At 63.0% G+C, this 111753-nt stretch carries 98 protein-coding genes, 4 tRNA genes, 2 pseudogenes and 1 riboswitch; of the genes and pseudogenes, 38 read left to right on the top strand and 66 right to left on the bottom strand.

Annotated features, from left to right (window positions below; genetic code table 11):
- Window positions 1-26: 26 nt before the first annotated feature.
- The gene (locus GPA25_RS10470) at window positions 27-593 is read right to left on the bottom strand and encodes a hypothetical protein (protein ID WP_169260322.1); all 567 of its coding nucleotides are present in this window, start codon (window positions 591-593) and stop codon (window positions 27-29) included.
- Window positions 590-1810 (bottom strand): TolC family protein, encoded by a 1221-nt coding sequence (locus tag GPA25_RS10465; protein ID WP_169260321.1) that lies wholly within the window; start codon window positions 1808-1810, stop codon window positions 590-592. The genes GPA25_RS10470 and GPA25_RS10465 overlap by 4 nt, the downstream gene beginning before the upstream one ends.
- 360 nt (window positions 1811-2170) lie before the next feature.
- Between GPA25_RS10465 and GPA25_RS10460 the strand changes: the two genes are divergently transcribed.
- Window positions 2171-2530, top strand: coding sequence for a DUF423 domain-containing protein (locus tag GPA25_RS10460; RefSeq protein ID WP_169260320.1), 360 nt, complete (start codon window positions 2171-2173; stop codon window positions 2528-2530).
- 56 nt (window positions 2531-2586) lie between these two features.
- On the opposite strand, the gene GPA25_RS10455 is transcribed toward GPA25_RS10460, so the two are convergent.
- The 25 genes from GPA25_RS10455 to GPA25_RS10335 all read right to left on the bottom strand — a co-directional run bounded on the left by GPA25_RS10455 (window position 2587) and on the right by GPA25_RS10335 (window position 26525).
- Window positions 2587-3120 carry a TPM domain-containing protein gene (locus GPA25_RS10455; RefSeq protein WP_169260319.1) on the bottom strand — a complete coding sequence of 178 codons (534 nt, stop codon included), beginning with the start codon at window positions 3118-3120 and terminating at the stop codon, window positions 2587-2589.
- 28 nt (window positions 3121-3148) lie between these two features.
- Entirely contained in the window at window positions 3149-4012 is an 864-nt protein-coding gene (locus GPA25_RS10450) for a TPM domain-containing protein (RefSeq protein WP_169260329.1), read from the bottom strand.
- Between the two features lie 132 nt (window positions 4013-4144).
- Window positions 4145-4762 carry a LemA family protein gene (locus GPA25_RS10445; RefSeq protein ID WP_169260318.1) on the bottom strand — a complete coding sequence of 206 codons (618 nt, stop codon included), beginning with the start codon at window positions 4760-4762 and terminating at the stop codon, window positions 4145-4147.
- A 179-nt stretch (window positions 4763-4941) separates the two neighbouring features.
- Window positions 4942-5379, bottom strand: a complete 438-nt coding sequence (locus GPA25_RS10440) for a hypothetical protein (protein WP_169260317.1) — start codon at window positions 5377-5379, stop codon at window positions 4942-4944.
- A 122-nt stretch (window positions 5380-5501) separates the two neighbouring features.
- The gene (locus GPA25_RS10435; RefSeq protein WP_169260316.1) at window positions 5502-6161 is read right to left on the bottom strand and encodes a peroxiredoxin; all 660 of its coding nucleotides are present in this window, start codon (window positions 6159-6161) and stop codon (window positions 5502-5504) included.
- Between the two features lie 46 nt (window positions 6162-6207).
- Complete coding sequence (locus GPA25_RS10430; RefSeq protein WP_169260315.1) at window positions 6208-7149, bottom strand: PLP-dependent cysteine synthase family protein; 942 nt, start codon at window positions 7147-7149, stop codon at window positions 6208-6210.
- 22 nt (window positions 7150-7171) lie between these two features.
- Window positions 7172-8623 (bottom strand): molybdopterin-synthase adenylyltransferase MoeB, encoded by a 1452-nt coding sequence (moeB, locus tag GPA25_RS10425; protein WP_169260314.1) that lies wholly within the window; start codon window positions 8621-8623, stop codon window positions 7172-7174.
- The gene (locus tag GPA25_RS10420; protein WP_169260313.1) at window positions 8620-9036 is read right to left on the bottom strand and encodes a M67 family metallopeptidase; all 417 of its coding nucleotides are present in this window, start codon (window positions 9034-9036) and stop codon (window positions 8620-8622) included. Before GPA25_RS10420 ends, moeB begins: the two co-directional genes overlap by 4 nt.
- Window positions 9037-9220: 184 nt before the next feature.
- Window positions 9221-10003, bottom strand: a complete 783-nt coding sequence (locus tag GPA25_RS10415; protein WP_169260312.1) for a gamma-glutamyl-gamma-aminobutyrate hydrolase family protein — start codon at window positions 10001-10003, stop codon at window positions 9221-9223.
- Window positions 10000-11127, bottom strand: coding sequence for a YbdK family carboxylate-amine ligase (locus GPA25_RS10410; protein WP_169260311.1), 1128 nt, complete (start codon window positions 11125-11127; stop codon window positions 10000-10002). Before GPA25_RS10410 ends, GPA25_RS10415 begins: the two co-directional genes overlap by 4 nt.
- The gene (locus tag GPA25_RS10405; protein ID WP_169260310.1) at window positions 11124-12326 is read right to left on the bottom strand and encodes a cation:proton antiporter; all 1203 of its coding nucleotides are present in this window, start codon (window positions 12324-12326) and stop codon (window positions 11124-11126) included. Before GPA25_RS10405 ends, GPA25_RS10410 begins: the two co-directional genes overlap by 4 nt.
- A gap of 257 nt (window positions 12327-12583) precedes the next feature.
- Window positions 12584-13513, bottom strand: coding sequence for a SphA family protein (locus GPA25_RS10400; protein WP_169260309.1), 930 nt, complete (start codon window positions 13511-13513; stop codon window positions 12584-12586).
- 43 nt (window positions 13514-13556) lie between these two features.
- Entirely contained in the window at window positions 13557-14417 is an 861-nt protein-coding gene (locus GPA25_RS10395) for a metallophosphoesterase (protein WP_211163045.1), read from the bottom strand.
- A 37-nt stretch (window positions 14418-14454) separates the two neighbouring features.
- Entirely contained in the window at window positions 14455-15753 is a 1299-nt protein-coding gene (locus GPA25_RS10390; RefSeq protein ID WP_169260308.1) for a phenylacetate--CoA ligase family protein, read from the bottom strand.
- Window positions 15754-15908: 155 nt separating this feature from the next.
- Window positions 15909-16457 carry an NUDIX hydrolase gene (locus tag GPA25_RS10385; protein WP_169260307.1) on the bottom strand — a complete coding sequence of 183 codons (549 nt, stop codon included), beginning with the start codon at window positions 16455-16457 and terminating at the stop codon, window positions 15909-15911.
- Window positions 16454-16951: a DUF120 domain-containing protein gene (locus tag GPA25_RS10380; protein WP_169260306.1), complete on the bottom strand. Its 498-nt coding sequence runs from the start codon at window positions 16949-16951 to the stop codon at window positions 16454-16456. The genes GPA25_RS10385 and GPA25_RS10380 overlap by 4 nt, the downstream gene beginning before the upstream one ends.
- Window positions 16952-17027: 76 nt before the next feature.
- Window positions 17028-17612, bottom strand: coding sequence for a UbiX family flavin prenyltransferase (locus GPA25_RS10375; RefSeq protein ID WP_169260305.1), 585 nt, complete (start codon window positions 17610-17612; stop codon window positions 17028-17030).
- A 14-nt stretch (window positions 17613-17626) separates the two neighbouring features.
- Window positions 17627-18976: a UbiD family decarboxylase gene (locus GPA25_RS10370; protein WP_169260304.1), complete on the bottom strand. Its 1350-nt coding sequence runs from the start codon at window positions 18974-18976 to the stop codon at window positions 17627-17629.
- Window positions 18977-19052: 76 nt separating this feature from the next.
- On the bottom strand, window positions 19053-19310 hold the full coding sequence (gene ppcG / locus GPA25_RS10365; RefSeq protein ID WP_169260303.1) for a phenylphosphate carboxylase subunit gamma: 258 nt from the start codon (window positions 19308-19310) through the stop codon (window positions 19053-19055).
- 9 nt (window positions 19311-19319) lie between these two features.
- Complete coding sequence (gene ppcA / locus GPA25_RS10360) at window positions 19320-20777, bottom strand: phenylphosphate carboxylase subunit alpha (RefSeq protein WP_169260302.1); 1458 nt, start codon at window positions 20775-20777, stop codon at window positions 19320-19322.
- 36 nt (window positions 20778-20813) lie between these two features.
- Window positions 20814-21323, bottom strand: coding sequence for a phenylphosphate carboxylase subunit delta (ppcD, locus tag GPA25_RS10355; protein ID WP_169260301.1), 510 nt, complete (start codon window positions 21321-21323; stop codon window positions 20814-20816).
- A gap of 49 nt (window positions 21324-21372) precedes the next feature.
- The gene (gene ppcB / locus GPA25_RS10350; protein WP_169260300.1) at window positions 21373-22791 is read right to left on the bottom strand and encodes a phenylphosphate carboxylase subunit beta; all 1419 of its coding nucleotides are present in this window, start codon (window positions 22789-22791) and stop codon (window positions 21373-21375) included.
- Between the two features lie 78 nt (window positions 22792-22869).
- Window positions 22870-23538, bottom strand: a complete 669-nt coding sequence (locus GPA25_RS10345; RefSeq protein WP_169260299.1) for a CBS domain-containing protein — start codon at window positions 23536-23538, stop codon at window positions 22870-22872.
- 11 nt (window positions 23539-23549) lie between these two features.
- Complete coding sequence (locus tag GPA25_RS10340; protein ID WP_246265576.1) at window positions 23550-24662, bottom strand: PEP/pyruvate-binding domain-containing protein; 1113 nt, start codon at window positions 24660-24662, stop codon at window positions 23550-23552.
- Between the two features lie 27 nt (window positions 24663-24689).
- Complete coding sequence (locus GPA25_RS10335) at window positions 24690-26525, bottom strand: PEP-utilizing enzyme (RefSeq protein ID WP_169260297.1); 1836 nt, start codon at window positions 26523-26525, stop codon at window positions 24690-24692.
- 441 nt (window positions 26526-26966) lie between these two features.
- Here GPA25_RS10335 and GPA25_RS10330 point away from each other — a divergent pair, with 441 nt between their 5' ends.
- Together GPA25_RS10330 and GPA25_RS10325 are read left to right on the top strand one after the other, a co-directional pair.
- Window positions 26967-28703, top strand: a complete 1737-nt coding sequence (locus GPA25_RS10330; protein ID WP_169260296.1) for a sigma-54-dependent Fis family transcriptional regulator — start codon at window positions 26967-26969, stop codon at window positions 28701-28703.
- 2 nt (window positions 28704-28705) lie between these two features.
- Window positions 28706-29200 (top strand): pyridoxamine 5'-phosphate oxidase family protein, encoded by a 495-nt coding sequence (locus GPA25_RS10325; protein ID WP_169260295.1) that lies wholly within the window; start codon window positions 28706-28708, stop codon window positions 29198-29200.
- A gap of 45 nt (window positions 29201-29245) precedes the next feature.
- On the opposite strand, the gene GPA25_RS10320 is transcribed toward GPA25_RS10325, so the two are convergent.
- A complete protein-coding gene (locus tag GPA25_RS10320) occupies window positions 29246-30484 on the bottom strand; it encodes an MFS transporter (protein ID WP_169260294.1) in 1239 nt (412 codons plus the stop codon).
- A gap of 274 nt (window positions 30485-30758) precedes the next feature.
- Between GPA25_RS10320 and GPA25_RS10315 the strand changes: the two genes are divergently transcribed.
- On the top strand, window positions 30759-31340 hold the full coding sequence (locus GPA25_RS10315) for a phosphoribosyltransferase family protein (RefSeq protein WP_169260293.1): 582 nt from the start codon (window positions 30759-30761) through the stop codon (window positions 31338-31340).
- A gap of 134 nt (window positions 31341-31474) precedes the next feature.
- Here the strand turns inward: GPA25_RS10315 and GPA25_RS10310 are convergent, their stop codons facing one another.
- The 5 genes from GPA25_RS10310 to lysS form a co-directional block, all read right to left on the bottom strand.
- Entirely contained in the window at window positions 31475-32035 is a 561-nt protein-coding gene (locus GPA25_RS10310) for a phasin family protein (RefSeq protein WP_169260292.1), read from the bottom strand.
- Window positions 32036-32207: 172 nt separating this feature from the next.
- Window positions 32208-32861, bottom strand: a complete 654-nt coding sequence (locus tag GPA25_RS10305) for a response regulator (RefSeq protein WP_169260291.1) — start codon at window positions 32859-32861, stop codon at window positions 32208-32210.
- Window positions 32858-34414: a PAS domain-containing sensor histidine kinase gene (locus GPA25_RS10300; protein ID WP_169260290.1), complete on the bottom strand. Its 1557-nt coding sequence runs from the start codon at window positions 34412-34414 to the stop codon at window positions 32858-32860. The genes GPA25_RS10305 and GPA25_RS10300 overlap by 4 nt, the downstream gene beginning before the upstream one ends.
- A gap of 450 nt (window positions 34415-34864) precedes the next feature.
- A complete protein-coding gene (gene mnmC, locus GPA25_RS10295; protein WP_169260289.1) occupies window positions 34865-36781 on the bottom strand; it encodes a bifunctional tRNA (5-methylaminomethyl-2-thiouridine)(34)-methyltransferase MnmC2/FAD-dependent 5-carboxymethylaminomethyl-2-thiouridine(34) oxidoreductase MnmC1 in 1917 nt (638 codons plus the stop codon).
- Window positions 36782-36856: 75 nt separating this feature from the next.
- Window positions 36857-38365 (bottom strand): lysine--tRNA ligase, encoded by a 1509-nt coding sequence (gene lysS, locus GPA25_RS10290; RefSeq protein WP_169260288.1) that lies wholly within the window; start codon window positions 38363-38365, stop codon window positions 36857-36859.
- Window positions 38366-38580: 215 nt separating this feature from the next.
- Here lysS and GPA25_RS10285 point away from each other — a divergent pair, with 215 nt between their 5' ends.
- On the top strand, window positions 38581-40380 hold the full coding sequence (locus tag GPA25_RS10285) for a methyl-accepting chemotaxis protein (protein ID WP_169260287.1): 1800 nt from the start codon (window positions 38581-38583) through the stop codon (window positions 40378-40380).
- A gap of 58 nt (window positions 40381-40438) precedes the next feature.
- On the opposite strand, the gene minE is transcribed toward GPA25_RS10285, so the two are convergent.
- From minE to GPA25_RS10245, 8 genes are all read right to left on the bottom strand, one after another.
- Window positions 40439-40699 (bottom strand): cell division topological specificity factor MinE, encoded by a 261-nt coding sequence (minE, locus tag GPA25_RS10280; protein ID WP_169260286.1) that lies wholly within the window; start codon window positions 40697-40699, stop codon window positions 40439-40441.
- A 1-nt stretch (window position 40700) separates the two neighbouring features.
- Entirely contained in the window at window positions 40701-41516 is an 816-nt protein-coding gene (gene minD, locus GPA25_RS10275) for a septum site-determining protein MinD (protein WP_169260285.1), read from the bottom strand.
- A gap of 31 nt (window positions 41517-41547) precedes the next feature.
- A complete protein-coding gene (minC, locus tag GPA25_RS10270; protein WP_169260284.1) occupies window positions 41548-42336 on the bottom strand; it encodes a septum site-determining protein MinC in 789 nt (262 codons plus the stop codon).
- Window positions 42337-42456: 120 nt separating this feature from the next.
- Window positions 42457-43341: an Hsp33 family molecular chaperone HslO gene (hslO, locus tag GPA25_RS10265; protein WP_169260283.1), complete on the bottom strand. Its 885-nt coding sequence runs from the start codon at window positions 43339-43341 to the stop codon at window positions 42457-42459.
- Window positions 43338-43706 (bottom strand): ArsC family reductase, encoded by a 369-nt coding sequence (locus GPA25_RS10260; RefSeq protein WP_169260282.1) that lies wholly within the window; start codon window positions 43704-43706, stop codon window positions 43338-43340. The genes hslO and GPA25_RS10260 overlap by 4 nt, the downstream gene beginning before the upstream one ends.
- A 25-nt stretch (window positions 43707-43731) precedes the next feature.
- Window positions 43732-46071 carry a Tex family protein gene (locus tag GPA25_RS10255; RefSeq protein WP_169260281.1) on the bottom strand — a complete coding sequence of 780 codons (2340 nt, stop codon included), beginning with the start codon at window positions 46069-46071 and terminating at the stop codon, window positions 43732-43734.
- 108 nt (window positions 46072-46179) lie between these two features.
- Window positions 46180-47028, bottom strand: a complete 849-nt coding sequence (locus tag GPA25_RS10250; RefSeq protein ID WP_169260280.1) for a D-hexose-6-phosphate mutarotase — start codon at window positions 47026-47028, stop codon at window positions 46180-46182.
- Between the two features lie 15 nt (window positions 47029-47043).
- A complete protein-coding gene (locus GPA25_RS10245) occupies window positions 47044-49731 on the bottom strand; it encodes a bifunctional acetate--CoA ligase family protein/GNAT family N-acetyltransferase (protein WP_169260279.1) in 2688 nt (895 codons plus the stop codon).
- Between the two features lie 324 nt (window positions 49732-50055).
- On the opposite strand from GPA25_RS10245, the gene GPA25_RS10240 reads away from it, so the two are divergent.
- From GPA25_RS10240 to GPA25_RS10225, 4 genes are all read left to right on the top strand, one after another.
- The gene (locus GPA25_RS10240; RefSeq protein ID WP_169260278.1) at window positions 50056-51516 is read left to right on the top strand and encodes an NAD-dependent succinate-semialdehyde dehydrogenase; all 1461 of its coding nucleotides are present in this window, start codon (window positions 50056-50058) and stop codon (window positions 51514-51516) included.
- A 5-nt stretch (window positions 51517-51521) separates the two neighbouring features.
- Window positions 51522-52115: a methyltransferase domain-containing protein gene (locus tag GPA25_RS10235; RefSeq protein WP_169260277.1), complete on the top strand. Its 594-nt coding sequence runs from the start codon at window positions 51522-51524 to the stop codon at window positions 52113-52115.
- Between the two features lie 358 nt (window positions 52116-52473).
- The gene (locus GPA25_RS10230; RefSeq protein ID WP_246265571.1) at window positions 52474-53820 is read left to right on the top strand and encodes a sensor histidine kinase; all 1347 of its coding nucleotides are present in this window, start codon (window positions 52474-52476) and stop codon (window positions 53818-53820) included.
- A 17-nt stretch (window positions 53821-53837) separates the two neighbouring features.
- Window positions 53838-55259, top strand: coding sequence for a sigma-54-dependent transcriptional regulator (locus GPA25_RS10225; protein WP_169260275.1), 1422 nt, complete (start codon window positions 53838-53840; stop codon window positions 55257-55259).
- A 1-nt stretch (window position 55260) separates the two neighbouring features.
- Here the strand turns inward: GPA25_RS10225 and mnmH are convergent, their stop codons facing one another.
- Complete coding sequence (mnmH, locus tag GPA25_RS10220) at window positions 55261-56310, bottom strand: tRNA 2-selenouridine(34) synthase MnmH (protein WP_169260274.1); 1050 nt, start codon at window positions 56308-56310, stop codon at window positions 55261-55263.
- A gap of 55 nt (window positions 56311-56365) precedes the next feature.
- On the opposite strand from mnmH, the gene selD reads away from it, so the two are divergent.
- A complete protein-coding gene (gene selD / locus GPA25_RS10215) occupies window positions 56366-57406 on the top strand; it encodes a selenide, water dikinase SelD (RefSeq protein ID WP_169260273.1) in 1041 nt (346 codons plus the stop codon).
- Between the two features lie 41 nt (window positions 57407-57447).
- Here selD and GPA25_RS10210 read toward each other — a convergent pair whose 3' ends face one another.
- A complete protein-coding gene (locus tag GPA25_RS10210) occupies window positions 57448-58059 on the bottom strand; it encodes an arylesterase (protein WP_169260272.1) in 612 nt (203 codons plus the stop codon).
- Here GPA25_RS10210 and GPA25_RS10205 point away from each other — a divergent pair.
- Window positions 58043-58759: an ABC transporter ATP-binding protein gene (locus GPA25_RS10205; protein ID WP_169260271.1), complete on the top strand. Its 717-nt coding sequence runs from the start codon at window positions 58043-58045 to the stop codon at window positions 58757-58759. The two genes, GPA25_RS10210 and GPA25_RS10205, sit on opposite strands and share 17 nt — an antisense overlap.
- Window positions 58760-58773: 14 nt before the next feature.
- Here the strand turns inward: GPA25_RS10205 and hpnE are convergent, their stop codons facing one another.
- The 5 genes from hpnE to GPA25_RS10180 form a co-directional block, all read right to left on the bottom strand.
- Window positions 58774-60084 (bottom strand): hydroxysqualene dehydroxylase HpnE, encoded by a 1311-nt coding sequence (gene hpnE / locus GPA25_RS10200; protein WP_169260270.1) that lies wholly within the window; start codon window positions 60082-60084, stop codon window positions 58774-58776.
- Window positions 60085-60115: 31 nt separating this feature from the next.
- Window positions 60116-60949: a presqualene diphosphate synthase HpnD gene (hpnD, locus tag GPA25_RS10195; RefSeq protein WP_169260269.1), complete on the bottom strand. Its 834-nt coding sequence runs from the start codon at window positions 60947-60949 to the stop codon at window positions 60116-60118.
- Window positions 60946-61779, bottom strand: a complete 834-nt coding sequence (hpnC, locus tag GPA25_RS10190; RefSeq protein ID WP_169260268.1) for a squalene synthase HpnC — start codon at window positions 61777-61779, stop codon at window positions 60946-60948. The genes hpnD and hpnC overlap by 4 nt, the downstream gene beginning before the upstream one ends.
- A 73-nt stretch (window positions 61780-61852) precedes the next feature.
- Window positions 61853-63220 carry a sensor domain-containing diguanylate cyclase gene (locus GPA25_RS10185; protein WP_169260267.1) on the bottom strand — a complete coding sequence of 456 codons (1368 nt, stop codon included), beginning with the start codon at window positions 63218-63220 and terminating at the stop codon, window positions 61853-61855.
- On the bottom strand, window positions 63217-64146 hold the full coding sequence (locus GPA25_RS10180; RefSeq protein ID WP_169260266.1) for an ABC transporter substrate-binding protein: 930 nt from the start codon (window positions 64144-64146) through the stop codon (window positions 63217-63219). The genes GPA25_RS10185 and GPA25_RS10180 overlap by 4 nt, the downstream gene beginning before the upstream one ends.
- Window positions 64147-64521: 375 nt before the next feature.
- Here GPA25_RS10180 and GPA25_RS10175 point away from each other — a divergent pair, with 375 nt between their 5' ends.
- The 5 genes from GPA25_RS10175 (at window position 64522) to GPA25_RS10155 (ending at window position 70416) form a co-directional block, all read left to right on the top strand.
- A complete protein-coding gene (locus tag GPA25_RS10175; protein ID WP_169260265.1) occupies window positions 64522-65199 on the top strand; it encodes an ABC transporter ATP-binding protein in 678 nt (225 codons plus the stop codon).
- Window positions 65196-67709: an FtsX-like permease family protein gene (locus GPA25_RS10170; RefSeq protein ID WP_169260264.1), complete on the top strand. Its 2514-nt coding sequence runs from the start codon at window positions 65196-65198 to the stop codon at window positions 67707-67709. Before GPA25_RS10175 ends, GPA25_RS10170 begins: the two co-directional genes overlap by 4 nt.
- Entirely contained in the window at window positions 67709-68794 is a 1086-nt protein-coding gene (locus GPA25_RS10165) for a lipocalin-like domain-containing protein (protein WP_169260263.1), read from the top strand. Before GPA25_RS10170 ends, GPA25_RS10165 begins: the two co-directional genes overlap by 1 nt.
- A gap of 63 nt (window positions 68795-68857) precedes the next feature.
- Window positions 68858-68942: transfer RNA gene (locus tag GPA25_RS10160), tRNA-Leu, on the top strand.
- Between the two features lie 175 nt (window positions 68943-69117).
- Window positions 69118-70416, top strand: a complete 1299-nt coding sequence (locus GPA25_RS10155) for a cation:proton antiporter (RefSeq protein WP_169260262.1) — start codon at window positions 69118-69120, stop codon at window positions 70414-70416.
- Here GPA25_RS10155 and GPA25_RS10150 read toward each other — a convergent pair whose 3' ends face one another.
- The 3 genes from GPA25_RS10150 to ettA form a co-directional block, all read right to left on the bottom strand.
- Window positions 70417-70614 carry a hypothetical protein gene (locus GPA25_RS10150; protein ID WP_169260327.1) on the bottom strand — a complete coding sequence of 66 codons (198 nt, stop codon included), beginning with the start codon at window positions 70612-70614 and terminating at the stop codon, window positions 70417-70419. It abuts the gene before it with no gap.
- A 49-nt stretch (window positions 70615-70663) separates the two neighbouring features.
- Window positions 70664-71635: an MBL fold metallo-hydrolase gene (locus tag GPA25_RS10145; RefSeq protein ID WP_169260261.1), complete on the bottom strand. Its 972-nt coding sequence runs from the start codon at window positions 71633-71635 to the stop codon at window positions 70664-70666.
- 103 nt (window positions 71636-71738) lie between these two features.
- A complete protein-coding gene (ettA, locus tag GPA25_RS10140; protein WP_169260260.1) occupies window positions 71739-73403 on the bottom strand; it encodes an energy-dependent translational throttle protein EttA in 1665 nt (554 codons plus the stop codon).
- Between the two features lie 198 nt (window positions 73404-73601).
- On the opposite strand from ettA, the gene GPA25_RS10135 reads away from it, so the two are divergent.
- A complete protein-coding gene (locus GPA25_RS10135) occupies window positions 73602-75545 on the top strand; it encodes a CHASE domain-containing protein (RefSeq protein ID WP_169260259.1) in 1944 nt (647 codons plus the stop codon).
- A 21-nt stretch (window positions 75546-75566) separates the two neighbouring features.
- Here the strand turns inward: GPA25_RS10135 and GPA25_RS10130 are convergent, their stop codons facing one another.
- From GPA25_RS10130 to GPA25_RS10115, 4 genes are all read right to left on the bottom strand, one after another.
- The gene (locus GPA25_RS10130; protein WP_169260258.1) at window positions 75567-76094 is read right to left on the bottom strand and encodes an ACT domain-containing protein; all 528 of its coding nucleotides are present in this window, start codon (window positions 76092-76094) and stop codon (window positions 75567-75569) included.
- A gap of 70 nt (window positions 76095-76164) precedes the next feature.
- Complete coding sequence (locus tag GPA25_RS10125; RefSeq protein ID WP_246265569.1) at window positions 76165-76410, bottom strand: biotin/lipoyl-containing protein; 246 nt, start codon at window positions 76408-76410, stop codon at window positions 76165-76167.
- 29 nt (window positions 76411-76439) lie between these two features.
- On the bottom strand, window positions 76440-76799 hold the full coding sequence (locus tag GPA25_RS10120) for a hypothetical protein (protein WP_169260256.1): 360 nt from the start codon (window positions 76797-76799) through the stop codon (window positions 76440-76442).
- 162 nt (window positions 76800-76961) lie between these two features.
- Complete coding sequence (locus GPA25_RS10115) at window positions 76962-77738, bottom strand: ferredoxin--NADP reductase (protein ID WP_169260255.1); 777 nt, start codon at window positions 77736-77738, stop codon at window positions 76962-76964.
- A gap of 98 nt (window positions 77739-77836) precedes the next feature.
- Here GPA25_RS10115 and GPA25_RS10110 point away from each other — a divergent pair, with 98 nt between their 5' ends.
- Window positions 77837-78763 carry a LysR family transcriptional regulator gene (locus GPA25_RS10110; protein ID WP_169260254.1) on the top strand — a complete coding sequence of 309 codons (927 nt, stop codon included), beginning with the start codon at window positions 77837-77839 and terminating at the stop codon, window positions 78761-78763.
- Window positions 78764-78927: 164 nt separating this feature from the next.
- Here GPA25_RS10110 and GPA25_RS10105 read toward each other — a convergent pair whose 3' ends face one another.
- Window positions 78928-81594 (bottom strand): glycosyltransferase family 2 protein, encoded by a 2667-nt coding sequence (locus tag GPA25_RS10105; RefSeq protein WP_169260253.1) that lies wholly within the window; start codon window positions 81592-81594, stop codon window positions 78928-78930.
- A 307-nt stretch (window positions 81595-81901) separates the two neighbouring features.
- Between GPA25_RS10105 and GPA25_RS10100 the strand changes: the two genes are divergently transcribed.
- Window positions 81902-82300 (top strand): hypothetical protein, encoded by a 399-nt coding sequence (locus GPA25_RS10100; protein ID WP_211163043.1) that lies wholly within the window; start codon window positions 81902-81904, stop codon window positions 82298-82300.
- On the opposite strand, the gene GPA25_RS10095 is transcribed toward GPA25_RS10100, so the two are convergent.
- The 4 genes from GPA25_RS10095 to gcvT form a co-directional block, all read right to left on the bottom strand.
- Window positions 82202-83821: a glycoside hydrolase family 17 protein gene (locus tag GPA25_RS10095; protein ID WP_169260252.1), complete on the bottom strand. Its 1620-nt coding sequence runs from the start codon at window positions 83819-83821 to the stop codon at window positions 82202-82204. The two genes, GPA25_RS10100 and GPA25_RS10095, sit on opposite strands and share 99 nt — an antisense overlap.
- Before the next feature lie 81 nt (window positions 83822-83902).
- Window positions 83903-86812: an aminomethyl-transferring glycine dehydrogenase gene (gcvP, locus tag GPA25_RS10090; RefSeq protein ID WP_169260251.1), complete on the bottom strand. Its 2910-nt coding sequence runs from the start codon at window positions 86810-86812 to the stop codon at window positions 83903-83905.
- Window positions 86813-86880: 68 nt separating this feature from the next.
- Window positions 86881-87264 carry a glycine cleavage system protein GcvH gene (gene gcvH / locus GPA25_RS10085; RefSeq protein ID WP_169260250.1) on the bottom strand — a complete coding sequence of 128 codons (384 nt, stop codon included), beginning with the start codon at window positions 87262-87264 and terminating at the stop codon, window positions 86881-86883.
- Between the two features lie 96 nt (window positions 87265-87360).
- The gene (gene gcvT, locus GPA25_RS10080) at window positions 87361-88392 is read right to left on the bottom strand and encodes a glycine cleavage system aminomethyltransferase GcvT (protein ID WP_246265582.1); all 1032 of its coding nucleotides are present in this window, start codon (window positions 88390-88392) and stop codon (window positions 87361-87363) included.
- 243 nt (window positions 88393-88635) lie between these two features.
- Window positions 88636-88722, bottom strand: a riboswitch (glycine riboswitch).
- 116 nt (window positions 88723-88838) lie between these two features.
- On the opposite strand from gcvT, the gene GPA25_RS10075 reads away from it, so the two are divergent.
- From GPA25_RS10075 to pnp, 14 genes are all read left to right on the top strand, one after another.
- Window positions 88839-89675 (top strand): 3',5'-nucleoside bisphosphate phosphatase, encoded by an 837-nt coding sequence (locus tag GPA25_RS10075; protein ID WP_169260248.1) that lies wholly within the window; start codon window positions 88839-88841, stop codon window positions 89673-89675.
- A gap of 42 nt (window positions 89676-89717) precedes the next feature.
- On the top strand, window positions 89718-90350 hold the full coding sequence (locus tag GPA25_RS10070) for an L-threonylcarbamoyladenylate synthase (protein WP_169260247.1): 633 nt from the start codon (window positions 89718-89720) through the stop codon (window positions 90348-90350).
- Window positions 90351-90447: 97 nt separating this feature from the next.
- On the top strand, window positions 90448-91107 hold the full coding sequence (locus tag GPA25_RS10065; protein ID WP_169260246.1) for a site-2 protease family protein: 660 nt from the start codon (window positions 90448-90450) through the stop codon (window positions 91105-91107).
- A gap of 8 nt (window positions 91108-91115) precedes the next feature.
- Window positions 91116-92318, top strand: a complete 1203-nt coding sequence (locus GPA25_RS10060) for a tryptophan--tRNA ligase (protein ID WP_169260245.1) — start codon at window positions 91116-91118, stop codon at window positions 92316-92318.
- A 96-nt stretch (window positions 92319-92414) separates the two neighbouring features.
- Window positions 92415-93245, top strand: coding sequence for a segregation and condensation protein A (locus tag GPA25_RS10055; RefSeq protein WP_169260244.1), 831 nt, complete (start codon window positions 92415-92417; stop codon window positions 93243-93245).
- Entirely contained in the window at window positions 93226-93819 is a 594-nt protein-coding gene (gene scpB / locus GPA25_RS10050) for an SMC-Scp complex subunit ScpB (protein WP_169260243.1), read from the top strand. The genes GPA25_RS10055 and scpB overlap by 20 nt, the downstream gene beginning before the upstream one ends.
- 7 nt (window positions 93820-93826) lie before the next feature.
- Window positions 93827-94792 (top strand): 23S rRNA pseudouridine(2605) synthase RluB, encoded by a 966-nt coding sequence (gene rluB / locus GPA25_RS10045; protein WP_425486381.1) that lies wholly within the window; start codon window positions 93827-93829, stop codon window positions 94790-94792.
- A 220-nt stretch (window positions 94793-95012) separates the two neighbouring features.
- Window positions 95013-95441, top strand: coding sequence for a ribosome maturation factor RimP (gene rimP / locus GPA25_RS10040; RefSeq protein ID WP_211163048.1), 429 nt, complete (start codon window positions 95013-95015; stop codon window positions 95439-95441).
- Window positions 95442-95467: 26 nt separating this feature from the next.
- Window positions 95468-96943 carry a transcription termination factor NusA gene (gene nusA / locus GPA25_RS10035; RefSeq protein ID WP_169260241.1) on the top strand — a complete coding sequence of 492 codons (1476 nt, stop codon included), beginning with the start codon at window positions 95468-95470 and terminating at the stop codon, window positions 96941-96943.
- Between the two features lie 13 nt (window positions 96944-96956).
- On the top strand, window positions 96957-99788 hold the full coding sequence (infB, locus tag GPA25_RS10030) for a translation initiation factor IF-2 (RefSeq protein ID WP_169260240.1): 2832 nt from the start codon (window positions 96957-96959) through the stop codon (window positions 99786-99788).
- 3 nt (window positions 99789-99791) lie between these two features.
- Entirely contained in the window at window positions 99792-100175 is a 384-nt protein-coding gene (gene rbfA / locus GPA25_RS10025) for a 30S ribosome-binding factor RbfA (RefSeq protein WP_169260239.1), read from the top strand.
- Window positions 100176-100181: 6 nt separating this feature from the next.
- Window positions 100182-101108: a tRNA pseudouridine(55) synthase TruB gene (gene truB / locus GPA25_RS10020; protein ID WP_169260238.1), complete on the top strand. Its 927-nt coding sequence runs from the start codon at window positions 100182-100184 to the stop codon at window positions 101106-101108.
- 78 nt (window positions 101109-101186) lie between these two features.
- Window positions 101187-101456 carry a 30S ribosomal protein S15 gene (gene rpsO / locus GPA25_RS10015; protein ID WP_169260237.1) on the top strand — a complete coding sequence of 90 codons (270 nt, stop codon included), beginning with the start codon at window positions 101187-101189 and terminating at the stop codon, window positions 101454-101456.
- 162 nt (window positions 101457-101618) lie between these two features.
- Window positions 101619-103718 (top strand): polyribonucleotide nucleotidyltransferase, encoded by a 2100-nt coding sequence (gene pnp, locus GPA25_RS10010; protein WP_169260236.1) that lies wholly within the window; start codon window positions 101619-101621, stop codon window positions 103716-103718.
- Between the two features lie 96 nt (window positions 103719-103814).
- On the opposite strand, the gene dksA is transcribed toward pnp, so the two are convergent.
- Window positions 103815-104240 (bottom strand): RNA polymerase-binding protein DksA, encoded by a 426-nt coding sequence (gene dksA / locus GPA25_RS10005; protein ID WP_169260235.1) that lies wholly within the window; start codon window positions 104238-104240, stop codon window positions 103815-103817.
- Between the two features lie 173 nt (window positions 104241-104413).
- Here dksA and GPA25_RS10000 point away from each other — a divergent pair.
- The 3 genes from GPA25_RS10000 to GPA25_RS09990 all read left to right on the top strand — a co-directional run bounded on the left by GPA25_RS10000 (window position 104414) and on the right by GPA25_RS09990 (window position 104712).
- Window positions 104414-104490, top strand: a tRNA-Pro gene (locus tag GPA25_RS10000).
- 26 nt (window positions 104491-104516) lie between these two features.
- Window positions 104517-104593: transfer RNA gene (locus GPA25_RS09995), tRNA-Arg, on the top strand.
- Window positions 104594-104636: 43 nt separating this feature from the next.
- Window positions 104637-104712 (top strand) — tRNA-His (locus GPA25_RS09990).
- 1050 nt (window positions 104713-105762) lie between these two features.
- On the opposite strand, the gene GPA25_RS24205 is transcribed toward GPA25_RS09990, so the two are convergent.
- Window positions 105763-106272 carry an EAL domain-containing protein gene (locus GPA25_RS24205; RefSeq protein ID WP_343034890.1) on the bottom strand — a complete coding sequence of 170 codons (510 nt, stop codon included), beginning with the start codon at window positions 106270-106272 and terminating at the stop codon, window positions 105763-105765.
- Window positions 106173-107024, bottom strand: a pseudogene (locus GPA25_RS09985) (diguanylate cyclase domain-containing protein); the annotation flags it as partial. The gene GPA25_RS24205 and the pseudogene GPA25_RS09985, both read right to left, overlap by 100 nt.
- 482 nt (window positions 107025-107506) lie before the next feature.
- On the opposite strand from GPA25_RS09985, the gene GPA25_RS09975 reads away from it, so the two are divergent.
- The gene (locus GPA25_RS09975; protein ID WP_169260233.1) at window positions 107507-108244 is read left to right on the top strand and encodes a DDE-type integrase/transposase/recombinase; all 738 of its coding nucleotides are present in this window, start codon (window positions 107507-107509) and stop codon (window positions 108242-108244) included.
- Here GPA25_RS09975 and GPA25_RS09970 read toward each other — a convergent pair.
- The 3 genes from GPA25_RS09970 to GPA25_RS09960 are packed head-to-tail and all read right to left on the bottom strand — an operon-like array spanning window position 108205 to window position 111439.
- Window positions 108205-109209 (bottom strand): tyrosine-type recombinase/integrase, encoded by a 1005-nt coding sequence (locus GPA25_RS09970; RefSeq protein ID WP_211163042.1) that lies wholly within the window; start codon window positions 109207-109209, stop codon window positions 108205-108207. The two genes, GPA25_RS09975 and GPA25_RS09970, sit on opposite strands and share 40 nt — an antisense overlap.
- A complete protein-coding gene (locus GPA25_RS23985) occupies window positions 109206-110180 on the bottom strand; it encodes a tyrosine-type recombinase/integrase (protein WP_169260232.1) in 975 nt (324 codons plus the stop codon). The genes GPA25_RS09970 and GPA25_RS23985 overlap by 4 nt, the downstream gene beginning before the upstream one ends.
- Entirely contained in the window at window positions 110177-111439 is a 1263-nt protein-coding gene (locus GPA25_RS09960) for a site-specific integrase (RefSeq protein WP_169260231.1), read from the bottom strand. The genes GPA25_RS23985 and GPA25_RS09960 overlap by 4 nt, the downstream gene beginning before the upstream one ends.
- A gap of 140 nt (window positions 111440-111579) precedes the next feature.
- On the opposite strand from GPA25_RS09960, the pseudogene GPA25_RS09955 reads away from it, so the two are divergent.
- Window positions 111580-111753: pseudogene (locus tag GPA25_RS09955) on the top strand (IS21 family transposase); the annotation flags it as partial.

The raw sequence follows: 111753 nt of genomic DNA, 5'->3' as shown, positions 1-111753 counted from the left end.
TCTTCATTCTTGCATTCCTGGGGGGCTCAGGCCGCTGTCTTGCGGCGACGGCGCAAGCCGAAGGCGAGTGCGAGGCCCGCGACGAGACCGCCTGCGCCCCACAGCAGCGGGCTGCCGGGGACGATCTTGCCGATCTCGGCGGCGGCCGGGTGTTCGCCGGGCACGATCAGATCGGCGGCGAGCAGGTCGATGTCGTTGCCTGCGGTGACTGTCAGCGTGACCGGATGGCTGCCCGGGGCGACGAAGGGCCCGGCATCGAAACGGTAGTTGCCCTGTTCAGGGCGGAACTCGCCGAGGGCCTTGAAAGTCCCCGATTCGAGCTCGATCCGCGCACCGGGGACCGGTTCATTCGTCGTGTAGGTGTCGAGGGTCAGCGATAGCTCGCCGCCGTTCACGACGCCGACCGCCTCGAACAGGTCGGAATGCGCCTCGAAGCGTGGTAGTGCGGGACCGGAGCCGAGCACAGGGGCCTCGTCGTGATCGTGGCCGCCCTCGTGGCCCGGTCCGGCGACCGCGGGCACGGTCAGGCTGGCGGCCAGGAGCAGCGCCAACCGGCGCGCCAGTCGCGGGACGGACGTAAGATGGGAATTCATGGCAGCAATCCGTAGGCTTGTTGGAGTCGGGACGCAGCGCGACCCGCTTCGAGGCGCGCGCGGCTGAGCGCCAGTTCTGCGTCGAAATGTTCGTTTTCGGCACGCAGGCGGCTTGGCAGGTCGATCTGTCCGAGGGAGAAGGACTTCGCGAGAAGCTGACGGGTGTCGGCGGCGAGACGCGCCCGTTCGACGGCAAAAGCCTCGACGCGGCGGGTCTGCTCTAGTTCATCACGCGCCGCGTCGAGGCCCGCAAGGAGGTGTTCGCGTTCGATTGCCGCGGTGGCCTCGGCCGCGATCAGTTGCGCATTCGCGGCGCTGATCTGCGGGCGATTACGCGCGTCGGTGCCAAAGGGGATGCGCACGCCGATTGTCGTTGTGTTCGCATAGCGTTCGGCGGAATCTCCACGTTCGCGAGTCACGCCGAGGATCAGTTCGGGGGCGTCGCGAGTCGCCGTGCTGGCCTGGTGCAGGCGGGCGCGCGCCAGTTCGGCCGCACGGCGCTTGCCGATCAGGCCCGGATGATTGTCGAGTTCGGCTGCCGCAGCGTCCGCTTCCTGATCAGCGGGCGGCTGGGAGAGGCCCGTCAGCGCCGTATAGAGCCGTTGTTCACGCAGCAGCCGGGTCTGTGCTTCGGCCTGCGCGGCGCGGGCTTGCTGCACTGCGCCCTGTGCGCTGTTGGCGTCGATGCGGGCGAGGTCGCCGGCGGCGACGCGGCGTTGCACATCCGCAGCGAGCGCCTCGGTCTCGGCGACGCGGCGCCGGTTCGCTTCCAGATCGTTCTGCGCGAGGCGCAGCGACCACACGGCTTCGCGCACCTCTCCGGCGAGCTTCAGCCGGGCCAGTGTCAGATCTGCCTCCAGCGCGCCGCCTTCCGCGTCTGCGAGCGCCGCGGCCGCGGCGCGGGTGCCGGGCATCCACAGCGGCACCTCCAACTCGGCTTCGACCTCGCGCATGCCGTCGTTGCGGTGGAAGCGGTCATTGCGTTGCGACAGGGTCAGGCTGGGCGGTTCCGGCATCCAGCTCGCGGCGGCATCGCGTCGTGCGTCTGCTTCGTCGCGCCGGGCGTCCGCCGCATGGCCGTCGGCGCTGCGCTGCCAGGCCACATCGACGGCGTGCCGGAACGTCACGGCAGGGCCGTCCGCGATCGCGACCGGATTTGTCTGCTGGGCAGATGCGGAACAGGACGCGGCCAGCCCGAGCAGCAAAATCCAGCGCATTCAGGTCTCCTTCGAAATACGTTGTCGACAGGGGTATCGGCAGGGCGGGGGACGCACCGTTCGGGATTTGGACCGTGGGCCGGGAAGGACTGTCACGTCATCCATCGCACGGCAAAGCGATGTTCCGCCGAACGCAGCAGACGGCGATAGCCGAGCACCGGCGCGGGTACGCCAGGGGCGGATGATGCATGGAGGCCCCGGACAGGAAAGTGACTTCCGGATTACAACTTTGTCAGTTTTGTCGTCCGCTATCGCGGGACGTTGCACAATGCCCGACTATTGCGCGAAGGCCCACAACTGGCGATCCGGTCGAAGCCGCGCGGGCGTCCATCCCGTCACCCACTCAGCGATCCCGAATTCATGACGAACCGTACCGTTCTGTTTCTCGGCAGTCTTCTTGCCGCGCTCGGCGTGGGCCTTGGCGCTTTCGGCGCCCATGGCCTGCGCAATGTGCTGAGTGCCACCGAACTGGCCTGGTGGAACACCGCGGTGCAATACCAGATGTGGCAGGCCGTCGGCCTGGTGGGACTGGGCGCAGGCAAGCTCGCGCGCCCCGGGCTGCCTGTCGCCATGCTGGTGCTGGGTACGCTGATATTTTCCGGCAGCCTGTACACGATGGCCTTTTCCGGATGGCGCTGGCTGGGGATGGTGACCCCGGTCGGCGGCGGTCTGATGATCGCGGGCTGGCTGCTGGTCGCCTGGCGGGCCCTGCGGGGATGACGCCGCGAACCCGCCTCCCGTCGCGTTGCGTTGCGGGGTAGTGCGGCGCCCCGGACTCAGCCCACCGTCGGACGATTGGGGAGTTGATTTTCCCGCTGCTGCACCTCGCCGGCAGTGGCCGGGAAATGAAGTTCGAGCGCCGCGGTGACGGCGTCGATGGCGCGGGCGAGGCCCTCTTCGTGGCGGCCGGCGCGGAACTCTGGCGTAATGCCGGCGAGCACCTGTTGCCAGTCCGCATCGTCGACCTTTCGCGCCAGCGCCCGATCGTCGACGATTTCGATGCGATGTTCGGCCAGCTGCAGGTAGATCAGCACGCCGTTGTTCAATTCCGTGTCCCACACGCGCAGTTTGCCGAACTGCGCCAGGGCACGTTCGCGCACAATCTGGTCGATCGGCGTGCCTTGCAGGTGGCGCCACAGGTAACTCAGGGGCAGGCTCGCCTCGACGCATAGGCAGATCTCGCCGGTGTGGCGGGCTTCGCTATCGCGTACCCGTGCTTCGAGGCGTTGCAGCGCGGCCGTGCCGATCGCACGGTACGCGTCGCCGGCATCAAGCCACACGTGGCGTGCGATGCGCGTCAGGATGTTCATCGGCTGCTCCGGTTTCGGCTGTTCATGATCACCACCGCCCCGAGGCGCCGCCGCCGCCGAAACTGCCGCCACCGCCCGAGCCGAAACCGCCTCCACCACCGAAACCGCCGCCTCCGCCGCCCCAGATGATCGGGCCACCGCGCCCGCCGCCACGGCCGCCTCCGCCACCACTGCCGGTGCCGAGCACCAGCACGAAGATGGCGGCGAGCACGCCGGCGAGGACTCCGAGCAGCGCACTGCCGATCAGCAGCTTTGCGAGCAGGCCGAATGCGCCGCCGGTCGCGAGCGCGCCAAGCTTGCGGCCGAGGACTGCGACGAGCACGCCGCCGACGATGGGTATGCCAAAGAACATCAGCGCCGCGATGTCCGTCAGCGAGAAGGCGCCACGACGACCGTCCGCTTCCGGTTCCGGGAGCGCCAGGTTTTCGCCGCGGATGCGTGCCATCAGCGCGTCGACGCCGGCGTCGATGCCGCCGGCGAAATCCCCCTTGCGGAAGGCCGGTGTGATCGCCCGGTCGATGATGTGGAACGCGGCGAGATCCGGCACCGCGCCTTCGAGCGCGCGCGCGACCTCGATGCGCACTCGGCGGTCGTTCTTCGCGACGACCATCAGCAGCCCGTCGCCGACCTCGCGCCGGCCGATCTTCCAGTCGGCGGCGACCCGGTAGGCGTAGGCGGCGATGTCCTCCGGGGCGGTTGTCGGCACGATCAGCACGACGATCTGACTGCCGCGCTCCTTCTCGAACGTCGCCAGTTTCGCTTCCAGTGCCTGCTGCTGGCCGGCGTCGAGCGTGCCGGTCTGGTCGATGACACGGGCGGTGAGTTGCGGTACCGGCTGGAGTTCCTGCGCCTGCGAGAGGGCCGGCCACGCCAGCAGTGCGACCACGAGCATCGTCAGGAGCCACCACACATGCAACTGCGTCGGGCACGCCAGCGCCCGGCATTGCACGGACTGCGCGGTCGGAGACACGGCCGTCATGCGATCACGCGGATGCCGAAAACCAGGGCGGGGCACGGCGGGCGTTCAACGTTTCGGCGTGCCGCCGAATTCGACGGTCGGCGGTCGCGCAATCTCCTGCTCGTTAGTCACCGTGAAACCGGCCTTGGGCTGGTAGCTGAAGATCATCGCGGTCAGATTCGTCGGAAAGCTGCGGGCGAGCACGTTGTATTCCTGCACCGCCTTGATGAACCCGTTGCGGGCCACGGTGATGCGGTTCTCGGTCCCTTCGAGTTGCACACGCAAGTCCTGGAATGCCTGATTGGCCTTGAGGTTGGGATAGTTCTCGGCGACCGCAAGCAGGCGCGACAGCGCGCCGCCGAGCTGGCTCTGCGCCTGCTGGAAACGCTCCATCGCCTGCGGATCGTTGAGCATCTCGGGCGTGACCTGGATCGCGGTTGCACGCGAGCGTGCCTCGATCACCTTCGTCAGCGTTTCCTGCTCGAAATTGGCTTCGCCTTTGACCGTGGCGACGAGGTTGGGGATGAGGTCGGCGCGTCGCTGATACTGGTTTAGAACCTCCGCCCAGGCTGCCTTGCTCTGCTCGTCGAGCCGCTGGAAATCGTTGTAGCCGCAGCCGCCAAGGCCGAGTGCTGCGATCAGGGCGAAGATGGCCGGAAAGCGGCGGAAGATCGTCTCGAACATTATTGTCCATCCCTCGATTGCATTCGCCAGACCGCCAACGGGTTAGTCCGTTGGCGCCGAAAGCGAGCCCCGTTCATGCGACGGGATCGCGGATGTCATGATAAAGCCGCATGACGAGGGCGTGTATGGTTTCTTGAGTGCCTCGCTCCGAAGTGACAGGGACTCAAACGCCGGGCCCATCAATGGGTAATCGGCGGTGCCTCGTCGGGCGTCTCCACGAGGCGCGGCATCAAGGTGTCGATGGCGATGATATTGGTCGTCCCGGCGGTCCAGGGAAGAGCGGGTACGCGGACGCGAAGCGAGACTTTCGACGCCTCGGTTCCGGGATGGTCGTCACGGCGGCGCAAGGGAATGACCGTTGTTTCGAGCTGCGGCAGCCAGGTCAGCCCGGCCTGCCGCCGGTCCTCGGCGCTCGCCCCGCTGCCCTGAAGTGCGGCGGCGTTCACGCCCCATTGTTCGGCCCAGGCGGTCCATGCCTGCATCCACAGCTTCATCCACGGTATCCCCATCCAGGCTGCGGCCAGGTCTTCCATTGCCCACTGCGGGGCGCTTCCGGTGTCGGACGGACCATGCGACGCGCGCGGCGCGTGTTTGCGCGGCGATGTCTTCGTGGCCATGATTGGCTCCTTTGCGATGTGAAGGGTATCTGTATTGGTATAGCACTCTGCCGCTGCACCGCAATAAGGCCGTCCGTGATGCGTCCCCGGAGGACATGCGCCGCAAGGCGGCGCGAAGTCCGTTACTTGGGCTGCGGGATGATACGCAGGTAGGGTTTGGGGGCCTTCCATCCGCCCGGGAAGCGCGTTTTCGCCTCTTCGTCGGATACCGCCGGGATAATGATCACGTCCTCACCGGCCTTCCAGTTTACCGGCGTCGCGACTTTGTATCGGGCGGTAAGCTGGATCGAGTCGAGCACGCGCAATACCTCGTCGAAGTTTCGCCCGGTGCTCATCGGATAGGTGAGCATCAGCTTGACCTTCTTGTCCGGCCCGATGACGAATACCGACCGCACCGTCAGGTTGTCCTGCGCCGTGCGCTCCTCTGCGCTGCCGGTGGCGTTGGGATGGATCATGTCGTACAGCTTGGCGATCCTCATCTCCGGGTCGCCGATCAGCGGGTAATTGACCCGGTGGCCCTGCGTTTCCTCGATGTCCTTCGACCAGCGCTCGTGGTCGCTGACGCTGTCCACGCTCAGGCCGATGATCTTGGTGTTGCGCTTTGCGAACTTCGCCTCGAGTCCCGCCATGTAGCCCAGTTCTGTCGTGCAGACGGGCGTAAAGTCCTTCGGATGCGAGAACAGGATCGCCCATCCGTCCCCGATCCACTCATGGAACCGGATCGTTCCCTGCGTCGTTTCGGCTGTGAAGTCCGGTGCATCGTCGCCTAATCGTAATGCCATGGCACACCTCCATTCATCCGTGTCTCCCTGTCGTTCTCCCGTTGTCTTATCGCCCGTCGTGCCCGGACCAGAGCCCGGTGGAGACGTAGCGTTCGCCGGTGTCCGGCAGTACGGTCGCGATGCAGCGCAGGCCGTCCTCGAGCGCCACGCGGCACGCAGCATGGACCAGTGCGCCGGACGACGGTCCGACGAACAGGCCCGTTCGCGCGAGCAGGTGGCACATCGGAATCGCGTCCTCCATGCGCACCGGCACGCGGCGGTCGATCAGCCGCTCGTCGAGGATCGCCGGCACCAGATCGCCCGCTTGCCCCAACGGCTTCAGGCCTTCGATGCCCGGAAAGACGTCCGGGATCGCCGCGATAATCCGCGTTTCCGGGTGGGCCTCCTTCAGCCGACGCCCGACGCCGGTCAAGGTGCCGCCGGTGCCGATCCCGGCAACGAAGGCGTCCGGCGGTCGGCCGGTCGTCGAGGTGATACCTCGCAGCAGCGCGACGCCGGTGGTTTCGTAATGTGCGCGCCAGTTCTCCGGGTTGGAATACTGATCGCAGTACCAATAGCGGTCGGGATGCTCGCGGCTGAGGCGGCGTGCTTCCCCGATGGCGAAGTCGTAACCTTCCAGCGGGTCGGTAAGGATCAGTTCGGCTCCGCTGGCGCGGATGCGGTCAAGGCGTTCGCGGCTGGCGTTGCCGGGCACCACGAGGGTGACCGGAACGCCCAGCGCGGCACCGAACAGTGCATAGGAGATTCCGGCATTGCCGGAGGACGAGTCGAGCAGCCGCCGTCCGCCGTCGAGGTGCCCTGCCTGCATCGCCTTCAGCAACATCCGCGCGACCGGCCGGTCCTTGATCGAACCGCCGGGATTTAAGCCCTCGACGGTCGCGAACAGACGGCAGGCTGGCGCCAAGGCCCGGATTGCCGTGATCTCGACCAGCGGCACATGTCCGACGGCGCCGAGCAGAGGTGATTCGCGTACGAACATCGCAGCCATGTCCTCTCCCGGTGCGTGCCGCTCAGGCCGCGGTGGCGCAAAAAGCTTCGTAATCGACGTAGCCCGGGAAGGGGCGTCCGTCTGCGCACAGGGCGCAATCCGGATTCGCGGCGAGCCGGTACTCATCGAAGCGGGCGCGCAGGGCGTCGTAATGCAGCAAGCGTCCGATCAGCGGATCTCCCAAGCCGAGCAGCAGCTTGATCGTCTCCACTGCCTCGAGCAGTCCCACCACGCCGGGCAGCACGCCGAGCACACCGGCATCGGCACACGAGGGTGCGAACTCCGCAGGTGGCGGTTCCGGGTACAGGCAGCGGTAGCAGGGGCCGCGATGTGCCGGGCAGTGTGGCCAGAAGACCGTCACCTGGCCCTCGAAGCGGTAGACCGAGCCGTGCACGCAGGGGATCCGCAGGTGCACGCAGGCATCATTGACCAGGTAGCGCGTCGGGAAGTTGTCCGAGCCGTCCACCACCACGTCGTACCCGGAGAGGATGCGCTCCACGTTGGCCGAGGTCAGCCGCTCGCGGTAGGTAGCGATATTCACCGTGGGGTTAAGGGTCTGGAGGGTGCGGCGTGCCGAATCGACCTTGGCCTGGCCGATGCGCTCGTCGTTGTGCAGTACCTGTCGCTGCAGGTTGGAACGATCGACCACGTCGTGATCGACGATGCCCAGCGTGCCCACGCCGGCCGCCGCCAGATACAGGGCCGCGGGGCAGCCGAGGCCGCCGGCGCCGATCATCAGCACACGGCTTTCCAGCAAGCGCTGCTGGCCCGCCTCGCCGATCTCGGGCATCGTCAGATGTCGCGCATAGCGCTCGTGCGCATGGGGATCCAGTCCGTGTGGCGTCTCGAAGGGCAGGCCTTCGGCCTTCCAGCGCGAGAAGCCCCCCGCCACCGATGCCACGTTGCGATAACCGAGCCGCTGCAGTCCTTCGGCAGCGAACAGCGAGCGCGTGCCGCCGGCGCACATTACCAGCACGAGCCGATCCGGGTCCGGAATGGTCTCTTCAATGCGCAGTTCGAGAAAGCCTCGTCCGAGGCGGAAGGCTCCGTGCGGGCTGCCCTGGGCGATTTCGTCGGCTTCGCGCACGTCGATTAGCGCGGCCCCGTCGGTTTGGCGAGCGAAGGCCTCGCGCGGTCCGATTTCCGGCACGCTCGCCTTGAGTTCGGCAAGTCGCCGCTCGCGTGCGCCGCCCGCGCCGCCTGCCACTGCCGGGACGATTGCGAGCACCGCGCCGTCGCCGGGGAGCGGCGTCGCGAGTCCGTCCAGCCCACGAACATTGTCGGCGCCGAGATAGACGTTGACGAAGGGGCGCAAGCTGCCATCGGGCGCACATATCCGCGCGAGCAGCCCTTCATGCCGGCGTCCGAGCGCCGCCAGCGCCTCGCCGACCGTGATCGCGACGACTTCGACTTCGTCGGCGCCGCCGGTATAGGGGCGCAAGGGGGTAGGGATGCGAACGATGACGCGGCTCATGGCAACACCTCCTCTTCGCTGAACACATCGCCATCCAGTCGCCACGAGCGCAAGCCGACAGCGATGCCCCGATTGATCGACACAATCGGGTAAGACCAACCCGGCCACGCGAATTCGCGATCGGTGACCGATGGTCTGGGCGGATGGTCCGGATGGGAGTGCCAGACGCCCACCACCTGCAGGCGATGCGCGGCAGCCGACGCCTCGGCGTCAAGGTAGTCCTGCGGTTCGATCAGAAATCGGTCGGCGGTGCGTTCCGGGTGGATGTTGCGTGCCGGGTGCAGGGCGCAGACTGTCACGCCTTCGGCGTCCTGCCGACCGAGCAGCAGACCGCACACTTCATCCGGATAACCCGCCTGCGCCGTGGTGACGATCATGTCGCGCAGTTCGGCGGGCAGACGCAGCACCGCCATACAGACTCCTTCGACGCGCCGGTAGTGCCCGACTCGCGCCGCTTGCACCTCGTTCTTTAGAGCGCGGCGCGGTCACCGTAGTTCGAGCGGCAGCGCGATACCCTGTTACGCAAGCGGCTCGTGCCCGACAGGGGGCGAACCGGTTCGCAAACGAGGTACTGGCGCGGATCCGGTCGGCGCCGGGCTAACCGCGCGCCTTTGCGGCGGCATCGAGAAAGTCCTGCAGAATCGGGCTGCTGTCGAGCAGGTCGGTACCGCCGCTGTGGAATTCCGGGTGCCATTGGCAGCCGAACAGGTAGCCGCTGCCCTGCCAGCGGATCGCCTCGACGATGCTGTCGTCCTGCGACACGGCCTCAACCTGCAGGTCCGCGCCGAGTTCGCGCACCGCCTGGTGATGGATGCTGTTTACCCGCGCACCGTGTAATCCCGGATACAGGCGCGCGAGCTGGCCGCCGGGGGCGAATTCGATGGCATGGTGGTGCCTGTCATACAGATCGCCGTCGCGATGCGCGAGCGCGCCGGGGACATACTCGCTGATATCCTGCCAAAGAGTGCCGCCGCACGCGACGTTGATGAGCTGGGCGCCACGGCAGACGCCGAGGACCGGTTTGCCCTGGATCACGAACTCCCACAGGAGTTCGATTTCGTACAGGTCGCGCACGCGGTCGCCGCTCCATTCGGGGCGCAGGGGTTCCTCGCGGTAGCTCGTCGGGCTGACGTCCGCGCCGCCCTGCAGTACGAGTCCGTCGAGCGCCCCGACATAGTCGTGCACCGAAATCTGCGCCCGTCGCAGGCCGAGGTGTTGGTCGATGGTCGGTACCATGAGGACGAGGGCGCCGTGCGACATGATCCAGTGGGCCATCGACTGTTCGAGGTACTGCAGGGTTTTTCCCGGAAAGCCGAGTTCCGCCGGCGGACTGTGCATGAGTCTTGCCGACAGGCCGATGCGCAACGGTGCCTTGCTCACACCGCTTCTCCCCCCATCCAGCGCGTGCACTGTGCCATCACGAGTTCGGGCAGGGGCATGCCACCGGTATGGCGATCGCGCAGCCATGCCGCGTCATTGCGGCCGCTGCGCACGTCCTGGAGCAGTTCCGCGAGTGCGCCGTCGGAGCCCAGCTCGATCGCGTGCTGTTCGATCAGCGCAAAGCTCGCTTCGATCTCATCGGCGACGGAGCGGTGTTCGTGGGTTTCCGGATGGACATAGACGCCGGCATAGCCGAAGCGGCAGGCCTGGAAGCGGTTGAACGTGTAGACGAGGTAATCGTCCTCGGCGAGCCGGATCGGCCGCTCGATCATCAGATAGCGGGCCAGCGCCTGGATGTAGGCGGCAATCGCCGCCGCGCGGCGCACCGTGAGCGGGGTGTCCATGACCCGGACTTCGATCGTGCCGTACTCCGGCTTAGGGCGGATGTCCCAGTAGAAGTCCTTCATGCTATTGACGACGCCCGTGTCGCTCATTTTCGAAAAGTACGACTCGAAGTCGCGCCAGGTTTCGACGAAGGGCGCGCGTCCTGACAATGGAAAGGCGAACACGGAGTTCAGCCGCGCGGACTGGAAGCCCGTGTCCTTGCCCTGGACGTAGGGTGAGGAGGCTGACAGTGCTATCAGGTGCGGGATGTAGCGTGACAGCCCGTGCAGCAGGTAGAGCGCGACATCGGGGCCGGGGCAGCCGATATGGACATGCTGGCCGAACACCGTGAACTGTTTGGCGAGATAGCCATACAGGTCCGACAGGTAGTGAAAGCGCGGTTGATCGAAGATTCGGCGCTCGGTCCAGTCCTGGAAGCCATGTGTGCCGCCGCCGCAGATGCCGATGTTGAGCTTGCGCGCGGCATCGGTCAGCGCGCCGCGGAGGGCTTCGAGCTGCTCGAGGATTGCTGCGTGATCGTTGCAGACGTCGGTCGAGACCTCGATCATGGAGCAGGTCATCTCCGGCTTGACGTCTCCGGGCACCTCGCTGCGCGCCATCATCCGCAGCAGGTCTTCGGCCGAAGCGACGAGATCGTAATCATGCGTTCCGACCAGTTGCAGTTCGAGTTCGACGCCCATCGACAGCGCCCGTGACGGCGCAAAGGCTTCCAGGCTCATGAGGTTTCTCCAGTACGGGATTCACGGGCACGCACCAGCGCCCAGCGCGTGGCGATCGGCCCGAGCACGCTCAGCACAATCGTCATCGCCAGCACGACCGGCATCAGCCTGTCGCCGAATGCCGGATAGAGCTGGCGCACGTCTTCGGCCAGGAGCAGGGCCAGCACCGAGAGTGGCATGAGGGCGACACCGAGCGCGAGGCTCTTTCGCAGATCGAGCCCGCTGGCGGGGCCGAAGGCCATGGTTCCGCCGAGTTTGCCGAGTACGCGGGCGGCGATTGCCACCAGGGCCACCCCGACACCGGCAAACACTTGCCCCGATGTCGCCGCAGAACCGGCCAGCATGAAGGTGACGATCACGAGTACGCCACCGACGCTGCCGAACTGTTGCGGCCACAGATGGGGACGGGGGTCGTACCATTTGATCAGTGCGCCAGCAATAAGCGGCGCAAGGGCGGCCGGGAGCCGCAGCGCCGTAAGCACCGCGAGTGCTGCGAGCAGCAGTGCCACCGTAGCGACCAGTCCCTGTTCCGATGCGGGATCGACGACTTTGCGCAAGGCGGTATAGGCGCCGGCGATCAGCGCGCCGGCAAGTATCGACCCGACGAGCAGATACAACGGATGCAGCAGCGCAAGATGCCAGCCCCCGTGCACGCCGTGCAGGCCGCCGACGAGCAACTTGAACAGGATCACCGAGCAGGCGGCATTGAGTGCGCACAGGGCCAGCAGTCGATCGGTCGTCTGACCTGCGGCACGAAGCTCGCTCGTCACGTGCATCACGATGACCGGGGACGTTCCGACCGCGATGGCGGCGACCGCCAGCGCCAGCCCGCCGGTGGTGCCGATCGCCCACAGGGCACCGAAACTCAGGATGAAAGTGAGGGCAATTTCGGCGAGGCTGGTCGCGACGACCCATGGGTTGGCAGCGAACCATCGGAGGTCGAGGCGAATACCGAGTTCGAAGAGCAATAACGCGAGCGTCAGGTCGAGCACGCTGCGGTAGCTGGCCAGATCGCTCGCGTCGAACCACCCGAGCAGCAGGGGGCCGAGCACAAGTCCGGCGACCGCATAACCGGTCACGCGGGGCACGCCCAGCCGTCGCCCGGCCTCTCCCGTGAGCGCAGTCAATACCAGTGCGACAGCGACATGAAACAGCGCGCCAAAGCGCAAAGGCCACTCAGGCCAGATCAGCAAATCCATCAATGTAGTACCTCATGCCAGGCAAGCCGGAAGTCATTTCTCGTCTTCATGATAGACGGGGAGGACCCGCGGATGGCAGATTGAGGATTGTTACTGCATGTCTGCTTCTGAATGAGGGTGCAAAAAACCGGTCGCGTACGCGGATACCGAAGCAGGAATTGATGGCTGATTGATCAGTGATTTTTCGACGAAAATCGCAGTAATTGCGTACCGAACGGCGCGCAGGAACAATCCGGCGCGCCGTATTCAGTTGAAGATCAAAACGGCATTACCAACTTGAACCACGCCTTGTCGCCGCGGAAGCGGTTCTCGGCTTGGGTTTCGCGCTGCCAGTGCGCCATCAGCGTGGTCCCGCTCTTCATCGTGTAGCTGACGCTCGGTCCGATCGCGAAGGCCTCTCCCTTCCGTCCGGACGACCACGGACCGATGGCCGATGACAGCGTTTCGCCTTCGAGCTTGTCGTTGGTGGTCTGCTTCACGTAATAACCCGACAGACCGACGGCCCATGGGCCGATGCGCTTGCAGGCGGCGTAGTCGACGTGGAATTCGTCGCCTGACTCGTAGTCCATCTTCGGTGCGCCGGGGGCAGGGCGGAAGTCCTTGTTCTTCGCCTTGAAGTTGTACATGAACTTGCCGGACAGCTCCCAGCCGGCTTCCGACAGCCAGGTGACGGCGAACACCGGCTCCACGCTCCAGTAGTTGGCACCGATGCTTTTGCGCGGGTCGCCGGATTTGTATTCGCCGGTAGGGGCGTAGATATCCAGCGCCGCGACCCAGTGCAGGCTGCCAGCGTGCCAGGCGACGACCAGCGGCGAGAACACGACGTCGCCGAGGCCGGTAACCGTCTTGCTGGTGCCGCCGAGCTTCACCGTCTGGTGCACGATCGGCACGATCGCGTGCATCGCCCAGCTGCCGCCGAGGATCTGCGTCTCGGTGACCTTGACGTAGCGCAACGCATCGAACCACGCGGTGACGCCGGTGCCGGAAACCTTGTCGCCATCGCCGTCGCGCAACTTGCCGGAGTAATAGCCGAAGTAATTGATGAAATAGTTGCCCGGTGGGGGCAGCGCCCCGGCGTAGAAGTTTTCTCCGCCATTCGGGTACTGGTCGCCGCCTTCCTTGGCGAATGCGCCGCCGATCACCAGCCCGGACAGGGCTAACGCGACCCCGAGTTGCCTGAGTTTCATGTCTCCTCCTTGATGTAATTTTCGTGTGCACACTGCGATGCCTTCATTGGCTCGAATCGGGGCAAACCGCGCCCCTGGCCTCGGCCGGGCCATTCCGGATGCTGGGTCCTGTCTGCAGGAAGCTGCGCTCGGCGCCGTCGAGCACGAGGCAGGTGAGTACGCCGCTGTCGTAGGCGCCGGTGTCGATGCCGATGCGGTTGTGCCGGACTTCCGGTTCCGCTGCGATGCAGTGGCCATGTACGACGACCGCGCCGTGGTCCGCGTCGGAGCGCAGGAAGCGGTTGCGGATCCAGACCAGGTCGCGGTCGGACTGGCCTTCGAGCGGCACGCCGGGCAGGATTCCGGCATGGGCGAAGAAGTAGTCGCCCTCGCGGTGGCTGGTCACGAGACCGCGCAGGAAGGCGCGATGCTCGCGCGGCATCGCGGCGGACAGGCGGGCGCGTGCGGCGGCGAGTGCATCCGCGTCGCAGCTGCGTGGATCGCCGAGCGGGCCGCCGTAATGCGCCAGGGTGTCTGCGCCACCGTAGCCGAGCCAGTGCCGCCCGACGAACAGGTCGCCGTCGAGGAAGCGCAGCAGCAGTTCCTCGTGGTTGCCCTTCAGGGCGACGACGTCGAAGTTCTGCGCGACTCCCCGCGTGCCCCCCTGCGGTCGCCAGCCGATGACCCGATCGACGACGGCGCGCGAGTCGGGCCCGCGGCTGATGTAGTCGCCGAGGTAGACGAGCAGTCGCCGGCGCGCGGGCCGCAGCTTCGCATCCTGCTCGATGCCCTGATGGATGGCGTCGAGCAGGTCGATGCGGCCGTGGATGTCGCCGATTGCGTAGACCACCGTCCCGGGCGAGGTGCTGGCCGACGGCGCACGTTGCCCGGGGGGCGAACGGTGCTGGGTCCATTGCAGCTTCACGTGAGGGTGCGCCGCGATGCGTTCGAAGCGCCCGTCCTCATACCGGCCGGTTTACATGGAAGCGCTTGGCCTTCATGTCGAAGCGCGGCAGGATGTTGCGGCCGACGCTATGCACGCGCGGGCGGAAGGCCAGCACGGCATCGAGCCGCTCGGCGATCGAATGCACCACGCCGGGGTCGGCGCCGTCGCAGAGTTCGATCTCGATGTCCATTTCATCCATCTGCTTGATCTTGTTGACGGTGATACGGAACTCGTCGACCTCGGTGAACTTGCGGATGATGTTCTCGACACCGGCCGGGAACACATTCACGCCGCGCACGGTGACCATGTCGTCCGCGCGGCCGAGGATGCCGCCCTGGAAGCGCATGGACGTGCGGCCGCAGCTACAGGGGTCGGTGGTCACCTCGACCAGATCGCCGGTGCGGTAGCGCAGCAGCGGGAAGCCCCAGCGGCCCAGGTTGGTGATGACGAGTTCGCCGCGCTCTCCCGGTTTCACCGGCTGGCCGGTTTTCGGGTCGATCACTTCGGCGATGAACTCGCTTTCGATCAGGTGTGTGCCGCCCGGCTGCTTCTCGCATTCGAAGGAATGCGCGCCGATTTCCGAGGCGCCTGCATGGTCGAAGCATTTCGCCGACCAGGCGCCCTCGATGCGCGCCTTGGTCGCCGGGATGTTGGCGCCCGGCTCACCGGCATGGACGGTGGATTTCATCGACAGCGAGTTCATGTCGAAGCCGATCTCGCGCGCCACTTCGGCGAGCCGCAGGGCGTAAGTTGGCGTGCAGCACAGCACCGTCGCACCGGTTTCGCGCATCAGTTCAAGGCGTTGGGCGGAGTCGCGTCCGCCGCCCGGAATCATGACCGCGCCGAGTTTGCGCGCGCCTTCGAGCGCCGCCCAGAAGCCGATGAAGGGGCCGAACGCGAAGGCAAGGAACACCCGGTCGGATGCGTCGACCCCGGAACCGGCGAGCACATGCGCCCAGCACTTGCCCCACCAGTCCCACGAGTCGGCGGTGTCCAGTACCTTCAGCGGCACGCCGGTGGTGCCGGAGGTCTGGTGCAGGCGGACGTAGTCCTCGATGGGATACGTGAGGTTGGTGCCAAAGGGGGCGTTAGCTGCCTGGTCTTCCATCAGCTCGGATTTGGTCGTCAGCGGCAGGCGGGCGAGATCGTCGAGCGAGCGGATATCGCCCGGCTCGACGCCGGCCGCCTTCCACTTGTTGGTGTAGAACTGGTTCTTGCCCCACATCTCGCCCATCATCGCCTGCAGCTTTTGCACTTGCAGGGCGGCCAGCTGTTCGCGCGGGAGGGTTTCGGTGACTTGATCAAAATACGACATGGCGCTGTTTCCTTGTTTGAACGAGGCAAAGGGGGACCGTGCGCGGGGCTTTCGCGGTCGCGCAATTCCTGGCAATCGGTTGTGTGCAGCGATCCGCGCGGGGCGCGGAGATGCGGGGGGCTACCCGGGCGGGTCGAAAATGATTCGGCGCATGTCTATCTCCCCATCATTGTTCTGGCGCCCGTGCGGCGCCCCCATTTCCACGGGGCGGTCACTTCCTGGATGACTTTGAAAAACCAGTGGTCGATCGCGGCGCCGCCTTCGGGGGGACGCTGCATCGGCAACTGGCCCGGTGCAACAAGACATATCTCGCCGGCGTCGTCGCCCGCAACGGGTTCGCCGGCAAGCGAGTGGGCACGGTAGGCGAGGATCACGGCGCGCACGTCGGCTTGTGAATACACGCCGATGAGGCCGTCAACTGCGACTTCCAGTCCGCTTTCCTCGCGCGCCTCGCGAACCACCGCATCCTCCAGCGACTCGCCGAGTTCGACGTAACCGCCCGGCGGCGCCCAGTAGCCCGAGAGCGGATCGAGCTTGCGACGGATCAGCACGAGGTGCTCGGCGTGTTCGATGACCGCCAGCACGACCGGTGCCGGCTTGTGGAACGCGACGTAGTCGCAGGCGGGGCAGCTTTCGCGATCCCGTCCATGAACCGGCGCCATGCCGAGCGGCGTGCTGCATTGCGGACAGAACTGCATTGTCATGATCGTTCTCCAGAAGTGAGCCACGTCCCTTCAAGCGGCGGGATTGCTGGCCGGGCGAGCCGCTCGCCGGACGGCCTCGGCATGCTGCCGCCGACGTCGATCCGCAGCGCCACGCGATCGCCGTTCACGACGCCGAGCACCTCGCGTAGCGGCATCGGCGCAATGATCTCGACCTTGTCCTGCGGGTAGTCGTGCATGTCCGGCAGCACGAGCGCACCGGACAATCGCCCGGCAATCCGCACCGGGAAACACTTCGCCGCGCAGAACCCGGCAGCCGGTTCGATGTCGATGCCGCTCGCGGCGACGAGGATCCGACGCATCCGCGCCCACTCGGGGCCGTGCATGCGCAGGTTGAAGGTGCCCGGGCAGGGGACGAATCCGAGCTTCAGGCGGAATTCGTCCTGCACCCAGTCGATCGCCGTGAAGCGCGAGCCTTCACCGAGACCGCTGCAGGTGATGCCTGTCAGCTCGACGCAGGGGGCGGTCGCGGCCATCGTCGTGGTCCTGCGTTGAGGAGCGGAAGTCCGGACGCGGCGGCTGCCCCGCGTGATTGAGGCGATCATCATGGCGTCAGCGGGACTTCGCCAGTTCGCGCTCTTCGTTACCCGTCCAGCGGTTGAAGAGATCCGCTTCGATGTCGAACTGGTCGAGCACCTTCGTCACCGACTGGTTGATGATGTCGTCGATGGTCTTCGGACGGTGATAGAAGGCGGGCAGCGGCGGCACGAGCACTGCGCCGGTCTCGGTGACCTGCGTCATCAGCCGCAGATGGCCGAGATGCAGCGGTGTTTCGCGCAGCATCAGCACCAGCTTGCGACGTTCCTTGAGGGTCACGTCCGCGGCACGGATCAACAGGTTGGTGTTGAAGGAATTGGCAACTGCCGACAGCGTCTTGATCGAGCAGGGGGCGATGATCATGCCGGCGTGCTTGAAGGAGCCGCTCGCGATCGACGCGCCGACGTCGTTGTTGTCATGCACGCAGGCGGCGAGGCGCTTGACGTCGTTGATCGAGTAGTCGGTCTCATAGACGATCGTGCGCTTGGCCGAGTCCGACATCACGAGATCGGTCTCGACGCCGATGCGCTTGAGGGCTTCGAGGATGCGGATGCCGTAGATCGCACCGCTTGCACCGGAAATGCCGACGACAATTCTCATTTTGCGTTTCTCCGTTAACGAAGCATTGTTGCGACGAACTCTTGCGCCTTGGCCGCGGCTGCCGCGGGCAGGGTGACCTTGTCGAATTCGGGGCCGCTGCCGCGCGTGGCGACGAAGCCGGCCTTGGAGCCGGCACTGCTGCCGGCGGAGGAGGGGTCGATGACATAGCCTTCGGCACCGCTGATGATCACGGTGTCGCGTTCGGGCAGGTAGCGCGTCGCCATCGCCCACGCGATCTCGCGCGGGTCGCGGATATTCACGTCGTCGTCTACGACGGTGACCGTCTTCAGGCGGCGGTCCAGATTCAATGCGAGCATGATCAGCCGGCGCACTTCATGGCGCGCGCAGCCTTTCACGGCGACCGTGGCGGAGAAGCCGGCGGTGCCGCCGGTGAGCTCCAGATCGACGACACCGGCGACCAGAGCCTGCAATTGTCCGAGCAACTCGGTGCCAGCGGCGAGCGACAGTAGCGTGTCTACGTCGGCGGACCACGGGCACAGGCCGGGATAGATGAAGTTGTCGCGGTGGGTGACTGCCGTCACTTCGATGACGGGGCTGACGTTCGAGAAGTAATAGCCGGTGTTCTCGCCGAATGGTCCTTCCGTCTCGCGCACACCCGGCAGCACGCGGCCTTCGATGATGATCTCGGCGCGCGCCGGTACTTCGACGTCCACCGTCAGTGCGCGCACCAGTTCGACCGGCTCGCCGCGCAGCGCGCCGGCGATTGCCATCTTGTCCGGCCCGAGCGGGCCGCTGCGCACCACCGATGCGAGCAGCGTCGCCGGTTCGAGGCCCAGCGCAATCGCGACCTCCAGTGGCCGGCCGGCGGCTTCGGCGTTGGCGTGGAATTGCGACAGCGGCGGGTTCGCCAGCAGGATGCCGAGCCGCTTGCCGCCCTTCACCATCATGCGGTGGATGCCCATGCCGCGGCGCCCGGTCGCCGGGTCGGTGCACAGCACGACGCCGGTGGTGATGAAGGGGCCGGCGTCCTTTTCGTGGTGCGTGAGGATGGGCAGCAAGGACAGCAATGCGTCCGGCGACCTATGCACGACTTCCTGCACCGGCGCGCTGCCCTTCGCGATGACCGGCGCAAGCGCGCGTCCCTTGTTCTCCAGCCAGGTCTGCGCGAGACGTTCCTCGGTCGTGCCGAGCGCCAGCGCCATGCGGCGGCGGTTTGCGATCAGGTTGCCGGCGACGCGCGCGCCGGGGTAGCCGGCAAGGTTCTCGAACAGCACCGCCGGGGCATCCGCCGGCAGGCTGCGCAGCACGGCCGCGATCTCGAACTTCGGATCGAATTCCTGCCGCACGTGCAGCAAGTCGTCGCCGAGGTCGGAGAGAAACGCGCGCAAGTCTGGATACGCCATCGTCTTTCGAGTCCTGTCCTTGTTCTTGTGCCGGCCGGGCAGGCCATCCAGGCGCTGCCCGGTTTCGGTCGCTTGCTTACAGATACCGTGCCGGCATGCGCTGCACCTGCTCGATGACGCGGATCGAGAACTTCCGGTCACTGAGCTGGCCGCGGCCCATGCGCACCTGCAGCCGGTCGGCGAACTTGTCGAGCGTGCCCGACACCTCCGCCTTCACGCGCTGATAGGTATATTTGTGGATGCCCGGGTTGAGGGTGCGGATCGTCAGTTCCAGCTCCTTGCCCTCGGCCAGCTCCCCGAGATCCATTACGAACACTTCCCATTGATTAGCCATGACCGCTCCTTATTTCCTGCCGCGAAAGCCGTAGTCGGCCCAGTTGTTCAGGACCTTTTCCTGGATGTCCTTCGTGTAGACGTTCTTGAAGCTGACGACCGTCGGCACGTCGTTGGTCTTGTCCCAGTCGACCGGCCACAGGCAGTCGAACAGCACTTGCGAGCCGATCGAATACTTGCGGTCGTGCGGCGTCGCGTGCGGATACAGCGCGGTGCCGGTAGTGTTCTTGAACACGTGGATGCCGCGCTCCGGATTGCAGCGCGTGCAGAACGCGTGATAGACCTCGTCCCAGTTGAAGATGTCGGTCTGGTCATCGACCACCATCACCATGTGGAACCACGGTCCGAGCTTGCTGCCGAAGGCAAGCTGCGCGATCTGCATCGCGATGCCCGCGTAGGTCGGCTTCACGCCGACGATCATCATGTGGTGCGTCGAACGCGGGTGCATGTACACGCCGGTCACCGGAATGCCCTGGCTCTTCAGCAGCTTCTCGAGTTCCAGGCCGAGCGAGAACGAACGCAGCAGCTGCCCCTCGTCCTGCGGCACGCCCATATTCGAGATCGTCATCGTCGCGTTGTTGCGATAGGTGATCGCATCGACGCGGAAGGTGACGCGGAAGTCGCGCGGGCTGGTGCGGTAACCGGTGTATTCGCCGAACGGACCTTCCTCGACCTTGTAGTCGGGCAGGATCATCCCCTCGATGATGATCTCGGCGTCGGCCGGCACTTCGAGGTCATTGGTCTCGCATTTGACCAGCCGTACCGGCTCGCCCGACAGCATGCCGGTGAGTTCCGGCTCGGGAATCGGGGAGGGCGCGCACGCGGCCATCGCGGCCAGCGGCGACAGGCCGATCGCGGTCGCGAACGGGCAGCCTTCGCCGCGCGGCAGGTAGTAATCGGTCAGCGTCTTGCCAAGGTCGGAGAACGGAAACACCGCGCCCGACATCGTGCGGCCGTCCCACATCATCTGCCGGTACATGCCCCAGTTCACGTCGCCGCGCACCGGATGCTTGGTGATGACCCCGTGCCAGGTGCCGACATATCGGCCGCCGTCGCCGTCATGCACCAGCGGCACCGGCAGCTTGCACAGGTCGACGTCGTCGCCGAGCAGGATGTTCTCCTTGCACGGCGCGTCGCGCTTGTCGATGATGACCGGGGCGATCGGCTCGCTGTTGGTGCGCTTGAGGTATTCCGCGCCGATCTGCGGCAGCGTCGAGGACGGGTCCATGCCGAGCGCGATCGCCATGCGGCGGTACGTCGACAGCGGCGCGCCAAAGTAGCTGAAGCCGGGGTAGTCCTTGATGTTCTCCATGAACGGGGCGGCTTCGCCGAGTTCGCAGACACGGCGCACGATCGCGCCGGCCTCGTTGTCCCAGTCCACTTCCTGCTGGATGCGCACGGCGTCGCCGGACTTCACGCAGGCCTCGATGAATTCGCGGTTGCTTTTCGGTGCTGAAATCTTTCCCACGTCGATCTCCTTGCTTGTGACGGAATTAGTTCGAAATCAGTGGATCTTCGAGAGCACGGCGTCCCACTTGCCCTGTGCTTTCAGGATCATTTCGGCGACCTCGCGCACCGCGCCGTGGCCACCGCGCGCGGTCGTCACGTAGGCAGCGGCTTCCTTGACGTCGGCCACCGCATCGCCGACCGCCACCGGCAGGCCGACGCGCTTCATCATCGACAGATCGACCAAGTCGTCGCCGACGTAGCACACCTCGGCGTCGGAGATATTCAGCTCCTCCAGCATCTGCGCGTAGGGCTCGGTCTTCTTCTTGATGCCCTCGTAAAAGCGCTTGATCTTCAGCTCCTCGGCACGATGGCGCACTGCGCCGGACTTCTTCGACGTGATGATCGCGACGTCGATGCCGCACAGCTGCAGCACGATCACGCCCATGCCATCCTTGATGTCGAAGTTGCGCGACTCGACGCCGTCGTCATTGATGACGATGCGGCCGTCGGTCATCACGCCGTCGACGTCCAGGATCACCAGCTTGATGTTCTTGGCCTGTTCCATGTCTCCAGATCCCTTGTGAGTGGTGTGTTTGCGTTGTTAGCGGGCGGTTTCAGCCGATGCCATACTCGTGCCAGCGGGCGCGGATCTTCGCCAGCATCTCGTCATCCATGCGCGCCTCGACCGGCTTCTGCTTCCATTCATACGGAATGCAGGCATCCATCAGGATGCGCGAGGTCGTGAGCTTGTCGCTGTCGGGATCGAGGGCCGGATCGAGCGGCGTCGAGCGGCCGCGCTTGATCAGTTCGGTGCCGCGCATCGGGTCGTAGCGGCACGACAGCGCCCAGAACACGCGCTGCAGGTCGTCGGCCTGGATGTCCTCATCCACCGTGATGACGCCCTTGATGCCGTAGCTGCCGGTGTTGCTGCCGATCACCGCGTCGGCGACCTGGCGCGAGTGGCCCGGATAGGACTGCTTCACCGACACCACCGCCCAGAAACGCCCCGCCGATTCCGGCAACACGCACACCGAGCTGATGCCGGGCACGCGCATCTGCTCCAGCTCCGTCCACAAGGTAGCGGTGCGCGTGAAGGCGAGCAGCATATGCACGTCGGTCACCGGGCGTCCCTGGCCAGTCGCCCACAGGATCGGGTTGTTGCGGTGCAGGATCTGCTGCACTTCCAACACCGGCTTGGGGATCGGCTTGTGCAACTCGTCGGTGTAATAGCCGGTGTATTCGGCGAACGGGCCTTCCGGCAGGAAGTTGTTCGGATCGATCTCGCCTTCGAGCACGATCTCCGCGCCCGCCGGCACCGGCAAACCGGTCAGCGGCGCCATCAGAAATTCCGCCTGCTGGCCGCGCACTGTGCCGGTGATGTCGAAGTCGCTGGCGCCCTTGTGCATCAGCGTGCCGGCCATGAAAATCAGCGGGTCGCAGCCGATGATCGCCGCCGCGGGCATCTTCTTGCCCATCTTCGCGTACTTCTTCATGATCCGCTCGCCGCGCTTGCCCGGCAGGATCTGCACGCCGCAGCGCTTGTCGTCGAGCATCTGCATGCGATACGTGCCGAGGTTCACCTCGCCGGTCTCGGGATCGCGCAGCACCACCGACACCATCGTGCCGATGTAGCGTCCGCCGTCGAGCGGGAAGAACTTCGGCACCGGGAACATGTTGAGATCGACCTTGTTGCCGCTCAGCACGTTTTCCAGCACCGGACCGTCCTTCACTTCCTTCGCCTTGATCAGGCCTTCGGAGGTGATGGTCTTCTTCATCCACTGCTGCGCGGACTGGCACAGCGTCAGGTCGTGCGGCAGGCCGAGCATGATCGCCAGGCGCTTGGTCGTCGCGAACGCCCCGGTGAACACCGGCGTGTCGTAGCCCTTGACGCTCTCGAACAGCAGCGCCGGGCCCTTCTTCTCCTCGGTCAGCTTGGAAACGTGCGAGATCTCCAGATTCCAGTCGACTTCGGTGGTAACGCGCTTCAATTCATGCGCTTCGGCGCACTGATTGATGAAATATCTCAGGTCCATTCGGAATGCTCCTGGGTGGAAAGGGGAAAGAGAAAAGGGGAAACGGAAAGTGGTCTGGGGCGGAAGGTCGAAGGCGGACTAGTGCGTCGCCTGCACGGATTCGATGACTTCGTAGCCGGCGTCCGCGAGCGCGCGGATCACGTCCGCGGTGTCCGCGATGTGGAAGCGGATGATCACCTTCCGTTCCTGGTCACCGGGTGCAGCGCCCTTGGGGCCCGTGTTGATCGGATAGATCGCGTGCACCTCGGCGCCGCTGCCCTCGACGATGTCGGTGATGCGGCCGATGGTGCCCGGCCGGATACGCATCGGCGCCAGCGTCACGCCGCTGCGTTTCTCCCAGGCACCGAGAAAGTGCGCCGCCAGCGAAAACATCTCGATCGCCGAGATCATGCCGACGACGTTGCCGCGATCCATCACCGGCAACTGTCCGACGCCGTGCTGCTGTCCGACCTGGAGGCAGTGCTCCATCGTGTCGTTGGCGTCGATCGTCGCCGGGTTGCGGACCATGATGTCCTTCACCTTGACGTGGTTCGAGAAGTAGTTCAGTTCGTCCGGGTTCTGGCTGCGCAGCGCTGCGTGTGCGGCGCGCAGGCAGCCCGCGCGGGTGATCAGGCCGCGCAGGCGCCCGTCATCGACAACCGGCAGCGCATGCAGGTTGGTTTCGGAAAGGATCTGCTTGGCCTCGGACAGCAGCGTGTTGCTGCCGAGCACCGTGGGATTGGTCTGCATCCAGTTGCGTACGATCACTTTGCCTTCTCCTATGCGAGCCGCTTGCCGACGAGCAGGCTCGACACGATGTAGTCCATCGCAGAGCTGGCGCCGGTAGTGGCGGGGGCCTTCTGCTTGTTGCTCCAGATCGTTTCGGGGCGCGCCTGGAGCACGAAGATGTTTCCGCCGACCGGCAGGTTCTTGTCGATCGCCCACTCGATGTCCATCGGGCGGCCGTAGTGCTTCTCGATCTTCTTGGCCATCCACGCGAGTTCGGTGATCTCGTCGTCGAGGATCGACTGGATGTTCTGGCGCTCGGCCGGCACTTCCATCGCCACCGACTTCTGCGTCTTCAGGTCGGCCGTGTAGCAGACCTCCTTCTTCGAGATCGTGCGATCGATGATGTCGAGCGTGACCTTGTTGACGACGAAGTTGTCCGGCGTCACCTCGCCCGACACCACCGATTCGCCGAAGCCGAAGTTCGAGTCGATGACGATCACCGAACGGTCGCCGGTTGCCGGATGCACGGTGAACATCACCCCGGCGGTGTAGGCGTTCGCCATCTTCTGGATGCCGACGCTGATCGCCACCTGCTCGTGCGGGAAGCCCATCCTGATGCGGTAGGCGATCGCCCGCGCCGTGTACAGGCTGGAAATGCAGCGCCGCACGTGATGCATCACATCGTCGATGCCGCGAATCCACAGGTAGGTGTCCTGCTGGCCGGCGAAGCTCGCGCCCGGCAGATCCTCGGCCGTCGCGCTGGAGCGCACCGCAACCGGCACGGCCGGCATGTAGCAACGCACCGACAACTTGCGGTAGGCCTCGGCGATCAGATCCTCCAGCTCGATCGACATCGGCCGCGACTCGATCATTTCGCGGATTGTGCGGGAGGCCTCCTCGAGCTTGTCCATGTCATCGTGGTCGAGGCCGTCGAGCAGGCCGCCGATCTCGGCCAGGATGCCGGCCTCCTGCATGAAGTCCGCATAGCCGTGCGTCGTCAGCGCGAAACCCGGCGGCACCCGCACGCCGGCGTTGATGAGTTCGCCGAGGGACGAGCACTTGCCGCCGACGAGGGCCACGGAGTCCTTGTTGCACTCCTCGAAGAAGCACACCTTCGGTGCCCGGCGGTCGATCTCCGGGCCGAGACGGGATTCATCAATCATGAACGCGGTTCCCATTGTTTATCCCCCTCACTGGACGATCGAGATCACGCCCGAAGAACCATCGACCCGCAGCGTCATGCCGGTCTTGATCACGCGGGTGGATAGGCCGGTGCCGACGACTGCCGGCATGCCGTACTCGCGGCATACGATCGCGGCATGGCTCATGACGCCGCCGACATCGGTGACGCAGGCCTTGATCTTCGCGAAGGCCGGCGCCCAGGACGGCGAAGTGGTGGGGGCGACGAGAATCTCGCCTTCCTGCAGGTCGCGGATGTCTTCGGCACTGCGGCACACGCGCGCCTTGCCCTCGACGAGGCCGGGGCTGGCCGCGAAACCCTTCAGTTCGGTGATGCTGTCCGGGTCGGCGACGCCTTGCACGTCGGACCACGCCGACAGGGAACTGTTGGTGACGCCCCACAGCACGATCGTGAAGGGCTCCTGGATCACCTCCGGCGCAATGCCGATCGCGGGCGGCGGGCTCCACTCGCGGAACTTCTGCATCACGCCCTTGCGCCACTCGATCTCGGCCGGCCACGTCGCCGTGCCACGCGGCGTCACGCCGGTCGCCCACGCCGTGACGATGTCCCACAGCGCCTGCTTGATCTCGTCGCGACGCAGGTACCAGACGTCCTCGATCTCCTTGATCACGCCGTGTTCCTGCATGATCGCCGCGACCTCGCGCATCTTGTTCCAGAACACCGAATGGAACCAATGCTCGACGTAGAACAGATGATTCTCGACATACGGGAATACCGTCTTCGCGCAGCCGAGCAACTCGTCGAACTGCTTGCGGTCGTCGTCGTTGTCGATCAGGTCGCGGTACTCGGCGGTAATGCGGTCGCGTTCGGCACGCACCGCTTCCATCGGCCGGTCGATCGAAACCCCTTCGCGGATCTTGCCGATATACGTCTGGATGCCGTCGAGGGGGATGTTGAGGTTGTCGTTCCAGCTGCGGTCGTTGTGGAACCAGCCCGTGCCCGACGAGATGTTGAACCACGGGTAACGTGCCTTCTCGAACGCCGCGAGCCACTCGTCGCCATGGCGGCGGTTCGCCAGCGCCGCCTTCACGTCCTCCCATTCGCGATGACCGGCGACAATGTCATCGACTTCCAGCTTGACCGCCTTCTTCGCCAGTTCCTTCAGTTCGTCGTCCGGCCGGTACATGATCACGTCGATGCCCGAGATCATCTGTGTCACGCGCTGCATCGGGATGTTCGGGAACAGCTTCTGCGTGAAGTCCATGAAGAACACGTAGGCCGCGTAGCCCAGGTTCAGGAACTCGAAGTGGTACTGCCAGCACTTGATGCCGAGATTGATCAGGTCGTCGTAGTTCTTCAGCAGGTGATAGCCCTTCGACTCGCCGATGCCGTCGGTGACGACGCTCAGGTCCTCGACATCGGGCAGGCGCGGGATCTCGAGCGCCTCGAGTTCGGCGATAGTGGCCTCCATCTTGAGCTTCCACTTCGCCTCGAGCGCGTCCCAGTTCTTGTAGTAGTAACCGGCGCGCTCCATGAAATTCGGCACGCGCTTGCCGATTTCTTCCGGATCCTTCACCGGCACCGGAGAGATATAGACGTAGCCGTTGATGATGCGGTGATCGACGCCACGCACCGGCGGCACCTGGAAGATGCGGTTGTTGAACTGCGACAGCGCCAGATACCAGGCCTCGTCCCAGATCGTGTCGAATGGGTAAAGCGGCTCCGGGTAATGCAAGCCGTCGTAGAACCAGAAGGTCTCCTTCTCGTACTGGTTGCGCTTCGGATCATCGGTGACGAACTGGTACTGGTACGGATACATCCGCTCCCAGCCTTCGGTCCCGGGAATCGTCTTGCCCTTGATGTCGTGCGGAACAGGAAACTTCATCTGATGCCCCCTCCTTGATATCGCGGTTTTTTTCGGTAAGGCCGGACAGGTTTCACGACCGGTTGCGGGACAACAATCGCAAGCGCTGTGCCACGGTGTTGTGATGCAGTGCCGCAATCAGCCGTGCAACAAGGACCGGCAGATGCTTGAAATCGGCGTAAGCACAGGCCCGTCCGGGGATTAATGCAGGCGCAAAAAAATGCCGAAAATTGATGGCTTCAGCCGGTATTCAGCGAAATCCGTGGGTCTTCGCCGTCCATCGCGAAGTGATCATTTGATGAGGTTTGCCGCCGCCGATCCTGTCAATTGATCATTTGGTGAACCGACGTTTCGGCGTCCTTATTTACGCTTGAAATGCGGCATTTCCAATCGTTTGATATTGATCAATACGGGCGGCAGAAGCGACGCGTACAAGGATTGGTCCAGGAGGAGGGCTAGGCCATGACCAAGCTCCAGAACAAAGTGCGTATCCAGGGCGACGACCTCAGAGCGCGCATACATTTCTGTGCCGACACCGGCCAGATCTGGCTACACGAACACCGCATGCTCCTTGTGCACGCCGAGGCGCAAGCCTCGCTGCGCAAGGAAATCATCGACACGCTCGGCATGCCGCGTGCGCGTGGCCTGTTGCTGCGCATGGGTTACGCGTCCGGCGTGCGCGACGCCGAACTCGTGCGTACGCGCATGCCCGAACTCAGCGACGCCGACGCATTCATGACCGGGCCGCAACTGCACTCGCTCGAAGGTATCGTCGGCGTGTCCCCGATCCGCGTCGAAGTCGACCGTGCCGCCGGCGAGTTCTACGGCGAATTCCGCTGGATCAATTCGTGGGAAGGCCAGTCGCACAAACGCCAGTTCGGCACCCATTCCGAACCGGTATGCTGGACTCAGATCGGCTACGCCTGCGGCTACGCATCGGCCTTCATGGGCCGTTCGATCCTGTTCAAGGAAGTCGAATGCGTCGGCATGGGTGACGAAAGTTGCCGTATCGTCGGCAAACCGATCGAGGAATGGGAGGACGCCGACGAGCACATGCGCTTCTTCACGCCCGAATCCATCGCCGACCAGTTGATCGACCTGCAGACCCAGGTGCTGCAACTGCGCTCGACCATTGGCGAAAAGGAAAAACTGCCGGCGGACATGATCGGCAAATCACCGGGCTTCCGCACCGCGCTCGATCTGCTGAAACAGGCGGCGGGCGGACAGATCACCGTGCTGCTGCTCGGCGAAACCGGCGTCGGCAAGGAACTGTTCGCCCGTGCACTGCACGAGATGAGCAGTCGCCGCGATCGCCCCCTGGTTGCGATCAACTGCGCCGCGATCCCGCATGACCTCGTCGAATCGGAGCTCTTCGGCGTCGAGAAGGGCGCCTACACCGGCGCGCTCGTCTCGCGTCCCGGCCGCTTCGAGCGCGCCGACGGCGGCACCCTGTTTCTCGATGAGATTGGCGACCTGCCGATGACCGCGCAAAGCAAGCTGTTGCGCGTGCTGCAGGAGGGCGAGGTGGAACGCCTGGGGGACGACAAGATCCGCAAGATCAATGTGCGCCTCGTCGCGGCAACCAACGCCGGCCTGCAGCAACTGGTCAAGGAAGGCCGCTTTCGCGCCGACCTTTACTATCGCCTCAACGCGTTCCAGATCAACATTCCGGCGCTGCGCGAACGCAAGGAAGACATCTCGCCGATGGCAAAGCACTTCCTGGAAAAATACACTGCCATCAACGGCAAGAAACTGCTCGGCTTCACCGACAAGGCGAAAAAGGCGCTGGTCGGCTATTCGTGGCCCGGCAACATTCGTGAGCTGCAGAATACCGTCGAGCGCGGCGTGATCCTCGCCCCCAATGGTGGACGCATCGAAGTCGAGCACCTGTTTCTCGCCTGCGCCGACGACGATACCCGCGAGGTCGGACTCGATGCGGACGGCAAACTCGACATCGGCGGATCCGATACCGGCCGCGCCTTGTGTGACGCCGTCTGCAATGGCGCGATGACGCTCGATCAGGTCGAAGCCATGCTGCTGGAGGCAGCGATGGACAAGGCCCGCGGCAATCTGTCGTCCGCTGCGCGCATGCTCGGCCTGACCCGCCCGCAACTCGCCTATCGACTGAAACGCCTGCACGAGGACGGTGGCGTCCGATCCGATGCCACGGCGGCCCAACCCTCTTCGGATGGCGCCTGATCGTGGACGCGTTGCACGAGCGGGCCCTGGCCTATCTTCGAGATCATCACGTCATGACGCTCGCCACACGGGGAGAGGAGGGCATCTGGGCGTCTGCCGTGTTTTACGTCAATGATAGTTTCACACTGTATTTCCTGTCCTCACCAGCAAGCAGGCACAGCCAGAACTTCGCTGTGGACGGGCGGCTCGCGGTGACGATCCAGGAAGACTGTGCCGACTGGCCGCAGATCAAGGGCGTGCAGGCGGAAGGAGGCGTAACCGAGATCTCCGGCGATGAGGAACGCCACGCACGCGCTCTGTACGGCGACAAATACCCGGTAGTCGGCAAGCTGGCCCGTGCGCCGGCCGCGATCGTCAAGGCGATGGCGAAGGTACGCTGGTACCGCTTCGCGCCGGAACGCCTGTACTTCATCGACAACTCCGTCGGCTTCGGCCATCGCGACGAGATAGACTGCCGCGCACTGACTACGGTGCAAGCCCCCGCAGCAGGAAGGTGAGGCCCTGCGTTGCGACGGGCAGGCTGCCGAGCCCCCGGCATTGGCTCAGTTCTGTCTCACCAGCTCGCCTGTCGCCGGCGCCAGCGCAAGGGCGGCTGCGTTCATTCGCCGCTCGATCCCACGCAGCGACCACGCGGCGAGCACGCCGATGCTTGCCAGCACCGGAATCAGCCAGCGTCCGCCATCCCACCCACCGAGGGACGTGGCCAGTGCGGCGATGGCGGGTACGCCAACAAAGGAACCAAGGTTCGAACACTGCATCACGATGCCGTTTCCCACCGCGATTTCCGCCGGCTCGCACGCGTGAAACGGGATGCCTGCCATGACCGTCGCAGGTAGCGCGCCGGCCGCGCCGCAGGCGATGATCGCTGCAATGGAGCGCAGGGTCGGATCGAAACCCGCGGAGAACACGAACCACCCCAGTACGCCCAGCATGATTTGAACGCCGGCGAGCAAGCCCCAGCGCGGCACGTCCTGTGCCGCCCAGTAGCTTGCACTGAGGTTGCCGCCGATGTTCGCGGCGACCGCAATTGCAGTCAGCCAGGCTGCACCGCGCGGCGTGTAGCCCATATGCTCGACTGCAAAAGAGGGCAGCCACGTGGCAAGCATGAACCATATTGCGGAATAGCAGCAGAAGCATGCCCCCATCAACCATGGGCCGGGCCGGAACAGGCGCGTCTGCGTCACCTTCAGCATCCGGCCGGGCGACGCATCATCCGGCGCCGCGAGGCGCCGACGCAGACCGAGCGCCACGATGATGCACGCCACGATCGCTCCGGAGTTCCACCACCACAGACCGCGCCAGCCATAGCGTTCGAGAAGGAGCGGCGCGACCGTCATCATCGCCGCCATGCCGACGGGCATGTAGCAACTCCATAACGACAGCACCGACCGTCGCCGCGCCGGGTCATGCGCGAGCGCGGCGGCAATCAGCGACGGCGCCGACACCACGACGAGCACGAAACCCAAGCCTTCGAAGACGCGGGAACCGATCAGGAACGCGCCGACGGTCGCTTCCGCGCCAAGCGCCGAGCCCAGCGCCAGCAGGATCAGCCCCCACAACAATCCGCGTTGCGCACCAAATCGTGCCATCCAGACGCCGACAGCGACGCCCAGCGTTGCGGTCATGGCATTGATTGCCGTGGCCATCCAACCCGCCTGCACCAGGCTGAGCAACAGATCCTCACGCACCGCGTGAATCGCGGGAGGCACCTTGCCGATCTGTGCGGCTGCCAGACAGCCGGCAAGCAGCGCGAGCAAAATCGTACCGGTGATTGTCTTCATCGTTTGTCGTGGCTCCCGAGTTCGCATGGCCGTGGCGCAGCGGTTACGCGCATAGAAAACCGTGCGTCACGTCCATCGATTCATCATTGCGTAAACGATGGAGTGCAAACAATCAGAAGTCAAGCAACGTATTGGGCCGGTGTCCACACGAAGGACGTCTAGCCGAAAATCCGCAACGCACGCGGGATTCTTTGAGTGCCTCGGGAGTGCTTTGAATCTATAGTTCGCGGGTAGCCCGTTCACACACGAAGCGAGTCTTTTGCGGGAGTCCGGAATGGATCGACCGACTGGTCTGCGTACCTGTCTTTACGGTGAAGAGCAGCTCGCGAATGTCGTTGACGGCATGGCGTGCCAGCTTGCGGCGCGACTGGATCGGGCAACGCCGCTCGCCGTGATCGGCATCCTGCGGCGCGGGGCGCCGCTCGCGGAGCGCCTTACGGCCGCCCTGACAGCAAACCATCAATTCGCGCCGCCGCTCCGGCTGGATCTCTCGATCAAACGCTACGCGGACGATCTGACGCTGCTACACCCGGAAACCCGATTCGTCGAAAACATCGAGCATCGCGCCGTGGAACTGACCGGCTATACGGTCGTGGTCGTGGACGACGTCCTATACACGGGGAATTCGTTGCTGCGTGCGGTCGCGTATCTGGCACAGAAACAGCCGCATCGGATTCTCGTCGCGACGCTCGCGGACCGCTGTGTGACTCGCCTGCCGATTCACGCCGACGTCGTCGGTGTGCGTCTCGAGGTCGCGCCCCCGGACATCATCGAATGCAACGTGCCCCCGTATGAGCCCACATTCCGTATCGAATTGCTGCAAATGGAGCGCAAGCAGGGCGTGGTCAGCGCCTGAGCGCAACATGCCGGCGAGCGCGGGCGGAAAGCTGAGCGGGGAATGGGCCTGAGGATAAGGCCCGGGAACAGCCGGCGATGCGTGGCGGGGGGCGAGTTTCACCCCCCGCGGATACGCTATTTCCCTGACGCTGTTCAGGCGGCCTTCTTGGAAGCCTTGGTGGTGGCGGCGGTCGCCGCCAGCATCGGTTGCAGCGCGCTGTTGGCGGCGGCGAGGTTGGTTTCCGTGACGTCGCGCGTGGTCTTGACGAAGTTCTCGTAGGCTGCGCTGGCGTTGCTCATCGCCGTCTTCATTGCGGCGACGAAGTCCGAGCTGCCGGCGGGAGCCGTCTTGGCGACGTTGTCCAGAAACTCGCTGACGCCGTGCGACATTTGGGTCAGCTGCTGCGTGCCGAATGCGGCGATGTCGCCCTGGGTCTGGATGGCCAGATCGTTCACGCTACGGAAGTATTCGGCGGCCTGTTCCAGCGACTTTCCCTGGGCGCTCATGCGCGACGCGAATTGCTCCTGCAGGTCGCCCTCGAACACCGGCACGGCGTTCGCCGAGGCGTAGGCGCACAGGTTGCGCGCCGCGTCGAGGTTCAGCGCAAGAAGTCGCTCCGATGCCCCGAAGACGATGTCGGCCAGCGACTGGAAGGCCTCGGCGTTGCTGTTTGCGGCCTTGGCGAGTTTTTGTACGGATGCGAATGCGTTCATTGCGTGTTCTCCTCTTGATATTGTTGGGGTGTCTGATGTCGGGCCGATCTACGTCGGTCCGACGCTGTACGTTATGGTCCGCGAATGCTACGTTGCTTGGAATGTCGCGGACATACACCGTTCAGCGTGTATTGACTACCGGATTGCGGGTAGATCAGGGCGGCTGACGAGATCAGCCGGATATGGTGGTGAGGCCACTGCGAATGGCATATTTCGTCAGCTCCGCAACACTATGCAAATCAAGTTTTCGCATGATGTTGCGGCGATGCACCTCGACGGTCGACGCGGCCAGGTGCAGGCGCTCGGCGATGCGCCCGGACGTGTGACCTTCGGCGATCAACTGCAAAACCTGCCGTTCGCGCGCCGTAATGCGCGGGGACGAGGTGTCGCGCGGCGCATTGTCGAGCAGGGCGCTGGTAACCGTTGCGCCGACATCGGGGCACAGGTAGGTCTTGCCGACGTGCACGGTGTGAATGGCACGCAGCAACTCCTCGCCGGCTTCTGCCTTGGTGACATAGCCGCGCGCCCCGGCGTTGAGCAGATCGAGGACGAATTGCCGATCGGAAAATGCCGACAGCCCGATCACTTTGATGTTCCGTCGCAGCGCGAGCAGGCGCCGCGTCGCTTCGATACCGTTCATCGCCGGCATGCCGATGTCGATACAGACGATATCAACGGGCTGCGCGCCCACCAGCGCCAGCAGCTCCTCGCCATTGCTGGCGACACCGACCACTTCGATATCCGGTTCCTTTTCCAGCAGTGCACGCAATGCGTGCAGGAACATCTGGTGATCATCGGCAAGGACCATGCGGATGCGCGGGCTCATGATGTGCCCGTCCCCGGCGCGAAATCCTCGACAACGGCGCGCTGCCGCGACGCGACGCGCCGGATGCAACCCGCGTCGTGATCGAAAGTGACCTTGATCTCGGTGCCTGCCTGCGGGTGGGAGCGCAAGGTAAAGCGACCGCCGGCAAATTCGGCGCGTTCCTTCATCGTGATCAGGCCCAAGCCTGGTGTAGCACCGCGCTCGCCCAGCTGCAGCGGCTGGAAGCCGACGCCGTCATCGGAGATCTGCATCAGTAGTTGCGCGTCACCGTTTGCGAGACGAACCTCGATGCGCCTCGCGTTTGCGTGCTTGGCGCAGTTGGTGAGGGCTTCCTGGGCAATGCGGAACAGCAACGACTGGACGTTGGGCGACAGTTGCAGGTCGAAATCCGCGGTGTCCAGGCGTACGTCGATTCCCGTTCGCTGGCCGAATTGCTGGGCGTAATCCTGCAGCGCCGGGATCAGGCCGGCGTAATCGAGTGTCGCGGGGCGCAAATTCGTGCAGATGTCGCGGATGCCCTTGGTGGTGTCCATCAGCAGCGCCTGGGCGTCGTCGAGCAGCGGTTCAAGTTCGGCGAGCACGGATTGGGGCAAGGCCCGCGCAAGGTTGGCCAGCGTCAGCTGCAGGGCTGCCAGGTTGGGGCTGGCACGGTCGTGCAGCTCCGCTGCGAGCATGCGCCGTTCCCGCTCCTGCACATCGACCATATGGCGCGACAGTTCCGCCAGCCGCGCACTATGGGCCGCACGTTCATGTTCGAGCAGTTTGCGGTCGGAATTGTCCGATACCACGGTGCGGCTGGCGACGAAGTTGCCTTCGGGATCGAAGATCGCCGTCGAACTGAGCAATACCGGTAGTACCGTACCATCCTTGCGCAACAGTTCGATGTCCATGTTGCGCAGCACACCACTCCGCTTGAACGCGCGGAAAATCTGACCAAACAAGGGACGACTGGCGGCGCTGAACAGGTCGGTTGCGACCATGCGGCCGACGACTTCCTCGCGTGTGTAGCCTAGCCAACGCAGTTGCGTGGCGTTGATGCGGATGATGTGACCGTCGGCATCGAGCGAGTAATAACCGCAGGGAGCATTCTCGTAGAGATCCTCGACCTCGTTCCGCTTGCGCAGCAGCGCTTCTTCCGCCTCCTTGCGTTCGGTGATGTCCTGAGTGGTGCCGTAGAGCTTGAAGACGCGTCCGCCGGCGTCCCTGACGGGGACGATCGTCGTCGCATGGTAACGCCGTGCGCCCGACGGCAGCCACACCATCTGCTCCAGTTCCCTGCGGTCGCCGGTGTCGATGGCGTGCCAGAAGGCGCTGCGCGTGTGTTCCAGTGTTTCGGGCGAATAATAGGCCAGCACCTCGTTGAGGTCGGGCGTGCCGATCGCTACGGGGCGCTCGAACAGACGGAAGAGTTGCGGGGACCAGCTCATCGCGCCCGTGTCGCGGTCGAGTTCCCAGTCGCCCATCCGGCCAACCGATTGCGCCTCATGCAGACGCGCCTCGCTCGCTCGCAAGGCTTGCTCTACGTCGTGGCTTTCGGCTATATCCCGGGTCATGGTCGCTTCATCACTTGCGCACTGCTGCCGCGCGCGCAATAACGCGCCGACACACCAACTTGCCGTCGAACGCGGGGCTCAGGACGTGCGTGGCAACTGGCAGCGCAGAGATAGTGATTATCACTTTCATTGTAGTCAATCGGGGGACATATGCCTCTGTGCATCCCTCGACCCCGCGTCGTGATACCGGGGCGTTAGCTAGGGCGCGGGGATTGATTGCCTGGGGATCGCACGCAGTCCCGGGAAGACAGTCGTCATGAAGCCGGGCGATCATACCGGCGAGGATTGGGGCCACCTATACCCGGAACCATGTATGCACTGCAGGTGCCATGTTACGAAACATGACCGGGGTCTGCGGGCGCGCAGGCTGCGCGGTTCGTCGCAGAGGGAATCTCCCACAGTGTGCAAGGTGCATGGCGTCAGACATTTGCCAGAGCGAGCGCAATCCGATCAGTCGTCGGACACCGCCTTGCGGGGCGGGCGCAGCAGATAACGTGCGGGGTCGAGCGCATCGACCAGATCCCGTTCGAGTGGCAGGGGGTCGCCAGCAAGCTGGCTGGCGAGCAATTCCGCCGCAAGGCTCGCCCACACGAGCCCGCGGGCACCGAAACCCTCGACCGCATAAAGGCCGGAAAAGCGCGGGATGTCGGCCAGTGGCGTGCCGCGGTCGACGCTGCGAACGGACGGGATTGCCCCGACCATTGGCAGGCGGTCGGGGGAGGCCGGGCGGAAGCCGACACGCCCGCCGAGTTGCGCCGGGTCCAGGTCCGTGCCGAATCCCGGAAGCATAAAAGCGAGTTTGGCGAGATTCTCGCGCTGGTCCGCCTCGCGCAGCGCGATTTCGTTGTCATCGACCGCGAAAGTCGCACCTGCGCAGCGTATGCCGTCGATTTCCGGGCTGACGTAGCCCAGGCGGCAGACAACGACCTTCGGCGCACTGCCCGGTAGTGCCGGCAGATGTGTCACCTGGCCGCGCGCGCTGCGCACAGGCAGCGCTGCGCCCTGCGCGATATGCCGGATACCGACTCCATTGGCGAGGATCGCCACCGGCGCCGCGGCGATCTCCGTGCCCGACGCATCGAACGCAGTCCAACAATCGGCGCCGCGTTCGAGTCGGCTCACCGCGCGGCCGAAATGGCCGCGAATGCGCTCGGGGAATGCCTCCAGGTTGGCAGCACACAGACTCGGCGGATTCACCCAGCCGCCGCCCGGGAACCACCAGCCACCCAGAGGCAACGGCCAGCCGGCCAGCACGGAAGCTTCATCGCGTTCGACAAAGCGCAGGTACTCCGGCGGCGGACGATGCGTCTCGACCACATGACGCTGCTTGCCCTCATGTACTGGATCGCGCGCGAGATGCAGGACGCCGCAGGCATCCCAGCGCACTGGTAGCCCGAGGTCGCTCAGACGCTTGAGATGACGCAAGCCATACAGCGCGCCGGCACGGGTGATACGCGCCAGACGGTTGTCGTCCAGGTTCGGCAGCGGGCGCAGGACACCGCTCAGATTGCCGGAAGCACCCTGGCCGGGTCCTGATGCGGCATCGACCACGTCGACCGTCCAGCCGCGCTCGGCCAGCCTGTGGGCGAGGCTGCTGCCAGCCAGGCCGGCACCGATCACCAAGGCGTGCCGGGCAGGGGCGTCAGGGTGGCCGGCCCGCGGGCAGGCGGATTCGCCAAACCGTGCGCGAAGCATCGCGCGCTTGCCCGCGAAACCTGCAGTTTTCTCGCACTGGAAGCCGGCTTCGGCCAACATGCGGCGGACCGCGCCCGACACGGACCAGGTCGCTAGCGTGGCGCTCGGCGCGGCAATCCTGGAGAGTTCGCGCAACAGTGCGCCAGACCACAGTTCGGGATTGATCGTGGGAGCAAAGCCGTCAAGATAAAACGCGTCGGCACGGCATTCGAGTTGCGGGATCAGTTCGTTGGCATCGCCGAACAGCAGCGTCAGGGTCACCCGGCCCGCGTCGAGATGCAACCGATGCACGCCGGGTGTCAGCACCGGCCACTGTGCCTGCAATTCGATGGCCAGCGCGGCCAGTTCCGGCCAGCGCGCGTGCAGTTGCACCAGATCGGCACGAGTGAACGGATTGCGTTCGACGGAAACGTAATGCAGGCGCCCGCACCGCCGCGGATCGTCTCGCCACGCATCCCACGTCGCGAGAAAATTCAGGCCCAGCCCAAAGCCGGTTTCGACGATTGTGAAGGATTCATGACCCTGCCAGCGCGCCGGCAGGTGGTTGCCGCCGATGAACACGAAACGCGCCTGTTCCAGTCCGCCCTCGCGCGCGTGATAGACATCGCCGAACTCGGTGGAGCAGGGCGTGCCGTCCTCGGTGAAACTCAGGCGGGCGGGGTCAATCGGCATATGGCGAGGACTGAAGCGAGCTTCAAAAAAGACAAGGCGCCTCGCGGCGCCTGTTCGTTATGCAATGTTCCGCGTCTACTCCATCCGCATCTGCGGAAACAGGATCACGTCGCGGATACTCGGACTGTCTGTCAGCAGCATGACGAGGCGGTCGATTCCGATGCCGCAGCCGCCGGTCGGGGGCAGTCCGTATTCCAGGGCGCGAATGTAGTCGGCATCGAAGAACATGGCCTCTTCGTCGCCCGCTTCCTTCGCCTTGACCTGTTCCAGGAAGCGCGCAGCCTGGTCCTCGGGGTCATTGAGCTCCGAGAAACCGTTGGCGATCTCGCGGCCAACGATGAACAGTTCGAAACGTTCCGTGATTTCGGGGTTGGCGTCGTTGCGGCGGGCGAGCGGCGACACTTCGGCCGGGTAGTCGATGATGAAAGTCGGCTCCCACAGTTCGGCTTCGGTGGTCTCCTCGAACAGCATCAGTTGCAGCGAGCCGAGGCCGGCATCCTTGCGCGGCTTTGCCTTGAGGTCCGCAAGTTTGTTGCGTAGCCAGTCGGCGTCGTTGAGCTGTTCGACGGTAAAGCCGGGGTGGTACTTGCGGATCGCCTCGACGATGGTCAGGCGCGCAAAGGGCTTCGACAGGTCCAGTTCGCGGCCCTGATAGACGAACACTTCGGTACCCAGCGCTTCACGTGCGGCCTGACGCAGCAACCCTTCGGTGAAGTTCATCAGGCTGCGGTAGTCCGCGTACGCCTCGTAGAACTCCATCATCGTGAATTCGGGGTTGTGGCGGGGGCTGAGGCCCTCGTTACGGAAGTTGCGGTTGACCTCGAAAACCTTTTCGAAGCCGCCCACCACCAGACGCTTCAGGTACAGCTCCGGGGCAATGCGCAGGAACAGTTCCATGTCCAGCGCGTTGTGGTGCGTGGTGAAGGGCTTGGCTGCAGCCCCACCGGGGATGGGGTGCATCATCGGCGTTTCGACTTCGAGGAAGCCGTGGCTGATCATGTAGTTGCGGATCGACTGCACCATGCGGCTGCGCGCGACGAAGGTGAAGCGCGTCTGGTCGTTCATGATCAGGTCGACGTGGCGCTGGCGGTACTTCTGCTCGACATCGGTGAGGCCGTGAAACTTGTCGGGCAGCGGGCGCAGGCTCTTCGTGAGCAGCCGCACCTCGGTGACCTTGACTGACAGCTCGCCGGTGCGCGTCTTGAACACGGTGCCGACGGCACCGACGATGTCGCCGATGTCCCAGTGCTTGAAATCGGCGTACACGTCTTCGCCGACCGCGTCGCGCGTGACGTATAGCTGGATACGGCCCGAAAGGTCCTGAATGGTGACGAAACTCGCTTTGCCCATCACGCGCTTGAGCATGACCCGGCCGGCGACCTTTACCTCCACCTGGGTGGCATCGAGCGCTTCCGGCTCCTTGTCGCCATAGAGCTCATCGAGCTTGCCGGCGGTGTTTTCGCGCGAGAAATCATTCGGAAAGGCGCGTCCGGTCGCGCGCCAAGCGGCCAGCTTTTCGCGCCGCTCGGCGATGATGTGGTTCTCGTCTTGCGGGGGCACGGGGTTATTGTTCTGGTCGCTCATGAATCGTCAGGGAGGCGGCAAAGGGACAATTGTGGCATGCCATCGGAGAGCCGGCAAATTCATTGGATCCCGCGCCGCCCTGACGGCCCCGCTGCGCGGCGTCGATCCGGTGGTGTCCGGCGGGCAAGGATGCATCGGATCCTGGCTGTGGCACCCTAAAGTGTTGCGTCAGGATTGCCGATAGATAAGCAAAATACAATTCCACAGGAGAGATGATGGGTACCTTCGCACGGCTGTACGAAACAGCTGAAAAGCTGTTCTGGAACTCGTTGACGAAGAAGTTGAGCAGTTTCTTGCTGCTCTTCTTCATTGATGTGATCTATGTCGGCATCTATCTGAGCCAGGAAAGGCAGATCGCGGCATTGCTTGAGGTCGGCAAGGTGTCGTCGGAAGTGGCGCAGCAGGTTGCGTCCTCGCTCGACGGCGGTTTGTACTTGATGCTGGTGCTGACGGTGATTGCGTTGTGCATCAACGTGGGGCAGATCCTGTACATCCGTCATCTGATCGTACGACCGGTGCGCATCATTACCGGCATATTCAATGAGATTGCACGCGGCGAAGGCGATTTCTCGCGCAATTTGCCCTTGGTGACGCACGACGAACTGCGCGAACTCGCACTGAGCTACAACCATTTCGCGGAAAAGATGCGCCAGATCATCGGCGATGTACGCATGAAGAGCGTGAGTATTGCGCGCGACGCGGTAATGGTGAAGTCGCGCGTGGAAAGTTCGGCGCGCGATGCACGCACTCAGGGGCAGATGACCGAAGTGGTGTTCAGCGCGAGCACCGAGTCGACTTCCGCCATCGAAAGCGTGTCGGCGAGCACGCAACAGATTTCTGCGTCGACGACGAAGAACCTGGAAATTGCGCGCGGCTCGTTGGGCGAGATGCAGGACATTGCACAGAAGATCAACGCGGTAAGCGAGAAAGTCGTGCACTTCAATGCGACGGTCGATGACCTGTCCAAACGTTCGGAGAGCGTGAAGCGGATCGCCTCGTTGATCCGCGAGATCGCCGACCAGACCAACCTGCTGGCGCTGAATGCGGCGATCGAGGCGGCGCGTGCCGGCGAGGCCGGGCGCGGCTTTGCCGTGGTTGCAGACGAGGTGCGCAAGCTGGCCGAGCGGGTCAATACCGCGGCGGAGGAAATCACCGGCAATATCGATGGCATGATCGGCCGCGTCATGAACACGCGCGCGGAGAACGATGTCATTAACGGTGACGTGTTGCAGGCACGCGAAGTGGTAGGACGTTCGGCGAAGCAGTTCGAGTTCATGGTCGGCGAATTCGAAACCACCGGCGAACAACTGCTGCACATTGCCGCGGCGATGGAGGAGCTCTCGGCGACCAATGCGCAGGTGCATGAGAACGTCACGGCGATTCACGACCTGTCGGGTACCGTCGCGCTTCAGATGGAAGAGTCTGAAAAGTGTTCGCTGAAGCTGGCGCGGGCGACCGAATCGGTGCAGGAGCTGGTGTCGCGCTTCAAGATCGGGAAAGGTGAATTCGACCATGCGGTCGAGCGCGCGCGCGCGTTCCGCGACTCCATCCAGGCGCAACTGGAAGAGATGAAAAACGGTCGTGTCGACGTGTTCGACCGCCGCTACCAGCCGATTGCGAATACTTTTCCGCAGAAATTCAAGATTTCATGGGGTGATGAGTACACCCGCCGGTGCCAGAAATTTCTGGATGATTGCGTGGCGGCAATCCCGGGCTGCACGTTTGCAGTTGCGGTCAACACTGATGGTTACCTGTCCGCCCACAATCTCAAGTTTTCCAAACCGCTAACCGGAAACCGGGATGTCGACCTGGTAGGCAATCGCACATGTCGCAAGTTTGAAAATCCCGCCGAAATGCGCGCGGCACGGAATGTGGAGCCGATGTTGTTGCAGACCTACCAGCGTGATACGGGAGAAATCCTGTGCGACATCGCGATGCCGATCATGGTCGGCGGACGGCACTGGGGCAATGTGCGGGTCGGCGTGCCGGCTGAAGCCCTGCTGGCAGGCGCCTGACTGAAGCATGGCCCCCGCGCGGTGCCGTGCGGCACCGTGGGCGGGCTGGCGAAGTCGCTTAGCGCGTCTGCTCGGGCAGGACGATGTTGACCTCAAGGACTTCGTAGTTGTCCTGCTTGTCGAGGTGCACCTTGATGTCTTCGGCATTCACCGAGACGTATTTCGAGATGACCTCGATCAACTCGCGCTGTAGCGCCGGCAGGAAGTCCGCTTTGGCCGCTGCACCGCTGCGCTCGTGGGCAATCAGCAGCGACAGCCGGTTCTTGGCGATTTCGGCGGTCTTCTTCTTCTCGCCGAAGAGGCGGGCCAGGAAGGACATCTCACTTGCCTCCGAACAGGCGCTTGATCAGGCCCGGCTTTTCGTAGTTCACGAAGCGCAGATCGCGCGTCTCGCCGAGGAAGCGGGCGACCACGTCGGTGTAGGCTTCGGAAACGTCGGAGCCCTTCAGGTGAATCGCAGGGGTGCCCTGGTTCGACGCCTGCAGCACCGACTCGGATTCGGGAATGACCCCGATCAGCGGTACGCGCAGCAGTTCCTGCACGTCCTTGTACGAGAGCATTTCGCCATCTTCGACGCGTTTGGGCGAATAGCGGGTAACCAGCAGATGCTCCTTGATCGGATCGCTGCCGTTTGCCGCCCGGCGCGACTTCGACTGCAGGATGCCGAGAATGCGGTCCGAGTCGCGCACTGACGAGACTTCCGGGTTGGTGGTGATGATCGCCTCGTCGGCAAAGGTCAGCGCCAGCACTGCACCACGTTCGATACCGGCGGGCGAGTCGCACACCACGTAGTCGAAGCCCAGGTGCTCGAGTTCCTTGAGCACCTTTTCGACGCCTTCCTCGGTCAGTGCATCCTTGTCACGCGTCTGCGAGGCCGGCAGCACGAACAGGTTGTCGCAGTGCTTGTCCTTGATCAGCGCCTGGGTGAGCTTGGCTTCGCCATTGATGACGTTGATCAGGTCGTACACGACGCGGCGTTCGCAGCCCATGATCAGGTCGAGGTTACGCAGGCCGACGTCGAAGTCGATAACGGCGGTCTTGAAACCGCGCAGGGCCAAGCCGGAGGAGAAAGCAGCGCTGGTGGTGGTCTTGCCGACCCCACCCTTGCCCGAAGTTACGACGACGACACGAGTCACGGTATGTCCTTCCTGAAAGATTGCGCTGCGCTCAGTCGAGCTGCAGCGATTCGATGCCGAGTTTCTGTTCGGTTCCGGCGGCGCTCAGCCGCACATGGGCGGCGCGGCCGGCGACGGATTCCGGGATCCCCTGTTCGAAGGTGCGGTAGATGCCCGCAATCGAAACCAGCTCGGGACCAAAATTGGTGGTGACAATACGGGCGGCGATGTTGCCCTGCGCTCCCGCCAATGCGCGGCCGCGCAGTGGACCGTAGCAGTGGATGCTGCCATCGGCGATGACTTCGGCGCCGTTGCTCATGCCGGCAAGCAGCACCAGATCGCCGCCACGGGCATAGACCTGCTGGCCGGAGCGCAGCGGGCGGTCGACGAACAGGGTGTTCGCCTGAATGGCGGGTTGCGCCGGGACGGGCGCAGGCGCTGGCGCAGCGTGTACTGGTGGCACTGGCTCGGCTCGTGGCTGGGGCGCCGGCGCGAGCGCTGCCTGACGGTCGCGCAGCTCGGCGTCATCGAGAATTGCCAGACCGGCCTGGCGGGCCGTGGCGGCGAGTTCCGGGGGCAGGTTGCGCACACCGACTGGCTGCAGTCGATAGCGACGCAGCAGGCTGGCGAGTCCGGTCCAGTCGATGCGGGCGGGCGCCTCGGCCATCGCGGCGAAATCAAGCACCGCCGCTTCACCATTGAAAAAATCCGGCATCCCGCCAAGCATCATGTGCAAGGCGTCGGCCAGCCTGGCCGGCTCGGTTTCGCGCAACACCGCGATGGTGGCGCCTAGCGTGGCGTTGCGAAACTCGATCGAGCGGGAGGCGGGCGGAGCGGACATGTGCGAGTGGGGGGCGGAAAAACGTGAAAGTCTACTGAGCAGCAGGGATTCGGGCAAGGCTGGCAGCGCAGGCTGTGGCGAAGCGACAAGTTCCACTTGGCCCGCGCTGTGGGGTAGTGCTCAGTGCAGAGTCGGTGGCGGGGTGCCCGGCTCGGGGCAGGACGCGAACAGATCGTCGATTTCGTCCGCTTCAAAGCGATATTCGTGGTTCGAAAGGTCGTCCCGCACCACCAGTTCGCCGTGTTCCTCGTAAATGTGACGGACTTCGTCTTCGCCGAGACTGCGCAACATCGCAATGATCTTGTCGCGGTCGGGTGGAAAATCGTGGATGACCGGGCGGGCTTCGTACAGGCGCACGTTCTCTTCGGCAAACAGGCGACCAAGCAGGATTTCGGGCGGGAGTTGCAGCAGCTCCTCCGCCTTCACGGTCTGCGCCAGCTGATGCATGCGCGACCAGCCGTCCTCGTCGCGGGCGTCGGCCCCGGGAAGCTTTTGCAGGAACAGCGCTGCCGCGGCGCCTTCGTTGCATGCGAGCCAGAGGCCTGCGGGCTGTTGCTCGGATTGCATCAGGTAGTGTTCGAAGGTTGCGGCGATGTTGTCGCCTTCGAGCGGCACCATGCTCTGGTAGGGTTGGTCCAGTCCGGCGACGTCGAGGGTAAGTTGCAGGATGCCGTCGCCAACCAGCGCGGCGAGTCCGCCGTCGGCGGGAATGTCGCCGTCGAAACCGGCAAAGCCGCGCAGATTCAGAGTTTCGTTGCAGTCAACGACCAGCAGCTTGACGGCGCCATGTCCCTGGATCTGGAAGGTGAGGCGGCCGGCCTGCTTGAGATTGGCGGCGATCAGGGCCGAAACCGCGCTCATCTCGCCGAGCAGGCGGGCGACTTCGGCGGGATAGGCGCGGCCACGCTGCAGCGCCTGCCAGACATCGTCCAGGCGCACCACTGCGCCGCGAATGTCCAGGTCTTCCAGCAGGAAACCGCGGACGTAACTGGTGGGGGTGCTCATGCCTTGGCTCCGGATGTGCTGAACAATGCCCCGAGACGTTCGGGATCGAATCCGGCGACAATTTCGCCCGATGCAGTCTCGATCACCGGGCGTCGGATCAGACTTGTATGGGCGGCCATCAGGGCGATCGCATCGTCGGCGGCCGACACCGTCTGCTGCGCGGGATCGAGTTTGCGCCATGTGGTGCCGCGGGTGTTGACCAGCGTTTGCCAGCCGAGCTGCTCACACCAGCGCGCGAGTGTCTCGGGCGCGATGCCTGACTTGCGGTAATCGTGAAAAGAGTAGGCGACGCCGTGCTCGTCGAGCCACGCGAAGGCCTTCTTCATCGTGTCGCAGTTCTTGATACCGTAGATCGTCGCGCTCATCGTGGTGGTTCCGTTTGCCGGCATTCTACTTGCGCAGCGCGCGTGCCAGCGCGTCGGCCATGGTGCCGCCCGAGTTGGCCGGTTCCGCGGTGCGCGAGTTGCCGCGCGGCGTATTGCGATCACTGCGTGCGCCGTCGCCCGGACGTGCCCGCGTCGCATTATCGCGTGGGCCGGGGGCGGGTCGGGCCGTGCCCGGTTCGTCGCTCATGCGCATCGTCAGCGCGATGCGCTGGCGCGGCAGGTCGACTTCCAGCACCTTGACCTTGACGACTTGTCCGGCCTTCACGACGCTGTGCGGGTCCTTGACGAAGCGGTCGGCGAGCGCGGAGATATGTACCAGGCCGTCCTGATGTACGCCAATGTCGACGAAGGCACCAAAATTGGTGACGTTGGTGACGACGCCTTCGAGCATCATGCCGGGGGTGAGGTCCTTGAGTGTCTCGACGCCCTCGCGGAAGGTCGCGGTGCGGAATTCGGGGCGCGGGTCGCGACCGGGTTTTTCGAGTTCGGCGAGAATGTCCTGCACGGTCGGCAGGCCGAAGCGCTCGTCGGTGAATTCGAGCGGGCGCAGCGTCTTGAGGAAGCCTGCATTGCCCATCAGTTCGCGCACGTTTTTGCTTACTTTGGCAAGAATGCGCTGCACGACCGGATAGGCTTCCGGGTGCACCGAGGAGGCGTCGAGCGGATTGTCGCCGTTGGGGATGCGCAGGAAGCCGGCCGCCAGTTCGAAGGTCTTGGGGCCGAGGCGCGGTACTTTCTTCAGCGCGTCGCGGCTTGCGAACGGGCCGTTGGCGTCGCGATGTTCAACGATGTTGCCCGCGAGCGTCGCGTTGAGGCCGGAGATACGCGCAAGCAGCGCGGCGGAAGCGGTGTTCACATCGACGCCCACGGCGTTCACGCAGTCTTCTACGACCGCATCGAGGCTTTTCGCCAGACGGGACTGGTTCACGTCATGCTGGTACTGGCCGACGCCGATCGCCTTGGGGTCGATCTTGACCAGTTCGGCGAGCGGATCCTGCAGGCGGCGGGCGATCGACACCGCACCGCGCAGTGACACGTCGAGCCCCGGAAACTCGCGTGCGGCAAGTTCCGAAGCGGAATACACCGAGGCTCCGGCTTCCGACACGGTGATGCGCGTCAGGCGCAGTTGCGGCAATGCTTCCATCAGGTCGGCGACGAGCTTGTCGGTATCCCGTGAGGCGGTGCCGTTGCCAATGGCGACGAGTTCGACGGCGTGCTTCTTCGCCAGTGCGGCAAGGGTGGCGAGCGAGCCTTCGCGGTCGCGGCGCGGCTCGAAGGGATAGATCGTGGCGGTATCGACGAGCTTGCCAGTGCGGTCGATGACCGCGACCTTCACGCCGGTGCGGATGCCGGGGTCGAGGCCCATGGTGCAGCGCGCGCCGGCGGGGGCGGCAAGCAGCAGATCCTTGAGGTTGCGTGCAAAAACGCGGATCGCTTCCTCTTCGGCGCGCTCGCGCAGTTCGTTCATCAGTTCCAGTTCGAGATGCAGCGAGATTTTTACGTTCCACGCCCAGCGCACGCTTTCACGCAGCCAGCGGTCGGCCGGACGTCCTTGGTCGCGGATGCCGAATCGGCCGGCAATGCGGCTTTCGCAGGGATGCGGGGTATCAGGGTCGGGTTGCTCGACAGTCAGTGCGAGGCGCAACATGCCTTCATTGCGTCCGCGCAGTAGTGCGAGCGCGCGGTGTGACGGCAGGGCGGCGATCGGTTCGCGGAAATCGAACCAGTCGCGGAACTTCGCGCCTTCGCTCTCCTTGCCCTCGATGACGCTGGAACTGACGAAACCGTAGTCACGAAGCCAGTTGCGCAGATCACCGAGCAGTTCGGCATCTTCGGCAAAGCGTTCGATGAGGATCTGGCGTGCGCCGTCGAGTACGCTCTTGGTGTCGCCAAAGCCCGCCTCGGCATCGAAATAGCGCGCAGCCTCGGTGTCCGGGACAAGCATCGGGTCTTCGAGCAGCGCGAGCGCCAGCGGTTCGAGGCCCGCTTCGCGCGCGATCTGGGCCTTGGTGCGGCGCTTCTGCTTGTATGGCAGGTAGAGGTCTTCGAGGCGCTGCTTGGTCTCGGCCGAGGCGATTTCTGCGGCCAGCGCGTCGGTCAGCTTGCCCTGTTCGGTGATCGAGGCGAGCACCGCGCCGCGGCGGTCTTCGAGTTCGCGCAGGTAGCCGAGGCGTTCTTCCAGCGTGCGCAACTGGGTGTCGTCGAGTCCGCCGGTGACTTCCTTGCGGTAGCGGGCGATGAAGGGCACGGTGGCGCCTTCGTCGAGCAACTGGATGGCGGCGACGACCTGACGGGGGTGGGCGGCGAGTTCTGAGGCGAGGCGGTGTTCGATCGGAGGCAGCATGGGTGTCTGACGGGCGTGCGCAGGGGCCGCGGATTGCAGAAAAGATGGCGATGGTGCAACAGGCGGGCTTGCGGATGCAAGCGCCGCCGGGTTGCAGGATTTATCGCATCACAGCACGATCAGGCTTTGTCGCCCGACCCAGTTTTCGCCGGCGTCGAGCTCGATTTTGTGCCGTGCGGCGGCAGCCTCGACGCACAGCATGTGGCGGAATCCGTTGGCTGGTATGTCGGACATCTCGGCGCAGCGGTGTTCCCAGGGATTCCAGACGACGACATCCGGGAAGCCTTCAGAGTGGATGCCGAGGCTGCGTCCGCCGTCGCGCAGTAGCAGGGGACGCTGCACGCTGTGGTACACGCGATCGGTTTCGTCCTCGATCATCAGCACGTCGCCGCTGTCGCGCTTGATCCGGTCGTGATCGGCGGCATCCCGGTACTCGTATCCGTGCAGTCCTTCCAGCCGCGCATTTTCGACTTCGCGCACGCGCAGGTAGGTATGCAGCGCCGCGGTGAAGGCGAAGGGGGCGTGGCCGGTGTTTTCAAGTTCGAGCTCGATGTTGAGCCGTCCGTCCTCGATGACCACTGTCAATTCGGCCGTGAACTGCTGTGGCCACACGGCGAAGCTTTCGTCGTTTTCGGTGATTCGCAGCGTCACCAATGCATAGTCCTTGCCCGCGCGCTGCTCGGCGATGGTCCATGGTTGCGTGCGTACCAGACCATGCTTGGGCAGCTTGCCGAGCCCGGCGAACTGCGGAAAACACACCGGGACGCCCCCGCGAACGGCAACGCTCCCGTCGTACACGGCATCCGGGCTTAGATAGAGGCGCTCGTCATCGCGTGCCGGAGTCCAGGACAGCACCTGGGCGCCGGATAGTGACACGATCGCACGACTGCCGTCCGGTGTGTTGAGGGCCAGGGCGGACAAGCCGTTGAACTGCAGGGATTCGATACTGGCAGGCATGGGTCGATTGCGCCTTCAGTCCTGCAGGGCCAGCACGCCGAGCTTGACGGTACTGTCTTCGGGGTCGCTGGAAAGTACGAAGCCAAGACCCTGCACGAATTTCAGCATGCGCTCGTTGTTCGCGAGGAACACGCCGTTCATGTAAAGCAGGCCCTTGTTGCGCGCGGTTTCGATCAGCACGCCCATGAGCTTGCGGGCGAGGCCGCGATGCTGCCAGTCGTCTGCGACGACTACAGCGAATTCGCAGGATTCACCGTCCGGATTGACGGCGTAGCGGCATACCCCGACTTCCACTTCCTTGCCTTCGACATCGATCGTCGCCAGGAAGGCCATCTCGCGGTCGTAATCGATCTGCGTCAGGCGCGCGACCATTGCCGGCGGCAGTTCGCGCATGGTGTTCATGAAGCGGTAGTACTTCGTCTCGGACGACAGCTTGCGCACGAATTCGACTTCGAGTTCGGCATCTTCCGGCTTGATCGGGCGGATCGTGACGTCCACGCCGTCGGGCTGCGTCCACTTGCTGATGAGTTGCGATGGATACGGGTGGATCGCCATGTGGGCGTAGCGATCGACCGAGGGCGAGATATTTTCCGTGGTGACCCGCGCATCGACGGCGACTGCGCCGTTTTCGTCGACGATCAGGGGATTGATCTCCATCGCGGTGATCCACGGCAGTTCGCAGACCATTTCCGAGATGCGCAACAGCACGAATTCCAGCGCCTCCATGTTCACCGGCGGCATGGTGCGGAATTCGCCCAGCAGGCTGGAGACGCGCGACGAGCGGATGAGGTCGCGGACCAGATAATTGTTCAGCGGCGGCAAGGCGACGGCCAGATCCTTGTTCGCCTCGACGCGGTTGCCTCCTTCGCCGAAGGTGATGACCGGTCCGAACACCGGATCGCGCTTGACGCCGACGACCAGTTCGCGACCGTTGCGTTTGAGGATCATCGGCTCGATGGCAACGCCGTTGATGGCGGCATCGGGTTTGTTGCGCCGGACATCCTCGAGGATTTCCTGGTAGGCCGTGCGCACCGCGGCGAGGCTGCCCAGGTTGAGGCGCACGCCACCCGAATCCGCCTTGTGGATGATCGACGGCGAATCGATCTTCATCACCACCGGCAGGCCGATCTCCTCGGCCAGCACCATCGCTTCGGTGGCAGAACGGGCGACGACGGTCTGCGCGATGGGGATGCGGAAGGCCGCCAGCAGGGCCTTCGATTCCATTTCGTTGAGGACCTTGCGGCGCTCGGCGAGCGCGGTTTCGATGACCAGTCGCGCGCTTTCGATGCTGGGCGGTTTCAGATGCGACAGCGACGCCGGCGTCTGCATCAGCAGTTTCTGGTTGCGGTAGTACGCCGAGATATGGCTGAACAGTTCAACGGCCGGTTCGGGGGTGCGGAAGGTCGGGATGCCGGCGGCTTCGAACGCCTTGCGGCCACCACGCACCAGTTCTTCGCCCATCCAGCAGGTGACGACGGGCTTGTCGGCATTCTTTTCCAGTTCGACGATGGCTTCCGCGACGGCGGTAGGATCGGTAATCGCCTGCGGCGTCAACATCACGAGCACGCCATCGACGTTCGGCCCTTCGAGCACTGCCTGAACCGTCTTGCGGTAGCGTTCCACGTCGGCATCGCCGAGGATGTCGACCGGGTTGCCGCGCGACCAGCCCGGAGGCAGCGTCGTGTTGAGCTTCTCCATCGTTCCTTCGGAGAACTCGGTCAATGGAATGCCGAGGTCGGCTGCACGGTCCGCTGCCATCACGCCGGGACCGCCACCGTTGGTGACGATCGCAAGTCGGTTGCCGCGCGGGCGGAAGTGGGAGAACAACGCGTTGGCCGCCGCAAAGAGCTGACCCATGTTGTAAAGGCGGATCACCCCTGCGCGGCGAAGGGCCGCGTCGAACACGGCATCGTCGCCACTCATCGACCCCGAGTGCGAGCGGATGGCGCGCGACACGTCCGGGTGACGGCCGACCTTGATCAGCAATACGGGCTTGACACGTGCAGCACCGCGCAGCGCACTCATGAAGCGGCGTGCGTCGCGAATGCCTTCGACGTACATGATTATGCTCTCGGTACGTGGGTCCGAGATCATGTATTCGAGGACTTCGCCGAAATCGATATCGCTGGATGATCCGAGTGACACGACGGCCGAAAAGCCGATGTTGTTGGGTTTGGCCCAGTCGAGAATCGAAGTGCACAGCGCGCCGGACTGTGAAATCAGACCGATGGTGCCCTTGATCGCGCTGACGTGTGCGAAGGTGGCGTTGAGGCCCAGATCGGGGCGCATGATGCCGAGGCAGTTGGGCCCCAGCAGGCGGATGCGATAACGCCGTGCGGCTTCAACGACGTGGCGTTCGAGTGTCGCACCGCGCGGACCGGTTTCCGAGAAGCCGGACGACAGGATGATGAGCGCCTTGACGCCGGCGCGACCGCAGCTTTCGACGATCGACAGGACGCGTTCTGCGCGCACGGCAACTACGGCGAGGTCCAGCCGGTGGGGCACATCCTCGACCGATTTGTGGCAGGGAACGCCTAGCACCGCTTCGTACTTGGGATTGATCGCGAACAGGCGGCCGCGGAAGCCGGCGTCGAGCATGTTGCGCACGAGGACATGCCCAAGCGAGTTTTCCCGCTCGCTGGCGCCGATGACGCCGACCGATTTCGGTTCGAGCAGCGGGCTGAGGTAGTGCTTCTCTTTCATTTTCGTTTGCCTGAATTCAGGTTCGCAAGCCGCGGCCCGCGTGTGGCGGAGCGGTATTAGTCTTGTCTTGTGAGTCGTGTCCGACGTCTGCTGCAGTGTGGCTGAATCTGCTCCAAACTCAAGCTTACTGCAGTGCACCATGACACATTGTGACATAAGTCTGGGCTCTCGCCGATGAGGGTAAGCCACAAGGACTTGCGCAGCGGCGCCCCGCGCACGCGGTGGGATGGCGCCGCTCGGGGCCGTGCAAGCGGGTCTCCGTGGGGCTAGAATCGAGCATTCATCGCACCGTCGAGCCAACACAGGGCACGTTGTCAGGAAAACATGACCAAGTTGAACGAATCCCCTCTCTTTCGTCAGCGGGCGCACATCGATGGCGCCTGGATTGATGCCGATTCCCGCGCAACCTTTGCCGTATGCAATCCCGCGACCGGCGAAACCGTCGGCCATGTGCCGAACATGGGGGGAGCTGAAACCACCCGGGCGATTGCGGCGGCCGAGGCGGCTCTGCCAGCCTGGCGCCGCTCGCTGGCCAAGGATCGTTCCGCAATTCTGCGGCGCTGGTTCAACCTGATCGTCGACGCGGCCGATGATTTGGCTCTGTTGATGACGACCGAACAGGGTAAACCGCTGGCCGAAGCGCGTGGTGAAGTGATGTACGCGGCATCGTTCGTGGAATGGTTCGCCGAGGAAGCCAAGCGCACGAGCGGGGACGTGATTCCGACCAATGGCCAGGACCGCCGCCTGATGGTCATTCGCCAGCCGATCGGCGTTTGCGCAGCGATCACGCCGTGGAATTTCCCGGCGGCAATGATTACGCGCAAAGTCGCACCGGCTTTTGCCGCCGGATGCACGGTGGTGGTGAAGCCGGCCGAGCAGACGCCGTTTACTGCGCTGGCACTGATGGCGCTGGCGGAGAAGGCAGGGTTTCCGAAGGGCGTGTTCAACGTCGTGACCGGCGACCCGGTGGCGATCGGCGGCGTGCTGACGTCAAGTCCGGTGGTACGCAAGCTTTCGTTTACCGGTTCGACCGAGGTGGGGCGTCTGCTGATGGGACAGTGCGCACCGACGGTGAAGAAGCTGTCGCTGGAACTGGGGGGCAACGCGCCCTTCATCGTGTTCGACGACGCCGATCTCGATGCGGCGATCGAGGGTGCGATGGCTTCGAAATATCGCAATGCCGGGCAGACCTGCGTGTGCGCAAACCGCTTGCTGGTGCAGTCCGGCATCTATGATCGGTTCGCCGAGCGCTTGGCCGAGGCGGTGAAGGCGTTGAGCGTGGGGCCAGGCACCCAGGACGGCGTGAATATCGGGCCGCTGATCGACGATTCTGCTGTGGCGAAGGTTGAAAGCCACATCGCCGACGCGCTACAGAAGGGCGCACGCGTGCTGACGGGTGGGCGCCGCCACGCGCTGGGCGGGTCGTTCTTCGAGCCGACGGTGCTGGCCGACGTGACGCCGGCCATGCGTGTTGCACGCGAGGAAACTTTCGGTCCGGTGGCCCCGCTGTTCCGCTTCGACACCGAGGAGGAGGTGATCCACATGGCCAACGACACGGAGTTCGGTCTGGCTGCGTATTTCTTCTCGCGCGACGTCGGGCGCATCTTCCGTGTCGCGGAAGAACTGGAATACGGCATGGTGGGTATCAACACCGGCCTGATGTCGAACGAAGTGTCGCCGTTCGGTGGCATCAAACAGTCGGGGCTGGGGCGCGAGGGTTCGAGTTACGGTATCGACGAGTATCTCGAACTGAAGTCGATCTGCCTGGCCGGCATCGATCGCTGATCGCGATGACGATTGCCGACCACCAGTCACAGTCGCCCGCGCCGTCAGCGTGGGTGCAGCGCTTCGTGCCGCTGATCGCGCCGGCGGGGACGGTGCTCGATTACGCCTGCGGCGGTGGTCGACATGCGCGCTGGCTCGCACGGCAGGGGTTTGCGGTCGAGGCGGTGGATCGTGACACGGATGCGCTCGCTTCGCTAAATGGTGTGCCCGGCATTACGACGCGGCTGGCAGATCTCGAGGATGGTCCATGGCCGTTCGAGGGGCGCAGTTTTGACGCCATCGTTGTGACGAACTACCTCTATCGTCCGCGCTTAGATGCGATGCTGCGGTGCCTGAAGCCGGGCGGTGTACTGATCTACGAAACCTTCATGATCGGCCATGAACGCTTCGGGCGGCCGAGCAATCCCGAATTCCTGTTGCAGCCGGGCGAATTGCTGCAGCGCCTTGCCGAGGGCTTCACCGTCGTGGCTTTCGAGCAGGGTGAGGTGGAGCATCCCCGCCCATCGGTCGTGCAACGGATTTGTGCCGTACGTACGCCCGAAGCGATCGTGAGACTGCCGCAAGACGCGAGGAATTTGGGGAATCCGGCGGGGAATTGAATTGGTCATAACCCCAAAAAATGGGTGCTATACCCCACTTGCAGTATTGCCTCGCGGGCTCGCCATGACCGGAATCGGGCAAGTAGGCCGTGACTGCTTGCGGTGGGATTTTTTTCCACTTGTTGGCACGCCGCGTGCATTGGCGGGACTGAGCCCCGGATGCAGCATGCACGGGGCCGTTAGCCAATCTGCCAACGAAGCGAATGCGGCAAGTTAAACATCATGGACAGCGTGCTCGGTGTATCGTTCGAAATCTGGAGTCGGCGCCGCGGGGGGTGACATGACGGCGGATAGGGCGGCAGAGCGCGCGGGCGGTGGCGTGATTGGCACGGCGAGGCCTCAAAGGCGTGCCGGTGATTTGCTTCGTCAGCCATTCAGCCTCAGTCGCTGGTTTGCGCTGGTCGGCCTACTGTCGATCGCATCGATATCGGCTGTTGCGGGCTATCTGATTTCGGATTTCGTCACTGAGCGGATGGTGCGACAGGAGGGACAGCTGACGATGGAGCTTGTGCAGAATCTCGTCCTGACGGAAAAGTCCTTCCTCGCGTTGTTCTCGGAAGAAACCCCGGACGGCAAGCGCGAACAGGCGCCGGCATTTGCTCACATCGCAAGGATGCCCGGGGTTCTGCGCGCCAATATCTATGATCGCGAGCGCCGCATTCTGTGGTCGAGCGAGCCAGAATTGATCGGCCAGCAGTTTGGCGCCAACGCCGAACTCGACGAAGCGCTGGCAGGAACGCTGGTCGTGCACGGCAAGCGTTCCGATGCGAAGGGCGCAGGCAAGGCGGAACACACACACCTGACAAGCAATGCGAATTTTTTTGTCGAAATCTATTTGCCGGTTCGGGATGCCGACGGCGAGCAGATGCTGGGCGCGATGGAGTTCTACAAGAACCCGGTGGCGCTGTTCAACGCCCTGCAACAGCTGAACCGCTACATTGCGCTGGGTGCAGCGGTGGCGGGTCTGTTTCTTTACCTAGCACTGTTCGGTTTGGTGCGGCGGGCGGATCTGCTGATCAGCGAACAGCAGCGCCGCCTGGTCGATACGGAAACGCTGGCCGTCGTCGGCGAGATGAGCTCGGCCGTCGCGCACGGCATCCGCAATCCGCTCGCATCCATTCGCAGTTCAGCCGAACTGATCTTGGTCACCGATGAGCAGACAGGACACGAATCCGCGGCGGATATCATCGCCGAGTCCGACCGCCTTGAAGCCTGGGTGCGCGAATTACTGTCGTATTCGCGTCCGCTCAATGAAAAGCCCGATGCCGTGACGCTCGCACCCTTGCTCGGCCGCTGCATCGACGAATTCAGCCGCGAATTGCAGCGGCGCGGAATACACGCCTCCCTGCACCTGTCCGGCGATGTCCCTGCCGTACGTGGTGACGCGCTATTGCTGGCGCAGGTCGTGCATAGCCTGATGGCCAATGCCATCGAGGCGATGGAACGCAACGGACGTATCGATATCGCCTGCGAAAGCGCCCGTGGCGGGCGTCAGGTGGCATTGTCGGTGCGAGATACCGGGCCCGGCATGACAACCGAGCAACTGCAGCGCGTGGGCAAACCGTTTTACACCACCAAGACGCAAGGGTTGGGCGTCGGCCTGGCGCTGGCGCGCAGGATTGTCGAACGCTTCGGCGGGACGCTCGAAATCGACAGCACACCGGGAAGCGGCACGGTCGTGCGACTGACGATGACGGCGGCCTGACGGGCAAAGGAGGCCGGATGGGAGGCGCGATTCTGGTTATCGAGGACGAAGCCGTCCTTGGCAAGAACATCCGCATTTATCTCGAACGCAGCGGCTACGATGTCCGTGTCGCGGCGAGTGCGGAGGAGGGCTTGGCACTGCTGGACGTGTTCAAGCCGGATGCGGTGGTGCTGGATTTCAACCTGCCGGGCATCAATGGCCTGGAGGCATTGGCGCGAGTGCGTACTTTCGACGGTAGCCTGCCGGTCATCATGATTACCGGTCACGGTAGCGTCGAACTCGCGGTCGACGCGATGAAGGCTGGCGCCCGTGACTTCCTGACCAAACCGGTGGCGTTAGGCAAGCTCAAACTGCTGATCGACAAGGCGTTTGATGAAAAACAGCGTGATAGTGCGCTCGATTACTACCAGCGCCGCGAAGCTGACGCGAGCGATCTGACCAGCCTGTTTGGCGAATCCCCGCCGATGCTGACACTGAAGCAGACCCTGCGTCAGCTGCTCGACGCGGAGACGCAACTCCAGGATAGCGCTGCGCCCGCCGTACTGGTGCTCGGGGAGACGGGAACCGGCAAGGAGCTTGTCGCCCGTGCGCTGCACTTCAACGGGCCGCGCCGCGACAAACCCTTCGTCGAACTGAACTGCGCATCGATTCCGGCACAGCTGCTCGAATCGGAGCTCTTCGGGTACGAGCGTGGCGCCTTCACCGATGCGCGCGAACGCAAGCTGGGTTTGGTGGAAACGGCCGAGGGCGGCACGCTGTTCCTCGACGAGATCGGTGACATGGACCTGTCGCTGCAGGCGAAGCTCTTGAAACTACTGGAAGAAAAAACCGTGCGGCGCATCGGTAGCCTGCGCGACCAGCGTGTCGATGTGCGCATCGTTGCCGCCACCCACCGGCCAATGGAGACACTCGTGCGCGAGGGCAACTTCCGCGCCGACCTGTATTTCCGGTTGTGCGTCTTTCAGCTGACACTGCCGCCGCTGCGCGAACGGGGGGGCGACATTCTCACCCTGGCGCGACACTTCGTTGCCCTGCATGCCGCCCGCTATGGCAAGCGCCCGCCGGTTCTCGCGCCGGCAGCCGAAGCACGATTGCTGGCACATAGCTGGCCGGGCAACGTGAGGGAGCTGCGCAATGCCCTGGAACAGGCCGTTTTGCTCGCCGCAGGGCCGGTCATCGACGCTTCCGAGTTGTCGCTGGCCACCGGCGTCGTCGCCGCGGCGACGCCCGGACCGACGGCAGCAACTGAGCCTCCCGCTGTGCCGACGGCGGCCGCCCAGCCTGGCGCGCAGACGCTCGAAGACCTCGAGCGTCGCGCGCTGCTCGATGCGTTGCGGCAGACGGGCTGGAACGTCTCGCGTGCGGCGCGCCTGCTTGGTGTCAGCCGCGACACACTGCGCTACCGCATCGACAAGTTCGGACTGTCGATGACGAATTGAGTCAGCGGTGCGTCGTCAGTATCCGTTCGGCCAGATCGCGAATTCCCGCTGGCGAAAGATCGTCGGACGGCAAAGTCGGAGCGTCCGAAAAGCCGGCGAAGTTCCGATTCTGTGAACGGTGGTACAACGGGTCGTAATGCAGGTCGATGAACTCGGCAAACAGCGTGTAAAGCTCGCGCCGTGCCGCGAGATCCTTCCAGCGTTCCAGCGTCTCGTTGCTTTGCAGACCCTTCAGAAAGCCGATTTTCTGCTGCAGCTCATCCACATCCGCCCCCAGGTAGGCATAGTCGCGCACCAGAAACTCCAGACGGGCCCCGCGCGTCGCGTCGATCGCCACACAGGGACTGGCGCGCATGTGCTCGACCATTGCATCGGGAAGCTGGATGCGCCCGATCTTGCGGCTTTCGGCTTCGACGTAAACCGGCCGTGCCGGATCGAAACCATGCAGCGTCCGGAACAACTCCGTTTCGAAGGACTTCTGCGTGGGTTGCGGCCGGTCCGGCAGGGCACCCAGCACCGATCCCTTGTGTGCCGCGAGATCCTCGAGGTCCAGCACCTGTGCGCCGAGCGCGTTGAGTGCTTCGAGTATGCGCGTCTTGCCGCTTCCGGTAGCACCGCAGATCACGCGCAGGTCGAAGCGCTTGGGCAGTGTTTCGAGTTCGGTGACGACCATCCGGCGCCAGTTCTTGTAGCCGCCTTCCAGCTGGCAAGCGTCCCAGCCGATCAGCCGCAGCCAGGTTACGAACGAGCCGCTGCGTTGGCCGCCGCGCCAGCAATAGACGAGCGGGCGCCAGCTTTTCGGCTTGTCCTGGAAACGGGTCTTCAGATGATGCGCGATATTTTCGGCAACCATCGCGGCACCGATGCGGCGCGCCTCGAAGGCCGATTGCTGCTTGTAGATCGTGCCGACGATGGCGCGTTGCTCGTTGTCGAGCACCGGGCAGCTGATCGCGCCGGGAATGCGATCCTCGGCAAATTCGGCGGGGCTGCGGGCGTCGATGATCTCGTCAAAGGCGTTGAGCTGTGCTACGGTCGCGAAGCCTTTTTTCATGCGTCATTGCGGCGCTCCGGCGCTGGCCGGGCAACCGACTTTCCCCCTGGAATTCATGGAACAGATCAAACTTACGCAATTCTCCCACGGCGGCGGATGCGGCTGCAAAATCGCCCCGGCGGTTCTGTCGAAACTCCTCGCGCATGCGCCGGTCGGCATCGTCCCGGCCGACCTGCTGGTGGGCACCGAAACCGCGGACGATGCCGCGGTGTATCGGCTCAACGACCACCAGGCGATCGTCGCGACGACCGACTTCTTCACGCCGATCGTCGACGACCCCTTCGATTTCGGCCGCATCGCCGCGACCAATGCACTGTCCGACGTGTATGCGATGGGGGGGCGCCCGATCATGGCGCTGGCGCTGGTCGGCATGCCGCTCGACAAGCTGCCGCCCGAAGTGATCGGCCGCATCCTTGAAGGCGGCGCGTCGGTTTGCCGCGACGCCGGGATCCCGATTGCTGGCGGACATTCGATCGATGTGCTGGAACCGATCTACGGTCTCGTCGGCCTGGGCATCGTCGATCCCGCCGAGGTCAAGACCAATGCCGGTGCACAGGACGGCGACGTGCTGATCCTGACCAAGCCGCTGGGTGTCGGGATCCTGTCGGCGGGGCTCAAGAAAGGTCTGCTGTCCGAAGCCGATTATGCCGAAATGCTGCGCTGGACAACGCTGCTCAACCGTGTTGGTACACGTTTCGCGGGCATGACCGGGGTACACGCGGTGACCGATGTCACCGGCTTCGGGCTCGCCGGCCATTTGCTGGAAATTTGCCGTGGATCGAAGCTCGGCGCTCGCGTGGCCTTTGACGATCTGCCGATGATCGACGCGGCGGTGAAACTGGTGCGCGACGGCGTCGCGACGGGGGCGTCGACGCGCAATTGGGCAAGCTATGGCGATGCGATCGAGATGATACCGGGCGCGCCGGAATGGCAGCGCAAACTGATTACCGATCCTCAGACCAGCGGTGGACTGCTGGTCGCCTGCGCTGCCGATACCGTGGATACCGTGCTCGCGGCAGTGCGCGAGGACCAAGGGAGCGAAGGGCGCGTCATCGGCCGGATGGTGGCTGGTGACGCCGTACTGCGGGTTGAATGACGCTCGGCGGGCGCACCGGTGTGCGTCGGGCTGTGCGGTCTTCAGCTCTTGAGCAAGGTGCGGAGCGTCTTCCAGACCGTTTCGACGATCAGCGCCTGCGCATCGGAGGTCGGATGGATGCCGTCGGGCTGGAACAGCTCGCGCTTGTCCGAAAAACCGTCGAGCAGAAAAGGCACCAGCGGCACCTTGTGTTCCTTCGCAACGTCGATGAAGGTCTGATGAAATCGCCGTGTGTACGCCGGCCCGTAGTTGGGCGGCATCTGCATGCCGACGAGCAGCACTTTAGCACCCCTGCTGCGCGCGACCTGGATCATCGCCGCGAGGTTTTCCGCCATCACGCCGGGCGGCAGGCCGCGTAAGCCGTCGTTGGCGCCGAGCTCGAGGATCAACAGGTCAGGCTTGTGGCGTTCCAGCGCAGCGGGCAGTCGCGAGCGTCCGCCCGCAGAAGTTTCACCGCTGACGGATGCATTAATGACCGTGTGACGGAACCCTTCATGCGCAAGTCGCGTCTGCAACAGGGTGGGCCAGTCTTCTTTCGGCCGCAGACCATAGCCTGCCGAGAGACTGTCCCCCCACACGAGTATCGTCGCCGCCTGTGCGGCGCCCGACAACACTATTGCGAAGAAGAAAATCACGATGGATCGCAGCGGCATTGAGTTCTCCGTTCCGGTGATGGAAGTCACCGGCTTGTCGAAAAGCGTCCCTCTGACCGACGGTCCGGGAACACTGAAGATTTTGCAGGATGTTTCGTTCAGTGTAAGCGCCGGGGAGTCGGTCGCAATTGTCGGCGCATCGGGATCGGGCAAATCCACCTTGCTCGGATTACTCGCCGGGCTGGATGTTCCCAGTTCCGGCAGCGTCCGCATCCAGGGTACGGAACTGTTCGCCCTCGACGAGGATTCCCGTGCGGCGTTGCGCGGCGAATCGGTGGGTTTCGTGTTCCAGTCCTTCCAGTTGCTGCCGGCGCTGACCGCGCTCGAAAACGTCATGCTGCCGCTGGAGCTTGCCGGCGTAGACAAGGCCGCAGGCATCGCCCGCCAGTGGCTGGAGCGGGTCGGCCTCGGTGACCGCCTGCGCCATTACCCCAAGCACCTGTCGGGCGGCGAGCAGCAGCGCGTGGCGCTGGCTCGTGCCTTCGCGCCCAGTCCGCGACTGCTGTTGGCCGACGAGCCGACCGGCAACCTGGATGCGGCGACCGGCGAAGCGATCATCGAGCTCATTTTCGTGCTCAACCGCGAATCGGGTACGACGTTGATCCTCGTCACGCACGACGAGTCGCTCGCGGCGCGCTGCGACCGCGTCCTGCACATGCAGGCAGGTCGGCTCGATGAGCAGCGCGTGCGCGTCAGCTGAGCGCAGCCTGAAGTTCAGGCGTTTGCGCTCGCCATGCGGCGAAGCACGCGCTTCGCCGTTGCGACCCCTGAACGTACTGCTGATTCCAGCGTTGCCGGATAGTCCGAGTCAAGATAGTCGCCGGCCAGCCACAGCCCGGGCACCGGTGTTTGTGCGCCGGGGCGCATCAAACCCGGGCGGCAGGCGAAGGTGGCGCGCTTTTCGGTAATGATCTGCGACCATTCCGGAGCGGGCAGGCGACGGCCGAGTTCCTGTTCGAGCTGCGCATGCACGGCCAGTAGCAGATCTTCGCGCGACAGCGATTCGTACGGTCCGTGTGCGCTGATCACGCACGCAAGGAGTCCGGTCGGGCCGCCAAGCTGCCCGCGATCGAAGGCCCATTGTGCCGGCCCCTGCGCGAGCCCGATCATCGGGAAGGGAAGATGCACTGTATTGCCCAGTGCGAGGTACACCGTGGTGATCGGCTCGCTCGGCAGCGCACCGATCATCGCGGCCAGCCGATCGCAGTCGCCGACCGAGGCGAGCAGCACGCCGGCATGGTGCGGTGCGGTCGCAAGCACCACCTGCGCATAGACCTGTTTCGGCGCCGGATCGCCCTCCAGCCGGAAGCCGCCCGCAACGCGGTGGATCCCTTCGATCGGCGTGCCCGTGCGCAACTTGCCGCGGCGCACCGCGAGGAAACGCGCTGCCGGCACCGGAAAGAGCTCCGACAGATCGACACGCGGGATCAGCAGTTCGCTGGCCGCCGCGCCCGCGGCGAGACTGTCCCGAAGCACATTGGCAAAGATCTGCGCGGAGGCTTCGGCAATCGGCGTATTCAGCGCGGCAACGCACAGTGGCTCCCAGACCAACCTGACGAGGTTCGGGGTCTGCCGCGTTTCGCGTAGCAAAGCGTCGACGCTCTGATCCGAGTCGACGCGGAAACGACGCTTCTTGAGCACCCGCATCAGTCGCACCATAGCCAGGCGGTCACCCCAGCTCAGGCCGCTCGCCCGCAACAGGCCGATCGCAAGGTGGAAGGGCGCCGGGATTCTCGCGGCCTGCAGGTGCAGATGCCTCGGGGTGTGCAGCGTCAGTGGCAAATGCGCCAGCTCCTTCGGCGAACCGCCCGTGAGGCGCAACAGGCGCATCAGTTCGGTATAGGCGCCCAGCAGAATGTGCTGACCGTTATCGACCCGCCAACCGTCTTTCGCCACTACCCGCGCTCGCCCGCCCAGTGTGTGCGAGCGTTCGAACAAGGTGACCGGCACGCGCCGCCGCGCGAGTTCCACCGCGCAAGCAAGGCCCGCATAGCCGGCGCCGATGATCGCGACGGACTGTGTCACTGGCTGCGGACCTTCGCGAGGCCGCAGCTGCTCATGCGCGAACCCATGTCGTTCCGGCGATCCAGAGCTTGCGCACCGGCGTCAGTGAGGTGCGCCGGTCCAGCACCTGGAAGCCGTCGTTCGCGATTTCCTTCAGCAGCGTGCGATAGATCGCCGCCATCACCAGGCCGGGGCGCTGGCTCTTGCGGTCAGCGGCAGGCAGCTGCGCGAAGGCCTGGTCGTAATACTGCTGCGCGCGCTCGGCCTGAAATGCCATTAGCTGACGGAAGTTGTCGTCGTAGCGCGCCTCCATGATCTGGCTCGCCGGGACCTTGAAACGCTGCAGATCATCAATCGGCAGATAGATGCGCCCGCGCCGCGCGTCTTCGCCGACGTCGCGGATGATGTTGGTGAGCTGGAAGGCCATGCCGAGGTCGTGTGCGTACTTCAATGTCTGGCGATCCTGATAGCCGAAGATCTCCGCCGCGAGCAGGCCGACTACGCTGGCGACGCGGTAGCAGTACAGCTGCAGACCCTTGAAGTCGAGATAGCGGCTCTGTGTGAGATCCATCTCCATGCCGTCGATGATCTCGATCAGCTGTTCGAGCGGCAGATTGAAGCGCCCAATCACGTCCTTCAATGCCATCCCGACCGGATGTGCGGGGTCACCGGAATAGGCTCGCGACACTTCCTTGCGCCACCAGTCGAGTTTGGTCTGCGCAAGCGACACGTCGTGGCATTCGTCAACCACGTCGTCGACCTCGCGGCAGAAGGCGTACAGCGCAGTGATTGCCGCGCGCCGCTCGGGCGGCAGAAACATGAAGCTGTAGTAGAAGCTGGAGCCGCTCTTAGCAGCCTTGTCCTGGCAGTATTCGTGCGGATTCATTTCATTCCTTGGTAACGCATGGCGCGCCAGGCGAGCAGCGGCCAGTCGGTCTTGTTCAGGACGGGGCGATGGCGAAACACGTCGTAATCCGCAGCTTCGATGCGCTCGAGGATGCGCAGTCCGCCGAGCACCATCAGGCGCAGTTCCCAGCCGATGCGGCCGGGCAGGCGGCGGGCGAGCGGGGCGCCTTCCAGCATCATCGCCCGCGCACGTTTCACCTGGAAGTCCATCAGCGCGCGCCACGCATTGTCACAATTCCGGGCGTCGAGATGCGCTTCGCCAACACCGAAGCGTGCCATGTCATCGGCCGGTAGGTAGATGCGGTGTTTCTGCCAGTCGATCGCGACGTCCTGCCAGAAATTGATCAACTGCAGACTGGTACAGATCAGGTCCGAACGGCGCATGTTGTCGGGCGTCGTGGCATCGTACAGGTGCAGCAGCAGGCGCCCGACCGGGTTGGCCGATCGCCGGCAGTAGTCGCCGAGCTCCGCGAAATCGGCGTAGCGCGTCTTGCCGACATCCTGGCTGAACGCGTCAAGCAGGTCACGGAAGTACTGCAGCGGCAGCCGGTGTGCGCTGATATTGCGCCCCAGACGGGCAAAGATCGGCGCCAGCGACGCGTCGCGCGGCACATCGCCGCGTTCGATGGCGTTGAGTTCGTTGCGGTAGTCGTTGAGGCGCGCCAGCCTTATCAGCGCCGGTGCATCGCCTTCGTCGGCAATGTCATCGGCGCTGCGCGCGAAGGCGTATATCGCCTCCACCGGCTCGCGCAGGCGAGCCGGCAGCAACAGCGAGGCGACAGGAAAGTTTTCGTAGTGGTCGACGGGCATGATCGAAGCGCCGGGAGTATACGCGATGCGGTGCGTCGGTCCCGCTCGTCGATAGGAGGGGGCGAGCAAAACGTCAGGAAACGTGTTCGCCGGATATTCCCTGTGGGGGGGGCTCGGTTGCGTTGTCATCGGGTCTGACGACGTATTCCACTACCTGGTTGCGACCGCTTCGCTTGGCTTCATAGCACGCGGCGTCGGCGGCGATGAGAATCTCCGACGGGTCGATCTGGCTACCGTCGATATACGTCATGCCGATACTGGCGCCGATCGAGAAACTGCGGTCCTGGTACTCGAACTCGAACGCGGCGATCCCCTCGCGCAGATGTTCGGCAAGGCGTAGTGCATCGACTCGACTACAGGCTCGCAGGATCAGCGCAAATTCGTCACCGCCGATGCGGCAGACGATGTCCTGCTCGCGTACGCGCTGCTGGATGAGTAGCGCAATGCGCATCAGCAGATCGTCGCCAGCGGCGTGTCCGCAGGTGTCGTTCACGATCTTGAAGCGGTCCAGGTCGATGAAGCACAGTGCTCCGTGGTCACCGGCCCGGCGTGACGCAGCCACACACTCCTCCAGTTTTTGTTCGAACACGCGGCGGTTGGGCAGGCCGGTCAGGGGGTCGTGCTGCGCCTGATAGGCGAGTAGGGCGGTTGCATCATCAATGCGTGTTTGCAGCGTGCGCTGGTTATCCGAGATCGCACGTGCCATGGTATTGAAACCGTGTTCGAGGGCTGCCAGTTCCTTGCTGGTCGCGTGCTCGGGAATCGCGACGTCAAGAACGCCGGCCGCCATCTGTTCGACGCCCTGTACCAGGCCCGCGACCGGCCGGGACACCGAGCGGGCCAGTCGCACCGCGATAAGTCCTGTCACCGCGAGACCGGCAACAACCAGTAGCAAGGAGGCGCCGATGATTGCGTTCTTTTCGCGCGCGGACGGACGCGTGTCGAGTTCGACATGAACCCAACCTATCGTTCGCGTGCCCTCCTGCGGGCTGGCGGCCGTACCGGCCTGGAATTCGTCCTCGATGTTGATGCTCGCCGACACGATCGGGGCGATCACTGCGAATATCTCCGGTGCGGTGTCAGGCACCTCTCCCTGATGCACGGTGTGCAGCACTTCGGGTTCGAGTACCGTGAAGCGCCCCTTGCTGGCGAGCAGCACCCCCTGCTCGTTATAGATCGCTCCGGCACTCACCTCGCGCTGGTCCATTGCGGCCTCAAGCAACGACGCGAGAGTGGCCCGGTTGCCGGCGATCACTCCATACTCCGCTGCCGGCGCGAGAAAGCTGACGATGGCGTTACCGTGGTCGTGCAGCGCCTGGTCGAGCGTGCGGGTACCGCGGTAGAGTACGAGCGCCGTCACGAGCGTCGCCAGCAGTGCCGCGGGCAGCAGCGCAACCAGCAGCAGGCGGTTGTGAAGGGAGATACGGGCGAGACGCCTCATGGCTGTCTCCGCTTGTCGACCATGTCTGCCAGCAGTGCGCTGTCCGGAAGTGGAACCATCAGCGAGCGCGCAACGTGCTGATTGACGCCAACACTGAAGTAGCGCGGTGTATCTGCCGTTGGTAGTTCGATACGCACGGGCGTCTGGGATCCGACGAGCCACTCTGCCACCTGCCGGGCGATATCAGCCGGGGCGCTGTATACCGCTGCAATTGCGCCAGCGGTGACGTAGGCCTGTGAGTAGCCGATCAAGGGTCTGCGGTAGCGGTAGGTCGTGAGCAGGATTGGCCGCGCGGTACTGGCACTGTAGGCGACGGGGTCAGGCACAGCCAGAATGACGTCCGAGCTCTCAAGCAGACGTTCGAGCGCCGGAAGCAAGCCGTCGGTGTCGTCAATTTGTTCGAAGTTGAGCGTCAGCCCCCTCTTGACACCGGCGTCGAGCAGGGCGGGACGCATCGCGACCGACTGCGGACCAAGCAATACGCCGACACGGGTCGCCTTCGGCAGCGTTGCATGAATCAGGCGCATGTGGCGCGCCAGCGGTTGATCGAGCACGATTCCGCCGAGTTTCGTCCGCGGATGGCGCATCTGCAGCGCGCGCAGATTCTGGCTCGAAATCAGCACCGCCAGGATCGGCACGCTGCTGCGTGCAGCCAGCAGGTCGGCGGCTTCGGCACCCACCGCAATGACCACGTCCGCGCGCTTGAGCGCTGCGTCATCAAGCGCCTCGCCAGCCGAACCCGCGTCAACCAGGTGAACCGACGCGGACGTAGCCAGAGTGGCGCCGAGCGCCTCGAAGAAGGCAGACTGGATGTCGTTTCGCTTCGACAGCACGACTGCGGCTTCGATGGCACCGGCGCTGACTGGCAGGCTTAACAGCGCCGTCCACAGCAGGCACGCGAAGAACCACGAAATTCGTTTCACCATGTCGGAGTCAGTGTGTGCCCACAGGCGGAACGAAGAAAAAATATAGAGTGGTTAATCGCAAGATGATTCCGCTTCGGCGCGCCGACCGTAAGGGCTGCGCAATGAGAATGCCGGGAGACCAATCGGCGACAATCCCCGGTGATCGGATTATTCTCGCAAAATGCATGGTGGCTCCCGTATCGCGGAAGCTTTCCACTTATGCCGCCGTGAGTCAATCCGAAGTTGCCTATCATAAGCACAGGGGATTTTGCCGGGGGAACTTTACCTTGGGCGCGGAAGCCAGACTGGCGTTGGTTTACCCCTGCCGCAGCGTTGAATTTTCCGCCCCGCGGTCGCGTCTGAGCAGATGTTTTCAAATCCGGGAGGCCATTGCGCGTGTTGGACATCGTCGGGCTGACGAAGGGCTACGAGGGCGGTGCGGGGCACCCACTGTTTACCGGTGTGTCGCTGCACCTGGAGCGGGGCGAATGCATCGCGATCATGGGCGAATCCGGCGTAGGGAAGTCGACCCTGCTCAACTGCATTGCCGGTCTGGAGCCCGTCGATGAAGGCAGTATCCGCCTCGCCGGTGCCGAACTGACAACGCTCGACGACAATGCATTTGCGCGATTGCGGCGCCAGCACTACGGTTTCGTGTTCCAGGCATTCCATATCCTGCCGCATCTCACGGTTGTTCAGAACGTCGCCTTACCACTGTGGCTGCTCGATCGGCCCGGCAGGGAAGCAGAAAACCTTGCCCGCGCGATGCTCGATCGTGTCGGGCTGCTCGCGCGCGCCGACGACTGGCCCCGACATCTCTCCGGCGGGGAATTGCAGCGAATCGCGATCGCACGCGCGCTGGTGCACCGACCTACACTGGTCCTCGCAGATGAACCGACCGGAAACCTCGACCCGGAACGCGCCATCGGGGTGCTCGATTTGTTGCTTGAATGCATCCGCGATGCGGGCGCGGTTGGAATCATCGTTACCCATTCGCGTGCCGCCGCCGCACGTGCCGACAGGATTCTGCGTCTCTCTGCGCATGGACTCGATACGGAGGTTTCCCGCCCGTGAGCGCGGCGCTGCGTCACGTATTCCTCGCCAGCCTGCGCCGGCGCCGGTTGGCGACCGCGCTGTCGCTGTTTGCGATTGCGCTGGGCGTGGCGCTCGGCCTCGCGGTACAGCTGATTCACGGGGCGGCACTCGACGAATTCGGACGCGGAATGCGCCTGCTCGCAGGAGAAGCTGACCTGCAGGTGTTCGGCCCGCGTGCCGGGTTCGATGACGCGGTATATGCAGAGATTGCTGCGCAGGCTGAAGTCGCCGATGCCAGTCCGGTGCTCGAGATCGACGCGCGCCTACCCGGGCGGGACATCTCCTTGCGCATTTTCGGTATCGACATGTTTCGTGCCGCGCATGTGCATCCGGCGCTGATGCCACAGGTCGACACCGCCGCGCGGGAAACCGGGCCGCTGGCGGCACTGGCCGCCGATGCGCTGTTTCTCAGTCCGGCGGCACGCACCGCGCTGGGCATTGCGCCGGGCGAGATGCTCGCGGTGCAGTCAGGTACGCACGCACTGCCGCTGCGTATCGCCGGAACGGTCCCGGCTGCGGGCCTGGGGCAGGAACTCGGCGTGATGGACATTGCGGCCGCGCAGCTGCTGTTCGGGCGCATCGGACGCATCTCGCGCATCGACCTGCGGCTCAAGTCCGGGATCGATAGGGATGCCGCGAGACGATCGCTCGCCGCCTTGTTGCCCGCCGGCGTCGAAGTGCTCACGCCGGAAACGGCCGAAGCGCAGACAAGCGCGTTGTCACAGGCCTATCGGGTGAACCTGACGATGCTCGCCATCATCGCATTGCTAACGGGGGGCTTTCTCGTCTTTTCGACGCAACTGCTCGCGGTCGCGAGGCGGCGGCAGGAGCTGGCATTCCTGCGCGCCTTGGGTCTCGACCGAGCGGCGCTGATACGTGGCTTGCTCGCCGAGGGTGCCGTAGTCGGCCTTACCGGGGGCTTGCTCGGTATCGTGCTCGCATATGGGCTTGCGGGCCTGGCGTTCAACTATGTTGGCGGCGACCTTGGTGCAGGCTACTTCCGGGGACTGCGACCGGCACTGCGTTTTGATCTGCGTCCCAGCGTGGCTTACGTGCTCCTCGGTGTGCTTGCGGGCGTGGCAGGGGCGTGGCTGCCGGCACGGGAAGCGGCGCGCATGAACCCCGCGCGCGCACTGCGCGCCGGTGACGAGGCGGAAGTATTCCAGTCACGCCCGCGCGCGTATCTCACCCCGGCGTGTCTGGCGCTTGCCACCTTGCTCTGTTTTCTTCCGCCTCTCGGCGGCGTGCCGATTTTCGGCTATGCAGCGGTGGCGTTCCTGCTTGCGGGAGCGGTGCTTGCGTTGCCGACTCTCGTCCAGTTGTCGATGGGTTTTCTTGACGGCACACGGGATGTCTTGTGGATGCTCGCCCGGGCACGTCTTGCCGCCGCCCCAGGGCAAGCCGTCGTCGCGGCGGCAGGCGTGGTGGCCAGCGTCGCGCTGGCCGTTGCGATGGCCATCATGGTCAGTTCGTTCCGCCACTCGGTAGACGGTTGGCTCGAATCAATCCTGCCCGCCGATCTGTACCTGAGTGCATCGCCCGCAGCCACCAGTGGCTTCCTGGCGCCGGAAATGCAGGAACAAGTGGCGAGCCTGCCCGGCATCGCGGCGATACGACCGGTGCGCTTCGACACGCTCCGGCTCGACACGGAACGGTTTCCCGTGACCTTGATCGCCCGCCCCGTCGATGGTGGTGCGGCCTTGCCACTGGTTGGTGCAACGGTTACCGCGGATTCACCGGATGCCGCGCCGTCGGCCTGGATATCGGAGGCCATGGCGGACCTCTTCGCGGTGAAGGTGGGTGACGTCCTGCAACTGCCCATTTCAGGGCGGCGCGTGGCGTTTCACGTCGCCGGCATCTGGCGCGACTACGCCCGCCAACATGGTGCGGTGGTGATCGAACTTGCCGATTACCGTGCCCTGACCGGAGACTTCAACGCAAATGACCTCGCGATCTGGCTCGCGGACGGTGCTGAGCCGGATACCGTGGCCCAGGCGATCCGTAACGCACTCGGAGACGACACAATCAAGATCGCGTCACCTGGGGATATCCGCGCGATAAGTCTGGCGATCTTCGACCGCACATTTCTTGTCACCTATCTGATGGAAGCGGTCGCCATCCTAATCGGGCTGTTCGGTGTCAGTACCAGTTTCGCAGGACTCGCCACGGCGCGGCGCAAGGAATTCGGCATGCTGCGCCATCTCGGTCTGACGAGGGGCGAGATCGGGCGGCTACTGACGGTCGAAGGGGCACTGACGGCGGCCGTGGGAACCGCAGTGGGTATGGTGGCCGGAGGCGCCATCGCGCTGGTGCTGGTCGAGGTCATCAATCGTCAGAGCTTTCACTGGAGCATGGACATCCGGCTACCGCTTGCGGGTTTGGTGATCTTTGCCGGTGCGCTGGTGCTGCTGGCGGCGCTCGCGGCAAGACTGTCGGGGCATCAGGCGATGCGCCAGTCGGCGGTACTCGCGGTGCGGGAGGATTGGTGATGCGGGAGCGACCCTTCTGGGCGTCCGTGCTGTTCATGCTGGGTCTAGCGTCCGCCCCGGCGGTGACGAGCGCCGGGCCGGACTATCCGCCGGTCCGCGAAGGGGGGCAGATCGTATTTCCCACCGATACCGGCGCACACCCTGATTACCGTACCGAGTGGTGGTATGTCACCGGCTGGGTAAGCGACGAGCAGGGCGTCGAGCGCGGATTCCAGGTAACGTTTTTTCGCGTGCGGACAGGTATCGGGGACGACAATCCCAGTCGCTTCGCCCCGCGCCAGCTGATCCTCGCCCACGCCGCGGTCGCAGATCCGGCCGAGGGGCGCCTGCTGCATGCGGAACGCAGTGAACGCGCGCTCCATCCGCTCGCCGGCGCAGCCACGGGGCGCACCCGGGCCTGGACGGCGGACTGGTCGATCGAGTGGGACGGCGCTCGTTACCATAGTGACGTCGAAGCCGAATCCTTCGCCTTCGATCTGCATTTCGATCCCGCAGGACGTCGCCCCGTCCTCAATGGCGAGAACGGCTTCAGCCGGAAGGCCCCGGACCCGAAGCACGCCAGCTACTACTACAGCCGCCCGCAACTCGCTGTCAGCGGCACGCTGCGCCTGCGCGGAAACACTCACCAGGTCAAGGGCCGCGCCTGGCTCGATCACGAATGGTCGAGCGAGACCATGCCGCCAGGCGCGCGCGGTTGGGACTGGATGGGCATCAATCTGCATGATGGTGGTTCGCTGATGGCTTTCCGCATGCGCGACGACCAGGGGGGCGCCATGTGGTCCGCCGGTACGCTTCAGTCGGGTAGCGGAGCGCCGGCAGCGCTGCGCCCCGAGCAGGTCAGCTTCGTTCCCGGGCGGCGCTGGCGATCGCCGCGCACCGGCGCGGAATACCCCGTCGAATGGGAAATCCGGGTGGATGATCGGCGGCTGCGTTTGCAGCCGCTGATGGACGATCAGGAACTCGACAGCCGTCGCTCGACCGGCGCCGTGTATTGGGAAGGCGCAGTCCGGCTCCTGGAAGGCGGGCGAGAGATCGGGCGGGGTTATCTCGAAATGACCGGTTACGCCGAACGACTGCAAATGTGAAGGCCGCGTGTATAATCCGCCCGCTGCCGCAACGGTGGCCACCTGCAACGCGGGTGAGGATGGGCCCAGGTGGCGGAATTGGTAGACGCACCAGATTTAGGTTCTGGCGCCGCGAGGCGTGGGGGTTCGAGTCCCTTCCTGGGCACCAAGCTAATGGCGATTCTGGAAGATCGCTGCGACATGGGCGCAAGGCGCCCGCCAGCGCGCGGGGCCATTGGCCCGCTCCGGTGTCAGACAGTGGCGAGCCCGTCCTGCACGGGCCCACGAGAGTGTCCGAACGGTAGTCTCGGCCTTGACATGTCCTGGTTTGCAGGGATTTCGTAATGACTAATGCACAGTGGTTCCTGCTTGTCGGCGGATTGTTGCTGGCAATGGGCTTGACCTCCTCGACGCTCAAGCGCCTGCCGGTGACTTCGGCGATCATTTACTTGGCAGTCGGTTTGCTCGTCGGGCCGACCGTGCTAAACCTGTTTCATTTCAATCCGCTCAAGGAGTCGGCGCTCCTTGAAGTGCTGACCGAGGCGGCGGTGCTGATTTCGCTGTATGCCGCGGGCGTCAAGATGCCGGTGCCGGTCAGTATTGCCCGCTGGCGCGCGCCGATCCTGCTGGCGTTCGTGTCGATGACCGTCACGGTAGGCATGGTGGCAGCCTTCGCGTATTTTCTGCTCGAGCTTCCGCTGGGTGCGGCGATCCTGTTGGGTGCAATCGTTGCCCCCACCGATCCGGTGTTGGCAACCGATGTGCAGATTCGCCACCCCGGCGACCGCGACCGCTTGCGTTTCACCCTGACTTGCGAAGCAGGCATGAACGACGGTAGCGCTTTTCCCTTCGTGATGCTCGGTCTTGGGCTGCTCGGTCTGCACGAGATTGGCGATTTCGGCCTGCGCTGGGCGATGGTGGACGTGCTGTGGGCAACGGCGGCGGGCATCGCGCTTGGCGTAGCCTGCGGTGCGGCACTTGCGCATCTCGGTTATCGCCTGCGCAACAAGGCGTCCGGGCATGACCTGATGGATGATTTCCTCGGACTCGGACTGATCGGCGTGGTCTATGGAGTCAGCGTGATGATCAGCGCGTGGGGTTTCCTCGCAGTGTTCTTTGCCGCCGTCGCGCTGCGCCAGACCGAGCGCAAGCTCGCCGGTGCGGGGCCGGACGTGCTGGATCGCCTGCAGTCAAACGGCGAACAGGCCGACCCCGGTGCGCTCCAACAAGCTCACGCGTCCGCCGCCACGGTCAGTGAAGGCTCGCTGGTGTTCAAGGAGCACATCGAACGGCTCTCGGAGCTAGTGCTGATTCTGCTGATCGGCGGGACGCTGTTTATCGACTCGTGGAGCTGGCGCGCGATTTGGCTTGCCCTGTTCCTGTTCATGGTGGCACGCCCTGTCAGCGTCCTCATCGGACTGGTCGGCACGCGCACGCCATGGACGATCCGCGGTCTGACAGGCTGGTTCGGCGTGCGCGGGATCGGGTCGCTGTACTACCTGATGTATGCAATCCAGCACGGCCTTCCGGAGAAGATCGCGCTGGAATTGATTCACATGACGCTGATCGTTGTCACGCTGTCGATCGTTTTCCACGGCACCAGCGTCAAGCCGCTCATGGAGCGGTTCTGGAGCGTGCGCTGATCACTTGTACCGCTTGAACACCGCGCGCGCGTCTAGGTGCGCACGCTCCAATGTGCAGATCGACGGATCGTCGTCGTGGCCGCTGAAGAAATCGTCGGCCTGGGCACGCATTACCATGCGGATCGCGGAATCATCGTCGAGCCCGTATTTCTCGGTAATCAGCGTGGTTACCTCGTCGAGGTGTTCCTCGTACGTCATGCTGTCTTTTTGCATGCTGGCGTTGCTCCGCTTCAGCAATCGAAGCTGTTCACTTAGGAATCGGCGAATATTCCACCGGTACCCAGCTGTAAATACCTTTGCCGTCGGCACGCACGTGTCCGATGCCGGGGAAGGGCAGGTGCATGCCCGCAACCAGCGTCTTGCTCGCCGCCATTGAGTACATGATGCTGCGGCGCGTGGCGATTGCCTGCGTCTGATCGAAGTCGAATTCGATCGATACGCCGGGCTGGGCAAACTGCACCGCATGGGCATGCACGAGGTCACCCCAGATCAGCAGCTTCTGCCCCGCCGACTCCACCGAAAACGCCGTATGTCCGGGTGTATGCCCGTACGCCTTGACCGCGCGAAGACCGGTAACAAGCTCAGTACCTTCGGCGAAGGTTCTCCATTTTCCGCGTGCCTGGTAAGGGGCCGCGGTCTCACGCGCAATCTTGAAGAAACCCTGCATCTCCGGCGTCGCAGCGGCCGCGGCTTGCGGCGACATCCAGAAGTCGTGGTCGGTCAGAGAAACGAACACGGTCGCGTTCGGGAACACCGGCGGGCTGGTCGGATCGCCGAGGCCGCCGATGTGGTCCGGGTGCAGGTGTGTGACGATTACGGTATCGACCTGCGCCGGGTCGTAGCCTGCAGCCTTCATGTTGTCGATCACGTAGCCCAGTCCCGGTCCGAACAGCTTGGCCGCCCCCGCATCGACCAGCACCAGATTTGTCCCGGTATTGATCAGATACGCGTTCACCGCGGTCTGCATCTTGGGATTTCCGACGAACATGCGGGCGAGCATGCGGTTGAGGTCTTCGGGGTTGGCGTTCTTAAGTAGCTTGGTATCGAGTTCGATCGCGCCGTCGTACAAGGCGGTGACCTCGAACTGCCCCAACATCGTGCGGTAGTAGCCGGGCACCTGCGTCTTGATCATCGGTGCTTCGGCCAGCGCCGGAGCGCTCGGTGCGATGACGAGGAGTGCAGCGCTCACGGCGAGGATCCGCTGGAGGGCTTTGTACATGAATCAATCTCCTGAAAATTGCAATGAATACGTCATGGAAGAATAACGCAGAATCCCGCTCGGGCAGGAAGGACGGCCCTTCGGCAAGGCCGTCCGGTCATGCTCAGCGGCTGATCGGCTTGTAACGGATGCGCTTCGGTTTCGCGCCTTCCTCGCCCAGCCGCTTGCGCTTGTCTTCCTCGTACTCCTGGTAGTTGCCGGCAAAGAAAGTCCATTGCGAGTCGCCTTCGGCTGCAAGGATGTGGGTGCAGATGCGATCGAGAAACCATCGGTCGTGGCTGATGATCAGCGCGCAGCCCGCGAATTCCAGCAGTGCATCCTCGAGCGCGCGCAGCGTCTCGACGTCCAGATCGTTCGACGGTTCATCGAGCAACAGCACATTGCCGCCGGAGATCAGCGTCTTGGCCAGATGCAGGCGGCCGCGTTCGCCCCCCGAGAGATTGCCGACAATCTTCTGCTGGTCGCCGCCCTTGAAGTTGAAGCGCCCGATATACGCGCGACTGGGCATCTCGAAACGGCCGACGGTCAGTATGTCGGCACCGTCGGATATCGCTTCGAACACCGTCTTGTCGTTCGCCAGTCCTTCGCGCGACTGATCGACCGCAGCAATCTTGACCGTCGGCCCGACCACGACTTCGCCCGAATCCGGCGATTCCTTGCCTTCGATCATCTTGAACAGCGTCGATTTGCCGGCGCCGTTCGGACCGATGATGCCGACGATCGCCCCGGCAGGGATGCTGAAGTTGACGTTATCCATCAGCAGCTTGTCGCCGAAGGCCTTCGATACGCCATTGAACTCGATGACCTTGTCGCCCAGACGCTCGCCGGGCGGAATGAAAATTTCCTGCGTTTCGTTGCGACGCTGGTAATCGACGGTGGTCATCTCGTCGTAGCGGGCCAGACGCGCCTTGCTCTTGGCCTGGCGTGCCTTCGGGTTGGAGCGCACCCACTCGAGTTCCTGCTTCATCGCCTTCATGTGCGCGTCGACCTGCTTCTGCTCCTGTTCGAGGCGCTCTTCCTTCTGCTCGAGCCAGGACGAATAGTTGCCTTTCCACGGAATGCCATGGCCACGGTCGAGCTCGAGAATCCATTCGGCGGCGTTGTCGAGGAAGTAACGGTCGTGGGTGACCGCGACCACCGTGCCGGGGAAGCGGGTGAGGAACTGCTCCAGCCACTCCACCGATTCGGCATCGAGGTGGTTGGTCGGTTCATCGAGCAGCAGCATGTCCGGGCGCGACAGTAGCAGTTTGCACAGCGCCACCCGGCGCTTCTCGCCACCTGACAGGTTGCCGATCACGGCGTCCCACGGTGCGAGGCGCAGCGCATCGGCAGCGATCTCCATCTGGTTCTCGATGTCCGATCCGGAAGTCGCGAGGATGTTTTCATACTTGGCCTGCTCTTCGGCAAGCTTGTCGAAATCCGCGTCCGGTTCCGCATAGGCCGCGTAGATTTCCTCGAGTTTCTGGCGCGCTTCCATGATCTCGCCGAGACCGGACTCGACTTCTTCCTTTACCGTCTTCGCAGGGTCGAGCTGGGGTTCCTGCGGCAGATAACCAATGCGGATGCCCGCGAGATGCTGCACCTCGCCGTCGTATTCCTTGTCGGCGCCCGCCATGATGCGCAGCACCGTCGACTTGCCCGAGCCGTTCAGGCCGAGCAGGCCGATCTTTGCGCCCGGGAAGAAGGAGAGGGAAATATCCTTGATGATCTGCCGCTTCGGCGGCACTACCTTGCTCACGCGGAGCATTGACATGACGTATTGGGCCATTGGATCTTGTGTCGTGAAAACCGATATGATGAAGTTTGCAAAGGATACCTCAAGCCTGCGCCCACTTGGTCCGGTGCGCGGTGGCGCAGAATCCCCCATTGGTGACGCAGTGTGGGGGTTTATCCATGCTCAGAGGTTCGCGTGGCCGCGCAGCAGCCAGCAAGTTGTCGCGCTGCGCCCAGGCATGGAGGTCTCGACATGGCCGACGACAAGAGCATCGTTGCGACATCCGGCGCCTTAGGACGCTGGTCGCCGGGCGTCGTGACCTTGACGCTTCTGGCGTTGACCCTGTCGATCCTGGCATCCGCGGTAGTATGGAAGCAGCTCTCGGAACGTCGCCACCGCGAAACCGCCGTGCATTTCGAGACCCACCGTGCCGAAATCGCGTTGCGCATCGACGAGCGTTTTCGTGGATACCGGATGTTGCTCCGTGGCAGTCAAGCGCTTCTGAGTGACTCGAAAGACATCGATCCTCGCACCCTGAAGAATTACCTGCGTTGGTTGCGGTTCGAGGAGGATTACGCGGGGATACAGGGGATCGGTTTCACCATGTGGATAGAGCCCGTGGCACTCGAAAGTCATGTCCGGGCGATGCGCCGCGAAGGCTACGAAAACTATCAGGTGTGGCCGACGGGGCCGCGGGATGGCTATTCGAGCATCATCGTGCTCGAGCCTTCCGACTGGCGAAACCAACGTGCTATCGGCTACGACATGTATTCCGAGGCGGTGCGACGCGAGGCCATGGAGCGCGCAATGCGCACCGGGCAGGGCGCCTTGTCAGGCAAGATCACCTTGGTGCAGGAAACAACCGACGATGTGCAGGCAGGGGTTCTGCTCTACATGCCGGTGTTCGCCCAAGGGATGCCGGTTGCGAGCGAGGCCGAGCGGCGGGCGGCGCTCCGGGGCTGGGTCTACATGCCTTTCCGGATGTCGAATCTAATGCGGCAAATGTTCGTGCAGCATCCGGATGCACTCCGGATACAGATCTTCGATCAGGCCGAGGGGCCCGCCTCCATGCTGTATGACAGTCACCCCGGCAGGCACGACGCTGCGTCGGGCTTGGTCAGTGTCGAGCACATCACGCTCGCCGGGCGCGACTGGCTCGTCCGGATCGAGGCGCTGCCGGGCTTTGCTCCGGAAGTCGACGCCAAACAGGCGGAACTTGTCTCGATCGTGTTGATGGGTTTGTTATTCGTCGTCGCAACATGGTTTTTCTCGCTCACACGCGAACGGGCCCGAATACTCGCTCGGACGACTGATTCCCTGCGTCGCAGCGAGGCTCGATATAGCGCACTGGTGAATCTTGCTCACGATGGCATCGTTGCCACCGATACGGAGCTGCGATTGACCTTCGTAAACCCGGGGTTCCTGCAAATGGTGGGGGGCGAAGAATCGAGCCTGCTGGGGCGGCCGCTCGACGAGATGTGGTCTGGTGACGGACAGGAGAGTCATGAGCAGATCCTGGCGCGCCTTCAGGACGGACAGGGCAAACGCTATGAAGTGGAGTTCGTGCGAGGTGACGGCAAGCGGCTCACCGCACTTGTGTCGGACGCCCCACTGAATGACGGGTATGGCTCGATGAGGGGGGCAATCATCCTGCTGTCCGACATCTCGGAGCGCAAGGAGGCCGAGCGCCGTATCGCGCACATGGCTTCGCACGACGCACTGACCGGCGTACCCAATCGCCTGATGTTCGACCGGCTGCTCGCGCACACGCTGGATCAGTCCCGTCGCTATCAGCATCACTTTGCCCTGCTGTTCGTGGATCTCGATCACTTCAAGCAGGTCAATGACCAACTCGGGCACCACGTTGGTGACATGCTGTTGATCGAAGCCGTCAAGCGCATGCAGGGATCAATTCGGTCCTCCGATACGCTGGGACGACGAGGTGGCGACGAGTTCGTAGTGCTGCTCCCCGAGACCGCTCTTCGGCACGATGCGGAGATCGTCGCCGAGAAAATCCGCACAGCACTGGAGCAAGAATTCATTCTCGAGGGGCATCAAGTGCAGATCTCGTCGAGCATCGGCATTGTGCTCTATCCCGAGCACGGTACCGACGGGGATACGCTGCTGCGCCGTGCCGACGAGGCGATGTACCGCGCCAAGGGCGGTGGGCGAAACCGCTCACACTACTGCGGCTGAGCCGCAGTGGCATAACAGGCGTTAAGCGGTCTTCTCGTCGAGATTGATGTCGGCGATCAAGTCGTTTGACAGCCGCTCAAGGTCAGCCTGCAGGGCGCTGGCGTCGAGATGTTCATCCGCCCGGAGTTCGGCTTCGGCGTGGAACAGCGTTTCCGACGACATCGGCGCGCTCGACGTGTAGGTCGTCAACTTTTCGACGTTGACCCCATGACGCGCAAAAACCTGCGAAATCTCCCGGACGATTCCGAGTCGGTCGTGACCGACCAGGCTGAACGACAGGTGCCGGTTGCGGACACCCGCTGCGGCCGTTCCATCGGGCGAAGTCTCGACGATCACCGTCAGTGCCGGAATCGCAATCAGCGCAGCCTGAAGTGCCGGCGCATATTCGGGCGCAACACTCAGCTTGAGTACCCCCGCAAACTTGCCCGCGAGCTGCGCCATCGACGACTCCAGCCAGTTACCTTGGTGCGCCGTGATGACCGACGAAAGCTGCTCGACGAGGCCGGGGCGATCATCTCCAATCAGGGTGAGAACGAGAAATCTTGTCACAGCCTTGACTCCAGTTGGTTTGAGCTGAGGATAGTGCCGGATACTTCCCGCAGACGTCGGGCGACTCCGCTCAATCGACTTCGACCAGTGCGATGAGTTCTCCCTGATCGATAGGCTCCCCTTCGTCAACTTTCATTTCGACCACAGTTCCCGAATGCGGGCAGGGGATGTCGAGCGCAACCTTGCCCGTCTCGAGCACGATCAGCGTATCGTCGAATTTGACCGTCTCGCCAGCGCATACCAGGACGCTCTGCACGAATACCTCGCCGGTCCGGCAATTGCCGCAACTGTCCCAGCACTCCGGGTATTTGGGCATGCGAACCTCGAGTATTTTCCCCATTTCGGTTACTTCCCGCCTGGTGTGGTGGACACACTACCGACGAACATCACCGAGTCAAAGGTTCGCTTGAGGAGCTTGCTGTAGAACTGGGCCATGGTCACCCCATCCTCGAACTGCACCATGTCGCCGCGGACAATTTTCATCCGGGCGGTCGCAATCCAGTAACTCCTTCCCGCTTCATCCACTTCGATGTAGGTGTATTCATTGGCATCGATCGCGTCGAGCGCAACACCAGTGCGCTTTAGGGCGGCGGACTGTTCGACGCCGGGCCGCATCAACTGCATCGCTGCGTTGGGGGAAGGGTGCCCCGGTGGAGGTGCTGCCTCGACGCTGAAGGCGGCGGCAAGAAACAAACCTGCAGACATAATGCAGAATGCTCTTGTCACATGACATGGCGGCATTGCAGCCGGCGGGCAGGGGGTGTTCATACTGCATCCCGGTAAACAACTAAGGCTATCAGTCTACTCCCCTACCAATCGTTTCGCACCCGGCCCCCCCCATCGTTTAGTTGTAACGGGGTGCAAGATTCACTTTTCGACAAAGGCCCGTTCGATTACGTAGTCACCCGGCTCGCCGATATGGCGCGATACCTTGAAGCCACGTGCATCGAGCAGGGTGCAACAATCCTTGAGCATCGCCGGGCTGCCGCAGATCATCACGCGATCGACCGCAGGATCGAGATCGGGCAGGCCGATATCGCGAAACAGCTTTCCGGTTTCGATCAGGTGCGTGAGGCGTCCCTGATGGATAAAGGGCTCGCGGGTGACCGTCGGGTAATAGATGAGTTTTTCTCGCGCCCATTCACCGAAGAATTCGTGTTCCGGCAGTTCGCGGGTAATGAAGCCGCGGTAAGCGAGTTCCGAAACCGTCCGAACGCCGTGAATCAGCACCACACGCTCGAATCGGTCGTAGGTTTCCGGATCCTGGATGACGCTCATGAACGGAGCCAGACCGGTGCCCGTGGCAAGCAGGTACAGATGCTTTCCGGGCTTCAGATCGTGCAGTACGAGAGTCCCGGTAGGTTTCTTGCTGACGACAATCGGATCCCCTTCCTTCAGGTGCTGCAGGCGTGAGGTCAGGGGGCCGTTTGGCACCTTGATGCTGAAGAACTCGAGGTGTTCCTCATGGTTCGGGCTGGCGATGCTGTATGCACGAGTCAGCGGTCGACCTTCTACTTCAAGCCCGATCATGACGAACTGACCATTCACAAAGCGCAGACCGCGGTCGCGGGTGGTGCGAAAGCTGAATAGCGAATCGTTCCAGTGATGGACGCTCAGGACTCGCTCGGTAGCCAGGTTGCTCATCGATTTGTCTCAGCCAGAATGGGAATGAGAGCAATTGTAATTAGGGCTATCGAACTAATGGATGGATAATTCTGATATTAAATATCCAGAAAATCGATATGCGGTACACCCTTCGTCAGCTCACGATTTTTGTTGCGACCGCACGGATGGGTAGCGTGTCCCGCGCGGCCGAAGCCCTCTCGATGTCCCAGTCGGCAGCCAGTAGCAGCCTGGCAGAGCTTGAGCGCCAGTTCGACGTACACCTTTTCGATCGGGTAGGGAAGTCGCTTCGGCTCAACGAACTTGGTGAGAAGCTGCTGCCCCGTGCGGTGGATATCCTGGCGCGCGCCGACGATATCGACGATTTGCTGCATGGGCGCAAGGGGTTCGGTAGCATGCAGATCGGTGCAACGCTGACGATCGGCAACTATCTCGGGACCCTGATCGTCGCGACCTTTCTCCAGCGTCACTCGGAAAGCAGGATACGCCTGAGCGTGCACAACACGGCGACCATCATCCATCAAGTGGCAGGTTTTGATCTCGACATGGGAATGATCGAGGGTAGCTGCCACCATCCTGACCTCGAAGCCGTCCGCTGGCTGGACGATGAACTGGTAGTATTTTGTGCGCCGTCGCATCCGCTCGCCGAGCGTCGCCGCGCAACGATTGAGGAGTTGGTCGAGCAGCCCTGGATCTTGCGCGAAATTGGTTCCGGCACGCGGGAAACATTCGACGACGCGATACGCCACGTAGCTCCGCGGATCAATGTGCGACTGGAGCTAGAACACACCGAGGCGATCAAGCGTGCAGTGGAGTCCGGCTTGGGTCTCGGTTGCATCTCGCGACTCGCGCTGCGCGAAGCCTTCCGGCGCGGAAGCCTCGTGCCGATTGAAACACCTGCGCTCGACTTGCGCCGGTCCTTCCATTTCCTGTGGCACAGGCAGAAATTTTTGACACCGGGGATGCAGGCGTTCATCTCGCTATGTCGGGAGATGACGGCGGGAGCACGTCGCAGCGACGAGATTCCGCTGGGCTATATTCCGTAACTGGACGACTGATCTATCGCCGCGCCGCGCGATCGTGGCTACAGGGAAATCCGGTGCCGCGTTGTGGTGCCGGTTCGCCGCCCTCTGACGCAGTGTGTCGATCGTATCCGCCAACACGGCAAAGGGAGCGAAACCTGCCGCCCCCGGTCGGCGGTTCTGCGTTTTTAAGTTTGCAGGCTCTTGTCGATCGGTACGGCGGCTTTGGCATCCGCCACGACTTTCGGCATGTCACGCTCGGGCATGTAGGAGGCGACCTGGCACGCGACCGCTGCAATGTACGGAATGCACTGCAGCGCGAGGATTCCGACCCACAATTGCACTTCCAGGTCGTCATAACCACGCAGTGACACCATCACGCCCGCGCCGCATATCAGCGCGAACAGCAGGCCGATTTCCTCGCGAATCGGGGAGAAGAATGCGAGCGTGCCCTTGTCCTTCCAACCCTTCGGTGTACGTACAAATTCGCCGCGACGCTTGACGATGCCGGCGAACACTCCGCGCGCAATGGCGTGGGCCATGCCAACCGACAGAATCGAGGCGCCCAGAATATCCTTCCATGGGGCGTCCATCGTGCGCCGATAGAGGATCGGTCCAAGTGCCGCCTTGAATGCCATGAAGGCCAGGATCGGCATTGCAAGCGAAGTCACCGGCAAGCCGAAGGCCTTGGGCAGGAAAAGCATCCCGACCGTCCACGCAAGGCTGGCGAAGGCAAATACGAGTTGCAGGGCATCACCCAGCCATGCGAACCAGCCGGTCAGAAAGTGGTAGCGCTGCGCGATGTTGAGGCGGCTGCGGCCGATCATCGCCGGCAGGTGGTGCTTGAGAATTTGCATCGCACCAAAGGCCCAGCGGAAGCGCTGGCTCTTGATCGCGGCAAAGTCCGACGGTGTCAGTCCGCGGCCGAGAATATGGTCGACATAGCGGGTGTCGTAGCCTTTTTCGATCAGGCGCAAGCCGAGTTCGGTGTCTTCGCAGATGCACCATTCCGACCAGCCGCCGACGTCATCGAGCGCAAGGCGGCGCACCAGCGTCATCGTGCCGTGCTGAATCAGCGCATTGCGTTCGTTGCGGTGATGCATCCCGATGCGGAAGAAGCCGTCGAACTCCCAGTTGCACATGCGGCGGAAGGGTTGGTTTTCCCAGTCGCGGTGAGCTTGCGGGGCCTGCACGACGGCGACTGAAGGTTCGTCGAAGTGCGGAATCAGGCACGACAACCAATCGGGCGATACGACGTAGTCGGCATCGACGACGCCGACGACTTCGGCGCGCGGATCCGTTTGCTCAAGGCCAAAGTTAAGCGCCCCGGCCTTGAAGCCCGGCCAGTTCTCGAGGTGGAAAAAGCGGAAGCGCGGGCCGAGTTCGGCGCAACGTTTCTCCAGCGGTTTCCAAAGTGCTTCGTCCTTGGTGTTGTTGTCTAGCACCAGCACTTCAAAGTTGCCGTACTGCATTGCGGCGAGACTGTCGATGGTCGCAATGACCATTTCCGGCGGTTCGTTGCAGCATGCGAGGTGGATCGACACGAATGGTTCCATGTCTGTCGCATGGGGCGGAAGCGGCAGGAAGCGCCGGGTCCATTTACGCTTGAACAGAACTTCGCCGAATTCGAAGCCGTGCGACAAGAGCACCGCGATGGTGAGGACGGTGGCGCCGATCAACATTGCCAGCCCGATCAGATCGCGCTGCGTGAGGTAATAATCCGCGGGTACGTTCAATCCGATGACAAGCGTGGCGGCGCAGGCCTGCACCAGACCGGCCAGCCACAGGCGCCCGAATACACTCCAGTCGCGTAGCAGGAACGCGATCAGGAACATTGGCAAAAACGCGATGGCCGCTGCCATCCGGGCTTTCTCGTGCCAGCGGACGTCTTTCACCACGAGACCGTCCAACGGGAATTTTGCCTGCCGCTCCGCGTTGAACATGCCCCAGTAGGCCCCAGCCCAGCCTTCGATTTCGATCTTCCACGGCTGGTCGATCGCTTCCATGATGAAGTAGTCGAGATCCGCTGTGCGCGGATGCGCGAGGAACTCCCGGATAAATCGGGCCTGATTTTCCCGCGAGGCGACCCCCTTGGTTTCGCCGCCACCGAGGCTGTCCATGACTGGCCCACGGCTTGGCCAGCCGATTTCACCGATTACGATCTTCTTCTTCGGGAATCTCTTCGCGAGTTCGTCGTAGCGCATCATGGCGTAGTCGACGGCGTTTTCAACCGGTACGCCTTCGTGGTAGGGCAGCAGATGGACAGTGATGTAGTCGACGCTGTTGACAAGCTCGGGGTTTTTGAGCCAGACATGCCAAGGCTCGGCTGTCGACACCTGCTTCTTCAGGCGCTTGAGCGCCTTGCGTGCCTTTTCGAGGTGAACCGCCAGTTCCTTGACGCTCACGTCGCCGCGCAGCAAGGCTTCGTTGCCGACGATGACGCGGTCGATGTGGCGGTACTTCCGCACCGATTCGATCAGGGCATCGACTTCCTGCCCGTTCTTGGCCTCATCCGCTGAAATCCACGCGCCGGCGGTCACGGTCAGCTTGCGCTGGGCGGCAAGTCCGATGATCGCCGGATTATCGAGGCTGCCGTAGGTGCGGATGCTCTCGGCTGTCAGTGTGAGGAGATCAAGATCCGCGCCAATCTCGGCCTCAGTCGGAAAGGTGCCTTGAAGCGGGCTTTGATCACGCTGGAATGGACTGTAGGCGTAGCCGTGGATGCTGTTTGCGGCGCCGACGAACTCGGTGCCGCGGTTCCATCGTTCAGCTATCAGATACTGCGCACCGGCAATGATGCCGGCAAGGAGAAGCGCTACGATAATTCGGTAGATCAGCGAAGCGACATTTTTCATCAGGATCGTTGTCCCATTGAGGGCTGGAGCGAACGCTGCGCATCAACGACCCGGTCCGGGGCGTCGCAAGCGCGATTTGGCGCAGTGCAAAAAATCATTCCGGGTCGGCGGTGTGACACAATTGACGCGAACACGACTCGATACTGGATGGGCGCGGAGTTTATGCGCTTTTTCAGTTGCTTAGCAAAGAGATTGTGAGCTAATTTGCAACACGCAACGGGCGTGGCGGCGGGTGCTTGATTTGTAAGGAAAAACAGTCTTGGCGGGAAATGTTTTGCAAAAATATGGCAGTGCAAGAAAACTGCTGATGGTGACTTCGTTGGTGCTCGGTCTCGTTCTGTGGCTTCGCTATGGCGTGCTCGAGTCCGGCGTATTGCCGAGTAATTGCGGTACGACGTTTGCCGAGGGCCTTCAGGGGGCGTGCCTGGCGAAATGGCTACTGGTGCAGTCCTTCATGCAGCAGCGCTTGGGCTGGCTGAGTCTGACTCTGGGCCTTGCAGCTTTTGTCCTGCGCCGCAGCCCGCTGGCATGGGGTGGCTGGATCAGCGGGTTGGCGGGACTGGTGCTGTACAACTTCGATTACGCCGCAGTCGGGGCGTTGTTGTCCTTAGTTGTCCTCGTGCGCGCTGGCTCGCAGGGTTGGGGCCGCCAACAGCAGTCCGGTGACGAGCCAGCCGATGGCTTGGGGATTGGCAGGTTCGGTTAGCCAGCGGCCGATGACCGACACGACGATTACCCAGGCGCACACACGCTCCTCGGTTTCATGGCGACTGGTGGATAGCCAGCCAATCACGCCGAAAATCAGTGCCGGCACGAAATAGAGCAGGGTCGGAAAATCGCGATAGCGCGGATCCGCGAAAAGCAGCACCGCGGCCACCGCAGCGGCAAACAGGAGCACACCCCTTAGCAGTCCAAGCGCTGTTCCGGCGTTCAGATTACCAATGCTCCATGTGCGCAGATGTGCCCACGCCTGCGCAACCGGGAGAAGTGGGCTCGTCTTGGCGGCCCATCGCGCGGTGATCAGTGGGACCAGCGCAGCGAGCACCGCCAAACCTCCGAGCGCCATCCATTCGAAGGTGTCGCGGTACGCGACATGAGCATGTTCCCATTGCAGTGTCGCAACCAAGCCTACGGTCGCGCCGACAAGGACATTTGCGGCGAGACGCAAGGGATTGCGGGCGGTACTTGCTGCCAGCAGCAGGCACAGTAGAGCCCCGAGACCCGCGGCGGTCAGCAGCGTGCCAATATTTGTCCGTTCGAATACAGGACCCGCGAGAGGAAATTTTGGGGACAGGCTTGTATCGAGCATGCCCCAGTAACCCCCGACGGTGCCTTCGAGGCGGCGTTTCCAGGGCTGGTCAATGGCTTCGATGAGGTTGTAGTTCCAGCCCTTCGCATGGGCGAGATGGACGAACTCGCGAATGTATCGCGCCTGATTGACTTGTGAGGGCTCCGAATCCTGGCGCTGCCGTCCCGCGCTAGGCCAGCCTGTCTCGCCAATCATTAACGGTTTGTCGAAATGCTGGCTGACTTCCTCGAACACTTTGCCCACGTGGCTCACGGCATCATCGATCGCAACCGGATGGTCTTCCCAAAAGGGCAATATGTGCACCGTCACCAAGTCCACCGCTTCGGAGAGCTTGGGATGTTGCAGCCAGAATTCCCATACATCGGCATAAGTGACGGGCACCATGACGCGGGACTGTGCATAGTCGATCAGGTCGCGCAATTCGGTTTCCGTACGCTCTCGGCGTAGCAAGACCTCATTTCCGACAATCAGCACGCTCACTACATCGGCATGGTCGTTCGCAAGCTGGATAGCGCGTTCGAGCTGCTGAAGGTTGCGTTTCGGGTCTGCATTGATCCACGCCCCCAAAAGAACCTTCAGGCCGGCGGCGCGCGCGAGCTCCGGAACCAGCTCGAGCCCCTGATCGACCGAGTAGATGCGCACGCAATCCGTAATGTGCGACAGCGCGGCGAGGTCTGCGGCTATCTGTTCGCGCGAAATCATCAGCTTTTCGTCAAACGGCGTCTGCCCCGGTAGCCTATACGGCGCGTAGGACACACATTTGAGGCGTTCGCCATCGGCGAGGTGCAGATCGTGCATCGGGACAGGCTGCATCTGGCGGGCGAGCACGATCCCAAGCACGAGCAAGGCGACAAGGTGCACGAACAGCAGGGCACGCCAAGGGGCTGCAAGGTTACGTGGCGTTTCGGAAGCTGGCATGTGTCAGGGGAGCCGTCGGTTCGATGGTCGAAAAAAAGCCACGCCGGGAATGGCGTGGCTTCGGTGCGAAGCGGGGCGATTTTAGCTCGCGTAATCTTCCATCGGTACGCAGGCGCAGAACAAATTGCGATCGCCATAAACGTCGTCGATGCGATTGACGCTTGGCCAGAATTTATTTTCCGCTACCCAGGGCAAAGGAAAGGCTGCCTGTTCGCGGGAATAGGGACGCTTCCATTCCGCACTGAAGAAGTCCGCCTGGGTGTGCGGGGCGTTCTTCAGCGGGTTGTCCTCGGCGGGCAGCTTGGCGTTCTCGATCTCGCGGATTTCGCCGCGGATCGCGATCATCGCGTCGATGAAGCGGTCCAGTTCGCCAAGGTCTTCCGACTCGGTCGGCTCGACCATGATGGTGCCCGCCACCGGGAAGGACATCGTCGGTGCATGAAAGCCGTAATCCATCAGGCGCTTGGCGATATCGACCTCGCTCACGCCTGTGCTTGCCTTGATCGGGCGGATATCCAGAATGCACTCATGCGCAACGCGGCCCTTGGATCCCGTGTAGAGCACGGGATAGTGCTCGCCGAGGCGGTTGGCGACGTAGTTGGCATTGAGAATGGCAACTTCGGTGGCGCGCTTCAAGCCTTCGCCGCCCATCATTGCGATATACATCCAGGAAATCGGCAGAATGCTCGCCGAGCCGAACGGTGCAGCACTGACAGCACCCTGGCCCTTGTTCGGACGGTCGGCGTTGCCGGTCGCCGCGACGACGTGGTCGGCCATGAACGGCGCAAGGTGCGCTGCCACGCCGATCGGACCCATGCCCGGTCCGCCGCCGCCATGAGGGATGCAAAAGGTTTTGTGCAGGTTCATGTGGCTCACGTCGGCACCGATGGTCGCGGGCGAGGTGAGGCCGACCTGCGCATTAAGGTTGGCGCCGTCCATATATACCTGGCCACCTTGCTGATGCACGATGGCGCAGATCTCGCGGATCGACTCCTCGAACACGCCGTGCGTAGACGGATAGGTAATCATCAGCGCAGCGAGGCGATCGGCGTGCTGCTCGGTCTTCGCCTTGAGGTCGGCGAGATCCACGTTGCCGTTGTCGTCGCACGCTACGACCACCACTTCCATGCCACACATCTGTGCGGTTGCCGGATTGGTGCCATGAGCGGACTTCGGAATCAGACACACCTTGCGATGCGTGTCTCCCCGGCTGGCGTGGTAACGCGAGATCGCGACCAGCCCGGCGTATTCACCCTGCGCACCGGAATTCGGCTGCATGCAGATCGCCGGGAAGCCGGTCACCGCCTTGAGGTAGTCAGCAAGGCTCTCGATCATCTCGATGTAGCCGCCGGCCTGCTCGCGCGGGGCAAAGGGATGCAGGTTGGCAAACTCCGGCCAGGTCACCGGAATCATCTCGCTGGTGGCGTTGAGCTTCATCGTGCAACTGCCGAGCGAGATCATCGAATGGTCAAGTGCGAGGTCGCGATTTTGCAGCTTCTTCAGATAGCGCAGCATCTCGTGTTCGGTGTGATGGGTATTGAACACCGGATGCTTCAGGATTGCATCGCCGCGCAGTAGTGCGGCGGGAATGGCCCCGCCACCGGCACGGACCTTTGCATCAAGGGGGGCTATCTCGTCGTTGGCGTCGAACAGTCGCAGCAGGGCTGCGATGTCGTTGACAGTCGTGGTTTCATCTACGGAAATGCCGACCACGCTATCGGAAACCTTGCGCAAGTTGAAGCCGGCCGCATCACAGGCGGAGAACAGTTCGGCGGTGCGCGCCCCTGTCGTGACCTGCAGCGTGTCAAAGTAGGCGCCCGCGGGCAGCGTGAAACCGGCCTCACGCAGGCCTTCGGCGAGGATTGCTGCCAGTCGATGAACGCGTGCCGCGATCGTGCGCAGGCCTTCCGGGCCGTGGTACACGGCGTAAAAGCCCGCCATGTTGGCGAGCAGGACCTGTGAGGTACAAATATTGGAGTTGGCCTTCTCGCGGCGGATGTGCTGTTCACGAGTCTGCAGCGTCATGCGCAGCGCGGTCTTGCCGCGTGCATCTTTCGATACGCCGATGATGCGCCCCGGCATCGCCCGGACGTTGGCTTCGCGGGTGGCGAAGAACGCGGCATGGGGGCCGCCGAAGCCCATCGGCACGCCAAAACGTTGCGCAGAACCGAGCGCGATGTCGGCACCCATTGCCCCGGGCGACTTGAGCAGCACGAGCGCCATCAGGTCGGATGCCACCGCCGTCACCGCAGCTTTCGCCTTCAAGGCCGCAATGGTGTCGGTAAGGTCGGTGATTTCGCCTCGTTCGTTCGGGTATTGCAGCAGCGCGCCGAACACCTCATGCTTGACCGCATCGAGCGCCGGGCCGAAAACCAGTTCGAACCCGAAGAAGCCGGCACGGGTCTTCACCACGTCGATGGTCTGCGGGAAGCAGGCTTCGTCGACGAAAAAGGCATTCGACTTCGCCTTGCTCACGCGACGTGCCATCGTCATGGCTTCGGCGGCGGCAGTCGCTTCGTCTAGCAGCGACGCGTTCGCAAGTTCGAGTCCGGTCAGGTCGATGACCATCTGCTGATAATTCAGCAGCGCCTCCAGACGTCCCTGGGCAATTTCCGCCTGATACGGCGTATACGCGGTGTACCAGCCCGGATTTTCCATCACGTTGCGCAGGATCACCGCGGGGGTATGGGTGCCGTAGTAGCCCATGCCGATCAGTGATTTCTTTATGACGTTCTTCGCCGCGATGGCGCGCAGGCTCCCCAACGCTTCGTGCTCCGGCTTCGCGCCCGCCAGCGGCAGGGGGGCCGCAAGGCGAATGGCCGGTGGAACGGTCTGATCGATCAGCGCGTCCAGGCTTGGTGCGCCCACGGCAGCGAGCATCGTCGCGATTTCACCCGCATTGGGGCCGATATGGCGGCCAATGAAGGCGTCGCGCTGCTCAAGTTGCGAGAGCGGGGCGTTGAGGACAAGAGGGAGGAGGGTGTTCGACATGTCGAGGGGCTCGGCGGGGATGTCCCGGACCCCGCGCGGCAGATCCGGGAAGTGAGAACTTGGGGAGGTCAGGCGTTGGCCACGGCTTCGTAGCCGGCGGCGTCGAGCAGGCCAGCTAGGTCGCTGGCGTTGTCAGGCTTGATCTTAAACAGCCAGGCGGCATAAGCGTCAGCATTCACGGATTCTGGTGCATCGACCGCGGCCTGATTCGATTCGACGACCTCGCCGGCGACCGGCGCGTAGATGTCGGATGCCGCCTTGACCGATTCAATCACCGCGCAGGCTTCATTCGCAGCGATTTTGCGGCCAGCGTCAGGCAGTTCCAGGTAGACCACATCACCGAGCGCCTCCTGCGCGTGATCGGTAACGCCGATGGTCAGAGTGCCGTCGGCTTCGACGCGGATCCACTCGTGGGACTTGGTGTATTTCAGGTCGGCGGGAATATTGCTCATGTGAGGCTCCAGAGTATGGTGTGTTCAAGGGCCGGGCCTGGCGCCCGGTATCGGGTTATGTTTGTGACTCGACTTGCTGCGTGTCGCAGTCCGCGATCAGACGAGCGCCTTGCCGTTGCGCACGAAGGGCAACTTAACCGTGCGTGCTCTGAGACGGCGGCCACGAATGTCCACCTCGACCTGTTCGCCCGCTTCGACGTCGAGCGGCAGGCGGGCAAAGGCAATTGATTTTTCCAGTGAGGGCGAGAAGCTGCCGCTGGTGGTTTCGCCTTCGCCGTTGGCGGTAAAGACCGCCATGTGGGAGCGCAACACGCCCTTGTCCTCAAGGATCAGACCCAGCACCTTGCGGGCCGCGGGATTCGCCAAAAGGGCCGATTTGCCGACGAAATCGCGCGTCTCGTCCTTCAGGTCCACTGTCCAGGCGAGCCCCGCATCAAGCGGTGAAATGCTGTCGTCCATGTCCTGACCATAGAGATTCATACCGGCCTCCAGGCGCAAGGTGTCGCGTGCTCCCAGTCCGCAGGGCTTTACGCCAGCGGTCGCGAGCGCATTCCAGACAGCTTCGGCACGCTCAGCCGGCAGGGTGAGTTCAAAGCCGTCCTCCCCGGTGTAGCCGGTGCGGGCAATCATCAGATCACCAGCGTTCGCAGCGGAAAAAACCGTGAGCGCCTCGCTCGCCGCGCGCGAGCCGGGCAGGGCTTGCCAGGTCTTTGCTCGCGCGTTGGGTCCCTGCACCGCGATCATGGCGAGATCCCGACGGCTATTCAGCGTCACGTTCGCACCGGTTGCCGCAATGCGCTGGCGCATCCAGGCGACGTCCTTGTCGGCGGTGCCGGCGTTGACGACGATGCGATAGGAATTCGGCGTAAAGAAATAGACAATCAGATCGTCTATCACGCCGCCGTCCGGGTTCAGCATGCAGCTATAAAGCGCCTTGCCGGCTTGCTTCAACTTTGCGACGTCATTCGCAAGCAGACCGCGCAACCAGGACGTCGCATCCGGCCCGTCGAGGTCTAGCGCGAGCATGTGGGACACGTCAAACATCCCCGCATCGCGTCGCACAGCGTGGTGCTCTTCGATCTGTGAGCCGTAATTCACCGGCATGTCCCAGCCGGCAAAGTCGACCATCCGGGCGGCAGCAGCGACATGGTTTGCATGAAGCGGGGTTTGTTTGGGCACAAGTGGCTCCTGGAGTTCGGAATCGATTGTCGAGGTTTCAAAAGCGAAATGGGGCGAGGCCCGTTTCGTCGAGCGTCGCCCCATCTGTCCTTTGTACCTGAGAGATTCCGGCGTTTGGCCGGGTGCCCCTTCGGTGGATGCGCCGGCTACCGCAGTCGTCTGCGTCGGCCCGCATCGCTCTCCAGAATTGCGTTCTGTCGGCGGTCCTTTTGCCTGAGCGATTCCGGGGGGTTACGCCTTCGGCGACTCTCTGGGAGAGTTCTCTCCCGCGCGACTCGCGGACGATAGCATCCTGGCACGGGGACTGGCAACGGGTAGAGGCGCCAGTTTGCTATTATAAAAGCACATTAATCGACCCTTATGACAGCGCTGACGGCAAGTGACGTACCCATCCCATGATTCTTAATGCCGACCTTCATTGCCATTCGACCGTCTCCGACGGCTGGCTTACTCCCACGGAAGTGGTGCGACGCGCAGCGGCAAATGGGGTCAGTCTGCTTGCATTGACGGATCATGACGAAGTGGGGGGGCTCGATGAAGCAAAGGCCACGGCGCACGAACTCGGCATAATGCTGGTTCCGGGGGTCGAGATCTCGGTAACTTTCCTGGAGGAAACGATCCACATCGTTGGCTTGGGTATCGATCACTACAATCCACAGCTCCTTGACGGATTGCGGCAGGTGCGCAGTGGGCGCGATCAGCGCGCGGTGCGGATGAGCGAGGCGCTGGACGCGATCGGTATTCACGGTGTGCTGGAAGGTGCCCGCCGCTTCGCCCGCAACCCGGCCCTCGTTGGTCGCGCGCATTTCGCGCGCCACCTTGTCGCCAGCGGGTTGATGCCGGACGTGAATACCGTGTTCCGTTACTACCTCGCGCGCGGCAAGCCAGGCTATGTTGCGCACACATGGGCGATGCTGGAGGATGCCGTTGGCTGGATTCGCACCGCGGGCGGCCTTGCGGTAATTGCACATCCGGCGCGCTACCGCCTGTCCGATCATGACATGGACACGCTTTTCGATCGCTTCGTTGCCTGCGGTGGCGAGGCGGTTGAAGTAGTATCCGGTGCGCATACCGAGGCGGAAGTGCTCAAGTTTGCGAGCATCGCTCGTCGCCGCGGGCTGCTTGCATCGCGGGCGTCGGATTTCCATGGCGAGAAAGAAAGCCCGGTGGACCTGGGGCGCTGTGACCCGCTGCCACCTGACCTGACGCCCGTTTGGTCAAAACTCATTTAGCGCGCGCCCACGTGCAAGCAGAACAAAACAAGAAGATCTTTCATGGCACAGTATTTTTCGCTGCACCCCGAACATCCGCAACCTCGCCTGATCCGTCAGGCTGCCGAGATCATGCGCGCAGGCGGTTTGGTGGCGTTCCCCACCGATTCCGCTTATGCACTGGGGGGCGTCACCGGCGATGCCGATCTGCTGCAACGCATTCGGCACCTTCGCGACGTCGATGAACGCCACCATTTCACGCTAATGTGCCGTGATCTGTCGGAGATCGCGACCTACGCGCGCGTTGATAATGCGCAGTATCGCTTGCTCAAGGCGACAACACCCGGCCCCTATACCTTCATCCTTGAAGGAACCAAGGAGTTGCCGCGGCGCATGCTGCATCCCAAGCGCAAGACCATCGGTCTGCGTGTCCCTGATCACCCGGTGGTTGCCGCCTTGTTGCAGGAATTGAACGAGCCCATCCTCACTTCGACCTTGCTGCTGCCGGACGAGGACTTGCCGCTGACCGACCCGGAAGAAATACGCGATCGGCTCGAAAAACAGGTGGACCTCGTGATCGAAGCGGGTTTCTGTGGCCCAGAAGCCACCACGGTGATCGACCTGACCTCGGGTGCGCCGCTTCTGGTGCGCGCGGGGCGCGGCGACCTCGCTCCGTTCGGGCTTGAAATAGACTGATCGGCGGCAGTGCCGTAGGGTTCTGCTCCTGCGCCCTGCGCGACGCGTGAGGCACCCCCTTGCTCTGCTAGAATGACGCGTTTTACGCCGTGACGTCATGGATTCGTTGATCCCCACCCTTGCCATCTGGGCATTGCCCGTGTTGCTCGCCATCACGCTGCATGAGGCAGCGCATGGCTACGTGGCCCGCTATTTTGGCGACCCGACTGCGGATCAGGAAGGGCGCATTACGCTCAATCCGTTCAAACACATCGATCCCGTCGGTACATTGCTGGTGCCGGGCGCAATTCTCGCGCTCAGTTCCCTGTTCGGTGGCGGCGGCATGTTGTTTGGCTGGGCCAAGCCGGTGCCGGTAAATTTCAGCCGCCTTCGCAAACCCAAGTCCGACATGCTGTGGGTCGCGGCAGCCGGTCCGTTCGTGAATTTTTTGATGGCGCTCGGCTGGGCCCTGCTGGCGAAGATTGCGCTCTCCAATCCACAAAGCGATTACGCGATGCCAATGCTCGAAATGGGCAAGGCTGGCATGCAGATCAACACGGTGCTGATGGTGCTCAATCTCCTGCCGATCCCGCCACTTGATGGGGGGCGCATTGCAGTGAGCCTGTTGCCGCATCGTCTCGCCTGGCAGTTCTCGCGAATCGAGCCCTATGGCTTTCCGATCCTGCTGTTACTGCTATTTACCGGTATCCTCGGGCAAGTTCTTTGGCCGCTGATGGCTCTTTTTCGTATTTTTCTCGCGACGCTTTTCGGGTTTTAGACATCATCATGTACGCAGAACGCGTTCTCTCTGGCATGCGCCCGACCGGGCGACTCCATCTCGGCCATTATCACGGCGTACTCAAGAACTGGGTCAAGCTTCAGGAAAGCTACCCCTGCCTGTTTTTCGTCGCCGACTGGCATGCGCTGACCACCGCCTATGACAGTCCACAGGTGATCGCCGACAGCGTCTGGGAGATGTTGATCGACTGGCTCGCAGCGGGCGTCGATCCGTCGAAGGCGACGATCTTCATTCAGTCGAAAGTACCCCAGCACGCGGAACTGCATCTGCTGCTGTCGATGATCTCCCCCGTCGGCTGGCTTGAACGGGTGCCGACGTACAAAGACCAGCAGGAAAAGCTTGCCAGCAAGGATCTGTCGACCTATGGCTTCCTCGGCTACCCTTTGCTGATGTCGGCCGACATCCTGCTCTACCGGGCCGACAAGGTTCCCGTAGGCGAGGATCAGGTGCCGCACGTCGAGTTCACGCGAGAAATCGCTCGGCGCTTCAATCACTTGTTCGGCCGTGAGCCCGGTTTTGAGGACAAGGCCAGGGAGGCCGTCAAAAAACTTGGTGGCAAGACGGGCAAGCTGTTCGAGGAATTGCGCAAGCGTTTTCAACAGGAAGGCGACGGCGATGCGCTCGAGCAGGCGAGAGCGATATTGCGCGAGCCCGGAAGCGTGGGCCATGTCGATCTCGAGCGCCTGCATGGTTATCTCGAAGGCAGCGGCAAGATGATCCTCGTCGAACCCGGTGCGCTGCTGACCGAAGCTGCCCGCATGCCGGGCCTGGATGGACAGAAAATGTCCAAGAGCTATGGCAACACGATATTCCTGCGCGAGGAGCCGGATGCTGTCACGAAAAAGATCCGCACGATGCAGACCGATCCGGCACGCGTGCGCCGCACCGATCCGGGCGATCCTGAAAAGTGCCCAGTATGGCAGTTTCACGTCATCTATTCCGATGACGACACGCGCAAGTGGGTTCAGCAGGGCTGTCGCAGCGCGGGTATCGGGTGTATCGAATGCAAGCAGCCCGTAATTGACGGCGTGCTCAAAGAGCAAGTCGCGATGCGCGAACGTGCACAACCGTACATCGAAGACCCGGCACTGATGCGTCGCATCGTTGCGGAAGGTTGTGAACGGGCGCACGCGCTTGCGGAGGAAACCATGCGTGACGTGCGCGAATCGATGGGACTATCGTATCGCTAAGGGCGATGGTCCGGCGGGCGCATTCCGGATTTCGCTCCAACGAGCCGGAATGACGCGGTGTCACGGGCGTCGGCGTGTTGTGAAGGTTTTCGCACCATGAATTTTCCGCTCGAGCTTGCTCCGGTCGAAACGGTCGCCCAGATTGAGGCGGTGGCGCGCCTGTACGGCGAGCCGCTACTCGAACTGCCAAAAGATCTCTACATTCCGCCGGATGCACTGGAAATTTTCCTCGAGGCCTTCGAGGGGCCGCTCGATCTGTTGCTCTACCTGATCCGCAAGTCGAACCTGAATATCCTCGACATCCCGATGGCGCCATTGACCGCGCAGTATCTGGTTTACGTCGAGGCAATGCGGCGACACAATCTCGAACTTGCTGCCGATTACCTGCTGATGGCCGCGACCCTGCTCGAGATTAAGTCGCGCATGTTGTTACCGCGCCCGCCGCGTGACGCGCCGGACGAGTCCCTTGATCCTCGTGCGGAACTGGTGCGGCGCCTGCTTGATTACGAGCAGATGAAGATGGCTGCCGCCCGGCTCGATGCATTGCCGCGTGTCGATCGCGATCACGAGTGGGTAAGCATCTTCGTTGCGGAGAAGATCGTTGAAAGGCTACCGGAAGTCAGTCTTCACGATTTGCAGCTTGCTTGGCTCAAGATCATGAAAAAGGCGCGGCTGACGCAGCATCATCAGGTGAGACGGGACGAGCTATCGGTTCGGGAACACATGACTGCGATCCTGCGCAAGCTGTCGGACGGCGCTTTTGTGGTTTTTGATACGCTGTTCGAGCCGGCGCGCGGACCGGCCGGGCTGGTTGTAAGTTTTCTCGCGGTACTCGAGTTGGTCAAGGAGAAACTTGTGCAAGTGGCCCAGAACGAGCCCTTTGCACCGATATACGTGAAACTTGCCGATGCAGCCAACGACACCTGAGGACTTCAAGCGGGTCATCGAGGCAGCGTTGCTTGCGGCAAGCGTGCCCTTGCCGGTAACCGATCTGCGACAACTGTTCGACGTCGATCCGGGGCACGATTTCATCCGACGCCTGCTCGACGAGTTGCGTGGCGACTGGTCGGATCGTGGTGTGGAGCTGGTCCAGCTGGCCTCAGGCTGGCGTTTCCAGACGCGCCCCGAGTACCAAGTCTTTCTCGATCGCCTCAAGCAGGAAAAACCGCCAAGATACTCGCGCGCGGTGCTGGAAACGCTGGCAATCATCGCCTACCGTCAACCCGTTACGCGAGGAGATATAGAAGACATTCGCGGCGTGGCGGTTTCCCCGAATGTTCTCAAGACACTGGAGTCGCGAGGCTGGGTCGATATTGTCGGCCATCGTGACACCCCCGGTCGCCCGGCACTATTTGCGACCACGCGGCGCTTTCTCGATGACCTCGGGCTCAGAAGCCTGACCGAGCTGCCTGCGCTAACCGAAATTGAAAGGATCATGGATCTTGTCGACACCAAAGAAATCGAAGCGGCCGCTGCGGCCGCCAATGAAGAAAAACACTGAGTCCGCGCTGGAAGTGCAGCGACCTGCCGCAACACACTCGCGCTCGCGTCCGGGTTCGCCTCCGCCAGTTGCCGGGGAAGGTAGCGAGCTCCGCCGTAAGTCCCGCGAGTCCGTTCGGGCGGGTGTTGGAGGACGGCATGCGCCAAACTCTGAGAATCTTGCTGAACCCGAGCGGCTGCAGAAGGTACTGGCCCAGCTAGGAATAGGGTCGCGGCGCGAAATCGAAGAGTGGGTGGCTGCCGGGCGCATTATCGTAAATGGTGTCACGGCCGAGCCCGGTCAGAAAATCGGCCCCGGAGATCGTGTCAAAATCAATGGCAAGCTCGTCCCGCTGCGCTTCAGTGTCCGCACACCCCGGGTATTGATTTATCACAAGCCGGAAGGCGAGATTGTCTCGCGCGAGGATCCGGAAGGGCGCCCCACCGTGTTCGAACGGCTTCCGTTATTGCGCAAGGGGCGTTGGATCGCCGTCGGACGACTGGATTTTAATACGTCGGGCCTGTTGCTGTTCACGAACGATGGCACGCTGGCCAATCGTCTGATGCACCCGCGCTACGAACTGGAGCGCGAGTACGCTGTGCGTCTGCTGGGAGCGCTGACCGACGAGCAGATCGAATCGCTGAAGGCCGGAATCCAGCTTGAAGACGGGCTGGCGCGTTTTAGCTCTCTGAGTGATCAGGGCGGCGAGGGCGTCAACCACTGGTACAAGGTGACGCTTTCGGAAGGGCGCAACCGCGAAGTTCGACGCATGTTCGAGGCGGTCGGTTTGACCGTCAGCCGGCTGATGCGCGTGCGCTACGGTCCGGTGAGCCTGTCGTCGCGCCTCAAGCGCGGTATGTGGATGGAAATGCCGGAAGCCGAAGTCTGTGAGTTGGCAGGGTTACCGAAACCGCAAGGGCAGACATCTGCTCGCCCTGGCGAGAAGGAGCGCCAGGCCAGAATTCATCGTACGACGCCGCGCGACCGAACTTGAGAATAGGCGAGCCGGCCGCCCCTTGGGGGTAAGCGCTCGCTGGGCTTTCCGTTCGTCCGAAAGCGCCCGGGTAAACCATGTTACGAATTGCCTGTTTTCAATGAAGTGGTTATACTTGTAAAGCTTTGGTGGGCGCAATTTTTCTATTTCGCTGCACCGGTTTGTGGATGGATTCAACAAAGATGGGCGTTACGCCCATTTTTTATTTGTGGGCGTGGAAATGGATGTCGAACGTCTGATTGAGCAGGTGGTGGCCGGGCTCGGCTTCGAGTTGGTTGATTTCGAGACTTCCCCGAAGGGGCGCTTGATGCGCGTCTTTATCGATATCGAGCGTGGTATCACGGTGGATGATTGTGCCGCGGTCAGTAATCAGCTGACGCGTGTCTTCGAGGTCGAGAACGTCGACTACGACCGGCTCGAGATTTCGTCCCCCGGCCTTGATCGGCCGCTCAAGAAGGCCGCCGATTTCGAACGCTTTGTCGGTAGCGATGTGCAGGTCCGCCTGCGGATGCCGATTGGTAATCAGCGAAATTTCATTGGCGTGCTTGAAGGTTTTGTCGATGGTGTGGTGCGTTTGCGTACCGAGAAGGGTGAGGTCGCCTTTCCCATTGATGAAGTCGAGAAAGCGCGTCTGGTGCCCAAGTTTTGAGTATTCGTATGTGGAGGTTTTGATTAATGAGCCGCGAAATATTGCTGCTTGTGGATGCGCTGGCGCGCGAAAAGAATGTGGCCAAGGACATCGTATTCGGTGCCCTGGAGTCGGCGCTCGCCTCCGCAACGAAGAAGCGCATCAACGACGAGGCCGATGTTCGCGTCACGATCGATCGTGATACCGGTGCCTACGAATCGTTCCGTCGCTGGGTGGTGATGCCTGACGAGGATGTCGTTAATGATGAAGCTGAAATGGGCATCATCGATGCACGGGACGTAGAGCCCAGTATTCAGATCGGCGAATACATTGAAGAGCCGCTTGAGCCAATCGATTTCGGGCGCATCGGCGCTCAGGCGGCGAAGCAGGTGATCTTGCAGCGTATTCGTGATGCCGAGCGCGAGCAGGTGCTCAATGACTTCCTCGATCGTAAGGAACATCTTGTTTCCGGTTCGATCAAGCGCATGGAGCGTGGCAACGCGATCATCGAGGTCGGGCGTCTCGAGGCAGTGATTCCCCGCGACCAGATGATCCCGCGCGAAAATCTGCGTGTCGGCGATCGGGTGAAGGCGTTCCTGCTGCGTATTGACCGTGGTGCGCGAGGCCCGCAACTGATCCTGTCGCGGACAGCCCCGGAGTTCCTCGGTAAGTTGTTCGAGCTCGAAGTGCCGGAGATCGAAGACGGGCTCCTGGAAATCAAGGCCTGCGCCCGCGATCCCGGACTGCGGGCGAAGATCGCGGTGCAGTCCAACGATCCGCGCATCGATCCGATCGGGACTTGCGTCGGCTTGCGCGGATCGCGCGTCACGGCCGTGCGCAACGAAATCGCCGGCGAGCAGATTGACATCATCGTTTGGTCGTCGGATCCTGCGCAGTTCGTTATTTCTGCACTGCAACCTGCTGAAGTGGTGTCGATCGTCGTGGACGAAGAAAGTCACGGCATGGACGTAGTGGTCGATGACAATAATCTCGCCATCGCGATTGGACGCAATGGCCAAAACGTCAAGCTTGCTTCCGAGCTGACGGGCTGGACGATCAATCTCATGAGCGAAGAAGAGTCCGCTCAGAAGACCGGTCAGGAGCGCCAGGGCCTGCGCCAGCTGTTCATGGACAAGCTGGATGTCGATGAAGAATTGGCAGATATCCTGATCGATGAAGGCTTCTCCTCGCTAGAGGAAATTGCCTACGTGCCGCTTGCGGAAATGCTCGAGATCGAAGCCTTCGACGAGGAAACGGTCAACGAGCTGCGTAACCGCGCCCGAAATGTGTTGCTCACCGAGGCCATTGTGACCGAGGAGCAACTGGAGAATGTTTCCGACGATCTGATCGATCTCGAAGGGATGGACAAGCCGCTCGCCGCCAAACTGGCCGAGCATGGCGTTCGCACCCGGGACGATCTGGCCGATCTGGCCGTCGATGAATTGATCGAAATCGCCGGAATCGAACAAGAACGGGCGAGTGCGCTGATTTCGGTCGCGCGCGCGCACTGGTTCGAAGAATGATGGGAGGGCACTGATGGAACAGATGAGCGTAATCCAGTTCGCCGGCGAACTTAAAATGCCGGCAGCGGTGCTGCTCGAGCAGTTGCAGAGAGCCGGGGTCCAGAAGACCAGCTCGGACCAACTGCTGACCGAGCAGGACAAGGCGAGACTGCTCGAATATCTGCGTCGGTCCCATGGCGAAAACCAGCCCAAGGGCAAGATCACGCTGACCCGCAAGCAAACCTCGGAAATCCGAGCTACTGACTCGTCGGGGCGCGCCAGAACAGTTCAGGTCGAAGTGCGGAAAAAACGTGTCTTCGTCAAACGCGATGAGCTCGGCACCGAGTCCGGCGTACACGAAGCTGCACCGGCTGAAGATCAACTTGCCGAAATCTCGGAATTCGACGAACCGGAAGCGCCGGAAGTCGAGGTCGCGCCCGTGGTAACAGTGGTAGAAGCCGCTGTCCAAGTCGCGCCCGCCGCCGAGGTGGAACCGGTCGTTGAGCCTGAGCCCGAACCTATCGTCGAACCGGAAGTTGTCGCAGAACCTGTCGAGGAATATACGGCACCAGTTGCTTCGGCTGAAGAGAGCGAGCCGGAGGCTCCGGCGCGAGCCGCTGCACCCACCCAGAAGCCTTTGCGTGTCTCGATTCTCAGCGACGAAGAGCGTGCTGCGCGCGAACACGAGGCGCGTCGTCATGACGAACTGCGTGCTCGTCAGATGGCTGACCTGAAGGCCAAGCAGGACCGCGAAGCGGCCGCGCGTGCAGCAGCCGAGGCGCGCCGCGCCGAGGAAGAGGCTCGAGTACGAGTTGAAGCGGAAAAGCGCGCCGAGGCTGCAAAACCGCAGGTCAAGGAAACGCAGAAGGCGCCGAGCGGAACGCTGCATCGCCCGGCCAAGACCGAGGACAAGGCCGGAGCGAAGGACGCCAAGCGTGGTACCCGTGGCGCCGCAGACAGCGCCGGCGAAAGCGCAAAACGTCGTGGCCTCAAGACGCGTGGCGAAGTCGGCGCAACGACTGGTTCGTGGCGCGGTGCCCGCGGCGGTGGTCGTCAGGGGCGTGGACAGCAGGACGATCACAAGAGCTTTCAGGCACCGACTGAGCCCGTGATACGCGAAATCCACGTGCCCGAGACCATCTCCGTAGCGGATCTGGCGCACAAGATGTCAGTCAAGGCGGCCGAGGTCATTAAAGCCTTGATGAAGATGGGCTCGATGGTCACGATCAACCAGGTGCTCGATCAGGAAACTGCAATGATCCTGGTCGAGGAAATGGGCCACAAGGCATTCGCAGCAAAGCTGGACGATCCTGACGCTTTCCTCGAGGATAGCGAAGCGCACCACGATGCGAAGGTGGAGTCGCGCGCCCCGGTCGTCACCGTGATGGGCCACGTAGACCACGGCAAGACTTCGCTGCTGGACTATATCCGCCGTGCGAAGGTTGCCTCCGGCGAAGCCGGCGGCATTACGCAGCACATTGGCGCCTACCACGTGGAAACCCCGCGCGGCATGCTGACCTTCCTGGATACCCCGGGGCACGAGGCATTCACGGCGATGCGTGCCCGCGGCGCCAAGGCAACCGACATCGTGATCCTCGTTGTCGCCGCGGACGATGGCGTGATGCCGCAAACGCGGGAAGCGATTCACCACGCTAAGGCGGCCGGCGTGCCTTTGGTGGTTGCGGTCAACAAGATCGACAAGCACGAGGCGAATCCGGACCGCGTCAAGCAGGAGCTCGTAGCTGAAGGCGTCCTGCCGGAAGAGTACGGTGGCGATGTCATGTTCATCAACGTCTCGGCCAAGACCGGTGTCGGTATTGACGAGCTGCTCGAAGCGGTTCTGCTGCAGGCCGAAGTGCTGGAGTTGACGGCCGCCGTCGATACGCCTGCAAAGGGCTTGATCATTGAAGCGCGGCTCGACAAGGGGCGCGGTCCCGTGGCGTCCCTGCTGGTTCAGTCCGGCACCTTGCGCAAGGGTGACGTGATGCTGGTCGGCGCGACCTTCGGTCGTATTCGTGCAATGCTCGACGAGAATGGCAAGCCGGTTGATGAGGCAGGGCCGTCGATTCCGGTGGAAATCCTCGGTCTGTCGGATGTGCCGGGTGCCGGTGATGAGGCCATCGTCCTGGCCGACGAGAAGAAGGCGCGCGAAATTGCGCTATTCCGTCAGGGCAAGTTCCGTGAAGTCAAACTTGCCAAACAGCAGGCGGCGAAGCTCGAAAGCATGTTCGAGCAGATGTCGGAAGGCGAAGTCAAGACGCTCGCGCTCATCGTCAAGGCCGACGTGCAGGGTTCGCAGGAAGCACTGGTTCAGGCTCTCAACAAGCTGTCGACCGACGAAGTCCGCGTCAACGCGATCCACTCGGCGGTTGGCGCCATTTCCGAGTCCGACGTCAACCTCGCGCAGGCGTCGGGCGCCGTCATCATCGGCTTCAATACCCGTGCCGATGCTGGTGCCCGCAAGCTTGCAGAGACTTTCGGGGTGGATATCCGCTACTACAACATCATTTACGATGCGGTCGATGAGGTAAAGGCGGCGCTATCCGGTCTGCTGTCTCCGGAAAAGCGCGAACACGTGTTGGGGCTGGTCGAAGTGCGTCAGGTGTTCCGTGTGCCGAAGGTCGGTGCCGTTGCCGGTTGTTATGTGCTCGAAGGCCTCGTCAAGCGCGGTTCGCAGATCCGTGTGCTGCGCGACCACGTGGTCATCCACACCGGCGAACTCGAATCGCTCAAGCGCTTCAAGGACGACGTCAAGGAGGTCAAGTTCGGTTTCGAATGCGGCCTCTCGATCAAGAACTTCAACGACGTCCAGGAAGGCGACCAGCTTGAAGTGTTCGAGATCCAGGAAATCGCGCGGACACTTTAAATCATGCCCAAGGAGTTTTCCCGTAGCCAGCGCGTCGTCGAGCAGATCCGGCGCGAGCTGGCGGAACTGATCCGGCTAGAGGTCAAGGACCCTCGCGTGGGGTTCATTACACTGACCGATGTCGAGATTACGCCCGACTACGCGCACGCCAAGGTGTTTTTCACCTCGATGCGGGGCGAGGAGGGGCTGGACGAAATCCTCGTCGGTTTGCGGCGTGCAAGTGGCTTTCTACGCCGCGAGCTGGGCAAGCGCGTGCGTATCCACACCCTGCCCGAGCTGCACTTTCAGTACGACAGCTCGGTGGAGCGGGGTAGTCGGATGTCGCAGCTAATCGACCAAGTGGTGCGCGAGGATGAAGCGCGTCACAAGGACGAGCCGGAGAGCTGACCGCCTTTGAAAGCGCAGAAGCAATTCAGGCATCAGCGCCGTCCAGTGGACGGCGTGCTGCTGCTCGACAAACCGAAGGGCATGACCTCGAATGCCGCGCTGCAAACGGCTCGACGCCTGCTTAATGCCGCGAAAGCGGGGCATACCGGCACCCTCGATCCGATGGCTACTGGCTTGCTGCCGCTGACCTTCGGGGAGGCAACCAAATTTTCGCAAATGCTGCTCGATGCCGACAAGGCCTACGAGGCTACCGTCAGTCTCGGTGTTGAAACCGACACGGGGGATGCCGAAGGGGCTGCAATTGCTTCGGCGCCAGTGAACGTGAATGTGGACGCCATCAGGCAGGCGCTGCTTTGCCTGACGGGCGAAATCGAGCAAATCCCGCCGATGTATTCCGCACTCAAGCGTGATGGCAAACCGCTATACGAATACGCGCGTGCCGGTATCGAACTTGAGCGGGCGCCGCGGCGGGTCAGCATCCACCGGTTGGACCTGCTTGGTGTCGAGAATGAATCATTCCGCATACACGTCGAGTGTAGCAAGGGTACCTATATCCGGACGCTGGCTATCGACCTTGGGCGCATGCTCGGTTGCGGGGCTCATCTTTCCGCGTTGCGGCGAACCCGTATCGGCCCGTTCAGTGTAGATGCGGCCAGTTCGGTCGCCGCGCTTGAGGCTGTGCCGGTTGGGGATCGTGACAAGATGCTGTCCCCGGTCGATACATTGGTGGCACACCTGCCACGAGTTGATCTCGACACGGTTCAGGCGCATGCGCTATTGCAGGGGCGCGTGCTGGTAATGTCCGTTCCGCCTCCAGGGCTGGTTCGGGTCTATGGTGACGATCGATATCTTGGACTTGGCGAAAGCAGTGCAGACGGAAAGCTGTCGCCAAAACGCCTCGTTTCGACCGACGCTAGCGTGCAGCAAGCTTGATAATGATTGAGTTTTACATAGCGCGTTGGGTATAATCCCACGCTTCTGATTGGCAGAACGAAAAGAGTAAATACGCAAATGGCTCTCGATACCGCATCCAAGTCGCAGATCGTTAACGACTTCCAGCGCGCCAAAGGCGACACCGGCTCCCCGGAAGTCCAGGTCGCGCTGCTCACCGCCCGCATCAACGGGCTGACCGGCCACTTCAAGGCCAACGCGAAGGATCACCACTCGCGTCGCGGCCTGCTCAAAATGGTCTCCCAGCGCCGCAAGCTGCTCGATTACCTGAAGGGCAAGAACGCTGACGGCTACCGCAACCTGATCGAGCGTCTGGGTCTGCGCAAGTAAGTCGCCGCTCGTGTCGAGTCTGACAGCGTCGAAAAAGGCAACTTAAGCCAGCAAGCCGGTGCGGATCCAAAGGGGCCGCACCGGCTTTGTTTTTGCGCCCGTCAGGCCGATTTGACTTCGCAGTTGTAGTCTGCTGCATCCACTTATCGAAAGGATTTCACCTTGCCTACCGCTCTCAAGAAGACATTCGCCTACGGCGCGCACACCGTTACCCTCGAAACCGGCGAGATTGCTCGCCAGGCTGGTGGTGCGGTCATCGTCAACATGGACGACACGATGGTGCTCGCGACCGTGGTCGCCGCCAAAGAAGCCAAGACCGGCCAGGACTTTTTCCCGCTGACCGTCGACTATGTTGAAAAATTCTATGCTGCAGGGCGCATTCCCGGTGGATTCTTCAAGCGCGAAGGGCGCCCGACCGAAAAGGAAACGCTGACGTGCCGCCTGATCGATCGGCCGATTCGTCCGCTATTTCCGGAAGGCTTTTATAACGAAGTTCAGGTCATCATCACGGTGCTCTCGCTGAACCCGGAAATCGATCCGGACATTCCTGCGATGATCGGAGCCTCGGCGGCACTGGCGATCTCTGGTGTGCCTTTCAACGGTCCGATCGGCGCGTGCCGCGTGGGTTACGCTAACGGCGAATACATCCTCAATCCGACCACAGAGCAACTCAAGACTAGCGAGCTGAACCTGGTCGTTGCCGGCACCGAAGCTGCCGTGCTGATGGTGGAGTCTGAAGCAAGAGAACTGTCCGAAGAAATCATGCTCGGGTCGGTGGTGTTTGGTCATCACCAGATGCAGGCTGCTATTCGCGCAATCAATGAACTGGTTGAAGTGGCAGGCAAACCCGAATGGGATTGGCAGCCTCCGGCCAAGAATGAAGCGCTGATCGCCCGCATCAAGGAACTTGCTGGGGCCGACATGGAAGAGGCCTTCCGCATCACCAGCAAACAGGCCCGTACCGAGCGCGTCAACGAGATTCGCAAGAAGGCCATTGCAGCGATCACGGAAGCTGCGGAAGTGCCGCCGTCGGCCAACGAGCTCAAGGATATTTTCCATGACCTCGAAGCCGGTATCGTGCGCAGCCGCATTCTCGCTGGTGAGCCGCGGATCGACGGGCGTGACACGCGCACCGTGCGTCCGATCGACATTCGCGTTGGCGTGCTGCCGCGTACCCACGGTTCGGCACTGTTTACCCGTGGCGAAACGCAGGCCTTGGTGGTCGCGACCCTCGGTACCGGTCGCGATGAGCAGATCATCGATGCAATCGCTGGCGAGTACCGCGAGAGCTTCATGCTGCACTACAACTTCCCGCCGTTCTCGACCGGTGAAACCGGACGTATGGGCGTGACCAAGCGCCGCGAAGTCGGTCATGGACGTCTGGCCAAGCGTGCGTTGGTGGCGGCGTTGCCGCCTGCCGAAGGCTTCAGCTACACCGTACGCGTGGTGTCGGAAATTACCGAATCGAACGGCTCCAGTTCGATGGCGTCGGTGTGCGGCGGTTCTCTGGCGATGATGGATGCCGGGGTGCCGCTCAAGGCGCATGTCGCCGGTATCGCGATGGGACTCATCAAGGAAGGCAATCGCTTCGCGGTGCTGACCGACATTCTCGGCGACGAGGACCATCTTGGCGACATGGATTTCAAGGTGGCCGGCACGGAAAACGGTGTCACCGCGCTGCAAATGGATATCAAGATCCAGGGTATCACCAAGGAAATCATGCAGGTCGCGCTGGCTCAGGCCGGTGTGGGGCGCATGCATATCCTTGGCATCATGAAGCAGTCGCTCGCTTCGCATCGCGGCGAAGTATCCGAGTTCGCCCCGCGCATGATCACCATGAAGATCAATCCGGAAAAGATCCGCGACGTGATCGGCAAGGGGGGCGCGGTGATTCGCGCTCTGCAGGAAGAAACGGGCACCGTCATCGAGTTGCAGGACGATGGTAGCGTGACGATTTCGTCCGTCAGCGCGGAAGGCGCACAACTGGCCAAGGAGAAAATCGAGGCCATCACGGCGGAAGTCGAAGTTGGCAAGATCTATAACGGCACCGTCATGCGTCTGCTGGATTTCGGTGCGATCGTGAACATCATGCCGGGACGCGACGGCTTGCTGCACGTTTCGCAGATCGCCAACGAGCGGGTCAATAACGTCGCCGATTATGTGAAGGAAGGTCAGGCCGTACGCGTCAAGGTTCTCGAAACCGACGAGCGCGGCAAGATCCGCCTGAGCATGAAGGCGCTGCTGGATCACGCTAGCGAATAAGCCTGGAGGCTCAAACAAAAGGGGACGCTGCGGCGTCCCCTTTTTGTTGCCACGATTGCGTCGCGCATCGGCGCGCCAACGTGGCCTTGTGCGGAATTACTTCGCGACCTGGCGCTCGCGCATTTCCTCGAGCGTCTTGCAGTCGATGCACATCGTTGCGGTAGGGCGCGCCTCAAGGCGTTTGAGCCCGATTTCAACGCCGCAGCTATCACAGTAGCCATATTCGCCTGCCGCGATGCGGCCAAGGGCTTCGTCAATCTTCTTGATCAGTTTCCGCTCCCGATCGCGGTTACGCAGTTCGAGCGCGATGTCGGATTCCTGGCTGGCACGATCGTTGGGGTCGGCGAAGGCGGTGGCTTCGTCCTGCATCGTGTGCACCGTGCGTTCAATGTCGCCGGCCAGCTCGTGCTTTACCGATTCGAGCATCTCGCGGAAGTGGGCCAGCTGCTTCTCGCTCATGTATTCCTCGCCTTTCGCGGGGGCATACGGCGGGAATTGTTTGTGCAGTGTATCGTCTGGCATGACTTCGACTTCCGGTTGGTTATTGAAGGAAGCGAACTAATATCAGAATCCGCCCGTCTGGGCAAGCAGAGACCTGTTTGACGAGCATTTCTTCTTTCGTCGAAGTTATGCTGATATTTTCTTTGATTTGTTGTTTGACGCACTGCCGATGTATGTGTATTATTCGCGGCTCTCGGGGTGTAGCGCAGTCCGGTAGCGCGCTTGCTTTGGGAGCAAGATGTCGGGGGTTCGAATCCCTCCACCCCGACCAGCTAACCCCGAAAATGCCCGCGGGATCTGCCCGTAGCTCAACTGGATAGAGCACCGGCCTTCTAAGCCGGGGGTTACAGGTTCGATTCCTGTCGGGCAGGCCAGTAATAGGTTTTTGATTGCAGGATTCCTGCAATCGGAGAAGTGGCGGCATTAGCTCAGTCGGTAGAGCACTGGATTGTGGCTCCAGGTGTCACCGGTTCGATCCCGGTATGTCGCCCCATGTTTTCAAGTACTTGCAGCGCTTTTACATGCTAAAGCCATATTGCAAAAAGTCACGCAAGTGCTTGTTTTAGCTGTGTTGAGCACTGGACTGTAACTACCCGGATACGGGATGCAACGACGGAATTCCAGTCCCGCAGCGTTGCAGGAAACCTGAAAGTGGTTGAGGGGCCAAGCGCCACCTGTTTGGCGCAGTTTGTTTCGTAGGGTAGCTCGGAAGCATACGAGGCATCACCCGGCGGCCAACGCTAGAATCCTACAAACTTTGTAAGATCATCGGATCGACCGAGCGGTTTTCCTGTGGGTCGGTGTGAGCTCGCGACGCGCACATGCCGACGCAGAGACGCAGCGGCGCCCGAATCATGACAGGGTAGGGGAGAGACCGGTTCGCCGCGCCGTCAATCTCATGGCTGGCGTGTATCGCCTTGCCGTCGCACTCCTGAAGCCTTTCCCCGCGGGCCGCTCGTTCTGCCCGGCGAGGACGATTCGGTGCACTGGCCCCTATCCGCCTCCCGGAAGCGCTCAACGACAAGACCGTCACGCGCGCTGTGGACAGCAGTGGCGGGGCGCCTACGTTCTGCATCGCGTGCTCGATTCCAGCGCGGCTGACGCCGAAGTGCTGGTACCGCAAGTCCTGTCGGCGCCGACGCCGGATCGGATTCCGCGCGATTAGACAAGGACACCGACAAGCACGCGTGGGCGCTTGCCCTGCGTCTTTGTCGCAGCGCGTTTGGATGGTGACCTTATGTTAGCGGCGATCTCTGATTGACTGGATGCGCCGAAGGGAAAGTGATCCGCCGGGCTCCGTACTTTTTACCGCAACTTCAATGCGTTTCGCTTCACGCTGCTGATCAGCGTTCGACCGGAATACACTCATCAGGTTGGTCAATTCTTAGCCGGCGCCAACAATTCAGTCCTGTTCGGTCACTTCGCCGTCAGCCGCCGCTTGCCTTTGCACAAAGCTCCCCGTGGCATTGTTGTACCAGCGCACCAAGTGGTGTCGTGTTGGGCGAGGTAGTCGTAGGCTAGAGCGGCCCATATAGGGATCGCTCTACATCCGAGCTGCATGGAAACGCGGTACCCATCGACCCGGCCGTTGCGAAGCTGCCCGCCACGCCCCGAACTGGTCGGCCGCCATGGGATGGCTCACAAAATGGCCCTGTGCGATATCACATCCCAGTTCCGTCACGCGCCGCAACGCATCCTGGCTTTCCACGACCTCTGCCACAACTTCGAAGCCCAGCTTGTGCCCCATTTGTGCGGCCGAGCCGACGACCAGCGGGATGACGAACGACTGGTCGATCTTGATGGCATCGACCGGCAGGTGTTGCAGATAACCCAGGCTCGAATAGCCGGCACCGAAGTCGTCGATGGCATGTTGAAAACCGCGGCCGAGGCGTCCACCATCAGCGCGATCTCCGTCAGCTCCAGCTGAATCCAGCCTGGTTGGGCTCCCCAAGTCTCGACCAGGCCCTCGAGCTTGTCGAGCAGTGTCGGGTCGCGCAGATCGTGCGCCGAGAGATTGACCGACATCGGCAGTTCGATTCCTGCCATGTGCCACGCGTAGCGCTGGCGGAACGTCGCTTCGAGGACCCAGTGAGTGACGGGGGTGATCATTCCCGCCTGTTCCGCGAGCGTGATGAACTCGAACGTCGGGGCCTGACCGAGCAGTGGATGCTTCCACCGAACCAGTGCTTCGGCGCGACAGATCGCTGCCGAAGCCAGGTGCAGCTTGGGCTGAAGCAGGAGTGCGAGTTGGTGCCTCTCGATCGCGTGGCGCAGCTCCGCCATCAACGCCAGCCTGCGCGAGGCTTCCTGATCGAGCGCCGGTGCAATGACCGCGTAGTCCCGACCGGCCTGCATCGCATCGCGCATCGCCACGCGAGCGCGTCGTAGGAATACCTCCGCGTCCGCCCCATGGCCGGGAAACAGGGCCAGACCGGTGTGAGTGTGTACATCGAACGCCAACCCCTCGACGTCGATCGAGGTGTGCAACAATTTCGAGAGCTGCTGTGCCGTTGCGGAGGAGCGAGCCGAATCGGCGTTCGGCAACAGCAGCGGGAATTCCCCTTCACCCACCCGGGCGACGGTTTCGGCAAGCTCGGCCTCGATCAGTCGGCGCGCGAATGTCTGGATGAGCCGATCGCCTTACACATAGCCCAGGGTGTCATTGACTTCCTGCAGATGGTCGAGGCTCACGATCATGAGCGCGAGCGGCTGGTTCTGCGCAACCGCGGCGTCAAGAACGGGCTCGAACCGCTCGCATAAGCTCGCCCGGTTGTGCAGACCGGTCAGCGCGTCATAGTAGGCCATGCGGTGAATGGTCGCTTCGACGGCCGTTGTATCCAGCGCAAGATTTGCCGCGACTACCCTGGCCGTCACCACGGGCAGCGCAAAGCCTGCGGAAGGTCCGGCGGGCGCGCCTCCCAGAGCTTTTACCGTGGGCGGCGTTGGGCTGAGCCCCCGCGAAACGCGGAATAGGCGCCATAGGCAAAACACAACAGGTCAAGAATGGCGACCAGCAGAACCCAGTAATGATTGTCAGCGACCGGCATATAGGATCCACTTCGTGACCGGCGTATAGGAGCCAGCGTCTGACCGGCGTAATGGAGCCAGTCCGTGACCGGCGTATAGGCGCCACCCTCGGATCGCCGTAATGGAGCCACCGGCGGCGGAGAAGTAGGCAACGGGCATTTCGGATTTTTCAACGAGCGATCGTTACCCTCGGCGGTTTTTTTGCCGGGGGTTCGATGAGCAGAAGGAAATTCGAAATGCACCACTACCGACAGGCCCTGATGCGCATGCGTCAGGGCGATTCTGATCGTGACATTGCCAAGAGCCGCCTGATGGGGCGGCGTGCGGCGGCCGCCCTGCGGGCGCTGGCGCAAGGTCAGGGTTGGCTGGACGCCGGCACTCTGCCGCCGGACGATGCGGCAATCGCTGCGGCGCTGGCGGCCCCCAAGCGCGCCGGCACCACGATTTCCGGGCTCGAACCGCTGCGCGAGACAATCGCCGGCTGGTTCAATCAAGGTGTTTCCGGCGTCGTCATCCACACCGCCCTGAAGCGCGAACACGGCTACACCGGCAGCTACTCGGCGGTGCGCCGGATGCTCGCCACCTTGAAACGCGAGATCCCGCCGCAGGCCACCGTCCGCCTGATCTTCGCGCCCGGCGAAGCCGCCCAGGTCGACTTCGGCGCCGGCCCGATGCTCGAACATCCGGTCGGCGATGTCCGCCGGACCTGGGCCTTCGTCATGACGCTGTGCTTCTCGCGTCACCAGTACGTCGAGTTCGTCTGGGATCAGACGGTAGCGACCTGGCTGGGCTGCCACCGGCGGGCCTTCGAGTGGTTCGCGGCGGTACCCGAGCGGATCATCATCGATTTTGTGCCCGGGCACAAAATCGATGTTTTGTGTCCTGGACCGTTATGTGCCGTACCCGCCTGCACAGTGCGCCTGCGACGGCGAGTAGCCCGCCGCCGGGCACATAATCTTCACAGAGATTGCAGCCACTTCATCAGGTCTTGGTTCTGACGCCATCCGACGCGTTGCGGGGATGCCCCCGAAGTCGTCGGAGGCATGCATGCCGCGAGGGCCGCCTGCTTGGTTCTCATCGTGATCTCGGCGTACCTATTGGTCGTGTCGAGACTGACGTGACCGAGCCAGGCGCGGATGACGTTGATCTCGACTCCGGACTCCAGCAATCGGACCGCGGTCGTGTGCCGAAACACATGCGGCGAGATCGTCTTGCCCGGAGCGTGCCCGTCGCTTCGAATCAGGTCTTGCGTGTGCCGCCTGACGAGCTTGTAGATGCCAAAGCGCGTCAGGGGTTGAAGACGACTCGATACGAAGAGCGCCGCCTTGGTGTCGCCGCCCTGGACCGTATCCAACTGCTTGAGCAACGCTGCCGTCTCGGGCCAGATGGGGCAGCCCCGCCACTTGTCGCCCTTGCCGTGTAGTCGCACCCGCAGTGGCCCGTCGAGATCGAGATCGCCGACGCGCAGATCGGCGAGTTCCTGGACTCGAGCGCCTGTGTTGTACAGCAGCATGAGCAATGCCTGATCGCGAAGGATCCGACGACCCTGCGCAGCAAGCAATTGGAACAGCCGGTCGATCTCCTCGCGCTCCAGGTAGCGCGTCGGCGCGGGCGACGTCCGCTTGTTCGGAATCGCTTCGACGCGCTCGGCCTCGGCCAGCATCTCGCAGTGATGCGTGGCGACAAAGCGATAGAAGGTGTGCAGCGCGGCCAAGCGTTGGTTGCGCGTTTGCGGCTTGTTGTGGCGTTGAACCTCGATCATCTGAAGGAATTCGAGCACTCTCTGCGACGACAAGTCGTTCAGACTGAGCCGGGTGACCGGTTTGCGACATGCGCCGGCGACGAAGGCGAGAAACAGCTTGATTGTGTCCCGGTAGCTCTTGATCGAGCCGGGGCGTAGTCCCTTCTGCACCTTTAGATGGTCCTCGAAGAAGCTGAACAGCACTTGCCCAATGGTGCTCATGATTGGCCTCCTCTTGGTGCGAACGCCCGAAATCGCTGGTCGGCCTCGCGCAGCATCTCTTCGGTGATCGTCACGTACACTGCGGTGGACGCCGGGTCGGAATGACCGAGGAAAGTCGCCAGATGGATCAAGCGCGCGTTCGGGTCGATTCCCGAGCGATACCACCGCAACAAGGTCCCGACGGCGAACGCGTGCCTCAGATCGTGCAGCCGTGGAGCGCACACACCGGCTGGTACGTTCAACCCAAGGTGCGGCAGAAGCGAGTGAAACGTCTGGCTGATCGTGCATTCGTGGACCGCGCCGCGCTTGGTGAACGAGAACAGCGGTGCCTCGGGATCGGCGTGCGGGCCGAAGCGCTTGTCGACATAGCGCGCCAAGCGCTCGCCCATGCGTGGGCCAAACGGCACGAGCCGGGACTTGTAGAACTTGGCATCTCGCACTGACAGCGTCGCACGCTCGAAATCGACGTCCCCCACCAACAGTCTACTGACCTCGCCGACCCTAAGGCCCAGCCCGTAAAGCAGCGCGAACACCATCTCGTAGACCAGGGCGCGATGTGGTGCCTTTGGCCGAGTAGGCATGCCTCGCGCGGCTTCGAGCAGCCGCTTCGCGTCGTCGAGGCTGAACAGGTAGGGGATGCGCTGGCCGGTGACGCGACGAGGACGAGCATTGACCGGATTGCGTTCGACCACCCCTTGGATCAACGCCCAGTCGAAGAACCGGCGTGTCACGCCGACAAGGTGGTTGTAGCTGCGCGCCCGGGCGCGCGGGCGCGAAGCGAGGAAGGTATCGATCAGCCGGGAGTCGAGCTGATCTAGGGCCGCGATGCGCTGGTCGGCAAGGTAGCCGTCGAGCAGGTGCAGCGCGGCAGCCTCGGTCTTGTACTTGCAGCCCAGCGCTCTCTTGTATTGCAGAAAGGCACCAATCTGTCTGGCGAGCAGGCTGCGCAGCTCGGCGCGCCGGCTGCTCACAAGACCTCCCCATTGCCCATGGCAACTTCGCGAAGCGCGGCAACGTCGACCTTGGTGTAGATCTTGGTCGATTGCGCGGAGCGGTGGCCGACGTAGTCGCCGATCGTCTTCAGCGAGAACTGGGCATCGACCAGACGCTGCACGCAGGTGTGGCGCAGCGTGTGCGCGCCGGCTCGATGAACTCGTACGCCAGCGCGCTGCAGGTATCTCACCGCTGCCGACGAGACTGCCGCACTCGTGATCGGGCGCCACGGCGCCATCGACCGGAAGAACACATGTCGATCGGTGGTCTGGGGGCGCCCATTCTTCAGATAGTCGATGATCGCCTCGCCGACGACGCTGGCCAGCGGATACGCAGACCAGTGCCCGGCCTTGCGCTGGGGAACGTTAAGCCGCTCGTGCTGCCAGTCGATGTCTTCCAGCGTGAGTTGGGCAACCTCGATGCCACGCAGACCGTACGTCACCAGCAGCAACAGCATCGCGTAGTCGCGCCGGCCCAACGCGCAGCGCCGATCCACGCAGCTGAGCATGTCGCGGACCTCTTCCCATGTGATGCCACGCGGCACATTGGCCAGACGATGTACCCGCGGCACCTCCACTACAGCGCTGAGGTCGCGCTCGACGAGCCTCTCGCGGTGACAGTACCGAAGGAAGATACGCAGTGTTCCGCACAGATCGCGTCGGCTGGTGCGTGCCAAGCCAACGCAGCGCTCGACGAGGAATGCGGCAAGCAGCGGCGGCGACACCGACGCCAGCGAAGCCGCGCCGGCACTATCGAGAAATGCGCTCAAGCCGTTGAGGTAGAAGGCATGGCGCTCAACGGTGTCGGCCTTCAAACCACGTTCATCGCGCAGGTAGCCGGCAAATCCCGGAGCTTCTGCTTCGAACGGGAAGGGTTTACGTTGGCGATGCCGTCCGACGCTGCCGTGCAGCGCCAACTCGAGCATCTGCCGGACCGGGTTACGCGCGTCATGCGCGACCTTCGCGCGCGCTGCGTCGGACCTGCACGACTTGCCGTGGATCGCCACCCAGTGCTGCGCGAACGCCTCAACGTGGTCGAGTGCGGTCTGGCCGTCGATCGCGCCGCGGGTGCTGGCGAACTCGCCGAACTGACAAAGAATGGGCACGCGTCTGAAGACGTTGCGGTCCGCATAGCCCTGCGCTCGCAGCCATCCGACGTAGTGCTCGATGTAGGCCCCGGCGAAGTTGGCCCGAATGCGATCGACGGTGGCCGGTCTGAGAAAGTAGCGCTCTAACATGACAACCTCCATTCCAATGAGAGAAGGGAGATTGATGGTCCGCCTTCGGACCACGCGTTATGTGCCCATCTTCAAACGAGCCTCGAGCCGCAGCGCGCTTCTCAGGTCGGTACAGCACATAAGCGCCCAGGACACAAAACATCGACAACGCCAGGTGCGCGATCACCAAGGCGTGTGTGCATGATCCGCAGGTCCAGCGTTCCTACGCCGACGCGGCCTGTGGCTACGGTTTCCGCATCGATGCCTGTCCGCCGCATGATCCGCAGAAGAAGGGCATCGTCGAGTCGGGGGTCAAATACCTGAAGGGCAACTTC

It is taken from the genome of Aromatoleum diolicum (assembly GCF_012910955.1).
In the GTDB taxonomy this organism is placed as follows: domain Bacteria; phylum Pseudomonadota; class Gammaproteobacteria; order Burkholderiales; family Rhodocyclaceae; genus Aromatoleum; species Aromatoleum diolicum.
This window is presented reverse-complemented; position numbering and strand designations above follow the sequence as displayed.

Bases quoted from the DNA above. Each gene is read 5' to 3' on its own strand.
- GPA25_RS10470 (WP_169260322.1), bottom strand. From the start codon at position 593: ATGAATTCCCATCTTACGTCCGTCCCGCGACTGGCGCGCCGGTTGGCG.
- GPA25_RS10465 (WP_169260321.1), bottom strand. From the start codon at position 1,810: ATGCGCTGGATTTTGCTGCTCGGGCTGGCCGCGTCCTGTTCCGCATCT.
- GPA25_RS10460 (WP_169260320.1), top strand. From the start codon at position 2,171: ATGACGAACCGTACCGTTCTGTTTCTCGGCAGTCTTCTTGCCGCGCTC.
- GPA25_RS10455 (WP_169260319.1), bottom strand. From the start codon at position 3,120: ATGAACATCCTGACGCGCATCGCACGCCACGTGTGGCTTGATGCCGGC.
- GPA25_RS10450 (WP_169260329.1), bottom strand. From the start codon at position 4,012: ATGCTCGTGGTCGCACTGCTGGCGTGGCCGGCCCTCTCGCAGGCGCAG.
- GPA25_RS10445 (WP_169260318.1), bottom strand. From the start codon at position 4,762: ATGTTCGAGACGATCTTCCGCCGCTTTCCGGCCATCTTCGCCCTGATC.
- GPA25_RS10440 (WP_169260317.1), bottom strand. From the start codon at position 5,379: ATGGCCACGAAGACATCGCCGCGCAAACACGCGCCGCGCGCGTCGCAT.
- GPA25_RS10435 (WP_169260316.1), bottom strand. From the start codon at position 6,161: ATGGCATTACGATTAGGCGACGATGCACCGGACTTCACAGCCGAAACG.
- GPA25_RS10430 (WP_169260315.1), bottom strand. From the start codon at position 7,149: ATGGCTGCGATGTTCGTACGCGAATCACCTCTGCTCGGCGCCGTCGGA.
- moeB (WP_169260314.1), bottom strand. From the start codon at position 8,623: ATGAGCCGCGTCATCGTTCGCATCCCTACCCCCTTGCGCCCCTATACC.
- GPA25_RS10420 (WP_169260313.1), bottom strand. From the start codon at position 9,036: ATGGCGGTGCTGCGTCTGCCCGCCGAACTGCGCGACATGATCGTCACC.
- GPA25_RS10410 (WP_169260311.1), bottom strand. From the start codon at position 11,127: ATGAGCCTGGAAGCCTTTGCGCCGTCACGGGCGCTGTCGATGGGCGTC.
- GPA25_RS10405 (WP_169260310.1), bottom strand. From the start codon at position 12,326: ATGGATTTGCTGATCTGGCCTGAGTGGCCTTTGCGCTTTGGCGCGCTG.
- GPA25_RS10400 (WP_169260309.1), bottom strand. From the start codon at position 13,513: ATGAAACTCAGGCAACTCGGGGTCGCGTTAGCCCTGTCCGGGCTGGTG.
- GPA25_RS10390 (WP_169260308.1), bottom strand. From the start codon at position 15,753: ATGTCGTATTTTGATCAAGTCACCGAAACCCTCCCGCGCGAACAGCTG.
- GPA25_RS10385 (WP_169260307.1), bottom strand. From the start codon at position 16,457: ATGACAATGCAGTTCTGTCCGCAATGCAGCACGCCGCTCGGCATGGCG.
- GPA25_RS10380 (WP_169260306.1), bottom strand. From the start codon at position 16,951: ATGGCCGCGACCGCCCCCTGCGTCGAGCTGACAGGCATCACCTGCAGC.
- GPA25_RS10375 (WP_169260305.1), bottom strand. From the start codon at position 17,612: ATGAGAATTGTCGTCGGCATTTCCGGTGCAAGCGGTGCGATCTACGGC.
- GPA25_RS10370 (WP_169260304.1), bottom strand. From the start codon at position 18,976: ATGGCGTATCCAGACTTGCGCGCGTTTCTCTCCGACCTCGGCGACGAC.
- ppcG (WP_169260303.1), bottom strand. From the start codon at position 19,310: ATGGCTAATCAATGGGAAGTGTTCGTAATGGATCTCGGGGAGCTGGCC.
- ppcD (WP_169260301.1), bottom strand. From the start codon at position 21,323: ATGGAACAGGCCAAGAACATCAAGCTGGTGATCCTGGACGTCGACGGC.
- ppcB (WP_169260300.1), bottom strand. From the start codon at position 22,791: ATGGACCTGAGATATTTCATCAATCAGTGCGCCGAAGCGCATGAATTG.
- GPA25_RS10340 (WP_246265576.1), bottom strand. From the start codon at position 24,662: ATGATTGATGAATCCCGTCTCGGCCCGGAGATCGACCGCCGGGCACCG.
- GPA25_RS10335 (WP_169260297.1), bottom strand. From the start codon at position 26,525: ATGAAGTTTCCTGTTCCGCACGACATCAAGGGCAAGACGATTCCCGGG.
- GPA25_RS10330 (WP_169260296.1), top strand. From the start codon at position 26,967: ATGACCAAGCTCCAGAACAAAGTGCGTATCCAGGGCGACGACCTCAGA.
- GPA25_RS10320 (WP_169260294.1), bottom strand. From the start codon at position 30,484: ATGAAGACAATCACCGGTACGATTTTGCTCGCGCTGCTTGCCGGCTGT.
- GPA25_RS10315 (WP_169260293.1), top strand. From the start codon at position 30,759: ATGGATCGACCGACTGGTCTGCGTACCTGTCTTTACGGTGAAGAGCAG.
- GPA25_RS10310 (WP_169260292.1), bottom strand. From the start codon at position 32,035: ATGAACGCATTCGCATCCGTACAAAAACTCGCCAAGGCCGCAAACAGC.
- GPA25_RS10305 (WP_169260291.1), bottom strand. From the start codon at position 32,861: ATGAGCCCGCGCATCCGCATGGTCCTTGCCGATGATCACCAGATGTTC.
- GPA25_RS10300 (WP_169260290.1), bottom strand. From the start codon at position 34,414: ATGACCCGGGATATAGCCGAAAGCCACGACGTAGAGCAAGCCTTGCGA.
- mnmC (WP_169260289.1), bottom strand. From the start codon at position 36,781: ATGCCGATTGACCCCGCCCGCCTGAGTTTCACCGAGGACGGCACGCCC.
- lysS (WP_169260288.1), bottom strand. From the start codon at position 38,365: ATGAGCGACCAGAACAATAACCCCGTGCCCCCGCAAGACGAGAACCAC.
- GPA25_RS10285 (WP_169260287.1), top strand. From the start codon at position 38,581: ATGGGTACCTTCGCACGGCTGTACGAAACAGCTGAAAAGCTGTTCTGG.
- minE (WP_169260286.1), bottom strand. From the start codon at position 40,699: ATGTCCTTCCTGGCCCGCCTCTTCGGCGAGAAGAAGAAGACCGCCGAA.
- minC (WP_169260284.1), bottom strand. From the start codon at position 42,336: ATGTCCGCTCCGCCCGCCTCCCGCTCGATCGAGTTTCGCAACGCCACG.
- hslO (WP_169260283.1), bottom strand. From the start codon at position 43,341: ATGAGCACCCCCACCAGTTACGTCCGCGGTTTCCTGCTGGAAGACCTG.
- GPA25_RS10260 (WP_169260282.1), bottom strand. From the start codon at position 43,706: ATGAGCGCGACGATCTACGGTATCAAGAACTGCGACACGATGAAGAAG.
- GPA25_RS10255 (WP_169260281.1), bottom strand. From the start codon at position 46,071: ATGCTGCCTCCGATCGAACACCGCCTCGCCTCAGAACTCGCCGCCCAC.
- GPA25_RS10250 (WP_169260280.1), bottom strand. From the start codon at position 47,028: ATGCCTGCCAGTATCGAATCCCTGCAGTTCAACGGCTTGTCCGCCCTG.
- GPA25_RS10245 (WP_169260279.1), bottom strand. From the start codon at position 49,731: ATGAAAGAGAAGCACTACCTCAGCCCGCTGCTCGAACCGAAATCGGTC.
- GPA25_RS10240 (WP_169260278.1), top strand. From the start codon at position 50,056: ATGACCAAGTTGAACGAATCCCCTCTCTTTCGTCAGCGGGCGCACATC.
- GPA25_RS10235 (WP_169260277.1), top strand. From the start codon at position 51,522: ATGACGATTGCCGACCACCAGTCACAGTCGCCCGCGCCGTCAGCGTGG.
- GPA25_RS10225 (WP_169260275.1), top strand. From the start codon at position 53,838: ATGGGAGGCGCGATTCTGGTTATCGAGGACGAAGCCGTCCTTGGCAAG.
- mnmH (WP_169260274.1), bottom strand. From the start codon at position 56,310: ATGAAAAAAGGCTTCGCGACCGTAGCACAGCTCAACGCCTTTGACGAG.
- selD (WP_169260273.1), top strand. From the start codon at position 56,366: ATGGAACAGATCAAACTTACGCAATTCTCCCACGGCGGCGGATGCGGC.
- GPA25_RS10205 (WP_169260271.1), top strand. From the start codon at position 58,043: ATGGATCGCAGCGGCATTGAGTTCTCCGTTCCGGTGATGGAAGTCACC.
- GPA25_RS10210 (WP_169260272.1), bottom strand. From the start codon at position 58,059: ATGCCGCTGCGATCCATCGTGATTTTCTTCTTCGCAATAGTGTTGTCG.
- hpnD (WP_169260269.1), bottom strand. From the start codon at position 60,949: ATGAATCCGCACGAATACTGCCAGGACAAGGCTGCTAAGAGCGGCTCC.
- hpnC (WP_169260268.1), bottom strand. From the start codon at position 61,779: ATGCCCGTCGACCACTACGAAAACTTTCCTGTCGCCTCGCTGTTGCTG.
- GPA25_RS10185 (WP_169260267.1), bottom strand. From the start codon at position 63,220: ATGAGGCGTCTCGCCCGTATCTCCCTTCACAACCGCCTGCTGCTGGTT.
- GPA25_RS10180 (WP_169260266.1), bottom strand. From the start codon at position 64,146: ATGGTGAAACGAATTTCGTGGTTCTTCGCGTGCCTGCTGTGGACGGCG.
- GPA25_RS10165 (WP_169260263.1), top strand. From the start codon at position 67,709: ATGCGGGAGCGACCCTTCTGGGCGTCCGTGCTGTTCATGCTGGGTCTA.
- GPA25_RS10155 (WP_169260262.1), top strand. From the start codon at position 69,118: ATGACTAATGCACAGTGGTTCCTGCTTGTCGGCGGATTGTTGCTGGCA.
- GPA25_RS10150 (WP_169260327.1), bottom strand. From the start codon at position 70,614: ATGACGTACGAGGAACACCTCGACGAGGTAACCACGCTGATTACCGAG.
- GPA25_RS10145 (WP_169260261.1), bottom strand. From the start codon at position 71,635: ATGTACAAAGCCCTCCAGCGGATCCTCGCCGTGAGCGCTGCACTCCTC.
- ettA (WP_169260260.1), bottom strand. From the start codon at position 73,403: ATGGCCCAATACGTCATGTCAATGCTCCGCGTGAGCAAGGTAGTGCCG.
- GPA25_RS10135 (WP_169260259.1), top strand. From the start codon at position 73,602: ATGGCCGACGACAAGAGCATCGTTGCGACATCCGGCGCCTTAGGACGC.
- GPA25_RS10125 (WP_246265569.1), bottom strand. From the start codon at position 76,410: ATGCCCAAATACCCGGAGTGCTGGGACAGTTGCGGCAATTGCCGGACC.
- GPA25_RS10120 (WP_169260256.1), bottom strand. From the start codon at position 76,799: ATGTCTGCAGGTTTGTTTCTTGCCGCCGCCTTCAGCGTCGAGGCAGCA.
- GPA25_RS10115 (WP_169260255.1), bottom strand. From the start codon at position 77,738: ATGAGCAACCTGGCTACCGAGCGAGTCCTGAGCGTCCATCACTGGAAC.
- GPA25_RS10110 (WP_169260254.1), top strand. From the start codon at position 77,837: ATGCGGTACACCCTTCGTCAGCTCACGATTTTTGTTGCGACCGCACGG.
- GPA25_RS10105 (WP_169260253.1), bottom strand. From the start codon at position 81,594: ATGAAAAATGTCGCTTCGCTGATCTACCGAATTATCGTAGCGCTTCTC.
- GPA25_RS10100 (WP_211163043.1), top strand. From the start codon at position 81,902: ATGGTGACTTCGTTGGTGCTCGGTCTCGTTCTGTGGCTTCGCTATGGC.
- GPA25_RS10095 (WP_169260252.1), bottom strand. From the start codon at position 83,821: ATGCCAGCTTCCGAAACGCCACGTAACCTTGCAGCCCCTTGGCGTGCC.
- gcvP (WP_169260251.1), bottom strand. From the start codon at position 86,812: ATGTCGAACACCCTCCTCCCTCTTGTCCTCAACGCCCCGCTCTCGCAA.
- gcvH (WP_169260250.1), bottom strand. From the start codon at position 87,264: ATGAGCAATATTCCCGCCGACCTGAAATACACCAAGTCCCACGAGTGG.
- gcvT (WP_246265582.1), bottom strand. From the start codon at position 88,392: ATGGTCGACTTTGCCGGCTGGGACATGCCGGTGAATTACGGCTCACAG.
- GPA25_RS10075 (WP_169260248.1), top strand. From the start codon at position 88,839: ATGATTCTTAATGCCGACCTTCATTGCCATTCGACCGTCTCCGACGGC.
- GPA25_RS10070 (WP_169260247.1), top strand. From the start codon at position 89,718: ATGGCACAGTATTTTTCGCTGCACCCCGAACATCCGCAACCTCGCCTG.
- GPA25_RS10065 (WP_169260246.1), top strand. From the start codon at position 90,448: ATGGATTCGTTGATCCCCACCCTTGCCATCTGGGCATTGCCCGTGTTG.
- GPA25_RS10060 (WP_169260245.1), top strand. From the start codon at position 91,116: ATGTACGCAGAACGCGTTCTCTCTGGCATGCGCCCGACCGGGCGACTC.
- GPA25_RS10055 (WP_169260244.1), top strand. From the start codon at position 92,415: ATGAATTTTCCGCTCGAGCTTGCTCCGGTCGAAACGGTCGCCCAGATT.
- scpB (WP_169260243.1), top strand. From the start codon at position 93,226: ATGCAGCCAACGACACCTGAGGACTTCAAGCGGGTCATCGAGGCAGCG.
- rimP (WP_211163048.1), top strand. From the start codon at position 95,013: ATGGATGTCGAACGTCTGATTGAGCAGGTGGTGGCCGGGCTCGGCTTC.
- nusA (WP_169260241.1), top strand. From the start codon at position 95,468: ATGAGCCGCGAAATATTGCTGCTTGTGGATGCGCTGGCGCGCGAAAAG.
- infB (WP_169260240.1), top strand. From the start codon at position 96,957: ATGGAACAGATGAGCGTAATCCAGTTCGCCGGCGAACTTAAAATGCCG.
- rbfA (WP_169260239.1), top strand. From the start codon at position 99,792: ATGCCCAAGGAGTTTTCCCGTAGCCAGCGCGTCGTCGAGCAGATCCGG.
- rpsO (WP_169260237.1), top strand. From the start codon at position 101,187: ATGGCTCTCGATACCGCATCCAAGTCGCAGATCGTTAACGACTTCCAG.
- dksA (WP_169260235.1), bottom strand. From the start codon at position 104,240: ATGCCAGACGATACACTGCACAAACAATTCCCGCCGTATGCCCCCGCG.
- GPA25_RS09975 (WP_169260233.1), top strand. From the start codon at position 107,507: ATGCGCATGCGTCAGGGCGATTCTGATCGTGACATTGCCAAGAGCCGC.
- GPA25_RS09970 (WP_211163042.1), bottom strand. From the start codon at position 109,209: ATGAGCACCATTGGGCAAGTGCTGTTCAGCTTCTTCGAGGACCATCTA.
- GPA25_RS09960 (WP_169260231.1), bottom strand. From the start codon at position 111,439: ATGTTAGAGCGCTACTTTCTCAGACCGGCCACCGTCGATCGCATTCGG.